Raw genomic sequence first — 112,701 nt, 5'->3', positions numbered from 1 at the left:
AAAAAGAGGAGAGTGAGTGGGGATGGAAGAGGTACTACAGCCGTTTTTGGCGTTTTTGCAACAAGATGTGCAGCAGCTGGAAGAATTAAAGGCGGATGCGAGCGCATTCCAAGATTCGTCCATTCGCGAGCTGTTTCTGCACGCCAAGGCACATCCTGAGCAGATCGACGACTTGTTGAGGTTGATCGCGAATTTTTTGGACGAGGAAGCGGATACATATAAAAAAGGACTGGCCTGCATTATCGCCGGGACTTTGGTTGAAAATGGTGGCGACCCGGCCGTGATCGTCGGGGCGGTCGTTCGCCAACTGGAGCGCCACCTGCAACTGTTGGAAGCGTATTTTCAACAGGACGCCGCGTTGCCACTGGCGGACAGGTTCGAGAAAGCGCCGGATACGGTCAAGGCACAGGTGACGTCGGACTTTGTGGTTTTGGCGACGATGACGATGATTTGCCGCGATAAGCATGCGAGAATCGAGATGAGACAAAATCAGCAACTGTGCCGACTGATCGAGGAGCTTGAGGAACAGGTTGACAATCTGCATTATGTGAACGTCGTGCTGGGCAGCGCAGATGATCTGGAGGTCGTGGCCTTGCACCCGGAAACATCAACGGGAATCAGGTTGCGACTGTCAATGGTGCAAAACAACTTTCATCTGTTTACGCTGCTGCAAGATGTGTTTATCCAGCAGTTTCAGTCGCAGGAGCCGTTTGCCTCGATGCCGCGCAACGAAGTGGCCGTCAAGGCGGCTACCGGGGTGGAATACCCGGATACAGAGAATGCTTGCGATTCGGCTCTGTTCGGGTTCTACAGTGGGGGTGCTCTCGATGAGAACGGCTTTTTAACCAAGCAAGGGGCGTTTTCGCATTGGTTGTTCGGCGAAGACACGCCGCAGCGCATCCCGCGGGTGGAAGAAAAAGCGATCGTTCTGCTCGGCCCAAGCTTATTTGCCCAGCGCTCATGGGATTTATCTTTTTGCGTCCCGGTCCACGATGCTCTAACCCCGCAAGCTGAACTGGTCGAGGTGCTATCTGGCGAGCAGGTAAAAGCATGGAGCAAAAAGATCATCGAGCAGTGGAAAAAAGCAAAATAGCAAGACGAAGGCAGGGAAGTGGCAGAGCCGTTTTCCTGCCTTTTTTGGCGGGTAAAAAGCAGGCAGGCAGCTCGTCAAATGGGGAAAAAGCGAGTATTGTAAGGGAAGGCCAGAAGTTTTAGCAATAAATAGAGATAGAGCAAACTGGACGGAGGAGAAGCAACATGAAACCATACAAAGGCTATCTGATTGATCTGGATGGAACCATTTATCGCGGCAATGAGCCGATCCCCGGCGCTGCCGAATTTGTCCGCTACCTGAAAGCGAACGGCATTCCGTACCTGTTTTTGACCAACAATTCGTCCGCATCGGCCGAGCGCGTGGCAGCGCGACTGAGCGGGATGGGAGTTGAGGCAACTGCACAGGATGTATATACAACCAGTATGGCAACGGTTGAATATTTGAAAGAGAAGGCGCCTTCCGGGGCAAGCGTGTATGCGATTGGCGAGGAAGGCTTGCTGTCACAACTGGAAGCGGCAGGCTTCAGGCTGACAACAGACAATCCTGCCTACGTCATTGTCGGTATCGACCGTGCCTTCACATACGAAAAGCTGGCGATTGCCACTCGCGCCATCCGCGCAGGTGCTACTTTTATCGCGACCAATGCAGATGCCGCGCTGCCGACAGACAACGGACTGTTTCCAGGAAACGGCTCGCTCGTTGCCGCCGTTTCAGTCGCATCGGCCACAAAGCCAATCGTCATCGGCAAGCCGGAGCCGATCATCGTACGCTATGCGCTTTCCGTTCTTGGCACGGAAGCGTCTGAGACGTTGATCGTCGGTGACAACTTGTACACTGACATTGAAGCCGGGGCAAACAGCGGCCTGGACAGCCTGCTCGTCCTGACAGGCTATTCGACGCGGGAAGAAGCTGCCCGTCACGCAGTGCAGCCGACGCATATCGCAAGCAACTTGCCAGAATGGCAGCTACGCCTCCCGCTCTAGGCACTCTTCCTGCTGCTTCTGCCGATGGGCAATCCGGCTGGAAGCAGCAGCGGCTATTGCTCCGACGGGGTCGTTGAAATTGTGTGAATGCAAAATGGAACGGTTGATACGTTGATGAGCAAAAGTAATGAGTGTACTAGGATCAGTAATTTTGCTTTTTACATCAAGCTTGTTCGTGATTTGGGTAAAATTTCCTAATTTCGAGATGGTGGAAATAGGAAAAATAGTATGTTACTAGAATTTCCTTTTATAGAGATAATTAGGGAGGTTGATATTGTATATCTCCTTTAAGCACTTGGAGATGAAAGAAAGGAACATCGATTTGCCACACATTCGACCTAACCTGAAAATCAAGAAGGCAACAGGTGAGCGGTACAGCTATGTGGTAGCCGGAGCGATTTTATCGTGTAGCTCCGGGGACAAGCCTAATCGACTAAAAATGCCGTTCAGTCACGGAGTGTACATACATAATAAAGCACAAATGAACATCAAGGATCACATCCCCAACGAGAACATTTTCCCTTTTGGGAAATGTTACAGCAGACAAAATCCGGCAGTAGCAGCAGCGACCGCAGCCAATAATGGGGTGCTTACGCCAATGCCTTGCACTCCCATGACCACAATCCCCTGGATTATGGGGAAAGCTGATAAACTCATCGATGGACAACCAGCTTTGTTGAGCAAATCTGAGCTCAGTTGCCTATATTGCGGTACGATTAAAATTGAAGATGACGGTCAACTGTTGGAAGGTGCGTATGCCAGACAAGTATTTAGGGAAATTGCGGAAGAGGTCTCGGCAAGGAAAAGTGACATTCTCACCGCGTCTGACGGTATTCCAGTAGAGTGCACGCCAAAGTATCGAGCCATCATTACCCCGCCTTCTCCTTCAACCACGCCAACAAAAGACGCTTGGCAAGAGGCGATTGAGGGGAGCGTAGCGGCGCTTACAGGCTTCATGGATGCAGTGAGTGAGAGCGGGACGTACAACATGTACCAAGGAGAAGTTCCAACTGAATATCCAAAGTCCTATTTCGCTGGTAAACTGGTTGGGGACGCAGGGGTCACGGTTCTTGGCTATCTGGAGACGGTTGGAGGGGCAGCTCTTTTCGGTGGAGGAGTAGCAGCAGATGCAACTGGGGTTGGGACAATCGTAGGTGTTCCTGCCAATGTTGCAGGGGCAGCAGCGATGGCACACGGTTCAACGGTGGCTACCCAAGGAGCGGCTAACTTTGGAAGAGATGCGAAGGATTTGTATAATCATATAGTGGGAGGCTCGTCTGAGGGGACGGGGGAAAATGTTCCGACCACTCTCCCAAATAGAGAACTTACACTTGCTGAGAAAAAAATATATAGAAGACCTTCAAAATTTCGAAAAGGGGTTCGTGACAAAGCGTGGGATAACGCAAAAGGTAAAGATGGTCTAGTAAGAGACCCGCTTACAAAAAAAGTAATGAACAAAGAAGAGCCATGGGACATGGGGCATAAACCAGGGTACGAGTTTAGGAAACATCAAATTAGTGCAGCGGAGAGAGGAATTTCAAGAAAACAATTTTTAGATGAACATAATAATCCCGACCATTACAGACCGGAATTGCCTAGTTCAAACCGTTCACATGCGGGTGAAGACCCATCGGATTTATATTTCGGACCATAAAAGGATGATGAAAAGTGGAAGTAACAAATCAAATGAAGGAAATCGCAAAACATTTAGCTGATTTAAACGGTGGTCGTCCACGAATGTCAAGATTTTATGATGATAATAAAGAAAGCATTATCGATGTTGTAATCATGGATAATAAACCCAATCAATATGAGACAACTTATGCAACTGTCGGATTATGCAATTATGATATTGGGTATTCTGTAGATAATAAGCCTTTGAGAGTAGAATTTATTGGAGCATGCATAGATGAATATACTTTGTTTGGAAACATACTCAGTACATGTGCTTTTAACATAATAAATTCAGATTATTCTTGTTCTCCTGGTACGATTTTTCCTGATGTCATTAAAATGTACTACCCTGAATTTAATATGAAACATGTAATGTTTGTGAGTCCTTTTTTATGGGATGAAAAACTCACTTCATTTGACTTTGACGATAAACATGTTTCTTGGCTACAACTCATCCCTATCTCGGACGCGGAGTATAACTATGCAAAGCAAAATGGAAGTGAAGCATTAGAGGATCTACTCGCACAGTCGGATGTAGATGTTTTAGATGTTAATAGGGACTCCGTACTGTAATGCGAATTGAGGGGCAGTGCCGAATGAAATTAGCATTGGGGCTGCTAAATAAAGAGCAGAAGTGAACTTTCTTTGCATGCAAAAAATCCAACTGGTAACGAGGGGCACGTCATTCGTTCCCTCTATTTTAGCAAGAGGTGCTGGGACACAGTACCGCAATGATCATGGCCGGGGAACCCTAGAAAACCCGTTTGGTAATGCATGTATACAATCGTGGCTTTTGTAAATGGATTTTGCAGGTGGATAGTTGCAAGGGGACTTTACGGTAATCCTACACTAATTTCTTGATCGTAATGGCGGATTTTAACTATTTACACAAGATTTTATTAAATGTACTAGCCTTCATTTTGTTACAATCTCGGATTGTTATGGAGCAAGCAAGTGTTATTGCTACTTCGAAATTTAGAGTTTTGCCAGTGGAAGAGGTTTTTCGGAGATGACATTTAACCGTTGCTTTGATTGACCGTATAGCAAAGCTAAGCCTCACGCATTCCTTTTCTAGCTTCTGCCGATGGGCAATCCGGCTGGAAGCAGCAGCGGCTATTGCTCCGACGGGGTCGTTGAAATTGTGTGAATGCCAAAGGGAACGGCTTGTTCGCGATTTGGGTAAGATTTCCTAATTGCATGGGGTAGAAATAGGAAAAATAGAATATTACTGGAATTTCCTTTTGTAGAGATAATTAGGGAGGTTGATATTGTATATCTCCTTTAAGCACTTGGAGATGAAAGAAAGGAACATCGATTTGCCACACATTCGACCTAACCTGAAAATCAAGAAGGCAACAGGTGAGCGGTACAGCTACGTGGTAGCCGGAGCCATTTTATCGTGCAGCTCCGGGGACAAGCCTAATCGACTAAAAATGCCGTTTAGCCACGGAGTATACATACATAATAAAGCACAAATGAACATCAAGGATCACATCCCCAACGAGAACATTTTCCCTTTTGGGAAATGTTACAGCAGACAAAATCCGACAGTAGCAGCAGCGACCGCAGCCAATAATGGAATACTTACGCCAATGCCTTGCACACCAATGACCACAATCCCTTGGATTATGGGAAAAGATGATAAACTCATCGATGGACAACCAGCTTTGTTGAGCAAATCTGAGCTCAGTTGCCTATATTGCGGCATAATCAAAATTGAAGATGACGGTCAACTGTTGGAAGGTGCGTATGCCAGACAAGTATTCAAGGAAATTGCGGAAGAGGTCTCGGCAAGGAAAAGTGACATTCTCACCGCGTCTGACGCTATGCCAGTAGAGTGCACGCCAAAGTATCGAGCCATCATTACTCCGCCTTCTCATTCAACCACACCAACAAAAGATGCTTGGCAAGAGGCGATTGAGGGCAGCGTAGCGGCACTTACAGGCATCATGGATGCAGTAAGTGAGGGCGGGACGTACAACATGTACCAAGGAGAAGTCCCAACCGATTATCCAAAGTCCTATCTCGCTGGTAAACTTGTTGGGAACGCAGGGGTCACGGGTCTTGGCTTTCTGGAGACTTTGGGAGGGGGAGCTCTTTTCGTTGGAGGAATAGCAGCAGATTCAACAGGGGTTGGGACAATCGTAGGTATTCCTGCCAATGTTGCAGGTGCAGCAGCGATGGCTCACGGTTCAACGGTGGCTACTCAAGGAGCGGCTAACTTTGGAAGAGATGCGAAGGATTTGTATAATCATATAGTGGGAGGCTCGTCTGAGGGGAAAGGTAAAACTCCTGTTCCTACAAAACCCGGCGGGGGAAGCGATCCAAATAATTTTGTTAATGAGCATGCGAAGAAGCACATGTACGATCCTAGCAAACCTTCTACCAAGAATAGGTCCCAGTACGGTCAGGACGTTGATGTAAAGGAATTGAGAAGGATAACCATGAACAATCCAGACAAGGCTTACTCAAACTGGCCGAATCCAAACAATCCCAATCCAAATAGGATAACGAAATATTATAAGGAATTTGACGGGAATATTAGTACACCTGACACACCTACAGGAAGTCACAGGGTATTTGAAAATTTAGATAACCCGAAAAGTAGTTCCCATTTTCCTTATGTTCCCAGAAATAAAGATTAGAAAGTAGGTACACAAATGGCTATGTTTCTTTATCATGCAATTTTGCCTGAAGACCATGATCATCATGTTTCAATTGAAGAAATTTTGAATACGGGGATAAGTTATTCAACACAATCTAATAACTGGTATGGGAATGGAGGGGGGGTTAAGTCGCAGATAACAGAAATGTTTAAACCAATTAATGCCCCTATTTGGGTGAATTTTAAGACAGCCATAGGTGTAAACTTAGAACCTCACAGGCCGAGATCATTTTATTTTCCTATCTTTACTGAAAAAATCCTAGTTTTTGATAGGGATATTACAATGAACATATATGATCAGGCATTCTATGAAGATAATAAATTCACATTTGAGGAGGCATTGGATTTTGATACTGGTGAGTCTCTTGAGCATTGGATTAAGTTGTATTGGAATAGCATGATGACACTTCAAGAATACCTGTTAAAAAGACCTTATCCAAATCCAGAGGTTTTGGTTTTTGAGTCAATCCCTAAAGAGATTATTCGAGTGTGTGAAGAAAAATCGTAAACAGTGTATATTTGATTTGGTACTATCCAGTGCCGATTGAGAGAAACTCTACTTAAGTCGATACCAATATAATCTTTGCTATACCCCCTGTAAGAACTTTTATGAATTAAGAATTGTGCATAGAATGTCTGGAAAAAAGTATCTCTATTTAGCGTAATACGAACCAGGTCAATTCGATACCACCATAATTGACCTGGTTTTTATTATCTTCGTTTTCTTGTTTTTTTAATATGCTTGCAACAGTGTACGTACATAGAACGATAGATATAACCTCAACTTTTATGGGGATAAGACGACTATAAAGTATGAATGTCAATCAAAAAGCTAACCACGTGTGGACACTCGACAAAATGTGGACAACTTTGCCCAACATAAAGTTCCCCACCTGAACGTTTGAACACACGTCATCATTTTTGTATTTAGGATGCCAATGACAGCTACGCCTCCCGCTCTAGACACTCTTCCTGCTGCTTCTGCCGATGGGCAATCCGGCTGGAAGCGGCAGCGGCGATTGCTCCGACTAGGTCGTCCAGAAATGTGTGGACGCCGAAGCGCTTGTCGTTGAGTTGGGCCAACTTGCCGTGTTTGAGCTTGTCGACGTAGCCGAAGTTGGTAAAGCCAATGCTGCCGTACAGATTGACGATGGCAAGCGCCAATACTTCGTCCACGCCATACAGCGGCTCGTCCGTTTCGATAATTTCCTGGAGCGGCGGCAGCAGTTGTTTTTGCTCCGCAAGCATGTCCAACTGGATGCCAGTCAAAAGCGCATTTTGCACCTCGCGCTTTTTCAGCACGGACATCACGCTCTCCAGGCACAACTCCATCGTCAGGTCGGGGACGTATTCCGTCTGCAAAAAAAATACAATCTCGGCGATGTCATCGAGGGTTACGCCGCGTTTTCCCAAAAGCTCGATGACCACCGCCAGGCAGCTCTCGCTGTTGAGCGGATGCTCGATCATGCAAAGGTTCCTCCTTTTTCGAAAACCATGAGTTCTTCTAGTATCTGCATCCAGATAGGCACCTATCCCGGTTTTGCGACATACAATGCGCCAAGAGAAGGTGTGCAAGGAGGGTAGACCCGTATGGAGGAAAAAGAGCTGCTGCAGGAGCAATACGGCTTCCAGTTGCAAAACTACCGCGTGACGGGCGCCAGCAAGGTGCTCGAAACCGACCAGGGCCTGTATTACATGTTTGAAGCGCCTGCCGGCTATCGGTACAAAAGCAAGTTTATCGAGCGCGTGCGCAAGCATTTGAGTCAGCAGCAGGACATCCGCATGCTGAAGCTGGTCAAAACGACGGGCGGACAGTCCCATTTTGTCGAGGACGATCAGTTGTACTATTTGTACCGGGGAGTGCGCGAGTCGGTTCCGGAAAATGCAGCCTATGCCAGTGGCCAGTCGCTCGCGAAATTTCATCAGGCTACTAAAAATTTTTCCGGAGAGAAACTGTTCATTCCATACAGCGCGCTGGGGAACTGGCCCAGTACGTGGCGCAGAAAGCTGCGTCATTACAACGAGTACCGGGATGAGCTGGACGAAGCGGATGTCGAGCTTGCGCCGATGGATGAGCTGCTTTTGACCTGCTATACGTACGTGCATCAGCTTGGGGAAATTTCCGTGCAATATTTGCAGGAGGCGGGCTACGACAAAGTTGTCAAGGAAACGGCAGGTCTTGGAAAAGTAGCCTACCAAAATTTTGACCAAGGGTATATGCTATGGAATGAGAAGGATGTACGCCTGATGGCGGGGGAATGGAACTGGATTCTCGACATGCGGGCTCGCGATCTTGGTCAATGGCTGAAAGCCGAAACGAGGCGCAACGGCTGGAATGACGAAGCCGCGATCAGCTTTATCGACGGCTACAACAGTGTTTCGCCGCTGCTTTCCGGGGAATACGCTGTGATCTACGCACTCATGCTTTATCCTGGCCGCTTCCTGAAGCTGGTGGAAGCCTACAAGGAGCTGCCGCTGGAGGAAAAACAGGAGGTAAATGCGGAAGCATGGCAATCCCAACTGGAAGACGAGCTTACGAAAATGGAAGAGGGGCTCCGGCACTATCCCCGTCTGGTCGCAGAGCATTACGGCGTGTCCATTCCACAAATTGATTGGCTGTGGAGGCAAGACAATGAGCAAGCCACAAGTATTCGTCACGAGGAAACTGAGCAATGAAGTCATAGCTATGCTGGAGACGGTAGCGCAGGTCAACGTGTGGGAGGGAGATACTCCAGTGCCGCGCGCTAAGCTTTTGGAAGAGATCGAGCATGCGGACGCGGTGCTGACCATGCTGACAGAGCGGGTCGATAAGGAACTTTTGCGCCGTGCCAAGAAGCTGCGCATCGTCGCGAATATGGCTGTAGGTTACGACAATATCGACGTGGCCGCCTGCAAAAGCCAAGGTGTCACCGTAACCAACACGCCTGATGTGCTGACCGAGGCGACGGCGGATTTGGCGTTTGCGCTGCTTTTGGCGACCGGCCGCAGGTTGACGGAAGCGAACCGTTTTTTGCTCGCGGGAGAATGGACATCGTGGAGCCCGTACCTGATGGCCGGGCAAAGCGTGTACGGAACGACCTTGGGCATTATCGGCATGGGGCGGATCGGCGAGGCGGTTGCCAGGCGAGCGGCAGGCTTCAACATGCGCATTTTGTATCACAACCGCAATCGCAAGGAAGAGGCGGAGGCAAAAACGGGAGCGCGGCTGGTCGGGCTGGATGAGCTGCTGCAGGAGTCGGACTACGTCGTGCTGCTGACGCCGCTGACTGAAGAGACGCGGCATTTGATGGGGAAAAGAGAATTTGCCCTGATGAAAAAGTCGGCTGTCTTCGTAAATGTGTCCAGAGGTGGCACCGTCGACGAAGCTGCCTTGTACGAGGCTTTGGTTTCCGGACAAATATGGGCGGCGGGGCTGGACGTATTTGCCCAGGAGCCGGTTCCGCTCGACCATCCGCTTTTGTCCCTGCCAAATGTAGTGGCACTCCCGCATATCGGCAGCGCCACGATCCAGACGCGAGATGAGATGGCACGGCTGGCGGCAGCCAATATCGTCGCTGTGCTGAGCGGGAAGGAGCCGTTGACCGCCCTATGAGTACCGTTTTCATCGTGGCAGCAGGGCTTTTGCTCGTAGCACTCATAGCGGCTGCTGCTGTAGCCTTGCACGTCACCTGGCGCTTGACTCATCCTGTGCGCAAACCGATCGACATGGACCCGCAAGACTTTGGGATCGCGGGAGCGGAGGAGGTCGTGTTCCCGAGCAGAGAAGCGGGAATTTCTTTGGCGGGCTGGTACCTTTCCGCGGCCCGAAATGGGCGAACGCCAAATGGCCGGACGCTGATTTTTGCCCACGGTTACAGTCAAAACAGACAGGAGCCGCATCTGCCTGCGCTGGCGCTCGCCGCAAAGCTGGTGCATGTCGGCTACGACGTGCTGATGTTCGACTTCCGCAACAGCGGCCAGTCCAGCCAATCGTTGACGACAATCGGGTTGCGCGAGCAGCAGGATTTGCTCGGCGCCATAGATTTTGCGGAAGCGAAAAAGCCGGGACAGACGATCGGCCTCATCGGCTTTTCCATGGGGGCAGCGACGTCGCTTCTCGTCGGCGGGGCAGACCCAAGGATTGCGGCTGTTGTGGCAGATTCGCCTTTTTATTCGCTCAGGGAGTATTTGGAAGAAAATTTGCCGCAATGGACGGGCCTGCCGCGCTTTCCTTTTAGCTGGCTGATTTTGACCTTGAGCCCGGTTTTGCTTCGGGCGAATCCGCGTCATGTTAAACCGTATGAAAGCGTAAGGAAGGCGAAAAAGCCGTTTCTGTTCATTCACGGGACGAAAGACTCTACGGTGCCTGCGGAAAACAGCCAACGGTTGCATGCGCTGGCACAGGATAAGGACTCGCAATTTTGGCTCGTTCCGCATGCCGGGCACGTGCGCAGCTTCGCGTTAATCCCGGATGAGTACGCCGAGCGAGTGATTGCCTTTTTGGAAAAAGGGATGAGCAAAGCAGGCAAGAGCACCGAAGCCTGCGCCCTGCGAAAATGAAAAAGCAGCTACACAAAAGACGGTAGCTGCTTTCATGACTGTATGCCTGGATTAAAATACTTGTTGCACTTCTTTGATACCTGGGATTTCTTCCAGCAGGGCACGCTCGATCCCTGCTTTCAGGGTGATGGTGGAGGATGGGCAGCTGCCGCATGCACCCATCAGGCGCAGCTTCACGATGCCGTCTTCTACGTCAACCAGTTGTACGTCACCGCCGTCACGTTGCAGGTAAGGGCGCAGTTTATCGAGAACTTCTTGTACTTGATCCATCATATCCATGCTACATTCACTCCTTTCCAACTCCCTTTTATTATAATCGTACGCTGGCGATAAATCCATCGCTTACGTGACCTGTTGACACTTTCACGCCAGAAGTACAATCAATGCGAACCTGCATGGACTTTTTGCAACAGCAGCATGTTATAATGAAAAAGCAAGTACTTCAACATAAGGGGTCAGATTTTCGTGAACGTATTTCGCAATGTGAAGGAACTGATTGGCAATACGCCAATCGTCGAAATTACGCAGTTTGAGCTTCCCGAGGGAGTACGCTTGTTTGCCAAGCTGGAATATTTCAATCCGGGCGGCAGTGTGAAGGACAGACTGGGAATGGAATTGATTCGCGCCGCTGAAGAAAATGGCCAACTGAAGCCAGGCGGCACCATTATCGAACCGACAGCAGGGAATACAGGAATCGGGGTGGCGCTCGCCGCTGTAGGAACCGGCTATAAAGTCATTTTTTGCGTCCCGGCCAAGTTTTCCGAGGAAAAGCAGGAACTGATGCGCGCGCTTGGGGCAGAGGTTGTAAACACCCCGACCGAGCTGGGCATCAAAGGAGCGATTGCCAAGGCACAGGAGTTGGCAGCGTCGATTCCGGGTGCATTCGTGCCGCAGCAGTTCGCGAATCCGGCGAACCCTGATGCGCACTACAAGACGACAGGCCCGGAAATCTGGAGCCAAATGGACGGCAAGGTGGATGTGTTTGTCGCAGGTGCCGGGTCCGGCGGTACGTTCATGGGCGTAGCCCGCTATTTGAAGGAGCAAAATCCGAACATCAAGACCGTGATTGTGGAGCCGGAGGGTTCGATCCTGAACGGGGGAGAGCCTGGCCCGCACAAAACGGAAGGAATCGGCATGGAGTTTTTGCCGCCGTTCATGGACACCAGCTACTTCAACGCAATTCACACCATCCTCGATGTGGAAGCATTCGAGATGGTCAAGCAGCTCGCCGCCAAAGAAGGCTTGCTCGTCGGCAGCTCTGCCGGTGCAGCGATGGCAGCGGCTCTGCGCGAAGCGAAGGAAGCAGCTCCGGGCACGAACATCGTCACCTTGTTCGCCGATGGCAGCGAACGCTATCTGAGCAAAAAAATTTACCAGGGAGGAATTTAAGATGCGCATCAAAACCCGGCTGATCCACGGCGGAATTGATGGAGATCCACATACAGGAGCGGTTTCCGTTCCGATTTACCAGGTGAGCACGTACAAGCAGGAAGCAATCGGCGTTCACAAAGGCTTTGAATATTCCCGTACAGGCAACCCGACGCGCCACGCGCTGGAGACGTACATTGCCGAAATCGAAGGCGGCGCTCGCGGATTTGCCTTTGGCTCCGGCATGGCGGCATTGTCCACGATTCTTTCCCTGTTCAACAAGGGAGATCATCTCGTAGTCGGTGACGATGTGTACGGCGGTACATATCGCGTAGTGACCCGCGTCTTTTCCCGCATGGGTCTGGAAGCAAGCTACGTCGACACCAGCAATCTGGAAGCGGTCGAGGCGGCCATTCGTCCGGAAACAAAAGCGATCCTCATGGAGACGCCGACCAACCCGCTGCTGAAAGTAAGCGACATTCGCGCGCTGGCAGACATCGCCAAAGCAAAAGGCGTGCTGCTCATCGTCGACAACACGTTCATGACGCCATACTGGCAAAATCCGCTCGATCTGGGCGCAGACATCGTGTTCCACAGCGCAACGAAGTATTTGGGCGGCCACAGTGACGTCGTCGCAGGTCTGGTCGTTGCAAAAGATGCGAAGATCGGGGAAGACCTGCATTTCGTGCAAAACGCAATCGGCGGCATCCTTGGCCCGCAGGATTCCTGGCTGCTTCTGCGCGGCATGAAAACGCTCGGCATCCGTATGGAAGAGCATGAGCAAAATGCACGCACATTGGCAAAATGGCTGTCCGAGCGCAGCGACATCAAACGGGTTATCTATCCGGGCTTGCCCGACCACCCTGGGCACGAGCTGATTCAAAAGCAAGCGCGCGGCTTCGGCGGCATGATCTCCTTTGATGTCGGCAGTGCGGAACGCGCCGATGAAGTTTTGGCAAAAGTGAAGTATTACACACTGGCTGAATCGCTGGGCGCTGTCGAAAGTCTCATCAGCGTGCCTGCCCGCATGACACACGCCTCCATCCCGGCAGAGCGCCGCGCCGAATTGGGCATCACGGACGGCTTGGTGCGCATTTCTGTAGGGATCGAAGACGTGCAAGACTTGATCGAGGATCTCGACCAGGCGCTGTCCTAATCCCGCAACACATCTCGCACAGCGACGGACCTGATAGGAGGCGGATGAGATGAGTGTGGAAATCAAGGTGTTTGGAACCGAACAGCTCTGCGCCAGCTGCGTCAATTTGCCATCGGCCAAGGAAACGGCAGAATGGCTGCAGGCTGCTCTTTCCCGCAAATACGGTAGCGACAGCATCCGTATCGTGTACAGCGACTTTCAACACCCGCAGACAGAGGATGACAAAAGCTGGGCGACACGCATCATTGAGGAAGATTTGTGGTATCCGCTTGTCGTAATTTCCGGGGAAATTGTCGGCGAGGGAAATCCCAAGCTCAAAGACATTTACGAAAAGCTGGAAAGCATGGGCCTCACTCCGCTGGCTGCCCAGGCAGACAGTGAATAGGCGGCCCTAAAAGGCTCGAACCGATTGATAAACCGATCAGATGAAGAATCTGGTCGGTTTTTTGGGTATGAAACAGGAAAAAACGCCGCTTGCCGATGTCCCGTTTTCTCTTCTTGCCAGTACCAACGAAAGAATGCCGGGGATGAAGCTTTTACCACTTTGTTTTTATTTCGTAAACCGTTTGTAACAAATTCAAAGCGCTCCCGCCCTATAGTTGTTCATGTAGACAAGAACAACCAGGGAGGAACACACAATGAATAAAAAATGGATGAAGCCAGTTGCTTTTCTCGTAATGGCTGGCGTAGTAGGGGTAGCAGGATTGAATTTTGCTGGTACGAAGGCAGCTCATGCTGATGCGGAAAAAGGCAAGCTTTTCACCGCAGCAGCCGACTTGAAGCTCAGTGAAAACACGTATGTAATTGACGTGAAGTCCGCCGATGTAAACGGCGATCAGGTAGAGGATCAGGTTTTTCTGGTAGGTCAAAAAGAAAAGGCTGACGACATCTTTGCCTCCAACATGAACATCGTGGTGCAGGACGGCAAATCGAAAGCTTACAGCGCAACCAACATCACAGAGCTGAGCGGCTACGAAGGCGAACTGACTCTCGCAGACTTCACCGGAGATCACGTAGCCGATGTGTTCGTGAAAGCAGCGACTGGCGGCAGTGGCGGTATCTACAATCACGTCGTCGCTACTTTTGCCCACAACAAGCCAACCGTCATTTTTGGCGAAAAGGAAAACGAGGGCATCCGTTATGAAGGCAAATTCGTGGATGGCTTCAAGGTAGAGGGCAAAAGCAGCCAGCTGGGCAAGCCGTTGAGCATTGACGTAAGTGCCAACCAGGACGTATACGTGGCGGCCAAGCTGTACGACAAGGACGGGAAACTGCAGGCAGATGGCGAAGACGTTACCGTATATTCGTACCCTTTCGGCTCACTGATGCCAATCGACATGGATGGAAACGGAACCTATGAACTCGCAGGCGAACAACGAATCGTGGGCATGAACAACGCAGACACCGTTTCCCGTATCAACTCCGTTTGGGGCTACCAGGGCGAAGGCAAGTGGAATCCCTGGGAAATCGAGTATTCTACCTTCCTGGTGAAACACTCGGGCGAAGCGATCAACACCATGGTCGACAAGTAAGCCTGTTTGTTTCTGCTGCAAGATCAAAAAGGCATGGAGATGCCCGGAAAGGACAGTTCCACTAGCGTTTCATAATCAGAAGCATGGTTATATCAACGTTTCTGACAGACAAAGCGGGGATCTCGAAGTGGAAAAAACACTTTTGAGACAGCCACGCTAACGTAAAAAAGCGGAAACGTTGAAATACAAACGTTGCTAAAGGGCAAAAGGGGCTGCTCAGAGTCGAAAGTTCGACTTTTGAGACAGCCTCATTTTTGATGCAGGCCAGTCTTGTTCTACTGTCCGCTGCTCGCTCATATCTTACTTTTGGAGCAGCCCCAATCAAGGAGGACGAGCAGATGGAACAGCTAATCGCCCGCTTTTATGAACTGAAAGAAATCCAGAAGCAGGTCGAGGATGAGCTTGGCGCACTGCGAAGCAAGCTGATCGACACCTACGGGGAAGCCGGAAGCGCCGAGGAAGGCGACTTCAAGCTGTCGATCAGCTACCAGGAACGCCGGGAATACAGCGACGACCGCCTCTACAACTCCTTGCCCGACCCGGCCCTCTGGCGCCTCATGTCGCGAGCCGACGCCGGGAAAATCGCCAGCTTGCTGAAGCTGAATGTCATCAACGAGGGGATATTGGAAGGGACGTATGAGCAGAAAAAGGTGCCCGTTTTGCGGGTACAGAAGCGGTGAGAGGGGAAGAGGCCATCTATAGGCAACAGCCACCAGACAGAGTGCTGGTGGTTTATTTTTGGCTTGCTTTGCTTTTGGGGCTATTGAAAGATTTATAGTCCTAAAATCCTATACATACATGACGAGTTCGTGACTTTTTGTCTATTGTTAAAGAATGGAAAATGTCCGATAACACAGTTATGGGTTTATATTCCTTTTCAGATACACATTGGATGGTGGAACAGCAAAGCGTCAAACCGAAACAGCAAGAATCCTCCAATTCTATATAGGACCGATGGCGGAGAGGAGGAAAATCATTGGCAAATATTGAAGACATTCAAGTACAAATGCCCAGCGGCGGCGAAAAGAAAAGCTATGTCGTAGCAGGCGCGATTTTGTCCTGCAGCCAGGGAAGCCAACTAAGCCGGTTGAAAATGCCGGTCAGTCACGGTGTGTTCGTCAAGGGCAAGCCGCAGATGAACATCATGGACTTCAAACCGATGGATAACATCATGCCCTTCGGCAAATGCAGCAGCCTGAGCAATCCAACCGTTGCCCAGGCGACAGCAGCCAATAACGGGGTGCTCACCCCGATGCCATGCATGCCAGTGGTAACGATGCCTTGGCTGGATGGCAAAGCGGACAAGCTGGTGGAAGGATTTCCAGCCCTCCTGAACAAATCAACGAACATGTGCATGTACTGCGGACAAATTAAAATAGAGGACGATGGCCAAGACTTGGGCGGAGTATCCATTTCAAACGGCTCAAATGCATGCCCTGCCCCGGGAGCAAATGCCGGACAAGCGTCAGAAGGTGAGCAAATGCCAGAAGGTGAGCAACCGGCAGAAGAACGAAGCATGTGGGGGGATTTTGTCAAAGGTATTTCCGCACTGGGCGAAGTGCCAGCTGCGGTGAAAAAAGCCGCCAGCGAACTGCCGGGCGCGGTGAAGAAGGCATCACGTGAGTTGCCTGGAGGCATGCGTCAAGCGGCGAAGGAACTGCCGAAGGGTGTCAAGCAGTTTGTGAAAGAAGGGTATGTGGACCCGCTGAAAGAAGATTTAGCGACCCTAGGGGATGGCAAGTTTACCAAGGAGGATGTGTTTGTAGTTGGTGGGTTAATCCTTGACGCAGTATCGTTGGGGAGAAGTAGAGTAATTAAGAACCTGCATAAATCAGTTGACAAAGCGAAAAGAAATTTGGTAAAGAATTCTGATAAGATTGAAGTTGGGAATAAGGGGACGGGTAATACTTATACACCTGTCGAATATAAAGGGACAACGAAGGTCGAGGGGCAAACTAGAGATATAAGTAGACGTGTATATCAGAGGAGCGATATCGACTGGAATCAGGTTGACCCAGAAACTGGATTAACCAACCTTGAATTAATGAAAAAAGGTAGACCACCGTATTGGAAAGATGGTACGAAAGTAGAACTTCATCATACCATCCAGTTAGAACCTGGTCCAATGGTAGAATTACCTGCTAGTTTACATGATGAATATAGTAAAATATTGCATGGACTAGTGGAAAACGGCGGTAGTTTTAGAAATAATCCTGCACTAGAAAAGCAATATAACAATTTCAGGTCAAAGTATTGGAGATGGAGAGCAAGGCAACTTGAAGGAAAAGAGTAAGATACAGGAGGGATAAAAATTGAAACGTGATGAATTGATTGCTTTTATTCAAGAACACTCTGACGATACTGATTTTACTGGTGGAGTTGCGGATGAGGTCATCGAAAAAGTAGAAGGTGAACTAAAAGTTAAGTTTCCGCAAAGCTATAAATGGTTTCTGAAAAACTATGGTTCGGGTGGTGTATTTGGAGTAGACATACTAGGTTGTGGGAAATCCTCAATTCCTTCTGTAGTATCGAATACTCAAAGACTTCGTAATCTTGGACTACCACTTGAATACATTGTCATTGAAAACTGTGAAGAGTTTTTTTATTGTCTTGATACAAGAAATTCATTGGATGGTGAATGCCCAATTATTTCATGGGATAGAGTGGCAGGATACAGTGGGAAACGAGCAGACAACTTTTTCGATTTCTTATCTGATAGATTCAGTGAAGCTAAAGAGAACTGGGATGAGGATTTTTGAGCTGTTGTGCTAGGTAGAAATATGGGGGAGCACACGCAAATAGACGAATTCGTATCACTGCGTACGGAAAAATAGGGGTCTGTCAAGATTTTTGTGTAAACTCAATCAACCAATATATGAAAAGGTTTCATCCCCCTAATTGGGACGTCTTTTTCGAAACCAATAGAGTCAAGGGCGTAAGGCGAAGCGAACTCTTGACGCGTTGGTGGAGAGAAAGATCATCCTTTCGGGGATGAAGCCTTTCATTTATTAACGGATGTACGGCTGTACCCGATCTTCAAAGAAAACGGAAAGCTGTAAGAGAATCTGGCCCCAGTTCTGGACTCGTCCAGTCCACTTTCGCAGAATATCCATGGTTACGAGATATAACATCTTCAAAAGAGCATCATCTTTGAGGAACATGGCTTTACTCCAATTTTCCCTGCCCACTCTCGCGCTTGCGAAAGCTCCTCTCCAGCCGCGCCTGAATAATACGCGGTTGTTCCCTCTTCAACAGATCTACAATATAAAACAAAGTCCCTACAATCACACACAGCCCTAGAAACAAGGCAATTTCCGGGGCAACCATGACAAGCATCCCCCCTGCCACAATCACGAGAAGAATATACCCAATCAACTTTCCCATCTTTATCTTCCTCCTATATCTGTGTAAAATCTACTTGATACCCAATATTTTACTAACCAATAATGATAACGGCTATCCTGCGTGAAAAACATCCACGTGAACGTGAGCGAGACGAACCAAAACGAACCAAACGGCCGAGCTTTTGCCAATCGAGCTTGCTGCCCCCTCATCGCTCTCCAAAGAGTACCGGGTGTTCTTCTGGATGGTGCCCCCTTGTTTCTCGTGCCCTATTGGAAGGAGGGGGACTGCGGGGAGCTGAGGCTGGATTTGTCGCCGTTTCTTGCGGTGGCGAAACGAGTGAAGAAACGAGTGAAAAGCCGTTTTTTACGCTGGATTTGGCGAAGCGAAAAGACGGCGGCTGGATCATTTTGGAGTAGGGCGATGGGCAAGTGTCCGGGCTGCCCGATCGGGCTGATGTCGTCGTGCCATTTTACGAAAAAATCAAACTGGCGATTATCGGGCGGCTCGTAACGCAGCTATCTGCTGTTTGCAACCGATACGCTATATACTTTCTTACTCACCTGGAAAAGAGTGTGAAAACATGAACCACGAGCTGTTTCAGCCGACGTTGAAGCCCAATGTCGACTACGAAACCAAATCGTACAATCTGAACCATTACCTCTTGGCTGTCGTCCTTGGGGGCTTGCTGCCAGCTATCGTGCTTGGGGTCAAAAACGCGGGCTGGCTGCGGATCAAGCCGCTGTGGAGCTACGCGATTGCGGCGGCAGGCGTTGCTGTGTTCTTTCTGACAGCCAGGTACGCGCACTTTCTGGCGGTTGGTACAGGAATCATGTACTACTTCCTGCTGAGAGGCAGGTACCGCATTCATATGGGTCTTTTCGCCAAGACGGAGCCGATCGTGCCGGAGGCTGTTTTATATGCATTGCTGGGCAAGGCCGTAGAGTGGTTTCTCGCAGCAAAAGGAGTGCAACTGTTCCATGGAAACTGAAGCGCTGCAAAATTCGCGGCATTATCAACTGGGCAAACATTACTACGACATGAATCGCTATGAGCAGGCAAAAGAACATTTGCGCGAGGCGCTGGCGGAAGCGCCGACGAATCCGACCGTGCTTTACATGCTGAGCTACTGCGAATTTGAGCTGGGCAATGTTGAGGAAGCTTATGAGCTGTGTGTGGATGTGCTGCAAAAAGGGTTGGTAACGGAATATGTGTACCAACTGCTCGCGCTGATTTTGAAGTCGCAAAAAAAGTGGTATGAAGCCGAGCAGGCCTTGTTGCAAGCTCTCGCGCTGAATCCGCAGGAACCGGGGATTATTGCGACTTACGCGTACCTGATGCTGCAGACGGGACACGTGAAAAAAGCAAGGCTGCTGATGGAGGAAGCAAAGCGACTGGACCCGCAAGACAGCACGGTGCTGCACTACCAGTTTTACATCGACTTGATCGTCAGCAACAAAAAGCAGCAGCAAAAAACGCTGCAAAGCTATGTGGAAGTCGAGGACGACGAACTGTACAAGCTGATAAAAATCGGGGAAGAGGCGTACTTTCGCGACGATTACAAAACCGCGAAGGAAAATCTCGTCCAGGCGTTTTTGCTCGATCCAACCAATGAGCGCGTAAAAGAGATGCTGGATGCAATCGACAAGGAAACACACATCGTCTTTTGGCCAAACCGACTCGTAGACAAACTGGGTGGTCCGATCGGGATGTGGGCAGTTTTTGCCGGTATCCTGTTCCTCGTCAGCTACTTTGCTCCGTTTGCGCTCGAATACTTTGCTGTCGGCTGGATTGTTTTCGGGGTCTACACGTGGATCTCGCCGCTTGTTTACAAACTTGTGTGTAAAGTGAGGAGTCAGTAGGTGGAGAAAATCGATGTCCTTTTACAAATGACAAAAAGCAACCCGGAAAACGCTTCGGCGTGGTATTTGCTCGGTCTGGAGTACGCCGCGACGGGCAAAAACAACGAGGCATTGCAAGCTTTCACGGAAGCGCTGCGCTGCAATGATCCGGCGCTGACACAGCAGATCATCGGGGAGCTGGGCAAGCTTTCCCTCGCGCAGTCGCCGGCTTCCGCGCCTGTACAAAGCGAGACATCCGTTCCAGCGGAAGCGGCAGCCGGAAAAGCGGAGGTTGTAGCGGTATATCAGACCAACGATGCAGAACGGCATGAAGCAGTGGACGAAGCGGCGGATGAAACCAAAGCCGAAAAGGTACCCGTTTTCGCAATCAACCAGCCCAAGGCTGCGAGCCATATTCAAGGACTCGGCAGCGAGCGGCCCTTCCAGGTCATCTCCGGCGGTCAAGCGGGCAAAAGAGACAGGGCAGAGACGCCGATTACGTTTGCTGATGTAGGCGGCTTGCATGCCGTGAAAAATGCGATCCATATGAAAATTATCAAACCGTTTGTATCTCCCGGACTGTTTGAACGATTCCGGAAAAAGGTAGGGGGCGGCATCCTGCTGTACGGCCCTCCCGGCTGCGGAAAAACATTTATCGCCAAAGCGACAGCAGGCGAGTGCCGCGCCCGGTTTATCCCGATTCACATCTCGGACATTCTCGATCCGTATATCGGGGTGAGCGAGCAGAACTTGCGGGAGGTGTTTTCATCGGCGCGGGCAAACAAGCCCAGTGTGCTGTTTCTCGATGAGATGGACGCGCTCGGCTACAACCGCAGCCGTTCTGCGACGTCCTCGATGCGCACGCTGATCGACACGCTTTTGACCGAAATCGAAGGCATTGATACCAATACGGACAAAATGCTCATCATCGGGGCGACGAACATGCCGTGGGACGTAGACCCTGCCTTCAAGCGCCCTGGCCGCTTCGACAAGATGATTTTTGTCTCGCCGCCAGATGAAGAAGCGCGAGCGACCATTTTCCGCATCAAGCTGCATGAGCGGCCGATTGAGCAGATTGACTATGCGCTTTTGGCAAAAGAAACCGACCTGTACTCAGGGGCAGACATCGAAAACGTGGTCGAACTCGCTACAGAGGAAGTCATCGCCGAGATTATGCGCACAGGAGTCGAGCGGCCTCTGACCATGAAGGACCTGAAAAACGCCATCCAGTCGACGCAGCCGTCTACGATTGACTGGCTCCGTACAGTGAAAAATTACGTCAAATACGCCAACCAGGGCGGTTTGTACAACGATGTAGAAGCGTTTTTATCCAGATACAAGCGAATCTAAAATGAACCCTTTGTGCTTTCCAGACGCGCACAAAGGGTTCTTCCTTATGCAAAAAGAAAACCTGTTTGACCAGTTGGCCAACAGGCTTGATGATTATCCCATATGTTTTTTGTACATCCAAAGCTGTCCGCTTTTGATGACGCGGGCCATCTGACCGACCAGAGAGACTTTCCCCATGCTGGCAAAGCCTTCTTTTTTGCCGAGAGAGCCAAGGAAGCCTTTGTGCTTGAGCGGTGGCAGAGAAGCCGGGAATTCTTCGCCTTTGATGTCTTTTTTCAGGATCAGGGCGATCTGGTCCCCTTGAATCTCGGCTGTTTGGGCACTCGGCGCAGTGATTGTGCTTGCGCAGTCGCCTACGACGTAGACGTTTGGATGGGTAGGAATCTGGTGATACTGATTCAGTTTGGCGCGTCCGATATTGTCTGTTTCGATTGGCAGGGCACGCACGATCCGGTTGGCCTGAATACCGGCTGTCCAGACGATGACATCGCTTGGAACCGGCTGGTTATGGTTGTACACCACTCCCGGCTCAACTCCTGTAACGTTTGCCATGGAGACAAGCTGGACCTCGTGCTCGATAAACCATTGGGAGGCGTACTCCTGCAGCTTTTTCGGGAACGGGCTCAAGATGCTTGGACCACGGTCAATGATTCGCACGTTCAGGTCAGGACGGCTTTCGCGCAGCTCTGCCGCCATTTCCACACCGGAGAGACCACCACCCACAACAGTAACCGTACCATATGGATTGACATTATTGATTGCCATGTAAGTGTTGCGGGTAGCTCCCATGGTTTGGATCGAGCACGTATACTGGTCGGCACCAGGGATGTCATGGTAACGATCCTCACAACCCAAACCGATGACGAGCCAATCGTACGAGAGGGCATCCCCGTTCGCAAAGTTGACGACCTGCTCGTCCAAATCGACGGCAATAACTTCGCCGTATTTGACCGTCAGGCGGGGATCGCTTGGAAAATTAACCCGCAAATGGGATTCCGGCGTAGTGCCTGCGGCCAGAGCGTAGTACTCTGTTTTCAGACCGTGAAAAGGCATACGGTCCACAAGGGTAATTAACACGTCGTCTGGTAAATCAGGGGACAGGACTCGCTCGATAATACGAAGACCCCCGTATCCTCCACCAAGGATCACAAGTCGTTTCATAGAAGGTCTAGTCCTTTCTTATGTCCGTTTTTTACAGCACCCATTCTATTTTTAGTCTCTTTCGGCAAAAATGCAAGCACAATCTTTTTCCCGTTTTCTCCGCTGGATTTTTGGAAAAGTCGCGGTACAATAAAGTACGTGACGATGTCGGTATAATCGGTAGGTGAAAATAGATGAAGCCATTGGTAGAATTTTGCGCCAGCAACGTTTCCTCCTACACGCAGTCTGTCGTAGATGCGCTGGAAAACGACCCCGAGCTGGATGTGGATGTTCTCGAATACGGCTGTCTTGGCTACTGCGGAGAATGCTACATGGAACCGTTCGCCCTGGTAAACGGCAAGCTGTTGCAAGCTCCGTCAGCAGAAGAATTGCTTGTGAAAATCAAAAACTGCTTGCGAGAGGAAGAAGACATGCTGGACGCAGATTTTCCGCTGTAAGCTGTTTTCTTAGGATGTTCATTCCTGTCCGCGACCAACCGCGCGTGCCAGGAAATAAAAAAAGCTGATGTCCGTTGTTTAGTGGACATCAGCTTTTTGCCGTTTTTAGTGCTCTTTGATGACGTTGTAGAAAGTATCGCGTTCCAGGGCGCGTTTGCCGGCGCCTTTAATCAGCCAGACCAGCTCATCGACTGTCAGTGCCTGTTGGGTGAGGGCGCCTGCCGAGTGGCTGATGCGCTCTTCGATCAGCGTACCGTGCGCATCGGAAATGCCCATCGTCAGAGACAGCTGGGTCAGCTGCGTACCAATGTTAATGAAGTAAGCCTTGATGTGCTGGAAGTTATCCAGCATGAGGCGGCTGATTGCCATCGTTTTCAGGTCGTCAATCGCGGAGTTGCGGCGCTTGATGCCGGCCGATGCCTTGATCGGCTGTACCGCGAGCGGGATGAAAACCATGAAGCCGTTTGTCTCGTCTTGCAGCTCGCGCAGGCGCAGCATGTGAATGACGCGCTCTTCAAGCGTCTCGATGGAGCCGTAGAGCATGGTCGTATGTGTTTTCAAGCCGAGCTCGTGAGCCGTGCGGTGAACTTGCAAGTACATGTCTGTGCTCGCTTTTTCCGGGCTCATTTTCATGCGGTAGCGCTCTGTCAAAATCTCTGCGCCGCCGCCTGTCAATGTTTCCAGCCCGACTTTGGTCAGCTCCTGCAAAACCTCGCGAATGGAGAGGCCGGAGATGCGGGAGAAAAACTCGATTTCTGCCCCGGTGTAAGCTTTGATTGTGACATCCGGGTAAGCCTGCTTCAAAATGCGAATGTTGTCCAGGTAGTATTCGAACGGTTTGTGCTGATTGTGGCCGCCGACGATGTGAAATTCACGGATACCAGGATGGAAACGGGTTTCCACATAATGAAGCAGCTCTTCCTTGCTCATGGTGTAAGCGCCCTCGTCGCCTTCATCGCGACGGAACCCGCAAAATCTACAGTGGGCTTCGCAAACGTTTGTTGGATTGATGTAAAGGTTTTGCACAAAGTAAACCTTATCTTCGTTCTTGCGATAATTGACGATATTTGCCAACTGTCCGATCGTTAAAAGATCGTTGGAGTTAAACAGGGTAACGCCGTCTTCCAATGTAAGACGCTCGCCGTGCAAAACTTTTTCCGCGATTCCGGCGAGTGATTTGTCTTGGATGGCAATTGTGTCAAGCGCCATTCCAAACACTTCCTTTCTGGATCGATTGGTAAGGGATATAGAGCTGTACCTCCAGGCCATCCCCAATCAAAAACGTTCCTTGGGTGGAGGAAGCTCTAATGTAAGTAGGGAAAATCTCGGACAACAAGGCATCTATATTATAAACCTCTTAGTATGTACGAACAATAACAGAAGTTCTCCAACTCTCTCTTGTAAAATTTTAGCATTTAACGCCGTATTTTTGAGGTGATTTTGGGTAATGTGGTAAATTTTGTTTGCGAAATGATAGCTGATCTTGTAAAATATAGTAAGAAAGCCTGATCTACAATTGAGAGGAGCCTCACCATGCGGGACGTTTTGCTCGAAAAAATCGAACTCCTTCGACAGCGTATGGTAAATATGGGGTTAGAGTTTGGTTTGGATCATCCAGAAGTCCTACAATACAGTATGCAAATCGATCAACTACACAACGAACTGAACCAGATAGATCATAATCTGTCCAAGGTAGGCCGAAAGAAGAAGTATCGTTTTTATTTGACCGAAAACAATGCCTTTTTTGCATAAGGAGGGGGGGAGCCCTTCCTTTTTTGTTTGGTCCTGACCCGGTATGAGCGCCCGAAGTGCAGGGGAACCTTGTGAGAAGGGATGCATCTTATGTATACTGAATGTATAGAAAGTGCAGTAGCCTGCAAAGGAGGGAGTCAAGCATGATTACATTGACAGAGAGAGCCAGCCTGAAAGTAAAGGAAATGTTGGCGGCAGAAAACAAGCCCGGGCTGTTTTTGCGGGTAGGTGTCCGACCAGGCGGGTGCAGTGGCTTCACCTATGGAATGGGCTGGGATCAGGAAATGAAGGAAGGCGACGAAACCTTCGAACAGCATGGCGTGAAAATTGTTGTCGACAAGGACAGCTATCCATACATTAAAGGAACCGAAATTGATTTCAAGGAATCCATGATGGGCGGAGGCTTTTCCATCGAGAATCCGAATGCGATTGCTTCTTGCGGCTGCGGTTCGTCATTCAGAACGGCTCTGGCAGAGGGCAAGGCGGAGAAGTGCGACGACTAAGCTGTCCACGACAGGATGAATAGCAAGAAGACAAGACCTCTTTGGTTTGTGCACGTTCGATGCACAGGTCAGGGAGGTTTTTTTCGTTTCCTGTCACAAAATGACCGCTTCGGCTGTCAGATGAGGCAATTGCAGGGGAATTAGTAACCAACCGCTGGGCCTGCTCGTACTAACCAAAAGCAGTGTGTTCATCGGAGAGCTGCGGACTCTTTTTTTATCCAGGAACCGAATTTCGTATCGTGGGGAGTGAAGGGCGTGGCGGAATGGTCACATGAGCAAAAAGCGTTGCGGCGGTTGCTGCTGGGGGCGGCCGCAATTGGCTGTTTGTGGGATTTTTTGCTTTACGGCAAGGAGTTTGGCATCTCGTATTTGCTGTTTGTTATTGCCATGTATGCGCTGTACGGTTGGCAGGCCAGGTGGCACGGGCAATTGAGCTTTTCGCGAAAGCATGTGTACGCCTGGCTGCTGACGGTGCCGATTGTCCTGTTGGCGTCGTCCTTCGCCTTATTTTCCAACGGATATTTTCAGTTGCTCAACTTTGCTCTCGTGCCGCTTTTGTTCGTGATCCAGACGATGCTGCTCACAGGACGGCACAAGGCGAAGTGGTACGAGCCTGGCTTTGTGGGTGAGCTATTGGAAATGCTGTTTTCCTTCACGCTCAAGCATACGCGCCTGCCTTTTGCCTTGACGAGAGAATGGCTCAAGGGGCGAATGAATCAGGAGAAGTACGGCGTGCTGAAAAAAGTGCTGATAGGGGTAGGAATCTCTCTGCCGATTTTATTCGTCGTGCTGACGTTGTTGTCGCAAGCAGATCAGGTGTTTGGACATTTTTTGCGCGAAATGCCTGGCAGGATGATTGACCTGGATGCGGTAGAAGGCGCTTTTCGTCTATTTTTGATCGGGCTTGTGACGATACTGGTATTCGGCTACCTGTATTCGCTTTTTGGCAAAAGGGAGGAAGCGGTAGAAATTCCCCTGCCGCCAAAAGAGCGCAAGCTGGTATGGGATGGCGTGATTTTGGTAACGGTCCTGTCGATCATTGATTTCGTGTACGCTGCTTTTACATATGTGCAGATTTCGTATTTGTTCAGCGGAGACAAGGCTACGCTTCCGGATGGTCTGACCTATGCCGAATACGCCAAAAACGGCTTTCAAGAGCTGGTGCTGGTAACGGTGATTAACTTTGTGATCCTGCTCTGCACCATGTACCTTGTTTCGCAGACGAAGCGGCTGTTGTACCGGGTCGTGCAGGTGCTGCTCACCGCGTTGACAGTATGCACGAGCTTTATCCTTTTTTCGGCTTATTATCGGCTGTCACTGTATGAGCAGGCGTACGGTTATACGCACAGCCGTCTGCTTGCGCATATTTTCATGATCTTTCTGCTGATCTTGTTCGTGATCGCCTTGTGCAAAATTTGGCGGCATACGTTATCGCTCATGAAGTATTATGCGGTGGTGTCGCTTGTGAGTTACGTGCTGCTCAACTACATCAACATGGACGTCATCATCGCCAAAAACAACATGGAGCGTTACCATGCCACGGGGAATATAGACGTTGCGTATTTGGGCAGGCTGTCGTACGATGTGGTTCCGTATTTGCTGGAACTGAAGGAGGACGAGTCGCTGCGCGAGCACGCAGTGTATTATTTGGAAAACAAGCGGGAGGAGTTGCTGGCAAATCGGAGTTGGCAGTCGTTCAACCTGTCGAAGCATCGGGCCAGACAGCTGTTGCAGTTGCCGTAGGGAACAAAAAGCGGGACGACTGCGGCTATATTCATGATTTGAGCGTTCAACAATTGGTAGCAAATTCGTCACGATTCGGTCACAGATTCCCAGATTTTGGACGACTACTTTCCATTAAGATGGAAGTATAGAATCGATCACATAGAAAGAAGGGGTCATTGTGAACAAGAAGTGGACTCTGCTGGTTTCGGCAGTTGCCTTCTCGGCAATGCTGATGACAGCATGCGGCGGCGATAAAGAGCAGGCAGCCAATACCAATACTGCTACAGAGACTTCCGCTGCAGCGACTGCTGGCACCGCGATCAACATCGAAGCTAGCAACTGGAAGTTCAACCAGGATACCTATGAAGTAAAAGCAGGCGAAGAGTTTACGATCAACTTCTCGTCGACCGAAGGCTACCACGGAATCGGGATTGAAGGTCTGGACGTAGATATTCAAAAAGACGGCAGCAAGACGTTGAAAGTCGATCAGCCTGGTGAATATAAAATTTTCTGCAATGTCATCTGCGGACCAGATCACGGCAAAATGGTCGCGACACTGGTAGTCAAATAATAAACACGGAACCAAAACACTCTGGCTTGTTTTTCGCGGGTCAGAGTGTTTCATTTTTTTCGCGGGGACATGGGGCATACTACACGAGTAGCACGACACCACAAGGGAGGGTCCCTCATGTCCAAGCACAACAACAAAGACAAGCGCCCGACAGAAGCAGCAGCAGGCTCGCGCAGTACGCCGCCCAATACTGGTGAAAATACGGGCCACAATTTGCGCAAGGAAAACAAATAGGAAAGCAGGATGCAAAGCCCTCGTTTTTTGCGGGGGCTTTTTTCGTAGATGGAAGCGCAGGAAGGTTTCGCCAAAAACGACACATGTTTTTCGCGTTTTTTGCACAAGGTAAGGAGGAAAAGTTTTTCAGGTCAGTTTTCGCGAATGGAGATGATTATCCATGGAAAAAAAGAAATATTACGTCACGCTGCAGTCCGGGACGACGGTAGCCGAGATTCGTGATGAAAAAGGTTCCTCCACATACGATTTTGAAATCGAGGCAACCGAAGTGGAGGCCGGGATGCTGCGCGATTTGTTCAACAACTGTGCGCACGGCGACTTCATGATGTGGATGCACGGCCATACGCTCTGGTCGGACATGCCGGACCGGGACAACGACGAATACGACGATAACTTGCGGGAAATTTACCGGATCATTTACCAGCATGGCACAGCAAAGACGCGGCACGATCTGGAGCAGATGGGGCTGGTGAAGCTGTTTGGCCTGAACAAAGAAGGGCTGCGCCCCATCTAGGTTGCCGCAACTGCTGGGAAACCTGACGACTGGCAAGGCAAACAACCAATTACCTATAAAGGCAACGCCAGGGACAAGGCAAAGCCGGAGAAGTGTAAAGGAGAGTGTAGCATGAACAAGTGGAAAAACAGCATGGTGATTGCAACGATCTCGCTGGGACTGACTCTGCCGAGCTTCGCGCAGGCAGCGGAAGCAGGGCTGCCCGATGTGGAGATGACGCCAATAAGCCGCACAGCGCACAGTCATGGCGAGCATGGGCAGGTGCACAAAAAAATACACCCCGGCATGCATGGCAGCGCCCATCAAAAGATGTACATGCTGCTTTTGGCGGAGAAATACACCCCGGACAGTGTGAACCAGTGGCAGGAGGTGTTCAGGGAGCGAGAGCGGCTGATGAGCGAGTATGCCGCCCTGCGTGAAGACCCGAAGTGGAAGGCAAAGCGGGAGGAACGCAGGCAGCTTGTCAGCAAGCTGAAAGAGCAGGTGAAAAAAGGCGAAATCACGAACGAGCAAATGGAGCAGCAGCTCGCCCAGTGGAAAGAGAAAAACATGGGGATACCGGGAACGAAGGAAGAGCGCGATGCCAGGAAAGCCCGCATGGAAAAAATGCGCATGACACACGAAGCATTCCACGCCGCGATTGAATCGGGAGATGCGGCGAAAATCAAAGAGGTGCTGCCGCAAATGCTGGAACAAATGAAAGCAAAAAATACGCTTCTGGCCCAAAAGCTGGAGCAGAGGAAAAAGTAGGCGGGAGAAAAGGAAAAGGCGTGCGAACCGGGGGGAGAGTTCGGGCACGCCTTTTTTGCTGCTGAGGCATTAGCCAATAACATCAGCTTTAGCAGTTACTCCAGTTTCAGCATATTCGGCTCCACAGGCTTCGCCATCCAATGCTGATCGGTTTGCACGTGATTTTTGCGCACGAACTTCGCAGCGCTGTATTTGAAATCGGCGTAGGCAAACCGCAAAATCCGATCGTCGTCCGTTTTGCTTCTGGACCAGGGCAGATGAAAGGTGCGCGGATACTTTTAGTAATATTTTCCATAGTGATCCGCCTCTTTGAAAAAGTACAGCTTCGTAAGCAGGTCCGCCCCTGCCGGGAATGCCGCCCATCATGATAAGTTTGTTCATAAAAAGACGCTCCCCTCAAAGGTGATGCCAGTGACAGGTGCAGGGGGTCGACTGTTTTTCGCATTACATGTTGATTCCGTCCTTTGACAAATATTCCTTATACTATAGCGTGAAATAGAGAAAAGGGAAGAAAAAACTGGAAGGGAGAGCGAGGCATGAAAAGCATCCCGTATCCATAAGCGGGAGGGGCGGGATGCCAGATTGTTTTTCGTTTACTCATCCAACAACTTGTCAGGTGTCCATTCCTGCACAGCTACGGTTTGTTCGGTCTGGCAAGAGTTGCACCAGCCTGTGTGCAGGCATTGGTGGTTGCGGCGATCCGGATAGCCGTTGTCCAGCTTGGCGTCGTCGATTTCCCGATAAGGGCTGTAATCGCCGTAGTAGTCGTACAGCCGTCCGGCGTCTGCGAGCAAGGTGCCGCAGCGTTGACAAGCTTGCGCGAGAGGAGCCAATCCATTGCAAACCGGGCAGAGGTAATCCATGGTTTTTCCCTCCAGAACATAGGGGCTTTGCTGTTTCTACTGTGCGTCAGAACGCCGGCAGCTATGCGTACACCATCTACTGCGCCAATGCTGTAACAAAAAATCCTTGCGCCGCAACAGCACAAGCGGCACAAGGACGGGTGATTTTGCAAAAGCAAAGCAGTGTGACCGCATGCTTTTCAGCAAGACGGCCACAACAGTTTGCGATGATTACGATTTGAAGTTGTCCATGCTGGAGGAATGCCCCGGCTGCAATTTGGCGTCCGGATTGAAGTAAGCCACGGCGTTGTTGACGGCGGTTGGAGCTTCGCCGAAGCCGACGGCAATCAGCTTGACTTTTCCCGGATAGGTGGCAATATCGCCGGCAGCGAAGATGCCAGGGATGTTCGTTTCCATGCGCGAGTTGACGACGATCGCGCCTTTTTCCAGCTCAAGCCCCCAGTTTTTGATCGGGCCGAGCGAGGAGATGAAGCCGAAGTTGACGATGACAGCATCAACTTCCAGATCGAGCTGTTCTTTCGTGGTGCAGTTCGTGAGGGTAAGCCGTTCGATTTTCTCTTCACCGTGAAGATCGGTAATTTCATAAGGCGTCTTGACGTTGACTTTGGACGACATGAGCATCTCGACACTGTGCTCATGGGCGCGGAACTTGTCCCGGCGGTGAATGAGGTGGACTTCTTTTGCGATTGGTTCTAGCATCAAAGACCAGTCGAGGGCGGAATCTCCGCCGCCAACGACGGCGACGCGCTGACCTTTGAAGGAGTTCAGATCGGTGACAAAATAGTGCAGATTGGCTTTTTCAAATTTGACGGCATCCGGATGTTCCAGTCTGCGCGGCTCAAAAGCGCCCACGCCGGCTGTGATGATAACAGACTTGGAGTAGTGTACGCCTTTGTCCGTCGTGATTTCAAATACATCGTCCGCTTTTTTCTCTACGTTTTCCACTTTTTCTTCCAGGCAAACGGTTTGCTGAAAACGTGAAAGCTGCTCCTTCAGATTATTGATTAAATCTTGGGCCAACACCTTCGGGAACCCGGCTACATCGTAAATGTATTTCTCCGGATAGAGAGCCGACAGCTGCCCGCCAAGCTGGGGCATGCTCTCAATAATTTTCACGCTTGCCTGCCGCATCCCGCCGTAAAAAGCGGTGAACAAACCGGCAGGACCTCCACCAATGATCGTAATGTCGTAGATTTGCTCGTCCTTTTGCAGAAAATTCAATCGAAAGCACCTCCGAATATTCAAAAAACGAACTCCCCACCCATTATACCCCAATAAACGAAAGAAAAAAACGTTGGGAAAAATTCGCCTTCATGGGCAAAAAACCCTTGCAAATCACGGGAGCACCCGATAAGATGAGGGTGACTGTAAAGAAATTGTCACATTTGTTGTTTTCAAGTTTGTGCTTTTTTTCACAGGTTGCGGCTTGGAGTCTGACAGGAAATCATTCCGATCCGTCATTTTTTTATTCATTGGGGCATCTTAGACGTAACAGCCTACGTGAAAATTCGCACAAACTTCCTCAAGTTATCATTAACAATGAATGGAAGGGATACCGATGAGTACACCCAAAATCCTCATTCTCGGAGCAGGGTATGGCGGCTTGCTTACCACGCTGCAACTGCAAAAGAAGCTGAACTACAACGAGGCGGAAATTACGCTGGTAAACAAGCACAACTATCATTACATCACGACCTGGCTGCACGAGCCGGCGGCAGGAACCGCTTCGGCTGACCACGCGCGGGTCAATCTGGAAGGACTCTTGAACGAGGACAAAGTGCAGTTTGTCAAGGGCACCGTTCAGTCGATCCAGCCAAACGAACAAAGTGTCACGCTGGAAAACGGCGACGTGCTGACGTACGACTACCTCGTGATCGGACTTGGCAGCGAGCCGGAGACGTTTGGCATCGAAGGGCTGAAAGAGCATGCTTTCAGCATTCGCAGCATCAACGCTGTGCGTCAAATTCGCGAGCATATCGAGTACATGTTTGCCAAATATAAAAACGAGCCGCATCGCACGGATTATCTGACCTTTGTGGTCGGGGGCGCTGGCTTTACCGGAATCGAATTTTGCGGAGAGCTGGGCGACCGCCTGCCGGAGCTGTGCCAGGAGTTCGACGTGGACCCAGAACTGGTCAAGGTGTATTGCATCGAAGCGGCGCCAACTGCGCTGCCGGGCTTTGATCCCGAACTGGTTCAGTACGCCATGGACGTGCTGGAGCGCAAAGGCATCGAGTTCAAAATCGGCACCCCGATCAAACAGTGCACGGCGGATGGAGTACTGTTGGCGACCGGAGAAGAGATCAAATCGAAAACGGTGATCTGGGCAGCGGGTGTCCGCGGCAACAGCATCGTGGAAAAAGCGGGCTTCGAGGTCATGCGCGGCCGCGTCAAAGTAGACGAATACTTGCGGGCGCCGGGCTATGAAAACGTGTTTGTCGTCGGCGACTGCGCCCTTATTTTCAATGAGGAAGGCCGTCCTTATCCGCCGACAGCGCAAATCGCCGTGCAGGAAGGCGAGACGCTCGGAGAAAACCTCGCCGCGCTCATTCGCGGAGAGCTTCCGCAAAAGTTTGTCCCTCATCTGCAAGGAACGCTGGCCTCTCTCGGCAAAGGCGAGGGAATCGGCCAGGTCGGTTCGAAAAAGCTGTTTGGCAGCACAGCAGCGATGATGAAAAAAGCAAGCGACCTGCGCTACCTGTACAAAATCGGCGGCGTCGGCCTTGCGCTGAAAAAGGTAAAGCTGTAAGCGATGCGTCACGCGAGCATTCAAGTCAGAGGGCTGATGACCCGCGACGAAATGGAGCGGTACAATGCACTGATGGAAGTGGGCGCTTTCCTGGAAGAGCAGGGGCGACACGACCTGGCCTGGCATGTACAGCGTGAGGTAGATATTCTCATCCTGCCTGCCATCGAGCGGCTCAAGGAAAAGGGCCGGGAGAGGGATCGGGAAAATCTGCGCTACATGATTAACAATGGGCTTTTAGACGAAGATGACGATTGAACGGGTCCCCCGGCGAGCGATTGCCGGGGGTTTCGTGTACAATCAGAAAGAGGTTACAGTCAGGAAGGGAAAGGAAGAAAGCAGCATGCGCGAAGGAAAAGTGTGGCTGGGAGCCTGCGGGATCGTCATCCGGGGAGATGAAGCGCTGGTCGTCAAAAAAGCGTACAGCGGGCTGAAAGGGCAATGGTCGTTTCCGGCTGGGTTTGTGCAGGAGGGCGAGACGGTCGACGAGGCAGCGGTACGCGAGGTTTTGGAGGAAACGGGAATCGAGGCTGTCGTGCGGCAGGTAGCGGGCATCCGCTCAGGCGTCATCCGCGAGTCGATCAGCGACAACATGGTTGTGTTCTGGATGGATTACGTGAGCGGCGAGCCGCGGCCACAAGAAGGGGAGATTGCGGAGGCGCGCTTTTTGCCGATTCAGGAGCTGATACATGATCCGCTTTCTTCCACATATTTGAAAATTATTTTGCCTGGTTATAAAAGGCGGGAGGAAGGCATGGAAGGGCAGTCCTATGAGATAGATCCCGTCTTTCGGTACACTTCCTATAAAATCTTCAAGCATGAGTGAGAATCGAGAAGCTACGCCGCGATGTTTCCGCTTACATCGCGGTTTTTTCTGCGATTTCTGAAAAAAACTGTGTTGTGAAGAACGGCTTTGTTCTGATATAGTTGGATACATCTAAATAATCTGAAAATACATGCAATTAAAAATGGAGCATGTATGGAGAAAGGGGAGCTCATCATGAGGCATAACCATGAACAATGCCCATACTGCCACGGTCAAGGGTATTTCCAGCTGCTCCTGGGTGGCACGGAAAATTGCCCAAACTGTGAAGGAGCAGGAAAAGACAAACATCGGGAAGCGATCTCCACAAACAAATAGCATCTGCACACGTTGCATGGAGCAAGAGTCGTCAGGGATGATTTTCGGCGGCTCTTTTCGTTTGCGCTCGCGGAAGGCATGCGTATTGACCTGTATCTGCCATGTTTGCTACACTAAAAGGCGAAAACAGCCCGTCCTCCTTTGATTTGCCAAAAGCATACAGGCAAAGCCGGAGACGATGGCAGGAGGTCTTGCGGTCGATGAGTTTATTGCAATTTATGGTTTCCATTGTTTTGTTCACCGTGCTCGGTTTTGGCATTGGGTTTATTTTAAACATGATTTTGAAAACGACATGGCTCCCTGTCGTGATCGGAGTAGGCGTAGTCGCAGGGGCGCTGATCTATCAAAAAATCGTTCCGGGCATCTGGGATGCCGTGATTCTCGGCTGTGGAATGGCAGGAACGGTGGGCAGCGGCTGGACGATTTCCACCCTGCGCAAAAAAGGATACCGGATGTTCTAGGGATGCAAGACAGGCCTTGTTTTGGGGCCTGTTTTCTTTTGCCATGAGGAAACATACTGAATCTTTCAGAAACAATCCAAAATTTGTGTATAGTTTTCTCCTCTTCGGGACATGACTAGAACCGAGAGGAGGTTTACCAAGAAATGAATAGGAAGCAGTTCGCAAGTATCCTCGCGCTGTTCATCCTGGTCCTGACGGCGTTTGCAAAAGACGGATACGGCTACAACGTGATCGGGGACCACAATCTCCAATCCACCTTCGGAATCAAGGAAATCAAAGAGGGACAACGGGTCGTCAAAAAACGGACAGTATCGGCCAGTTCATTCACTCAAGTCATTGATAAAACAGATGTATTTCTCGACCAATACCCAAAAGTTCGCGTGGTTGCGACCGGCTATTACGCCGGGTACGAGTCGACCGGAAAAACTCCTTCCGACCCTTCCTACGGCATTACGTACTCGGGCGTGAAGGTTCGCCGGGATGACTATTCGACAATTGCCGCTGACCTGCGCATTTTCCCGCTGGGCACAATCCTGTACATACCAGGTTACGGCTACGGGGTGGTGGCAGACAAAGGCGGAGCGATTCGCGGGCACAAGATCGACCTGTACTTTGAGACGAAGCAAGACGTGTTTGACCAATGGGGCAAAAAATCAGTCGATGTTTATGTCGTCCGACGTGGGGACGGAAAGCTGACAGAGGCTTTTCTCAACAATCTGAATCAAAAAGGCATCGCAGCGATGGCAGAAGTAGCGGACTAGATGCCCGCGGCGGTAAGAAAGTGAACAGAAAAAAACGTTCAAGGCAATGGCTTTGAACGTTTTTTTGCGTGGCTGGCAAGCAGGCAGATTGGCGATGCCGTGCGCCAGCAACAGTTGGCCTGTGTTTTATGGATGAATCAGCTTGACGAGTTGTTCCAGCCCGTCGAGAATGCGCGTAGACGGGCGGCAATACAGTCCTTCTTCCAGCAGGTGAACCTGCCCCTGACGGATCGCTGTCATGTCGCGCCACTCCGGGCGGTCCGTAATCGTTTCCCGCTTGATGCGTTTAAGCTCGATCCCGCACCAGACGACACATATATGGTCCGGGTCGCGCTCCTGCACCATCTCCCGCGTTGCCTTCACATTGGCGACGGGAAAGTCGGCGAACACGTTGACAGCTCCGGCGATTTCACTCACATCCGTCAGCCAGTTTTCCCGGCCTGGAGTGTAGATCGGGTTGGGCCACCATTCCCAGTACAGCTTCGGACGGGGGGAAAAGGCAGCGGTTCGCTGTCGGATGCTTTCTATTCTTTCGGCAAATTGGGACGCAAGCTGCTCCGCCTGCTTGTGCAAGCCTGTCGCTTCACCGACAAGCCTGATGTCAGCGGCAATTTCTCCGATTCGCGACGGATTCAGCACGATATGCGGGATTGCTCGCTCTCGCAGCGCCTCCACGTTTTTTTCCATGCCGGGGACGCTCAGCGAGGCGACGACCAGATCAGGCTGGAGCGCAGCTACCTTCTCCATGTCGATGGCAAGGTCCGGGCCGACGCGGGGCAAGTGCTGCCATTCTGGCGGCCAGTCGGAGTGATCGTCCAGCCCGACTACGTGCTCATGCAGACCTAAATAGTAGAGGATCTCGGTATTGCTCGGACAGATGGAAACGATGCGCATGTGATTCCCCCCTGTGGAAACGTCCTAAAAAAACGGTTGCACCAGCAAGGCGATCATGACGCCGAGCCAGCCGCCAATCAGCACCTCGATCGGCTGGTGGCCGAGCAGCTCTTTCAGCTTTTTCGCTTTTTCCTGGTTCGGACGCACTTTCAACGATTTCATGCCTTCCAAAAGGTGGTTGAATTCGTCTACGAGCTTGTTCAAGACAACGGCTTGCATACCGGCATGACGGCGAACCCCTGCGGCATCAAACATGACGATCACACCGATAATGGCGGAAATCGCAAACATATTGCTGGAAAAGCCTTCCCTGAGCCCCACAGCGGTAGACAGCGCCGTCACGGCAGAAGAATGGGAGCTGGGCATACCGCCAGTGCTGAGCAACAGCGACCACTGCCATGTTTTCGTTGCGAAAAAATGGAGGGGAATTTTGATAAATTGGGCGATTCCTATGGCAATCAGTGCAGCCCATAAGGGGAAGTTTTCGAGAATATCCGCCACGGAAAATCCATTCCTTTCTACTGTACGCTTCTCAAGATTATTGTAACAGAAGGGCGTTGTCTTAATCCGTGAAGTTTTCGTTTGGATGTTAAGCGCTGCCAATCTGTGGTACCATAAGGAAAGCGCCTGGTGGGAAGGTCAGCCGCAAACATGCGGGTGCTTCCAAGCGAGGCTGCTTTTTTGAAGTCATGCAGGTGGGAAACGGAGGCGTGCATCCATGCAGTATCCCGTGCAGTATTTGCAGTTCATTGAAAAATTCAATGAAGGGGAGTACTACGAATGCCACGATCTGCTGGAAGACATCTGGATGGAGGACAAATCCGATAAGTTTTTGCAAGGATTGCTGCAGCTATCGGTTGGACTGTACCATCTCGAATACGGCAATTTGAAAGGCGCTCGCTGGATGTTTGGCAATGCGCGGAAGTATTTGTCCCGCTACGGACCCGTGCATTGGGGGCTGGACGTAGAGGAAGTGCTTCGTTACATAGAGAAGTGCGAGGCTGTTTTGCCGGATCAGGATGCCATCCCGTACGCAGAGGCGAAAGCCATGACGTTTCCATCCATGCGTTTGTATGTCGACACATCGTGTTAAAACACAAATGTGCCCATAATTGTATCCTATCACAGCGAAAGAGGGAAGAGTATATGGAAGTAACCGCAGAAAAACGCTCGCAGCTTGTGAGCTACGCATGCGACGAACTGCTTGTGCCGCTTTGGAAAGGAGAGCAGCTTTCCCAGGTGTATCCCGAGCTGGAAGCGGCTTTTGCCGGAAGTCTCGGCGGCTTGCAGCAGGAAGGAGAGATTGCGGGAGAGGCAAAAGAGGTGACGGTGATCCATGGATTGAACCGGATTGCCGCCAAAAAATTGCTCGTGGTAGGCATGGGCGAGCCTGGCAAATTCGATTTTGTGGCAGCCCGCAATGCCTGGGGACGAGCAGCCAAAACAGTCGCTTCCAAAGGAAAAGCGAAAATCGTCGCGATTGACCTGCGCACGACAGAGCATCTGGGATCGGAGCGTCTGGCCCAGGCTGTGACAGAAGCGTTTGGCCTTGCTGAATACAATTACGAAGGATACCGTCAAAAAGCGAAGCGGGAATTTGCGCCAATTGCAGCCGTGCGGATTTTGGCTGCCGACGACGCCGCAAGTGCCGTAGAGGCAGGTGTGCTGCGGGGCAATGCACTCGTGTCCGGTACGAACCTGGCGCGCACGCTCGTGAACGAGCCTGCCAACTACTTGACGCCGCGCGCCTTGAAGGATGCGGCAGTCGCCGTAGCTGAGCGCTACGGAATGACGGTGGAGGTGCTGGAGAAAGCGAAGCTGGAAGAGCTGGGCATGGGCGGCGTTCTCAGCGTCGCAAAAGGCAGCGAGCAGGAGCCGTACGTGGTAGCGATCAAATATCAGGGCAGAGAGACGTGGGACGATGTCATCGGCCTGGTCGGCAAAGGCGTGACATTCGATACGGGCGGCATCTCCATCAAGCCGGTAGCGGGCATGGAGGACATGAAGTCGGATATGGGCGGCGCGGCTGCGATGATCGGCGCACTGGAGGCGCTCGGCCAAATGAAGCCAAAGGTCAACGTGCTCGCCGTCATCGGGACCGTGGAAAACATGCCGTCCGGCACGGCATTCCGTCCTGGCGACGTGATTACGACGATGAGCGGAAAAACAGTCGAGATCATTACGACAGATGCGGAAGGCCGCCTCGTTTTGGCTGACTGCATCACGTATGCCAAAGAGCAGGGCGTGTCGTGCATCGTCGACGCCGCCACGCTCACAGGCGGCATCGTCGTCGCTCTCGGACACTACTGCTCCGGGGCGATGACGAACAACCAGGAACTCATGAACGAACTGCTCGGCGCAGCAGACACCGCTGGCGAGCGTCTGTGGCAGTTGCCTACGTTTGAAGAGTACCGCAGCCTGAACAAGAGCCGTTTTGCTGACCTGAAAAACTCGGGCGGTCGCTATGGCCACGGCATCATCGGCGGCGTGTTTCTCCAGGAATTTGTCGGCGATACGCCATGGGTGCATCTGGACATCGCCGGTACGGCGTACACCGCTACGGCAGGCGACATGCAGCCCGCTGGCGGCACAGGTGTCATGACCCGCACGATTGCCGAGTTTGTCGCAGGCCGCAGCCAATCCTAAACGTAAAAAAGAGAAGGAGTGTTTTGACATGAGCCAAAATCCAAGCAACGAAACTCGTCGCAAACTGCTTGAGGAAGCGAAGACGATTGCCGTGGTAGGGCTGTCCAACAAGCCGGAGCGCACCAGCTACATGGTCGCACAGGCCATGCAAAATGCCGGCTACCGCATCATCCCGGTCAATCCTGTCATCGCCGGAGAAACCGTTCTGGGCGAAAAAGCAGTCGCCAGCCTGCAAGAGCTGGATCAGCAGGTAGACATCGTGAACGTGTTCCGCAAAAGCGAGGACATTATGCCTGTCGCCCAGGATGCCCTGAAAATGAAGCACAAGCCAAAGGTGTTCTGGATGCAGCAAGGAATCGCCAACGAAGAGGCGGCGAACCTTGTTCACGCGGAAGGCATCGAGGTCGTGCAAGATTTGTGCATCAAGGTAGACCACGCGCTCTTGCGTGTGGGGAAATAACTGTTCGTGGTGGAGTTGCGGAAAAGACCCTCGCTTTTGGCGGGGGTTTTTTGTGGCGACACTTGCAAAACAGCGACTGGTCACTTGGAGCCGTGTACAATGGGGGGGAAACTCCCGTCGAAAAAAGAAAGAGGCGGTATCCCGCCCCTGCAAAACGCCATCAATCCCATGCGAACCTTTGTTCCTTCCAGGGATCGCCGTACATATGGTAGCCATTTTTCTCCCAAAAACCTTGTCTGTCCTTCTCCATAAACTCGACGCCGCGCACCCACTTCGCGCTTTTCCAGAAGTAGAGATGCGGGAGGACGAAGCGCAGCGGCCAGCCGTGTTCAGGCGTCAGGTCCTCGCCGTTGTGTTTGGTGGCGAACAGATTGCCGGCTTTCGCAAAGTCGGCCAGCGGCATGTTCACCGTCCAGCCGTGCTCGGCGTGCAGCATGACGTACTTCGCTTCCGGCTTGACTTTCACCAGCTTCAGCACTTCTTCCACCGGGATGCCTTCCCATTTGTTGTCCAGCTTGCTCCAGCCCGTCACGCAGTGGATGTCGTTCGTGACTTCGCATTTGGGCAAAGCCATCATTTGCTCATAGGTGAGCGTGACCTCTTCCTCGACGAGTCCGAACAGGCGGAAGCTCCACTCGGTAGCGAGGTCCGTATATTCGGGAACCTCACCATAGTGCAGCACCGGAAAGCCTGTCGTCTCCTTTTGATTTGGGGGAATGCGGTCGCGCTTCGTATCTGTCGGTTGGTTGGTAAACATAGCTCCACTCCTCGCTGTTCAAATCCGCTTGTCCTTCTGTTCTTAATCATATCCAGCAAAAGCAATCGGGTGCAAGAAAAACAACGGCGAAAGTGCAGTTTCACCAAAGGAACTGCGAGCTTATTTGCTGTCACGCTTGCCTGTTCTTTTTTCGAGATAACCCCAAAGATAGTAGGTTGCCCAGAAAAGAAGCATGACGAGCGCGAGTGCGAGTAGCTGGTTATTTGCCAGTTGTTCACGGTTGAAATAAAAAAATTCCCCGCTGTTCTTCAGAAGCAGGGGGGAAACTGAGGATGAACCGGTCTATTTATACAAAATATCCTCCCGCAGCGCTTCTACTTTGCTTAATGCATCGGCAATATCACTTTGACTTACACCAAAGTGGGTAAGCGCGGCACGGAGGTGGTTCACGATGGCATCAAAATGAACAGGCTGCAAATTCATCCCTTCGTGAGCCTTAGCCATTGACTGGCCGGTGTACTGATTGGGGCCGCCAAGCGCATAGCTGATGAATTTGGTTTGATGTTTCCGCTGTTTCTCCATATCCGTATTCTTGAAAAAATGGTTGACGGTATCATCTGCTAAAACAAGTCCATAAAAGTAGTCGACGACCTTGGAGATGGTTTCTTCTCCACCATACTTTTCGTAAAACGATCCCATAATAAGCCTCCTTAGCAGTTCAATATCACCTTCACTATTCCACAAAAGATGGGATCTTATGTCTTGCACGGGCAACTTTTCGCGAATGTTTTGCAAAAGAGAGCTGGCAAAGTTCTGGGACTGCTGCCCTTGAACCAGGGCAGCAGTCTACTGTCAGTCTAGTTGTCTGGTGACGCGTCATCTGCACCAAAGAAGCGTTTCAGGATGGTACGGCTCTGGTCAGATACGTGTTCAAAGACAAACGCGATCTGACCTTCACGAGGCTGCAAATAGTAGTGGGTGATGCCAAGCTGTGTAAGCCCGTGACTGAGCCGCAGTGCATCGTTGAGACTTACGAGAAAGTACAGATGCTGGGTCATAGAGATCACCTCCTTCCGCACCTAACCGTAGCAGAAGGAGGGAGCAAAAGAGTTGGGGAAGAAAAGAAGAAGTATCAAAGAGAGTGTGTGTGAAAAGTATTAGTAGCATAAGTGAAGAATGCTAAAATGAAAAAAACGCCGTGGGAGACTCGTTAGCGTCTAGGCAGGCCGCAGCGCTAACGCTATAACTCATGGCGTTTTTGTAGTTCTATACGGAAAAGACGTTCAAGAGTATGAAAAGATTGAGACACGGATTTTGCTACCTTTGAGCCGTAAGATACAAATTTTTCATTAGGTTAAAGTCGCACACCGGGAAGAATCCATTTGAGTTTCAAAGTAAGATTCACAAAATGTATAAATATGTGTTTATATTAAATAATTGACATTTATATAAAAATATGATAAAGATATTTTGATGGAAAAAAATAACAAATAATATGTTGGGTGGTGAAATTTTATTCATTTCAAAAGAAAAATTAGTTTTTTGGCAAACTCACTATCTGAAGGGTTAGAAGATAAAGCTTCGATGCAATTTAAAAACTCTTCTAATTCTTGGGGATTTTCGTCAATTGTTGCATTTTGAGAGTTTTGAAAGTAATTTTCCAGCATGTATCCGTAACTGAGTATGTTTTTGCTTTCTTCAGATGTTCCGGCAGTAAATGAGGTGCTATCTACAAGAATCTGAACTTTACTTGCATAAGAAAGCGCCAATTTAAATCTGGTATCCCAGTCAGTGTTTTGCCTTAGTGATACAGCGATGGAGCTTAAGCTTCTTTGAAAATCTGCATCAATACGCTCTTGGTAAAGTTCTAAATTACTCTTGGTTTTTACCAGGCCCCATACAGTTACTAAATTAGTGACTATTAACACTGTAATTAATACAGAGACAAAATACTTTTTATTAGTTCTCAATGTAACCTCACCTTTCATTTTTTTACTAATTATACAATAGGGAGTTCAAAAAATGTTAAAGATATCAAAATTTTCCTTGTCGGTAGCGCTTATTTCCATATTGTCAATGAATCCTACAATGGTTTTAGCAAACTCTGGCGACAATTTAAGTCCAGCAGAAATTAAGAAACTGAAGGAGGTTTTTAAATTTTCTGACCAGCATATAGAGGATTTAATAGAAGATGGATTAGTTCAAGAATATTTGTCCATGGAAAAACCAGTGGTCAGCAAGAAGGAAGAATACTATGAACTAACAAGTCAGGCAAATGGGGAAGTAGAAGTTGAGCAACTTACAAAAAGCGAGTTTGATATAAGAGTAGCCGAAAACCAAGATGCTAATGAGCAGAAAGAAGGGGATGGGGAAACAGGCTTAATTTCAACTCTGGGATACGATGTTGAAGATCGTCATGATTATATAACTTTAGAGACATGGTTCATATACGATGAAGATAACTGGGATGCACAAGCTTCTGCTCGTTTTGAGTTTGCAGATAATAGTTCAACATATGGTTTTACAAAAGCAGATCTTTATGATGATATTCTTGCCATTGGTGTTAGCCAAAATGCTCGATTAATACCTGGTAGTGAAGATTTTTCTCTAAAATATCGTTTATATGGATTCAATGGTGAATATGATAAGTATGGAAACCCTATTTTTGAATGGTACTCTGATAGTAAGAGTGCCAGGAAAGCAGATTTGCGGGACGAAGGTGGCTACGCATTTAACGTGAAATACCCTAGTTTAAATAATAATAGAAGACAGTATATAAAAAATATTAGAGGATACATGAAAGTTGATGTAGAACCAGAGGGCTCTTCTTGGGGCGGAAAAAGATATGATGTATGGAGTCATTATCTGCATACACAGTATAAAATTCATTGGTCTGGCTCTGTGTCTATTCCTCTAGGTGGAAGTATTGCATTTGAATACGAGGATGATGTACAAAAAATTACAGGCCATACTTCAGAGCGTATACGTGATTGAGAGCATTACACATCAAAAATAACTGGACATTTAGTGTGAAGTTTTAAATTAATTGCCTAGCACTAAAACTAAAGAAGACTAGTCGACGATGAGCGATTATGTCTTTTTTAGTTTTAGTAGTGAAAATCACACATCTATGTGCTTCGATAATTTATCGAGCCAGTGTTTCGGCTAACAGACGGCAACTGAAAAATTTTAAGGCACTTACAAAAAGGCTACACTCGAAGAGAGAATGACTTCATCGATTCAGAAATTTTGAGTTAATTGTTGATGAGTGGAAAGGCTACGGGGAAGGAGGGGGGAATGTGGTTTGTGCGTATGGTGCTAGGCGGCGTTGTGACCCAACTGCGCTATGTTCTGATTATCCTCCGTAAAATACGTTAGAAAGCGACAAAACGAGCCCAAAGCACTTTGCTCTACAGAGTGTTTTGGGCTCGCTTTTGTCAAAAGTCCTTGGATCTCAGCCGGGCAGGCAAAACAGCACGCTCTGCTTTTTCGTACAGGGAAAGCAAGCTGTGCACGACGGAAAGCTGTGGTACAACCAGAAAAACAATTGCGGCCGAGCCAATGCTGATGAGTGCACCTGCGATGACGTCCGCCGGATAGTGTACGCCTACCCAGATCCGGGAGAGCCCGACACAGACAGCCAGCAGCATCCAGAGAATGCCCGCTTTCCTTTTAAAAAGCCAGAAGCTCATGCAAAAGGAAAAAAACAAAATCGTATGGTCGCTGGGGAAGGAATTGTCCACCGCTTTTTGCACCAACTGATTCACATTGGCAAGTTCGGCAAACGGCTGTTGGTTGTAGTGCAGAGTGCCTGCGATTTTTCCGAGTCCTTCCGCAAGCGCAAACGTGGCCATGGCGCAAACGACCATCACGCGATTTTGATAGCTGCGTGTCATCCAGTACAGAAGCACGCAGACGGCCAAGGCGTATACGGTGTATTCGGCGATGACGTAAAACGCGGGATTGAGCGCCGGGTACTCTTTGCCCAGGTCATTAATCAATCGGAAGGCATGAACATTGATTTGCATGGCGTCCAAGAACAACGGTCCCCCTTTCCGCTTCAATGGGGGAATTGTATCCAAAGACGGCAAAAGAAGAAATCGATTTTCCTTACATAAGATTACAAGGTTGTAAGATAGGGCTGCGGTACCCAGGCTGGGAATGAAAATCAGTAGTATGATCCATAAAATATTCATTTGAATAAGCGGCAAAAGCACCTTATAATTAAATTAATTATTAGATTGTAATTTTTCTACTTTTGAAACTGGAGGTGGCTTTATGCAACATGTTGATTATCACCATCTCGATCACGTGAAGGAACAGCAAAAATCAAAGAAAACGTTGTGGATTACATTGATCCTGACTTTGTTCTTTACCATCGTGGAAATCGTCGGCGGCCTGTTGTCCAACTCGCTTGCTCTTTTGTCCGACTCGGCGCATATGATTTCGGATGTCGTTGCACTCGCTCTGAGCATGGCCGCGATTTACATGGCGACGCGCAAGCCGACGAAAAAGTATACGTTTGGCTTTTTGCGCTTTGAAATCATCGCTTCGTTTTTGAACGGTCTGGCGCTTGCTGTGATTGCGCTTGGGATCGCGTTTGAAGGGGTGAACCGGATGATTCATCCGCAAGACGTCGACTTGCAGCTGATGCTGACAATCGCTTCCATCGGGTTGATCGTGAACATCGTATTGACAATCGTGCTGTCGAGAAGCACCAAGGAAGAGGACAATTTGAATGTAAAAAGCGCCCTCTGGCACTTTATCGGCGACCTGCTCAGCTCTGTTGGCGTCATCGTGTCGGCGGTGCTCATTTCCTTCACAGGCTACTCCCTCTTTGACCCGTTGATTAGCATGGTGATCGGGGGAATCATCTTTATGGGCGGCGTCAAAATCATCCGCGAATCGCTGGCCGTCCTGATGGAATCCGTACCGGAGCAGTTTGACCTCGACCAAATCCGTGCAGACCTCGCCAGTGTGGAAGGCGTCTACGACGTGCACGAGCTGCACCTGTGGGCGGTATCGACGGACCATTACTCGCTGACGGCACACGTGTTTGTGCGCGAGAATATTCAGCCGTATTGTGTGATTCTTGGCATCAATCATCTGCTGAAAACGAAGTACAGCATCGAGCATTCGACGATCCAGATCGAACACCCGATGATTCTCGATCACGGCGAGTACGGCAAACAGTTTTTGCTGCAACAGGCGTAAGCGGCTGCTTGCGCTGTACAGCCACGGCTGCACGCCTATAACCAAAAAAGGCCGAGCGGTTCCAGACACTCAAACAGTTCTGGTAGCCTGCCCGGCCTTTTCGGCTTCCTTGCCGCTTTAAAGCGTTTGCGGTTTTACGCGTGTTCTTGCTGTCAATTCTGAATTGACTGTAAAATCCAGCTAGAAGCGGCATGCCATTTATGGATGGAGTAAGGAGGAAGACGATGATGGTGCATACAATCAAATTTTGCCCGTGTAATCTTCAAGGCAGTCTGGAGTGGGTGAGAAACGAGGTCAGGAAATTTCCCGATGTGGAGCTGATCGACGGGCGGTGCCTCAACTATTGCGGTCAATGTCTGGAAAAGCCGTTTGCGCTGTACAACGGCAAAAATATCGTGGGCAACGACGGACAGGAACTGCTTGATCGGCTGGTGGAAAAGCTCTCGGCAGCCCATTAGCAGGGCAAGCGCAAGAACGCAACGCCTAGGTGTCTGGTGCCGATTGTCCGCTGTCTACAGCTTCGCCCACACTCCTTCTTGCTTGCAGACTCTAGCGGCCTGCTCGCGTGCTCGTTTTCCTTCCGGATCATCGCACGCGGGCAGGCGCTGTCGCAAAGAGGGCAATCTTTCGGTGACTCTAGCGGACGAAAGTGTTTTTGACTCGCCTGGATAGGCGGAAATACGGAATCCAGATCATGGCGCTGATACCTGCGCGGATCAGACTGCGCCCTGTATCGGCTACGGCTCCGGTTTCGCTTCCGTTCGGGAAAAGCTTGGCGATGTAAGACCAGGCGAGCATGTCCACTATGGATACGGTTAGCATAACAAGCAGCAGTCCGATGAACATGTCCGGAGCGCTTTTCTTTTTGCGGAAAAATGCCAACAGCAGGAAAATCGAATAGAACAATAGCGCGATTTCAAACAAAATGCTGCCATAATAATAAACGGTGAGTAGCATGCTTGTTTCCATATACGGCCCCAACAGCTCAATGGTGCCTGAGTAGTTGACAAAAATGTCAGCGAGAGAGAAAAGCTGCCCAATCGGAGTAAAAATGATGCTGATAGCGGGCAGGATCAGCCATCCACCCAAGCCTGTTGGCTCCGGCTTTTGCGTTTCCAGGTTTGTGTTCATGAAATTCCTCCATTTCTTTGTGAATTGCGAACTAAATTATGGTAATTGTAGGAGGATCTTCTTGTCAATGAAAAATATAGCGGTGCAAAAGCGGAAAGCTACCTTGTAAAAAGAACACACAGCCTATCAAGAAGGAATCGGCAAAAGCCAAAGCGTATTCCTATCTAATCAAGTCCGAAGGGAGCCGTTTCCATGAAGCCAATTCGCTATGAGCGCAAAATATACACGCCAGGCCCGACGCCGATCGAGCGTCTGAGCAGACTGTCGAAGGAGTTGGGCGGGCCGACGATTTCGATCAAGCGCGACGATTTGCTCGGTTTGACCGCCGGCGGCAACAAGACGCGCAAGCTGGAATATTTGGTCGCGGATGCGATCCGGCAAGGTGCGGACACGCTGATTACGTGCGGGGCCGTCCAATCGAACCATTGCCGCCTGACATTGGCCGCGGCGGTGCGCGAAGGATTGCGCTGCCAGCTTGTTTTGTCCGCGCCCGAAACAGGCGACTACAATCCGCAGGCGAGCGGGAACCACTTGCTGTTCCATTTGCTGGGCGCTGAAAAAATCGAAGTCGTTTCTGCAGACAAAGACTTGCTGGCAGAGATGGACGTGCTCGCCGAAAGCTTGCGAAAAGCGGGGAGAAAGCCGTACCTGATTCCGGTCGGCGGCTCCAACGAGGTCGGCTCGCTCGGCTACATGGCGTGCGCGGAGGAAATCGAGCAGCAGGCGTGGGAGAGCTGCACCCCTTACGATTACGTCGTGACGGCGACAGGCAGCGGCGGGACGCAGGCAGGGCTGATTGCCGGGTTCGCCGCAAGACAGTCTGGCACAAAGGTAATTGGCGTCAACGTCAGCCGCGACCGCGCCGCCCAGGAAGCGAAGGTGCTGGAGCTTTTGCAGCGCACAGCCGCTTGGGTGGGGCTGGAAGGCCAGATTCAGCCGGAGTGGGTGCAGTGCGAGGACAGGTTTGTCGGGCCGGGCTACGCGATTCCGACAGAGGAAATGGTCGAGGCTGTGCAGCTTGTAGCCCGGACAGAAGGGATATTGCTCGACCCCGTCTACACGGGCAAAGCGATGGCTGGCCTGATCGGGCTTGTCCGCGAAGGGCGCTTTGGCCGGGACGATCACGTGCTGTTCCTGCACACAGGCGGCTCTCCTGCGCTGTACACGGTACCGGAGCTGTTTTTGCCGAAGGTTTGAATTTTCCGTATCTTATCATCGTTCTGTGACCGAAACTATCATGAATTTATCAGATCGCTGCTATATTTCCCGCCTCCCTTTTGTATTATCGTGGGGACAAAGGGGAGAGAACCATCATGGAGAAAATAAACATCGCGGAGCAGTTTTCACTGTTACAGGAGTCTTGGAGTTCAATGATCGTGGGCGAGCTGAACGATTCGGCGATCAGGCTGGAGCAGCTTTCGGGGGAGTATCCCTGGCAACAGAACGACCAGCAGGACGAGATGATTCTGGTCGTCAACGGAAGATTGCTCTTGATGTCCCATGAGCGGAATATTTGGATCGAGGCGGGAGAGCTTCTGGTCGTGCCAAAAGGGATGGCGTACAAGCTGTTCGTCCCGAACGGAGTTTGCCACCTGCTGACAATTGAGCCGAAAAAGCTGGCGGCACTCAAGCGCTGTTCATGAGGGCGCTTTCGGCGGCTGAGATAGGGGAAAAAAGAGTTGACTTTTCGGTCGTTTCGTATGTAATTAAATACGGATAGCTGCAACTCTTTTTTGAGGTGATGAACGTTGGAAGACGGCGTCTATGTCCTTATCAAAAAAGGCGATCCGGAGCTTGTGCAAAAACGCCGGTTCCTGCGCAGGGACGAGTACACGATTGGGCGGCGAGGGAGCCAGCTCGCGCCTGACATCGCTTTTTCCAGCCCATATGTATCAAGAAGACATGCCGTGATCCGCAAAATCGGCAATCAATATACGATCTCCGACCTGGAGAGCAAGCACGGAACAGAGGTGAACGGGGCGCCGATTCGCCAAACGCCGCAGCCGCTGTTTCACGGCGATCTAATCAGTCTTGCCAAAGGAGTCGTCGAGCTGGTCTTTTTTGCGGAAGGCAGCGAACTGGATGTCACCAGAGAATTTTCTTTTCCGCTGCTGCACGCAACCGTTCCCGCTGCCGCATCATCCGGCCTGGTCATCAATCTGGAGCGCCGGGAAATCCGGCTCGATGGGGCGCGAATTCCTTTGACGGGAAAAGATATGGATTTGCTCACGCTTTTGTATCAACGGGCCAATCAGGCGGTCAGCTACGAGGAAATCATGGTGGCGATCTGGCCTGAGCGAATGATTCACGCCGAAATCAGCGTCCCGGATGTCGGGCGCGCCGAAATCAATGCGCTTGTCTACCGTTTGCGCAAGCGGCTGGGCAAGTACGGACAAAAAGTAACGACGATTCCCCGATTCGGCTATATGTGGGAAGAGTAAAAAGGGAGACGAGCCAGCGGTCTTCCTTTTTTGCTGGCTGAAAATGAGAGCGGCTGTTTTGGCTAATCAGGCTGTAAAATTGTCTGACAGTTATCATCTGTTTATGAGCAAAATGTTATCGTTTCATCAGCTTTTTTCCATATATTCCTGGTTTCTGCTGGTTTATCGTGTGAACAGGAAGGGGAGGAACTGGTGAAAAAGGCATGGTTTTGTTTCTGGAGTGTCTTTCTCGTCATTTTGTCGGGATTTTTCTTCCTCATCTGGGACTATTGGCAGCAGAGGCCGAAGCAAGAGGGAGAAATGGCAAAGGCGGCTTTTACGGCCTACACGACAAAATGGAAGCAGCAGCAGTTTAGCGACATGTACGAGCAGCTCTCGCTGGATGCGAAAGCAAGGGTGAGCAAGGAAGAGTTTGTCTCGCGCTATGAAAACATCTACAGAGGGATCGAGGCTACGCATATCTCCGTAGAACCACTGTACACCGAAGACGTTGTCCCGGACGAAGACGGGAAAATCTGCTTTCACTACCGGCTCAGCATGCAGACGTTTGTCGAGCCGATTTCCTTTACAGGCAAAGCAATTTTGCTCAAAGAAATGCAAAACGACAAGCTGGATTGGTACATCAACTGGAATCCGTCCTTCCTGCTGCCTGAGCTGGAGCATGGGGACAAGCTGCGAGCGAACACGTTTCGTCCGCAGCGGGGAGAGGTATTGGACCGGGCAGGGCGGAGAGTGGTGGTCACATCGCGGCAATCCGCAAATACTCAAGGCTTGTAAGCTAAAAACGATACTTCCTGTAGTGGGAGTATCGTTTTTTCGTGGTAGGAGAGCACCTTTTTGCCAATAGACGTCTGCCAAAAAACGGAAAATCATCGCTTGTCCACTTTCCGCAAAAATTCGCGGACGGTCTGCACGTACTCGGCCGTTTCCTCCAGATAGCCCATGTGAGAGCTGTTTTCCAAAACGTGAAATTCCGCGCCCGGCACAAGCGACTGGTAGTAGCGCGTCGACTCGGGCGTCGCCTCGTCGTGGCGGCCGCAGATGAACAGGGCCGGGATGTCAAGCTGATGCAGCTTCGGCGTGTAGTCGAACGTTTTCAGGTTGCCTGTCGGACAAAACTCGGACGGGCCCCACATTGTCATGTACACGTCCTTGTTCGCTTTCCGGCGGCTTTCGGCGAGCACTTCCGGCAATGGCTCCAGGCGGCACACGTACCGGGCGTAATACTCCTTCATTGCCTCCTGATACTCCTCCGAATCGGTCGTTCCTCGTTCTTCGTGCCGGGCAATCGTCTGCTGCACCTCTTTTGGCAGTCGGGCGATCAGGCGGTCTGCGTCTTCCTTCCAGCGCTGGGCGCTGAGGCACGGACTGGAAAAAATCACGCTCGACACGCCAGCAGGCCGGGTGTCAAGCAAGTACGCCGCCGCCAGCATCGTTCCCCACGAATGGCCAAGGATGTGCGTTTGCGAAAGTCCGAGCGCTTGCCGGATGCAGGCCAGTTCTTCCACGAACCGCTCCGTTTTCCACAAGGACGCATCGGTCGGCCGGTCGGAGTTCCCCGAGCCGAGCTGGTCGTAAAAAATGACCGGACGCTCGTCGCCCAATACGTGCAGGGTTGACTTGAGCGGAGCGTGCGTATTGCCGGGGCCGCCGTGCAGCACGATCAGCGGCGTCTGTTCGCCTGTGCCGACGCGGGTGTACCACACTCGGCCGCCGGGAACCTCTATGTAGCCTTCCTGCTTGTTCATCGTTTTCAACCTCGCTTTTCGTCCATTCTGATAAAGTTATTTTTACCAATATACCATGTCTGACAGATTTGTGCGCAGCGAATGCGCTGTAGGTGCGGGCATGTTTTTATACTTTTTTTAGAATTCGTTTAGAGCGCGTTTAGACCTCGCCCTTATCATCGCTTGTAGAGAAAGTAAGCAGCTTTCAACCAAACAGGAGGGATGAGGAATGCGAAAAAAATGGCTGGCGGTCGGACTGGCAGTTGGGCTGACCGGAGTGTTGGCATGGGGAATCGGAGGGTCTGCGAATGCGGACAGTACGGGCTTTGTCCTGTACAAATCGGCCTTGAGCCAGACGAAAGAAGCCGGAAGCATGACCGCGCATGCACAGCTTGAGTTGACGGACAACGGGAGCAAGCTGTTTGCAGTCGACGGTGTGGCGAAAGTCAATCATGAGCAGCAGCTGGCCAGTGTAGACGGGACGTTTTCCAATGCGAACGGCGAGGGCAGCTTTCAGGTGTTTCGCCAGCAGGACCAGGTCGTTTTCAAAAAAGGGGACAGCGACGTTTATCGCGTCATGGAGACGATGGGCTGGGGACGCAAGGCTCAGCGAGATGCAGATGAGGAACCAAGTGCTGTGATGAGCCATATGCACAACATGCTGTTTGGCGAGATTGGAAAAGGGATGACTGTCGAAAATCTTCCGAATGGAGGCAAACAGGTCAGCTTGCAGCTTTCCGAGGAACAACTGCCGATGTTCGCCAAATTCATCGGGCCGATGGTTTATTCCAAAATCGCCGAGCACAGCCAGGAAGCAGCGGCGGCTCACGAGCATGGGCCGGCCGTGAAGCTGCCGCTTCTGCAAGAAGACGTGCAGCTTGCGCAAGTCGTGCTGAACGCGACGATCAACGAAAAGAACCAGATTGAACAGCAAACCGCCAAGGTCGAGCTGGTGGGCACCGACGCGGCGGGCATCGAGCACACCCTGCGCCTGTCTGTGGACATCCGCCTGTCCGATCTGGCTGCGACTGCGCCAGAGCAGATTGACTTGACGGGAAAACAAGTGGAGAAAATCACCCGTGAGGAGCTTAGAAACGAATGGAGAAAAGGCGGCTGGTGGCATCACGAGGCAGAGTAAGCCTTTTGAAAACAGCTGTAGTATAATGGCAGCAATCATACACGCGGGAGGGGGACGGCCATGTCGATCAAAACGAGACTTTTGCTATCCTATATCGCCATGATTGTCGTTCCCATCGTCTGCTTCGGACTGGTTGCCTCGTTTTTGGGTTCTGTGATACTGGGGGAGTCGTTTCCGCATGGCGCAGGAAAAGAGGCGGGAAAGCCAGCTTTTCGGCAGACGCAAGAACGGCGGGACGAGCTGTTCGCCGGGCTCGCTTTTCTGGCGCGCTACGCCCCGGAGCGGCTTTTGCACCAGGACGTGCTGGCCGAGACGGACGAGGAACTGCACCGACTTGGCGGCGCGATCATTGTCGCCAAAGACGGGGAGGTACAGTTCGCCTCCGCTTCGCTTGATCGGGCGGACTTGCCAAAGTATATGCAACCATCTGCGCCGGATGAACGTTCACGCCGTTGGCCGCCGTGGAGCAGCAGGGACGTCGTCGAGATGCAGTCGTTTGTCTTTGCGGACAACAGCCAGGGCACGCTCTATTTTGTTGCGGAAGACAGAACTTTTTTAACGTCAGGCCTTTATTTTTTTCTGGCGATGCTCATCAGCTTCCTCGTCATTGTCGGGCTGACGAACGGCGTGTTGACCTACTTCGTTTCGCGCAGTATCATCCGCCCGCTGTACGCGCTCAAGCAGGCAGCGCACGAAATCAAGGAAGGCAATCTGGAGCGTCCTGTCCAGCTCGGGCGAAAAGACGAGCTGGGCGAGCTGGGAGAAGCTTTCGAGGAGATGCGCGTCCGCTTGCACGATTCGATCCGATTGCAGTTGCAGTACGAGGAAAACCGCAAAGAGCTGATCTCCAGCATTTCGCACGATTTGAAAACGCCGATTACGGGAATCAAGGCGTGCGTGGAAGCGGTGTTGGACGGAATTGCCGACACAGAGGCCAAGCGCGAAAAATACATGCAGATGATTGCGGGCAAATCCGAGCAGATGGATCGTCTGATCGACGAGCTGCTGCTGTTTTCCCGGCTGGACTTGAACAAGCTGCCGTTTCATCTGGAGCCGGTCGACATCCGCGCCTATGTTGCAGACTGCGTGCAGGAGCTGCGCCTGGAGCCGCGGCTGTCCGGGGTACACATCAGCGTGGCCGGGACAGAGGGAGCGCCGCTTATGGTCATGGCGGATCGGGAAAAGCTGCACCGGGTGCTGATGAACATCGTCGACAACAGTCTGAAATACATGGAAAAGGAAGACAGGCGGCTCGCGGTACAACTGCAAGCGACTGCCGACGAAGCGATTGTGACTATTGCCGACAACGGAACGGGGATCAGCCGGGAAGCGATGCCATACATCTTCGACCGCTTTTACCGGGCGGATCGGGCCAGAAATACCGCTACGGGCGGCAGCGGGCTAGGGCTTGCCATCGTCCGGCAACTGGTGGAAGGGCACGGCGGACGGGTCTGGGCGGACAGCGAGGTCGGCCGCGGGACGAGCATTCATGTTGCCTTGCCGCTGCAAAAAGGGGACAGGGGGTGAAGCGGATGAAGCACATCCTGATTATTGAAGACGATACGGTAATCGCCGAGGTGGAAAAAGATTATCTGGAAGCAAACGGCTTTGCGGTAGAAGTCGCGCACTCCGGAGAGGTTGGCTTGCAAAAGGCGCTGGCAGAGGAGTACGACCTCATCATCCTCGACCTGATGCTGCCTGTCGTGGACGGCTTTGACATCTTGCGCGAGGTGCGCGCGGCGAAAAACATTCCGATCCTGCTCGTTTCTGCCAAAAAGGAAGACGTAGACAAAATTCGCGGGCTGGGTCTGGGCGCGGACGACCATATCAGCAAGCCGTTCAGCTTGGGAGAGCTGGTGGCAAGGGTGAAAGCACACCTGGCCCGCTACGACCGCCTCGTGTCCGAATCGGCGCAGCGGGTACCGAAGGACGAGCTGCGCATTCGCGGATTACGGATCGACAAGCTGGCGCGCAAAGTGTACGTCAATGGCGAGGAAGTTCCGCTAACCTCGAAAGAGTATGACCTGCTGCTTTTTTTGGCGACGCATCCGAACTGGGTGTTCAGCAAAAACGAGCTGTTTGAAAAAATATGGGGACTGGATTCCCTTGGCGATATTGCAACCGTGACCGTGCATATCAGCAAGCTGCGCGAAAAAATCGAAAGTGACCCATCCAAGCCGCAGTACATCGAAACGGTATGGGGAGTCGGGTACCGTTTTCAGTTGTAGCGTTGGGGATTTTTCCGCTACTACTGGATCATCGCCAAGGAAGTGCTCACGCTGGTTGCGGTGCTGCTCGGGCCAATCGGCATGTACGTGTGGACGTTGCAGGCGATGACGATTGCCAGGGCAGAAGGGCTTGCGGCGGTGGAAAACCCGGCTTTTCTCGTCAACAGTGGACAACTGTGGACGGGGATTGTCTTGCAGGTGCTCTCGCTTTTCCTGTTGTTTCTTTTGTCTGTTTTCAAGCCGTGGGGGAAGCGAAAGAATTGAGAAACCAAAATGTGAGATGGAACAGTAACTGGCTTTAGGAACGGTTGCTGTTTTTTTATTATATGGAAAACCGTTGCACACGATTGGAATTCGTCAGGGACTACTTTTAGCGGTGTTTGCCAGCCGCTCATGGTATGATGGGAGAGTTAAATCGTATTGGAATGGAGGCTGTCTGATGAAATTCATAGATAACCAAGGAATTACAGATCCTCGCATCAATCTGGCTATTGAGGAATACGCGCTGAAACATTTGCCCGCAAGCGAAGATTATCTGCTGTTTTACATAAACGAGCCTTCAATCATCATCGGCAAAAACCAGAACACAATCGAAGAAATCAATTCCGCCTATGTCGAGGAAAACAATATCCACGTCGTGCGCAGACTGTCTGGCGGCGGTGCGGTCTACCACGATCTCGGCAATCTCAACTTCAGCTTCATCACCAACGATGACGGCGAATCTTTTCACAACTTCCGCAAATTCACCGAGCCGGTCGTTCAGGCGTTGAAAAAGCTTGGCGTCGAGGCGGAGCTGACCGGACGCAACGACATTCAGGTCGGAGAGCGGAAAATATCCGGCAATGCGCAGTATTCGACCAAAGGCCGGATGTTCAGTCACGGCACGCTGCTGTTTGACTCCGAAATCGAAAACGTGGTGTCTGCCTTGAAAGTGAACGCAGACAAAATCCAGTCGAAGGGCATCAAGTCCATTCGCAGCCGGGTCGCCAACATATCGGAATTTTTGCCGCAGCCGATGACGATTGAGCAGTTCCGTCTGGCGATTCTTCATTCCATTTTCGGGGAGGGACAGGTCGAGGAATACAATCTGACCGACGAAGACTGGGTGAAAATTCACGAGCTGTCCAAGGCCCGTTACCAAAGCTGGGACTGGAACTACGGCAAATCGCCAAAGAGCAATTACCGTCAGTCGAAGCGGTTTGACAACATCGGCAGCATTGAGGTACAGCTTGATATTGAGAAGGGAAAAATCAAGGCGGCGAAAATATACGGAGACTTTTTCGGCGTGAAAGACGTAGCCGAACTGGAGGAACGACTTATCGACACGCCTTATGATCGCGCCTCGGTCAGTGCGCGGCTCGCCGAGGTCAACCTGCAGGAGTTTTTCGGCAACCTTGATCGGGAAGCGTTCGTCTCCTTGCTGATCGTTTAAAACAAGCATCGTTCGAAACAGATTCGCGGACCGCCGTTAGTGTGTTGTTTTTTGCACGAACAAGACCAGGTACGGCAAAAAAACAAAGGACATTGAGGTGGCGGCTGCTCTGGGCTTCGTGTACCCGCAGGGCGATGACGAGCGCGTCACGCACTATTTGCAGCGTGTTTCCCAGCTTCCGCCCGATGCCACGGAAATTTTTTTGACGACACAGACAGGGAAGGGGCTGTCCCAATCGTCGCAGTCAACGGGACGGCCTCTTCAGGTGAAGCTTGGCATTATATCAATCGAACAGAAATCACAAGCTAAGGAACAGGGGAGGATGGGCTAGCGATTTGGAGAACAGATGAAGGGATTGGACAACCCGCAATTGGACGATCGAAAGGAGAAACCAAGTGGAAAATCATCAAGAAACGAAACAGAGTGGAGGGACGTTCGGGAGCAGGAGCAATTTTCTCGTCGTCATGGTCATGATCCTGGGCGTGTTTGTGGCCATTCTCAACGAAACGCTCCTGAACGTGGCCTTGTCGAAAATCATGGATGACATCGGCATTTCTCCCAGCAAGGCGCAATGGCTGGCAACGGGCTATTTGCTGGTCATTGGCGTGTTGATTCCGGTTACTGCCTTTCTCATTCAGCGCTTTACGACACGGACGTTGTTTTTGTCAGCGATGGGGCTGTTCACGCTGGGGACGTTCGCAGCGGCGATTGCACCGGGCTTTGGCCTGCTTCTGGTTGGCAGGGTGCTGCAAGCGTCGGGAACGGGACTCTTGTTCCCTTTGCTGACGAATGTGGTGCTGTCCGTCGTGGCGATTGAAAAACGCGGTTCGGCCATGGGAACAATCGGGATCGTGATTACGTTTGCACCGGCGATTGGCCCGACACTGTCCGGCATCATCGTTGAGCATTTCAGCTGGCGCGCGCTCTTTTACGGGGTGTTGCCGATTGCTTTGTTCGTTGTCACCTTTGCCTATTTCCGGCTGAAAAACGTCACGGAAACTTCTCGCCCACGCGTAGATGTACTTTCCCTGCTGTTGTCTACCTGCGGCTTCGGGGGCATCGTGTTTGGTTTCAGCAGCGCAGGAGAAGGTTCTGGCGGCTGGGGAAGCAACGAGGTGCTTTGGCCGATCACGATTGGGGTTGTCGCCCTCATCCTGTTTACCTGGCGGCAGTTGCGGCTGTCCGAGCCGCTGCTTGATCTGCGCACTTTTACGTATACCGTATTTCGGATGTCGACTGTCATCATGATGATCGTCATGATGGCGATGTTTTCCGCGATGATGCTGTTGCCGATCTTCCTCCAGAACGCACTTGGCTACAGCCCGTTTGAGGCAGGACTCGTCATGCTGCCGGGCGGGATCGTCATGGGGATCATGTCGCCGATTACGGGACGCCTGTTCGACAGATTCGGGGCCAGATGGCTGGCTGTTATCGGTCTGGCGCTCGTCGGCAACACGTTGTTGCAATTCGCCTTCATTACCCTGTCTACTTCGTATGCGACCATCATGATCTTCAACACGCTGTTGATGCTGGGCATTTCCATGCTGATGATGCCAGTCATGACCAACGCCTTGAACGAACTGCCGCCGCAGCTTTATCCACACGGCACGGCCATTATCAGCACGTTGCAGCAAGTGTCGGGAGCAGTCGGGACGGCCTTGCTCGTCACCGTCATGACGAACGGCACCAGCCGTTATCTGGAGCAGCTTGGTGGACAGGAGGCGGATGCCAACGCACAGGTGCTCGCCATGATGGCGGGAATGAAAAGCGCGTTCCTGCTGGCCTTCGCTCTGGTTGTGCTTGCCTGGATTATTTCGCTGTTTATCAAGCGGGCGGTTCCGCCGAAAAAAGAAGGATGGGAAGGTCAAGGTGCGTCTGCGCATTGATCGCTTTTGGCAGGTCAGGACAAGTTACGTTGTTCTGACCTGTTTTTTTTAAGAAAAGGGTTGATCGCAGCTGCAGCGAGGGAGACAAGTGGCTACAGCGATCCTTGCTGCCACTAATGATCGCGATAAATGTCTTTTCGTAACCACCTGCACTGATTCAAAATATCTAATAAACCCTGACTAAACTTCTTTCCCCACACTAAAAAACTAATGCCTTCCCACCTAAAGGGAAAAACTAACGGCAAATCGTCGGACTTTTATTTGCGGGCAGGAAAATCGAACGGTACGCGAAATGTTTACAAGGCGTGCATGCGCGCGCAAACGAGAAGAAAGCAGGGAATGATATGTCAGCATCGTACAAAAAAGTGTTTTGGGCAGCGGGCTTTGGCTGGATGTTCGACGCGATGGATGTTGCCCTTTTATCCTTTATTATGGTTGCACTCAGGCAAGAATGGGGCTTGTCTCCCGAAGAAGCCGGTCTTTTGGGGACTGGCAACCTTGTAGGTATGGCCATTGGCGCGATTGCAGGCGGCTACCTGGCAGACCGGATCGGGCGTAAGCCAGTTTTTCTCCTTACGCTTCTGCTGTTTGGTGCGGCCAGCTTCGCGAGTGCTTTTGCCACTGGCTTTTTCACCATGCTGCTCTTCCGCTTTTTGATGGGCCTGGGCCTTGGCGCAGAGCTGCCTGTGGCCTCCACGCTCGTCAACGAGTTCGCGCCCCCGGAAAAACGCGGGAGTACGGTCGTGCTTCTGGAAAGCTTTTGGGCTGTTGGCTGGATCGCGGCGGCGGTGATTTCGTACTTCATCATTCCTGAATACGGATGGCGAGTGGCTGTTATTATCGGGGCCTTGCCGATTGGGTATGCGTGGTACGCACGCCGGGCTATTCCCGAGTCGCCCCAGTTTCATAAGCGCACCGAGCAGGTGCCATTGCAAAAGCTGCTGACCTCGCACAAGCGGGAAACGATTGCCTTGTGGGCGGTCTGGTTCGCCATTGCTTTTTCCTACTACGGCATGTTTTTGTGGATGCCGTCCGTGCTGGTGGACAAAGGTTTCACGATGATTAAAAGCTTCCAGTACGTCCTGGTGATGACGCTGGCGCAGTTGCCCGGCTATTTCGCTGCAGCCTACCTTGTGGAAAACTGGGGCCGCAAAAAGACGCTGGCAAGCTTTTTGTTCATGACTGCTGTGATGGCATTCGCCTTCGGACAGAGCAGCCAAACGACCGAGCTTCTGGTAACAGGCGCACTGCTATCCTTTTTCAATCTCGGCGCTTGGGGTGCGCTGTACGCCTACACGCCGGAAAACTACCCGACGCCTCTGCGGGCGACAGGCTCCGGTTTTGCTTCCGGCATCGGGCGGATTGGCAGCATCATTGCGCCATATCTCGTGGGCTACTATTCGTCCTTGCACTACAGCTACACGTTCATTTTCAGCGTATTTACGCTGGTGCTGTTCGCTGGCACGACGGCCCTGCTCCTGTGCGGAAAAGAAACGAGGACGTCTGACGCCGCAAGCGTCAGCTAAGCGGCGATTGGCCGAGTGGTCAGTCGTGCGGTCAGCCAACAGGCTGTTTATCCGGAATCGGCAGCGGTATTGCCGCCGTACAGCCGCAGGATGCCAGCCGCGCTTGCTACAACTTCTGTCCGCAGCTCATCCGGTTGCAGCACTTCAATGGCGGGACCGTACCCAAGCACCAGCGTGCAAGCGGAATCCAGCGTATGAAATTCCACATCGGCTTCCATCCAGCCGTTTTCCGAAGCGGTTTGGACGGAGGCTATTTTTATGTAGCGCTCCTGTTTCAGCCGGGGCAGTATTTCTTCGCGAATGCGAATGACAGCCGGATAGCGCGGGAGGCTTGCCTTGAACTGCTTCGTCGATTCTTCCCAGTAGCTGGCGAGATCAAAGTCTGCGGGCCGGACGAACGACTCTTCCAGCACCTTCGCCTCCGCAAACCGCGAAATCCGGTACGTGCGCATGTCCTCATCGACCTGCGCTACCAAATACCAGACGCTTCGCTTGGCTACCAACCCGAGCGGCTGCACAATCCGCTCGACAACCGCGTCCTCCCGCTGGTAGCGGACCCAAAGCTTGCGGGTGAGCCAGACGGCGTCCTGGATGGTCTGGAGCAGCGGAAACGACTCGTCTGATTCGTGCCAGCCTGCTCCGTCGATATGCAGCCGCTGCCGCACGTGCCAGGCGTCCTGCTGAACGCTCTGCGGCAAGGCGGACAGCAGCTTGAGGAAAGCGTGCTCGTACTGTTCCCGAAGCCCCAGATCGTTCAAGAGAGCGGAAGGAGAGGACAGCAAGAGCGATTGCAGTTCATCCGTTTTCAACCCGGTCAAATTGCTGCGGTAGCCCTCTGCCAGAGCCCATCCGCCAGCGGAACCCCGTTCGGCGTAGACAGGCACGCCTGATGCGCTCAAGGCCTCCATGTCCCGGTGGATCGTCCGCTCGGACACCTCCAGCTTTTCCGCCAGTTGCCTGGTTGTCATTCGGCCGTGGTTTTGCAGGTGCAGCAAAATCGAGAGCAGTCGGTCTGCCCGCATGAAAATTCCTCCTCACGATCGGTCACTTGTTATGTCTTTCATTTTACTTTACCCAATATGACAGATGGTGTCATATATACAGCGCTACACTGATCCATGAGGTCGACAGAGCGCCTTCATGCAGCTCAACACCAGACGGAGAGCTGTACGCGGTGCGAAACGAAAAAGGAGGAATGTCAGGATGAAAGCCTTGCAAGGAAAAGTCGCAGTGGTTGCGGGAGGAACAAGAGGGGCCGGACGCGGGATTGCCATCGGTTTGGGGGAGGCAGGCGCAACCGTCTATGTAACGGGACGCAGCGTGAGAGGGCAGCAATCTGACCTGGCCCGGCCTGAGACGATTGAAGAGACAGCGGAACTGGTGACGGCGAGCGGCGGAGTCGGCATTGCGGTCCGGGTCGATCATTCGCAGGAAGACGAAGTGAAAGCGCTGTTCGAACGGGTAAAAGCGGAGCAAAACGGCCAGCTCGACATTTTGGTGAACGACATATGGGGCGGCGAGAAGTTGACCGCCTGGGGAAAAACGTTTTGGGAGCATTCCTTGGCAGACGGTTTGCTGATGCAACAGCGCGCAGTCCACACGCACATGATTACGAGCTACTATGCCGCACCGCTCATGGTGGAGCAAAAGAAAGGACTCATCATCGAGATCACGGACGGGATCGACTATCGGTATCGCGAGAATCTGTACTACAGTCTGGCAAAAATTTCCGTGATCCATCTGGCCCAGGCGATGGCAGAGGACCTGCGTCCGCATGGCGTTACCGCTCTGGCACTGACACCCGGATTCCTGCGTTCGGAGGAGATGCTCGACTATTTTGGGGTGACGGAAGAGACGTGGAGAGAGGCTGTCAGGAAAGAGCCTCATTTCATCATGTCGGAAACGCCAACGTACATCGGGCGGGCAGTCGCAGCGCTCGCCGCTGATCCCGCTGTCGCCGAAAAGGCTGGACAGGCGCTGAGCACCTGGGGGCTTTCGGACGAGTATCCGTTTGTCGATCGGGACGGCAGCCGCCCGCATTGGGGAAACTACGCCAAAGAGCAAGGGCTGTATCGGTAAAGGCAAACCAGACTTTCATCAAGCGGACTCACGCCGGAAACGGACGGACAACGCAAAAAGGGGCGATCTCGCAAGTCGATTTTTCGACTTTGAGACGCCCCTTTTGTCTGTCAGAAACGTTAATGGAACAGCCCTTTCCGCCGCCAGTACAGCTAGGCGAGCGGCCGTACATCCTTTTTGCGCATGAGCCAGCTCCGTACATTTCCGTTTAAGATCAGATTCGTGATGACCCCGGCAATCAGTCCCCAGAAGGCGGCGCCAATCCCGCCGATGGAGATGCCGGAAATCGTGACGAGGAAGGTGACGAGGGCACATTCCCGTTCCTTAATATCGCTCATCGCCTGGGCAAGACTGGAACTAAGCGACGCAAACAAAGCCAGACCGGCGATGACGCCAACCAGTTCCTTCGGCAGCCCGAAAAAGACAGAAGTGATTGTCGCGCCGAACATGCCGAACACGAGGTAAAAGGCACCGCAGGCAATTCCCGCGATGTACCGCTTGGAGAGGTCCTGGTGCGCTTCCTTGCCCGTGCAGATGGCAGCGGTAATCGCAGCGAGATTGATCCCGTGCGAGCCAAAAGGAGCGAGCAGGAGCGAAGCGATCCCGGTCGTCGCCACAAGCGGGCTTGCCGGCGTGTCGTAGCCGTCTGCCTTCAGGACGCCGATTCCCGGCGCGTTCTGCGAAGCCATTGTGACGATGCACAGCGGAATCCCCAGGCCGACAATCGCATCAAGCGAGAAGGTCGGCAGCGTGAACACGGGATTGACCAACGCCATCTGGACGGAGTCGAGCTTCAGGCGTCCCATCCCGAAGGCGACGGCCAGCCCGACCAGGAGTGTGAGCACGACCGCGTAGCGCGGGGACCAGCGCTTGGCGAACAGGTAGCAAAAAATCATCGGCAACGCCAGGGCAGGCAGATGCTGCATCGAAACGAACACATCGACGCCAAAGGACAAAAGAATCCCTGCGAGCATGGCCGTTGTGATCGACTGCGGCACGTATTTCATCAGGATGGAAAACAAGCCGGAGACGCCGAGCAGGGTGATGACGGCGGCGGAAAACAGGTACGCCCCGATCGCATCGCTGTACGGATAGACGGTCAGGCTCGATACGAGCAGGACGGCACCGGGCGTCGACCACGCTGTAATGACGGGTGTTTTGTACCAGATACTTAGAATGATTGCGGTCAGACCGCTGCCAATCGAGATCGCCCAGATCCAGGAGGACAGCTCGGCTTCACTGAGACCCGCGCCTTGCGCTGCCTGAAACACGATCAACAGCGGCCCTGCATACGAAACCATGGTAGCGATCAGGCCGACAATGACGGCAGAGAGGGAAAAGTCTGCCGGGATGCTTTTCAGGTTGGAGATCAACCCATATTGCTGTTTTTGGGGTACCACAACGTATTGCCTCCTAACAGGGGATCAGCGCTGGCCGGCGAGGCATTACCCCTTTTCATTGAGAATGTAGCGGATCGTCCGCTTGGTGATATTCAGTTTCTTACTCAACAACTGCCTGTCTCCTTTTGTCTCGCTCAGTCCCTTTTCGATGATCGCCCGCCCGATTTCCCCTTCCAGGAGCTTGATTCGTTTTTGCAAATATTCGAAGTCAATGCCGTCGATGGACGGGATGTTGCGGGTGAGCGATTCCACGAAGCGCGCGCATTCCCGCTCAATTGCCTGTTCGATGCTGCCGGGCTGCGGCTGGTCTTCGGCGGGCTGCTCTCGCCCTTGCAGCTTCGGCTGCGTCGCTTTCTGCCGAAGCTGGGCTGGCAGGTGCTCTGCGCGCAGCCGCTCGCATTCGTGCAAGGCGATGGTCTGGTTGATGACGTTAAGCAGCTGTCTGACGTTGCCCGGCCAGTCGTAGCGCTGCAAAAGCTCCAGGGCGTCCGGCTCGATCTCGCACGCGGTGCCGCTGCGCTTTTGCAAATAGTAGTGGGCGATTGCCGGAATATCGCACGTCCGCTCGCGCAGGGGAGGAATCGCGAGCTTGATTCCTTCCAGCCGATACAGCAAGTCGCTGCGGAAACGGTTCATCTCGACTTCGTGCTCCAGGTTGCGGTTCGTGGCCGAGATGAAGCGGATGTTGCTCTGGCCGACCTGCTCGCCTCCGACCCGCATGAATTCTCCCGTTTCCAGCGTGCGCAGCAGTTTGACCTGAATCGAGAGGGGGGCTTCGCCGATCTCATCGAGAAACAGCGTGCCGTTGTGCGCAAGCTCAAACAAGCCTTTTCGCGATTTGATCGCCCCGGTAAAAGCGCCTTTTTCAAAACCGAACAGCTCGCTTTCCAGAAGCGATTCCGGGACGGCGCCGCAGTTGAAGGCGACAAACGGCTGTTGGGCGCGGTTGCTCGCTCCGTGGAGAAAGCGGGCCATCAGCTCCTTGCCTGTGCCTGTTTCTCCTTCGATCAGGACGTGGATTGCTTTTTTTGCCAATTTTTTGGCAATGGCTGTTACTTGAGCCATCGGGCTTTCTGATGAATACACGATACCATATTGTGCGGCTTCTTGGGATAGGTCATCTTTTTGTTTTGCCGAAGCAGACAGGACAGAGTCGATCACTTGTTCCAGACTGTCCAGATCGTCAAACGGCTTTTCCAGATAATCCTTGGCACCCCACTGCATCGCTGTGACTGCCGATTTGATCGTGCTGTAGCCCGTCATAATCAGCACCTCGCACGCAGGATGGGTAGCCTTGATCTCGCGCAAAAGCTCCAGGCCGTCTGCGTCTGGCAGCTTCAAATCGACGAGGGCGGCTTGAAAGGACAAGGAGGTGTCATGCAAAAGCCGCTTGACCTCTTTGCCTGTATTCGCCACGACGACCTCGCAGTTTTTGCGCTGGAGAAAATAGGTGAAAAAGGTGGTCACTTCTGTCTCATCATCGACAATCAAAATCCGTTTCGGTTCCATGGTTGTCCTCCTCTCTCTCAAGCAACGGCAGCAGCAGCGTGAACTTGCTGTAGTCATTCTCCTCGCTTTCCGCAAACAGCCTGCCGCCGTGCGCTTCCGCGATGCCGAGACTGACGGATAGGCCCAATCCGGTTCCTTTTGACCGTTCTTTTGTAGAGAAAAACGGCTGGAAAATTTGCGGCAACAAATCCTTGGGGATGCCTGTCCCGTTGTCGTAAACGGACAACCCTGCGTAGCGGACGCCATCTTCTTCCGTGAGAAACGAACGGATGACGATCCGCGGGTCCGTGCTGTCTGCAAGCGCATCTCTGGCGTTCAGCAGCAGGTTGATGACGATTTGCTCGATTTGATGGCGGCTTCCGTAGAATTGCAGGCTTGGCACGTTCATTTCCCGGGTTATGGTCAGGCCGGAGACGGTCAGCTGGTAGCCGATCAGCCCGAGCACATCTTCCACGACCTCGTCGATGGTAACGGCCTCAAACAAATATTCCTCCTGTCGGGAAAACGTCAGTAAGTTCTGAATAATCTTTTTGCAGCGCACCCCGCATTGGTAAATGTCCCGCATGAGTGGGGCCGTGGGGCTATCCGCCATATCGCGCATGAGCAACTGGGAATTGCCGAGAATCGCAGTCAGCGGGCTGTTCAGCTCGTGGGCGATTCCGGCCGCCATTTCGCCGATCGCCGCCATTTTCGCAGACTGGATCAGTTGGGCTTCGATCTTGATTTTTTCGTTCACATCCTGGAACAGCAGGCTGTTTTCCACGACGACGCCAACGTGTCTGGCGACGAGCTGGATCAGCTCTGCTTCCTCCTTGTCTGCCTGGCGCTGCTCCTTTTGCAGCAGGGTCAAAAAGCCGAACGTCTGGTTCAACTGGCTGCGCAGCGGCACAGACGTGGCAAAATGCTGCGGCAGCACCTCCGCGAGCTTCTGGTGAATCTGCTCGATAAACAGCGCCGGATCGCTAGCTGCAGGCTGAGGCAAGGTGCGGCATTGCCAGTCGGAGTCGGTCCAGATGCACAAGTAGGAAGCGGGCATGCCGCCTTTGACAATCGTGAGTGCAAAGTGCTCGAAGGCGAGAATTTGCGACAGTTGCGCGGCGAGATAGCTGCTCGTTTGCGGCCAGGTGGCGTTGATCTGGATTTGCGTCAGCTCGTTGATGACGGCGAGCTGGCGGTTTTTCTTTTTCATTTCTTCCACGAGATAGACCAGTTCGCTGTAGTAGCTTTTGCGCGAGGACGATATTCCGGTGAGCTTTTCCAATATCTCCTGTTTGGTCTGCATGTCGGCCTCCTATAATGCCTGGCGAAAAAGGGCAGCGACGTCCTGGACGCTCATGTCACGCGGGTTGGTGGTCATGCAGACGTCCAGCAGGGCGAGCGAGCTGAGCAGCTCAATTTGCTCCGGGTGCAGCCCGATGGCAGAAAGCGATTGGGGGACATCGAGGTCGTTTGCCAGGTCCTTCACCGCTTTCAGCGCGAGGCGGGAAGCATCATGGGTGCTCAGCCCCGAGGTGTTCTCGCCCAGGCATTCGGCGATTTGCCTGTATTTTTCCGGAGCGGCAATGTAGTTGTATTCGAGTACGTGAGGCAGCAGGATCGCATTCACTTCTCCGTGCGGCGCGTCGAGAAAGCCGCCCAGTTGATGGGACATGGCGTGTACGGCTCCAAGGATGGCGTTGGAAAAGGCGATGCCCGCCTGCAAGCTCGCCATGGCCATGGCCTGTTTGGCTGCGGCGTTGTACTGGCTGGCGACAGATGGCCGCAGATGCTCAGCGATCAGCCGCATCGCCTGTAACGAGTGTACCTCGGTAAGCGGTGTCGCGGCGAGGGAAATATACGATTCGATGGCATGCGTCAGAACGTCCATGCCTGTATTGGCGGTGAGCTGTCTGTCTTTTGTCATCAAAGTTTGCGGGTCGATGATGGCAATATCGGGAATGAGCGATTTGGAGACGATTGTCATTTTTACTTTTCGCTCGCTGTCGACAATAATGGAAAACTGCGATACCTCCGAGCCGGAGCCAGCAGTGGTCGGCACCATGACCATGGGCGGAAGCGGATGCATGATCCGATCCACGCCTTCGTACTGCACAATGCTGCCTTCGTTGGTGGCCAACAGGGCGATGGCTTTGGCCGCATCAATGGCGCTGCCGCCGCCAACGCCGAGAATTGCGTTGCATTCGCCCGCGCGGTAAGCGGCGATTCCGGCGTGAATCTCGTAATCTTTCGGATTGGCGGTTACATTTGTCCAGAGATGATAATCGAGGTGTTGCTGCCGCAAGTAGTGAATGATCCGTTCGACCCAGCCCGCCTGCACAACGCCGGGATCACTGACGAGAAAAACACGGGAGGCCCCCAATCGGCGAAGGCTTTCCCCGACCTGGCCGATGGACTGGTTTCCGAAGATGATCTCCGGTGTCATGAACTTGGATATTTGCATGCGTTTACCCCCTTTTTCCGCTATGTAATAATACCGCAAAAAGGGAGGAATCCCCTTTTTTGGCCAAAAGCTTGGCAGATGGGCCGATTTTTTGGCTGGATGGGCCGAAAAATCGGCCGGTTTGCGTGTGGACTTTTGTGGATGATCGTGAAAAAGCGCGGAATATAAAGCGCTTACATTTTGGCATGCTGCTTGCAATTCATTTAGAGGCAGAAGCGGCTCACCGCTCAACAGGCATACATATGCCCAGAGGGAAAAAAGGGGGAAGATCAAAATGAAAGCAGCAGTGGTCAACGAGTTCCATCAAAAGCTGGAAGTGAAGGAAGTACCAGTTCCAGAGGTCGGCTACGGCGAGGTTTTGGTGAAAATCAAGACGTGCGGCGTCTGCCATACTGACTTGCATGCCGCACACGGGGACTGGCCAGTCAAGCCAAAGCTGCCGCTGATTCCGGGACACGAAGGCGTAGGCGTGGTTGAAAAGCTCGGCGAAGGCGTCACGTCGCTCAAGCTGGGTGATCGCGTAGGCATTCCGTGGCTGTTCTCGGCGTGCGGCGAATGCGAATACTGCCTGACAGGCTGGGAAACGCTGTGCCAAAAGCAGCTCAATGGCGGCTACTCCGCAGATGGGGCTTACGCAGAATATTGCGTGGCGCCGGCAGCGTATGTTGCCCGTATCCCGGATGAGCTTGGCGATGTGGAAGCAGCGCCGATTTTGTGTGCGGGCGTCACTACTTACAAGGCATTGAAAGTCGCAAACGTGAAGCCGGGCGAATGGGTAGCGATTTACGGCATCGGCGGCCTGGGCCACATCGCGCTGCAATATGCGAAGGCGATGGGCTACAACGTTGTCGCGGTGGATATTCATAAGGAAAAACTGGACTTGGCAAAAGAACTGGGAGCAGACCTGACGGTTAACGGCAGCGAGACGGATCCGGTGCAGGCGATTCAGGAGCAAGTCGGCGGCGTGCATGGCGCAATCAGTGTAGCGGTGACGAAAAAGGCGTTTGAGCAAGCGTACAAGTCTGTTCGCCGCGGCGGTTCGCTCGTCGTAGTCGGCTTGCCGAATGCAGAGCTGCCAATCCCGATTTTCGATACCGTGCTCAATGGCGTAACCGTCAAAGGCTCGATTGTCGGAACGCGCAAAGACATGCAGGAAGCACTCGATTTCGCGGCGCGCGGCAAAGTCCGCGCCATCATTGAAACCCAGCCGCTGGACAACATCAATGAGGTGATGGAGCGCCTGGAAAAAGGCCAAGTCAATGGCCGCGTCGTTTTGACGATGGAATAATCGTATAAGGGAGAAGAGGGAGCTGCCGCTCGCCAGTCGGTTTTATTGACTGGCGGGTGGCAGTTTTTTTACTGGCGTACGCTTGTAATGCGGCATTGTTTTCCAGTCATCATCCATACGAGTGACCAAATCAATTGGTAAACCGACGCCATTGTTGATTTGGAAGAAACTGGTAACGAAATTTTTACCTGCACCCAATAGGCGAATGTGCCATAGGCTGATGATAGCTTTCCAGAAGCTGAGGTGGTGCTTGTGAAACGCCCGCACAACCGGGCTGATTGGATTGGCGCGCTTATTTGCATGGTGATTGGCGTCATGATTTCGCTGGAGGCGTATCGGTTACAAGCTTATGCGCAGTACATGTTTGCAGGAGACCACACGCTGCCGGCGATACTGGGGTTTTTCTTTGTCATGCTCGGAGGTGTGCTTTTGGTACAGTCTTATCCCGGCAAGGCGCAAGCTGCGCCGCCGCGTCAGACATTTGCGCCGGGATACGAAGGAACGCGCGTCTTGTATGCATGGTTGAGTCTTTTACTCTATGCGTGGCTGATTGGCGTGCTGGGCTACTTGCTTGCTACGGCGCTTGCTTCCGTTGTCTTTTTTATGTTGATCGGCTCTTATCGGTGGTACGTCGCCGTTTTTTATTCGCTTTTGTTGACGGGCGCGATGTACACGGTGTTTGTTTTGTGGCTGCAATTGCCTTTTCCTGGCGGAGATTTGTGGTAGGAGGTGCTGACCATCGAAACGCTGCAGCTTTTGCTGGCCGGATTTGCGACTGCTTTTAGCCTGGAAAATTTGCTCATGGCATTCCTCGGAGCTTTGATCGGCACCTTTGTAGGGGTGCTGCCAGGGCTGGGGCCTACTTCGGCGATTGCGATCCTTTTGCCAGTGACGACCGTGCTGGAGCCAACGCAGGGGATGATTATGCTGGCTGGCATTTACTACGGGGCGATGTATGGCGGCTCTACCACGGCGATTTTGCTCAACATACCGGGCGAGCTGTCGTCCGTACCTACCTGTCTGGATGGTTATCCGCTGGCCCGACTGGGAAAGGGCGGGCCTGCGCTCGGCATCTCGGCCATCGCGTCGTTTGTCGCTGGAGTAGTTGGCGTGATCGGATTGGTGTTTTTTGCGCCGCTGCTCGCCGATCAGGCATTGAAGTTCGGGCCGCCTGAATATTTCGCGCTGATGCTGCTCGCGCTCACCTTGATGGTCAGCCTGTCGGGCGGTTCGCTGTTGAAATCGTTTTTGATGGGCGCGTTCGGCTATGCGCTCTCGTTGGTCGGCCTGGGGCCATCGTCCGGCATGCCGCGCTTTGACTACGGTTTCTCGTCGCTCGTGGGCGGCTTGGACATGATTAGCATTATCATCGGGCTGTTCGCGATTACCGAGGTGCTCAAGGGCATCGCGGAAAAACGCAGGGCGACCGTGGTTGGCAAACCCGGCAGCGTCTATCCGCAAAAGGCAGACATGAAAAAAAGCGCCGCGCCGATGCTTAGAGGCGGGCTTGTCGGATTTTTTCTCGGGCTGCTTCCTGGCTGCTCGGCGGCGATTACCGCTTTTTTGGCGTACGATCTGGAGAAAAAAGTTTCCCGTCAGCCGGAGAAATTCGGACACGGAGCGATAGAAGGGGTGGCAGCGCCGGAAGCGGCCAACAACGCGACCAGCAGCGCGGGCTTCATCCCGCTGTTTTCGCTCGGCATCCCGTCTTCTCCGCCGCTCGCTGTTCTGCTCGCGGGCCTGATGATCTACGGGCTGACGCCTGGCCCGGTGTTGTTTGCGCAGCATGCGGACTTCGTCTGGACGGTAATCGCCTCCATGTTCATCGGCAACATGATGCTTTTGGTGCTGAATTTGCCGATGGTCTGGCTCTGGGTGAAACTGACCAGGGTGTCGTTTGGCATCATGGCTCCTGTTATTTTGCTGCTGTGTACGATTGGGGCGTACAGCGTGCGCAACAGCATGTTTGACGTCTGGATTGCCTTTTTGTTCGGCGGGCTTGGCTACTTGTTTGTGAAGTATAAATGGCCTGTCGTGCCGCTGATTTTGTGCTTTATTCTCGGGCCGTTGCTGGAGGAATCGTTCATCCAGACGATGGCGATGGGAAGCGGCTCGCTCGGTTTCGTGCTGTCCCGCCCTTTGTCGCTGGCGATTTTGCTTGCAGCTGTGGTGCTGTTGATCGTATCCCTTTTGTTGAACAGGCGAACCCGCCAGCGCTTGCATGAGGAGCAGAAAAAAGGCGTGGACGTAGCCTAGTGGAAAGACGGGAGGAAAAGTAGTGAAAAGATACAAACAATGGGTGTCGGTCACAATGTCTTTTTTGCTGGCGGCAACCGTGAGCGCCTGCGCGACCGGGGAGTCCGGCCAGGGCGAAACGGCAGCGGCCTATCCGACCCGGCAAATCGAGTACATCGTGCCGTATTCGGCCGGAGGCGGCGTCGACCTCGTCGCCAGAGCCACCGCTGACTATTTGAGCAAAGAATGGGGCCAGCCGATTGTCGTTGTCAACAAGCCGGGCGGCGGCGGTGCCGTGGGAGCGGAATTTGCCTTGAAGCAGGCGAAAAACGACGGCTACACGGCACTGGCGGTCAACGTGTCGAACACGACGATGCTGGCTGCCGGGATGAAAAATTCCCCGATTCAAAATGAAGACCAGATTTTTACAGCGCGCATCGGCAAAGGGACGCTCGCCTTCGCCGTCAAAGCCGACGCGCCGTGGCAAGACTTCGCCGCCTTTTCCCAGTGGGTCAAGGAAAACCCGGAACAGCTGACGTGGACATCGGTGGGGCCTGCGGGCTTTTCCGCATTTGGCGTGGCCCAGTGGCTGGATGCGATTGGTGCGGATTTTTCCAGGACGAGGATGATCGTGACCAAAGGCGCTTCCGATTCCGTCCCCAAAGTAGCGGGCGGCCACGCGGTATTGGCGGTGCATACAGTCGGCGAAATCATGCCGATGCTTGCGGCGGGCAAGGTGAAAATTCTCGCAGTTGCCGGAGCGGAGCGAAGCCCGTTTTTGCCTGATGTCCCTACTGCACAGGAGCAGGGCATCGACGGGCTGACGGTGTTCTGGTGGACCGGAGTGTCGTTTGCCAAAGGGACGCCTGATTCGGTCATCCAAAAGTGGGAGGAAGGCATCGCCAAAATGACGAGCGACCCGGCCTTTTTGCAAAAGCTCAGCGACATACAGGTCGAGCCTGCCTATGCCAATCGCCAGCAGTTTACGCAGGACACGGAGAAGGAGACGAGTGTGTACACTGAGCTGGCGATGAAAAAAGGCATTCGCAAGTAGACAGGGATGAGGGCCGGAAAAAGCAGTTCGCATGAGCAGTCGAACATGTAAAACCCCGGAAAAGGGCACGCCGCTCTTTTTCCGGGGTTTTTGGTGTAGCGGCTTAATTGCTTGGCTGTTGGCAGACGTCGCTGATCGCGTGGAAGAGAGACAAGTGGCAGACATAACGCTGCTTGGGAATAGGCAGTAGATGGCGAACGTTCAGAGGCAATCCGCAATCAAGCTCGCGATATCTCCATACGCTTATGATAATGAAGTAATGCTCATCTTTCGTTCCTCTGCAATTGTTTTATATGATTTTTTTCCTTAAAACAAGTTCGCATTAGTTCTCCAATTATTCAATACTTTAGTAAATTTCGATACACGAGTTTCGTCATATGTGACTCTTTTAACATTATCCGAATTGTTTTGCAGAATTTTATACAGTAAATTGTCATCAAGGATAACTGCAATATCGGGTTACGGGAGAATAAGATTACAGTGAAAGGATTGACATTTGTTGAAACTACTATCATCTATTCCAGAGTACGAACATACTGTTTTATATTTCTTAAAGTTTTCTGATTCTAAGGAGAATCTTGAGAAGCTTCAAAAAGGGATGCTGTACATGAATAATCTTAAATATTATATAGACTTAGAAAAAGCTACTAGGTATAAAGGGAGGGGGGATATTTTAGAGGCTACTGCGGTTATGAACGATTTAACGGATGTTAAACTTATTAGCCAGAAAACAGGAGAGATCATTCCAATTGGAAATGTGTTGAGAATGACGTTACGTAGAGATGATTGTATATATCAACCCGTATTTTGTACTGCGGCGATAAGTTCAGGTATTTTAGAAATAATTAAAGAAAATGACAAGCAAATTGAAGTAAAAGCGTTGTTTACTGATGAGCAGAAGGAGCGGTTCCCGAAAGATTTCGGTAAATATGTACTAGTTATTAGAGCAGTTGATTTCGTTAAGCGGATTCAAGAACGTTTTCGAGAGAAGAAGATTTCGTATATCGCTTCATTTATCAAGTATGTTGATTTTTCAAAAAATCATATTGAACAATTAAATGCGTTTAAAGACGGGGCTCTGGATATTTTCTTTTGGAAAGACATTTCTTTAGCCTATCAAATTGAGCATCGCATGGTAATTTTAAATCCAGACCTGAAAACACCGTTTATTTTTGATTTAGGGGATCTTTCAGGATTTTGCAAACTAATCTCTGCTGAAGAGTTCTTCAATGAGGAAATGTTAATTACAATAAATAAGGACTAAATTAATTTGTACTTTTAGGAGAAGAACCTGCGGTAGCATAGCTTAGCCGGATTGTCAAGAAATCTGATGCAAGCGGACACAGGTGCCGTAACTGTCCGCTACGAGTATGTTCACGGATCACGACATGGACAGCAGTTTTTTCGCCAAAGCGAGAGCGGACAACGTTTTGGTGAGTTGGTACAAAACTTGCATAGGTTGCCAATGCCGATTTGAAGGAAGGGAGAGAATGGCGTGGAAATTCGGGATGTGGTTGCCATTGTTACGGGTGGAGCTTCCGGATTGGGGGAAGCCACAGTAAGGAATGTGGTGGAGCACGGAGGAAAAGCAGCCATTCTTGATCTGGATCTCGAACGGGGGTACGCACTCGCCAGCGAGCTGGGGCGTGAGCAAGCCCTGTTTGTACAGACGGATGTGACGAGCGAGGCGAGCGTACGCGAGGCGATTGACCGCGCAGCAGGAGCCTTTGGCACCATTCATGCGGCGATCAATTGCGCGGGCGTGGTCCTGGGGCAAAAGACGCTGTCCAGAAATGGTCCGCATTCGTTGGAGTCATTTGCCAAAGTCATCCAAGTCAATCTGATCGGCACGTTCAATGTAGTGCGCCTGGCGGTCGAGCAGATGGCAGGAAATGAACCTGCCAGCACGGGCGAGCGCGGTATCATCATCAATACCGCTTCTGTCGCCGCTTTTGACGGGCAGGTGGGGCAGGTAGCCTACAGCGCCTCCAAAGGCGGAATCGTCGGCATGACATTGCCATTGGCACGCGATCTGGCACCGTACGGGATTCGGGTGATGACGATTGCTCCCGGCTTGTTTGATACGCCGATGTTTGACAAGTTGCCGCGTTCTGTAAAAGACGCGCTGGGAGCAACTGCTCCTTTTCCATCGCGGCTGGGTCAGCCCGGCGAATACGCCAGATTGGTGCACAGCATTATTACCAACCCGATGTTAAACGGAGAGACGATTCGGCTGGACGGGGCGATTCGGATGCCGCCGAAGTGAGTGGAAGGGTGAAGATAGCGGGCAGGCTTGTTGGTTCAAGCTTTGTGTTTTGATGTGGTGAGAGGTTCTGTTTTTTATGGATGGTGAAAGTATGGGCTGTCTCCAAAGTCGATCTTTCGACTTCGAGACGCCTTTTTTGTTTGGCAGAGAACATTAGCGGGATTGTTCTTTTTGGACGCTTTTCATTCTTTTCCAAAATATAGGTGAAATTGATGAGGGAAAGTTTCGATACATACAAAGAAGTGATATAGATTAATCTTCCAAAATTCCCTTTAATAAGGATTTTGGAGAGGTTGCAGTCGTTATAGGCCATGGAGCACACGGGTAAAAAGACTGGCATTATGGAATGACTCGGAAAAAGCGAGCGTTTTCCTTCGCTGCGGGAACTGTGGGATGGACGGACGCCGGATGGAGGCAAGGCGTTGGAGTCGTTTGCGGTTGGAGCAGCACTGGGCGGAGTTTTTTCCGTAGGGACGTCCTGGTTGGCGAAAGGTGCCGAGAGGGTTAGCGGGGCGTTGAAGCGGGGGGCTAGTTCGAAGGTTGAGGGGACGGGTCAAGGTGTTGGAATTGGTTCGCGTACTGTTGAAGAATCATTAGAGAAAATAAATGAGATTCGAAAAGCTAATAAAATCGGTGGAAAAAGAAACATAGCTTTTGCTGAATATGAAATTAATGGATCAACAGGTGAGATTATTGGGGTTAGTGGTAAGGCAGAGCGAGCAGGAACAGCAGGAGTGCCCAATCAACGTAAGTTCGAGACGATAACAACCCCAGATGGTAATCCAAGAACCTTAGATGCAGAAGTGAAGATTCTAGAGGAATTAGCCTCCCAGTTGTCAAGTAACGCATCAGGGAAAGTTCATCTGTTCTCTGAACTACCATTTTGCCAATCGTGTTTAGGTGTGATAAAACAGTTTAAAGAGCAGTTTCCTAATGTTGAGGTTATAATAAGCCATGGACCAAGTAAAAGTAGGTGATATCAATGGATAAGAAAGAAATAGTCAGTCTATTGATTGAAAATAAAATTGCAAATGATAACGAAATTCAAGGTTTTACCACATCGGAAGTAGAACAATGTGAACAAGTATTAGGGTCAAAATTACCAAACCAATACCGAGAGTTTCTTTTGGCTATTGGTCATGATGCAGGGTTACTTTTTCAAGGAACTGATATATTATTTCGAAATGTAGATGATCTTTTAGAACTAAGAAAGGAAGCTGAAGATTTATTGGCGGAAAACGAAGAAACCTATATCTTACCAACGGATGCTTTTGTATTTTCTATGCATCAAGGGTATGAATTCAGTTTCTTTGTTATATCAGAAGGCAATGACCCTCCAGTTTATCAGTATGTCGAGGGGGACGGTCCTCCTGTTTTAGTTTGGGACAGTTTTAGTGCATTTCTAAGAAAATCAATAAATTCATGCGCTCAAGCTATTAAGGATGGGATCATTCCGTTGTAATGGTGGGGGATGCCGACTACTGCGCATCACGCACCGCCCAATTAGTGGGTGGGAGATAACAAAGCCAAGCAAATTTGATTTATTTTTCATATCCTGCCACCCAGATAGTGTGACGGGATGCGGTAATCTAATCGAATGCATTAGGAATTTTGTGTAAGCCCATTTACACCCCCGACAACAAAATCGCACATTAAAACCAACAAACCAATCTCTTGATCCCCTCCAACAGGAGCTGTCCAGACAGTCAGTCAGTGTGAACTAACTGCTGGACGCCCCCATTTTCCATAAACTTGTGCCCGCCTCTCAAGCACGCCCACCCCAAACCAAGCAACCCTTCCCCCACTCACACAGCCCCTGCCTGCCTCCGCATCATCTCCCTGCGCACAAAGCCATACTGCTCGTACAGTCCATGCGCATCCCGCGTAGCCAATGTCATATTCGTATGACGAATCGCCGGATGTTGGATGACGATCTCCATCAGCCACTTGCCAAGCCCTTTTCCCCGATGCGCCGGATCGACGAAGACATCGCACACCCAGGAAAAAGTCGCGTAGTCCGTCACGACCCGGGCGAATCCAACCTGTCCGCTCTCGTGGTGCAATCCGAAGCAGAGCGACTGCTGGATGCTTTTGCGCACGATCTCGCACGGACGCTCGCTGGCCCAATAGGTGGTAGCCAGCCACGCGCAAATTTTGTCCTCGTCGAGCAAAGCCTTGTCATCGCTTATCGTATATGGCCATTCGCCGTGCTTCCATTCCATCTGTACCCCTCCCACTTTTCTGTTTACTGCCTGACTTACGATTCACTATACTGTAAGGAACAAAAAGAGAGCTACGCCAAAAAAGCGCATCTGTACCCACACAGAGCGGAGAAAGGGGGACAGGATGGTGACAAAATACGAAGCAGTAAAGCGCGAGATCAAGGAGCAACTGGCGACGGGCAAAATACGGCCGGGAGAGAAGCTGCCTTCGATCCGCACAGCTTCGGTGCTGTGGAATTGCAGTATCAACACGGCGATCCGGGCCTATCAGGAGCTGGAAAAAGAGCACCTGATCTACTCCGTGCCAAAAAGCGGCTATTACGCGGTGCTTCGCTCGCAAAAAAGCGCGCGCCCCTCAGAGGAGCACATTGATTTTTCAGCGGCGAGTCCCGATCCGGAGGTCATGCCGTACAAAGACTTCCAGCATTGTCTCAACCGCGCCATCGAGCTGTACAGGGAGCAGCTTTTCACCTATTGCGATCCACAAGGCTTTGCCTCTTTGCGCCGCGAATTGGAGAAGCATCTCGCCAGTTCGCAAGTATTCGCGCATCCGTCGCAAATCTGCGTCGTTTCAGGCGCGCAGCAAGCTTTGCACCTGCTTGCCTCGATGCCTTTTCCCAACGGAAAAAGCGCGGTGCTGGTTGAACAGCCCACGTTTCACGGCATGCTGCGTTCGCTGCGGCTTCTGGGCGTAACGGCGCTCGGGATCGCGCGGACTGCGGCAGGCATCGACCTGGACGAGCTGGAGCGACATTTTCGCAACAATCCGATCAAGTTTTTTTATACGATGCCGCGCTATCACAATCCGCTCGGGACAAGTTATGCGGCCGAGGAGAAAAAACAAATCGCCAGGCTCGCAAAGCGCTACGGGGTATTTGTCGTCGAGGACGACTACCTGGCTGACATGGAAACGAAGGCGAAGGCCGATCCGATCTACAGCTACGATTCAGCGGGACACGTCATCTACGTCAAAAGCTTTTCCAAGATCATGCTGCCGGGACTGCGACTGGCTGCGGTTGTGTTGCCGCCGTCGCTTGTGGAGACGTTTCGCCTGTTCAAAGCCTCGATTGATTCCAGCACGTCGGTCCTGTCCCAAGCTGCTCTTGAACTGTACCTGAACTGCGGCATGTACGAACGTCATGCGGCGATGGTCAGGGAGCGCTACCGGGAGCGGATGGAAGCACTGGATGCAGCATGCCGCCGCCATCTGGACAAAAGTTTGGGCTTCCGATATGTCGCGGCGCACGGAGGAATTTTTACGACCATCGTCCTGCCGGAAGGGATCGCGGCCTCCGACATGACCGCGGCCTTGCAGCAGCACCATGTACGGGTGTGCTCCACGGAGCAAAACTACTTGCCGAGCTTTGCTGGCGACAACGGGCTGCGCCTCAGCATCATTCAGACGGATGCCGCCAGGATCGACAGAGGAATGGCGCTCATGGCCGAGGCCGCCGCCGCGCTTGCGCAAAAACGGGAAAGGGACAGGCGGCGAGTCATCGACTGGCGGTGAGTTTTCACCGTTTCATTCGCAGCGGGGATGCGCTGGGCGAGGCACTCCTGGACCACGGGCTTGCTGCGCCCCGCCAATCCACCCGCAGACTGCAAGTTCCACACGCGCCGCTCGCAGGCGATGGAGATGAGCACCGGGCAGGCCCCGGCTTTTCGCAAGGGAAGCCCAAAGTAAGCCGGGACAGATTCGTCGCCTGTCATCTGGTCTGGCTTCTGCGAAAAAGGGAAGCAAAGGCATTGACCAAAAGAGACAGCGTATGATAAACTCGATATAAATCATAGTAAGCATATCGGTTTTTATTGAATAGCTGATCGGACTACCGAAGGCTCCTGTGCAAGCAACCAGCATGTCTTGTTGGGCGGGAGTCTTTTCTGCTATCAACCGTAAAAAGAGGTGAAGTACCCACACAACCACACAGCGTGCAAAGGCAATGGACATACATGGATACCCGCGATACCGGATTTGCGCAGCCTCTCGAAGCCCCGGCTCTCATTGACAGAAAAGGGGAGCGAGAGGTATCATTAGGGAACAAAACAAAGTAAATGGGTAGGAATAATACACAATGATTTTTTCGCAAAAAACAGGGAGGGAGTGACCACCATATGACAAAGAAAGAAACTGCCCTGGATGAACGGTTGTGGGAAAAAATCGCGCGTGCATTGGACAGCTTGGAATACGGTTCCATTCATATCGTGGTTCACGATTCGCAGGTGGTTCAGATCGAGCGGACCGAAAAATACAGGCTCCCTGCTGAAAAGGCGAAAGACGAAGTCAAACAGGCACGAACAGGAAGATAGCAGCGACAGACAGGCAAATGGCACATGACAGACTGATACTGACGGGAGAATAGAGAGGAGGAGCTTTGTTATGGCAGGCGTTCTTGTAGTAGGTGGAGATCGGGTAGGGGAAATCGAGAGCTTGTTGCAGGATAAAGGGTTTCGCAATGTATATCACGTATCCGGCCGGAAAAAATCGGACGTAAAGGCGACGATTCCTGCCGACACGGAGCTGGTTCTCGTCTTTATCAACTTCGTCAGCCACAGTCTCAGCAAAAACATCAAGAAGCTGGCGAAGCAAAAACGCGTCCCCATCGTGTTTTGCAGACGGTCGTGTGACGCGGTTTCCATGTACCAGCCGGCGGTCAGCCAAATCAGTTGAATATTCTTGAGTGCACAGAAGTATTCCATGCTGGGTTGGATACTTCTTTTTTGCGTTTTGCCGCGCGATTGTGCATAAGGAGTGCAGGCATATCAATTTTTATTAATGTGCGAGAAGGAACCTGTCCCGGTTTAGCGAATTGTCCTTTGGTTGGGAAAATATGGTGAAGGGCAAGAGGGAAACATGAGTGACGAAGAGTGGGTTTCGGTCAGGGACAGATGGCTGTCGCCATTGCTGATTGCTGCGGAGGAAATCGTGGAGCTGCATATGAACGAGATGTTTGCATACGGAGAGCCGGTTTCCCGCTACTATCGCAAGTTTCAGCAGCAGCAGCGGATGGGGATTCACGGTTTGCTGACGGAAGCGGTGCAGCAACTGTTCGCGGAGGAGGGTGAGTACACGAAGTATTTGCAGGAGCTGCCGAGAAAGTCGTACGTGTTGGGGGAGAAGTGGGCGGAGCAAGAAATCCCGCAGCAAGTGCTGCTCCAAGCGATGTACAACCTCCGCCACCATGCGTATGAGGGCGTACGGCGAGCCTGCACGGAGGCACAGGCCAGAGAAACGCTGTTGTCGCGCCTGCACGAAGTGTTAAGCGTGCGCTACCACCACATGATGCGCGGATACATGGCCAGCAAAGATCAGAAGATCAGCCATTTGCACAAGCAAAAACTGGGGATCATCGGGCAGATGGCTGCCGGCATGGCGCATGAGGTGCGCAATCCGTTGACGACCATCTGCGGCTTTCTGCAGCTGATGCGAAAAAGTCTGGAACAGGAGAATCCTTCTGCAGCAGACAGGGAGCGCTTTGTCGAGTACATTCAAATTTGCCAGCACGAGGTGCAAACGTTGGACAAGCTGGTCACGAGCTTTTTGATTTTGGCCCGCAAAAATGAAGCGGTGAACAACCGCAATGAAATCGTCGAGCTGCATCCGCTGCTGGATCGGGTGCATGAGCTGGCCAAGCATTACCTGGTTGAAAAAGATGTGAACTTGTATTTTCATTATTGGCCTGAGCCTGTCCGGGTTTGGGCAATTCCGGACCATGTCGAGCAAATTTGCCACAACCTGATTCAAAACGCAATGGACGCAGTAGCGACAAACGGAATTGTCCGGGTCCACACCAGCTTGTTGGCATCCGAATCTACGGTCTGCGTGACGATTGAGGACAACGGCTGCGGTATTTCCGAGCAGCGCAAGAAACATTTGTTTGAACCGTTTTATACGACAAAGGAAAAGGGTACGGGTATCGGCCTTTCTGTCTGCAAAAAGCTGATCGAGGAAATGGGCGGACAGATCGAGGTGTACTCGACAGAAGGGAAAGGGACAAGGGTTGAGCTGCGTTTGGCCGCCGTCGTTTCGGCGGAATCTGCTTTCCTTGCCAGATGAAACGAAGGATACACACGAAAAAACAGGCATAGCTGCATGGCATGCCTGTTTTTTCGTGTAAGAAAAGTCAGCTCACAAAAAGACACCGATAATCGTTGCGGATAAAACAGAGGCGAGGGTCGAGCCAAGCAGCAGCTTCAAGCCGAATTTCGCCACGACATCGCCCTGTTTTTCGTTCAATGCCCGCACAGAGCCTGTAATGATGCCGATGGAGCCGAAGTTGGCAAAGCTGACGAGAAATACCGAGACAATACCGACCGTTTTCGCAGACAGGCTGCTGGCGATTTCCTTGAAGTCCAGCATGGCGACGAATTCGTTCGTGACGATTTTCGTTGCCATGATACTGCCAGCGGTCACGATCTCCGCCTGGGGAATCCCCATCAAAAAGGCGACAGGAGCGAAAATGTACCCGAGCACGTCCTGGAAGGAAATGCCGAAGATCAGCAAAAACAGCTCGTTGACCAGATTCATCAGGGCGATAAACCCGATCAGCATTGCCCCGACGATAACGGCGATTTTCAACCCGTCCACGATGCTCTCGCTAATCATCTGGAAAAAGGCAGGTCTTTCTGCTTCTTCCTCAGGCTCGATCAAGTCCTCTTCCGCTGTCAGCTCATACGGGTTGATGATGTTCGCCACGATCAGCGCCGACAGGATGTTCACGACGATGGCAACGACCACGTATTTTGGCTCCAGCATGGTCATGTACGCCCCGACGATGGCAATACTCACCGCGCTCATGGCAGAGGTGCACAGCGTATAGAGACGCTTGGTGGAGACGAGCCCGAGCTGCTTTTTCGTCGTCAGAAACACTTCCGATTGGCCGAGAAAAGCAGAGGAGACAGCGATGTAGTTTTCCAGTCGGCCCATTCCGTTCAGCTTGCTCAGCACGAAGCCGGTGAAGCGGATGAGCAGCGGCAAAATTTTGAAATGGTTCAAAATCCCGATCAGTACGGAGATAAAAATAATCGGCAGCAGCACATCGAGGAAGAAGCTGGACGCGCCGTTGTTTTCCAGTCCGCCAAACACGAAGTCCACCCCGCTGATCCCCAGCTTCATCAACGCATCGAAGCCTTTGGAAATAAGCAGAATCAGATCAATCCCAAGCCCGGTATTCAGCAAAAGAAAAGCCAGCACGAGCTGGGTGGCGATCATGATGAGAATCGGCTTTAGCCGGATAGCTCTGCGATTATGGCTGAGCGCAAAACCCAGACCGAACACAAACAGGAAACCCGTCAACAAAAAAACGACATTCATTGCTACTTTTCTGCCTCCCAATCATTTACAAATATCTCATGCTGCGTAAAGTACACGTCCCTTTCTGGCCTGTGGAGCCGCTTTCAAAGCGTTTTGAAAGAGAAGTGCAACGATTTTGAATTTTAGTTACTACTTATGGAGTAACCCTTTTTCGGACTTTTACCAGCATACATGGAAGGCAGACGCCTGTCAATTCGGCAAGGCTCAGTGGCTTTGCGGCTAACTATGCTTTATCATAGAAAATAAATAACCAGTTGATACGGGCAGGAGGAAGCATGCTACAAAAATTTGGTTTTTCGCAGTATGAAAGCAAAGTTTTTGAGGCGCTGGTGTCGAGCGAGGAACCGTTGGACGCGACGAAAATCGTGAAGTATTCCGGCGTGCCAAAAGCAAAAATATACGAAGTGCTGTCGCGCATGATCGAAAAAGGCATGGTGCTGGATTCGGTATCGGAAAAGAAAAAGCTCTACAGCGCCTTGCCCCTGCCGCTTGCCATCGAAAAGCTGACAGCCGAGTTTCAGGACAACATCAAGCAGTTGAAAATCCAGTCCCGCAAAAAATCCTACTCCGAGGATTTGGTTTGGAGTCTGAAGGTTGAAACGTCGATTCGCGTGCAGAGCAAGCAGATGATCCAGGAAGCGAAAAGCTCCATCCGCATCTCGGCGTGGAAAGACGATCTGGTCGAGTATTTGCCGCTTCTGGAACAGAAAGAAGCGGACGGAGTAGACGTGGAAGTGCTCGTCGTCGGATCGCTGAAGCCGAATATCGCCAAAGTGCATACGCTGATTCCGGCAGCAGAGCACCACACCCTGGAGCGCTTTCGCCTGCTGATTATCGACGAGCGCGAAGTGATTTTTGCCTGTGAGGAAAACCAGTCGTGGCAAGCGATCAAGACAATGTCCAAGCCGTTTGTCAAAGTATTTACGGAATTTTTCTACCACGACCTCGCCCTGGCGAAAATCAGCCGGAAGCATTACGATTTAATGATGAATGACGACGAGATCCGAAGCATTTTGATGCAGCTTCGTTATTGAATATTGAAACTGACAGCGTTGAAGGCGGGCATGCTCACTAACCTCGCCGCCCTGCCGCGAAATCTGTTTGCCATCCCAAACGTAAAAATCCCGACTTCTCGTTATCCACGCGAGAAATTGGGATTTTTTCAGTCTGACGCATTCCCGGTCAGGAATGATGCCGCTCTTCTGCTGTGGCTTGCGCCTTTGTTTTGTGCACCGTTCCGCGAGGATGATGGGGCGGCGCATAGATTGAGTACAGCTTTAAAGGCTCATTTCCAATATTGATGATGTTGTGCCACGTTCCTGCCGGGACCATTACGGCAAAGTCGTCATTCAGTCTGACCTGATAGTCCAGCCTGTCTCTTCTTGGCCCCATTTGCACAAGCCCGTGGCCCTCTTCGATGCGCAGGAACTGATCGGTGTCCGGGTGGATTTCCAGGCCAATGTCCCCACCTACAGGAATACTCATCAGTGTGACCTGCAAATGGTTCCCTGTCCACAGGGCGGTGCGGTAGTTGGGGTTTTGTTTTGCAGCTTCATCGATGTTAATCGCCAGGGGATGAGGCCCGTAGTCTTTCAGTTCAATGTGATTCCTGCCGCCTTCCCATCTTGTATGCAAGTGGGAGTAAGGCAAAAACCAGTACGGCTCCCAATACGGATGATTCCAACTGACAGGCAGGACACCGGATTGCCAGGGATGGTGATAATACACAGGATACATGGTGCTGCTCCTTTCAAGAGTATTGCCCTTGCTGATTACCATATGCGAATGCCTACCTAATGTGTGCGGGAGCCAGATAATTGCTGTAACGAGAGCACTCACCATCCCAAAGAAGCTTGCCGGCCAAGTATTGCCCAAAAGCTGGGCCTTGCCGCTGAGCGGTACCTTGCCAGTAAGCCCTCCTGCTTTTATTGGAGTGCCGCAGAAGGGCCGTCCAGCAGAACGAAGTTGTTAATATATGCATCCGGCTTGGAAAAGAGCAGGGTGATGGAGCGAGAGGCAAAGTCGTAATAATACAGGCCATTCAACGCCCCCTCTACCGGAGCAAGGTGTTTGGGCGGGTTTTGCAAGGTACCCGCGAAGTAAAAGCCTTGTTTGTCAAAAGACAGACAGATTTCCTCAATTTTTCCCAGTTCGGGAAGGTCCAGCTTCTCTTTTTTTCCGGACTGCAAGTCTTGCAAGAAGTTTTCCCGATGCTTATGCACCATGGGCGCACTGCGGATCAAAGCAAGTGCAGTGTCCTTTGAGACGGAAAAGGAAGGAACCACTTCTTGAGCCTTGTACACTTCGCGAAGAGATGTTCCATTGAGATCGTACTCTATAACCCGGTGGGTAGCAGCTACAACGTCATCCGCCTGTGTTTCATTTGCCTTCTCCATGTTTTTGCTGACTTCTGCAAACGAATACTGGGTGGCATACAGCTTGCGGGTAAACGGGTTATAGGATAGTGATCTTACGGACGTATCGTTATCCTCTGGCTTCATCCAGAAGGTGAGCTTTTTGGTGCCGAGATCATAGGAGGCGAGCTGGACAACGTCTTTTTCCTGTTCCGCGGTTGCCAAAATGACCTTGTCGCCAGTCGGGATGATGGAATTGATGGCAAACAGCTCGCTGGTCAATGCTTCCTTTTGCTTCGTCTTGAGGTCGAGCTTCACCAGTTGATCTGATCCATTGGCATCGCGTTCCGCATAAAACAATACCTCATTTTTCAGGTCGATGGCCCCGAGCGGGTATTGGGCGCTATCGGGTGTCTCTGCCACCTGCTGCAACGTCTTCGTATCGAGCTGGTAGGTAAAATAAAGGTTTGTTCCATGCGGCGTAGTGGTGGTGATCGACAGGTAAGGGGAGCTGTGTTGTTCAGGCTGGGAAGGAGAGGAAGTCTCCGAAAGGGGGGACGGCGTTTGCGAACACGCTGTCAGTCCCAAACAAATCACTAACACAAGTATGCTGCGTAACAAATTGGTCATCCGGGTGTGCTCCTTTTTCGTTCATTGAAAGAAGAAAAGCGTCTGAACGAGCAGACGCTTATGATAGAGAGTCTTCTCCTTCTCCCATCACGTTTTTATCAGTGATCGTAATTTTGATCTCATCGTTATTGCCATAGATGTAATCTCCGTTTTTTCTGTGAATTCATAGGGGTGTACGTGCATCTGGTTGTTTTCATCAAAGGTAATAATGGTGCCTGGTTCCATCGTTTCCGGGATTTTATCCGTCGGCATCTCGCTATGTTTTATGGCGGCCGTCACGATAGAAGGCGTGGCCACAAATGGGACAGCAATAGCAGGGACTGCGAGTAGAACAGGAAGATTTTTTCATAATTCATCTCTCTTATCTGTAAATCAATTCCATTTTATAGCGGAACAAACAGGACTTGTTGCAAAAAGTGATATATTAACAAAAATGTAACATTTATTGCTTTTCTCTAATCTACCTTTTTAATAGCGATGGTTGCAGTTACGTCAAATACGCCCAGCAAAAAAGGACCTGCGTTTGCAGATCCTTTCTATGTGTCTATTTTGCTGCTTACTCGGCGACAACAGCCTCCAGCGCCATGACAATCATGTCGTTGAACGTCGTCTGCCGCTCTTCTGCCGTTGTTTCCTCGCCCGTAAAAATATGGTCGCTGACTGTCAGGATCGACAACGCGTTGACGCCGTACTTCGCGGCAAGCGTATAAAGCGCCGTCGTTTCCATCTCCACAGCCAGCACCCCGTAGTCGCCGAGCTTTTTCACCGGCTCCATGCTCTCCCGATAAAACACATCAGCCGTCAGCACGTTGCCGACCCGCACGGGCAAGCCTTTGTCCACACCTGCGTTGTACGCTTTTTGCAGCAACTCAAAATTGGCGCACGGCGCATAGTCGAAGCCGGGGAACGTCAGTCGGTTCATGTTCGAGTCCGTGCATGCCGTCATGGCGATAATCACGTCACGCACATGCACGTCTTTTTGAATGCCGCCGCACGTTCCGACGCGAACCAAATTTTTCACGCCGTAATCGCGGATCAGCTCGTTCACGTAAATCGAGATCGACGGAACGCCCATGCCTGTTCCTTGGACTGATACCCGTTTTCCTTGATAGGTACCCGTAAAGCCGAGCATGCCGCGCACCTGGTTGTAGCAGGTCACGTCTGAGAGAAACGTCTCGGCGATGTATTTGGCCCGCAGCGGATCACCCGGCAGCAGGATGCTTTCTGCAATTTCACCTGGTTTGGCTTGAATGTGTGTACTCATGAAAAGGCCGTCGCGCGAGCGAGTCGCAAGCAAAGGATCACTCCGAAAGCGCAACGGCGTTCACCTCCTTAAATGGGAATAGACTGACCAAGCTTGGCGGAAGCCGGTCTTGTAATGGAAAAAACAGCGCAGCCAAAGGCAATCAGCACGAAAATGCCGCCTACCCAGGCCGTATCTGTGACCGAATGATGCTCAACGACAAAGCCGCCGACCGCCGAGCCGAGCGCAATGCCGATGTGCAGGGCGGACGTGTTCAAGCCTTGCTGAATCTCGTACGATTCGGGAGCCGTCTCGATCAGGTAGTTTTGCTGTGCAGGCGTGATCGCCCAACTGAGCATGCTCCAGACAATCATCGTGACGAGGAACAGGTAGAGCGAAAACGTCACTGCCGGAATGAGGAACATCACGACAGCAAACGAGGCGATAATGACCAAAATGCTTTTCGTCGAGCCAAGCTTGTCTGCCGCCCAGCCGCCAACACCGCCGCCGAGCACAGCGGAGATGCCGAAAATAAAGTAGACGATGCTGACCCAGCCGGAAGACAGGTGCAAAGCCGTTTTCAAAAACGGAGTGAAATAGGCGTACAACGTCAAATGCCCGGTCAGCATGAACACGGACGTCAACTGCGCACTGATGATCTTCGGCTTTTTCAGCGTCAAAAGCTGCTCCCTGAGCGGAATCGTCGGCCGTGCCGGGATTTTTGGCAAAAAGGCGGAAATGCCGATCATGGAGACGAGCGTCAAAAGCGAGATGAGCAAAAACGGCGCGCGCCAGCCAAATGAATGGCCGATGACAAGGCCAAGCGGCACCCCCAGCACGAGCGAACCGCTCACGCCCATGAAAATGACCCCGATCGCTCGCGCCCGGTACGCTTCCTGGACGATGGAGGAAGCGATGGTGATGGACAGCACGATAATCAAGGAACCGCTTGCTGCGGAAAGGATTCGCCCAAACATCAGGATCGAATAATGAGGACTGAGCCAGGAAATGACGTTTCCGGCAAGAAAAACAGCCAGGGCCCACAAGTACAATGCTTTTCGCTCTGTCTTTGCCGTTATGGTCAGCAAAATCGGAGCAGATAGCGCAAAGACAACGGAAAACATCGTAATCAGCCAGCCTGCCGTGCTGATGGAGACTTGCAAATCCTCCGCTATAATGTCCAAAATGCCGCCGATAATCAGCTCTACCGTTCCTACCACAAAGGCGGCGATGGCCAGGATGTAAATTTTCATGTTCACGGTGGCGAGCAAACCTCCCTTTTCAAAATGGTTACTACGATTATAGTAACCCATGCTGAGAGCAATAACAACCACTATCGTAGTAACCTTTCATATGATTAACAATATTTGACAATAAGGTTGGCAGGCTCATATAGTAGTAAAGGAAAAAAGAGAGGAACGAGGGGAATTTTCTTTGGGGAAACTGTTTTTGTTTTCTGCCTTGTGGTGGCTGATCGGAAATCCATTTATCGCCATGTTCGTTGTTTTGCTGGTACTCTACTTTCTGGACCGGTACTTTGTCCGGCTTTTGCCTGACATCACCAAGCCGTATCGACGCTGGCGAAGACTGGGGGCTTTGCGCTCGCAGCTCAGGCTGAATCCGCACGACACGCCTGCCAAGCTGGAAGCGGCCCGTCTGCACATGGAAAAGCGGCAGTACGCCGAAGCGCTCTCCTACCTGGAGGGGATCACGGCGGCCATGCAGGACTCGCCCGAATATTTGTGCGACAAAGGAATCTGCTTGCTGAAAACAGGGCGGATGGAGGAAGGGCTGGAGCTGATCGGACAGGCACTGGAGCTCAATCCGCGCGTCAGATACGGGGAGCCGCATCTGATTGTCGGGGAAGAGTACGCAAAGCGCCAGCAGCGGGAAAAGGCGCTCGAATATTTGGAAGAGCTGGCGAAGATGAACATGTCGTCGTGCGAGGTGTACTTCAAGCTCGGCGTGGTGTACGATGAGCTGCAGCAAAAAGAGAAGGCGAAGGCGTCTTTTCGCGAGGCGACAGAAGTATACCGGGGATTGCCCGCCTACAAGCGCCGGACGGAAAGACGCTGGGCGCTGCTTTCCTGGCTGCGAAAAACGTTTTGATATTCAAAAATGCTGTTTGTGGCTGCCAAGTACGGCAGCCATTTTTTGCTTTGTTTTTCGCCCGCGCTCCTATACAATTATCCCTTAAACAAGGAAAGCGCGTGTCCGCTGCTTTGCTTTTGCAATCCATAACCGAACCGTTCATAATAGAACCAATACATTCAGGATGTGATACTGCTTGCAAATCATTGTCTATGACCTGGAAACAACACTCACCTATCAACGAGACAAGATTCCGGAAATTATCGAGATCGGAGCGGCAAAAATTGTGCCCGGAAAAAACGGTGTGGAGGTAGACACCTTCCAGCGCTACACGTTTCCGGCCATCGAGCGCAGAATCACGGAGCGCACCCGCAAATTCATCGGCCTGGACAAAGAGAACATGCCGACGTTCATTCCGTTTCGCAAAGCTTTCAACGACTTTCTGGACTGGATCGGTACGGATACGGACTACTACCTGTGCTCGTGGGGCCAAGACGACAAGCGGCTGATGATCGAGCATTGCGCCCGCTTCGGACTGGCCTTCAACTGGCTGCGCAACTACAACGACATCCAGCCAGCAATCAGCATGCTGCTCGCCGACCGCAAGCAGATGAGTCTCAAAGACGCGATTGATGCAGCGGGCATCGTTCAGGAAGGAAGACTGCACTCAGCCCTGGTCGATGCCATCCATACAGCGCATCTGTTAATCAAATACAACAAGACGGTCCAGCTCACACAAAACACGCCCGAGCAAAACTACAACCTGTCCAGCTCGCTGTACGTGACGTGCCGTTCCTGCAAAAAGCTCAAATACTACACCGCTTTTGGCCGAAAAAGCAAAAGGTGCCATGCGTGCCTGCAATATAAAAAGCAGATGGAGGAAGCGGCAGAAGCGACAGCCGCGAAGCAGAGCTAGCACGCAGGCGACGAGTAGCTACCGATGCCTGTCTTCGGCGGTGCCATAATCCGGCCCCCCTGCCAAAGCTGCAAAAAAAAAATGCCGCAGGTCCGCATCAAGGACCAAAGCGGCATTTTTTTCGTTTTATACACCAAGCAAAAGCAAAATAATCGACGTCAGCGAAAAGCACATGCTGATTAAGCAGAGAAACGCCACGACCTGCTTTGGATTCAGCCCCGTGCGCAGCAGGCGGTAATGCACCTGGCTGGCGTCAGCCTGGTAGATCGGCTTGCCTTGCACGAACCGTTTTGCCACGACAAACAGGTTGTCGAAGATCGGCACACCCAGCGCCAAAATCGGGATGAACAGCGACAGGACTGTTGCCTGCTTGAAGGCTCCGTCCAGCGCGATTACGGCGAGGATAAAGCCGAGAAAAGTCGCCCCTGCGTCTCCCATGAAAATTTTCGCGGGCGGCTTGTTGTAGCGCAAGTAAGCGAGAGCGACGCCGATCAGGCTGATCGCCATGATGGCGGAAGTTGTCTGTCCTTTGACGAGGGCGACGACGAACAGCGTACCGGCAGAAATGGCAGTCAGCCCTCCGGCAAGCCCGTCCATGCCGTCCGAGAAGTTGATAACCGTCGTCACACCGAAAATCCACAAGATCGTGAGGATGAACTGAAGCCATTCCGGGAGCAGGATGTATTCTCCGCTCAGCGGATTGTAAAAGCCGGAGAAGCTGATTCCGGACAAGTACACGATTACGGCGGCGGAAATCTGCACGATCATTTTGGGCAGAGCAGAGAAGTCCTTGCCCTGCGTTTTGTACCAGTCGTCAATCGTACCGATGGTAATAAGAAGCAGCGAGCCGATCAGCACGGCAATCGTCTGTCCCGGTGATTCCTTGGAAAACAGCAGAAACGATGCGGCGAAGCCGATGAAGATCGCATAGCTGGCCGTTAGCGGAATCGGCTCCCGGTGAATCTTGCGCTCGACGTCTTTTCGAGGCTTGTCTACAAAATCGAGACGAAACGCCAATTTGGCCAGCGGCGGAATCAACACCATGACGATTGCAAACGACAGCAAAAACGAAATCGCGTATGTAATCATGACCATCTCCTACGAAAAGACAGCTTTTTTTGAGACAAGTCTATTATAGGAAGGATACCAGATTTTGTCGACTCTTGCCGGGAAAGCGGGGGAGGTACCAAAAAAAGTTGGTACTTATTTCATGCACCGTGAAAAAATATAATCCCTTTTTAGGAGGGATCAGGATGAAATACATGGCCATATGGTTCATCTTGAGCATTATTTTTTTGCTGTTATGGACGACAAAAGGGATAACGGTCTGGGTCAAGGCCGCAGTAACCGTCTATTATATCGTGCTGTCGTACGTGTTCATCGCACGCAAGGAGGCGATTTACGCGGAGTATCATACGTTGCCGGTGCCGGAGCAATTTTGGGACAACAATTCGGCGTGGGTCGAGTCCACGCAAGGTTTTTTCTTTATTCCGTTTCTGCTCCTGCTGCTGTTCAACTACTACGGTTGGTTCCAGGCTGCCCAAGGAACGGCAAAAAAATGGGGGATCGCGCTCACGCTTGTTCCGGCAGCGGGTGTGTATGCCTGTCTTTTTTTCACCTTCAGCATGTACGGGTATCGTCCATAACGGTCGGTGCTTACGTTTCTCCGCAACAGTGCTGCAGAATGATCTCGCAGCGAAAAGAGCGGACAAAGCGGCGTACATGTTTTTTCTTTTCATTTGACAAACCGACCGCCGGTTTGTATAGTGAATCGTAAGGAAATCACTTCCATGTCCATTTTCTACAGGAGGAGACCATGTCATCGATTCATCAAAACCCCAGCTTTCAATTGCTGTTGACGGCGACAGAGGAATTGATTCTGGAAAAAGGATGCCAGCAGACGACGTTGCAGGACATCATGAAGCGCTCCGGCTTGTCCAAGGGCGCGATCTACCATTACGTAAAAAGCAAGGATGAACTGTTCGGCCTGCTGTTGCAAAGACGTTTGGCCGCCATCAGCCAGCAGTTTTACCAAACTGTAAAAGAAGGGGGAGGCGAATTGACGGGACCGCTTGGGATTATCTCGCAGGGCTTGGGGCACATTCACGACCCGCGGGATGTGACGAACCTGATCCTGATTTACTTGCTGAGCAAAAGAGAAGACCCGGTCATTGGCGACATGCTTGCCAAGATGCACGAGGAGAGCATCCAGACGTCGAAGGAATGGATCGAGGTGGGGCAGCGGGCGGGCGTCATTCCTGACACGCTCGATGCGGAGAAGGTGGCGATTTTTTTCACGATCATTACGTACGGCATCCGGATGAAGACGCAAATCGCGCCGAATGCGAGCGGGCTGACTGTCGATGAAGTGCATCAGATCATGTATCAGACACTGACCAAGGGTTAACCGAGGGGGGATCATCACTATGCTATTTTTCTCGATTTTCAAAGTGATTCACGTGATCGCCGGATTTACCGCGTTGCTTGTATTTTGGCTGCCAATCGCCACCAAAAAGGGAGGAAAGGCGCACGCGCGCTCCGGCTGGGTCTACGTGTACGCAATGGGAGCAGTCGCGATCTCGGCCCTTTACATGGGTATCTGGCGGATCGGTTTCGACCCGGACAAAACGGTTGAGTCCGTCGCCTTCGCCTGGTTCCTCATTTTCATCTCGATTTTAAGCTCGGCGACAGCCTGGTACGGGATTCGCGTGCTGCGGTACAAAAACCGCCAAGCGGCGCATCGCCAGCTGGTCGACCTGCTGTTTCCGGCTTTGCTGGTCGCCTCGGGTGCAGCCATGAGCCTGTACGGAGCGATCATCGACTTTACTCTGCTGACCTGGTTTCCGTTTATCGGGATTTTCCTTGGCACGACGCAGCTGGTGTACTGGCTGCGGCCGCCGGGACGAAAGCTCCACTGGTGGTTTGAACATCTGGGAGGTATGCTCGGCTGCTGTATCGCAACGATTACGGCCTTTACCGTGTTCGGTGCGCCGCGCCTGCTCGGCCTAAGTTCTGTTCACCCGCTCGTCTGGTTTATGCCGACAATTGTCCTCGTCCCCTGTATCATTGGCTTTTCCCGCTATTACCGCAAAAAATTCAACTCGTCCAAAAGCGCATGACTTTCGTCCGCAAAGCTTCCTCCATACAGGGGCTTTTGCACACGAATTCGGCGGCGTCTGGCTCAAGAAGCAGACATACACGCATAAGAAAAACACCTTCAAGATTGTCCCCGGATCTTGCGAAATGATCGGGCTGTCTTGAAGGTGTTTTCCACAGGCAGAGATTACGCCGTGCGCTTGTGCAAACAGCAAGTCGATTTCCTGGAAATGAACTTGCGATCAATCAAAAATGCCGTCAGGAAAGCAAGAGCGACAGTAAGCAGCAGGTGCGCATAGGTCATGAGAGGAAGCGCGCTGCCTTCCAGCTTGATATTGTCGGAGCGGTATTCCAAACGCTTTACGCCATGCCCGGCTGTCAGCAGGTCTTCCTGCTTGGCAAGGTCTTCCAATGGCGCTTCAAACACGTAACGGTCGGGAGAATCGGCGTGAATGAGCAGAGTCACATCCGCCTTGCCTTTTTCATTCCAGAACTTAATGTCTTCGCGAGCGAGCGAAGGTGCGTCGCCGCCAGGGATAATCATTTTATCCAATTGTGGCGCATCCTCGATGGTGTGTCGTGCCACGATGTTGAGGTGATGCTTGGTCAAAATCGGTGTCATCGTCCGCGAAATGGTCCTGACGCGTGTCGTTCCTGTGTCTGCATACGAGTCAAAGATCGAAGACAGGGCCAGTTCTTCCATGCCGTCATAGAGCAGCACGCCCATTTGCTTTTTCTGCCAGCGGAATGTGCTATTCAAAATGTAGGTGGAAAATTTGTAGTCGAGAACAAACGGTTCCACTTTTGGATTCGCGACAAATTCGTAATTCGGATAGCTGATTTGTTTGGCGATGCTTGCTGCTGTCGGTTCGTCCACTTGCTGCGAGATGAGGTGAAGCACCGCATCGATCCCAGCCGTTTGACCGGATGAAGTCAGCGTATTTCCTTCGTGGACATATCTCACATCTTCTACCCAAGTCGTATCCGGGTAGAGTGCGCGCAAGGACGGAATGGCTTGCCAGTGAGACGCAGCCGATTTTCCTTTCAGCAGACCGGCATCAGCCAGGTTGCCTGAACCCCCGCAAATGCTCAGGAAAGTGGTATCGCTGTTAGCGTGTTTTTGAATCCACTCGCGAGTAGGGGCATATATCGCTTCATCAATAATCGGCATGAACGGGACTACGATTACCTCAGGGTTTTTCCCCAACAGCGCATCCAGCTCTGCATACGTGTAGTGCGGGGCGACATCGAGCCCGCCTGACAGCGGTTTGAGGTTTTTGTCGGGCGAGACCGCATAGACATTGTACGCTTCTGTCATCGCGAACAGCGTGTACGGAATGAGAAAGTCGAAATCCTCTGTTGTAATCGAAGAATCTGCCATGACGACTGCAACGGTAGGTTTCGCCGGATCATGAGGGGGAATGGTGACGCCTTCCAGGGAAGGAACGGGCTCTTCGCGAAGCGCCTTGTAAAATTCCTTCTGCGTATGGGAATATCCAAGGAAGCCAAGACCGCCTACAAAAACAACCAGACTAAGCAGATACACCGCCAAACGCAACAAAACTTTTTTCACTTTCGATTCCTCCTGTTTACGATACCCTTGTAGGGTAATCAGCTTCTAAGAGGAATATAAAACAGCTGTGTGAACTGAATATGAACGGAAACAAAAAAAGAAAAAACCGCACGCTGGCGGTTTTTACTGCGGCAAGGTCACTTCAAACGTCGCTCCTTTTCCTGCTTCCCCTAACACCCGAATGCTTCCCCGATGCCCGTCAATGATTTGCTTCACGATGGACAACCCAAGGCCGTTTCCTTTTACAGCAGAATTGCGAGCTTTGTCGACTTTGTAAAAAGGCTTGAATATGTGATCTCTTTCTTCTTCCGGAATGCCGATTCCGTTATCGGTAATGGAAACGATGCACTGATTGCCTTTCTCGACGGCCGTAATTCCAATCGTGCCGTTGACCGGTGTGAATTTGATGCTATTGCTCAGCAGGTTGATCCACACCTGGCTAAGCTGGTCCTCGTCCGCTTCGATCATGAGCGGATCCAGATGAAGGTCGAAGTCGATCTGTTTGGTTTCCCAGTGTGGAGCCAGCGCAATCACGACCTTGCGGATCTGCTCGTCGAGGCGGTACGTTTTGAGGCGTAGCGGCATGTTCTCTTGTTGCAGTTGGGATAATTGCAGCAAATTTTGGCTCAACCGGGACAGTCTCTCGCTTTCTTCCTCGATAATGGTCAAATAGCGAAGGCGGTTTTCCTCACTTACTTCCTTGTGCTTCAACGCCTTGGTGAAACCGGAAATCGAAGTGAGAGGGGAACCGATCTCATGCGAGACGTTGGAGACGAAATCCCGCCGCATTTGGTCCAGCATGCCAAGCTTTTTGGCCATCTGGTTGAAGCTGGCGCTCAGGATTCCGATCTCGTCTTTGCGCTTGGTAGGTACTTCAACGGTGAACTCTCCTTCGGCCATTCGCCGGGTGGCTTCGGTCAATTGCACAATCGGCTTGACCAGGTAACGGGCGGCGATGAGAATCAAAAAGCTTCCGATAAACAGGATTAAACCGTACAGCAAATGAATCGAATTCATCAATTCTACGTCAGCGCTGTTTCGTTTCAGCGTCACGAACAAGGCATAAGGCTGTCCGTCCTCCTGAAGAGGCAGGCCAATGACAGGAAGGGCAACTTCATGGGAAGCAGAGATGTCGATTCGCTGCAGATCGGTTACTTTTTCGCCAGCGAGGACACGGGCGACATCGCGAGGCTCCACCTGCAACGAGGTTCCTTGCTCGGCGAGAAGCGGGTCGCCTTTTGCGTTGTAGAGCTGCGCATGGGTTAGGGAAAGCCCCGACAAGTGCTGCATAAGCGGAACCAGCTCTGCGGTGGGAGTGGATTGGTAGGTGGCGATCATTTGGTTTCCGTTTTCGATGAGCATGTCCCGGACGATGCCTTTGGCGCGTTCTTCATACAGCCAGCTCGTAATGAGAAAAGCCGTCATCAGGCTGAGCATGACGATTCCGACGAATACGAGCACGACCCGGGTATAGAGCGATTTCATTGCGCTGTTACCTCCAGTCGATAGCCCAGACCGCGAATCGTCACGATGCGAAATCCGGATTCGGCTTCGGGAAACCGCTCGCGAAGCCGCTTGATATGCACATCTACCGTTCGTTCGTCCCCTTCATAATCGAGCCCCCAAATTTGTTCGATCAATGTTTCGCGGGTAAACAATTGCCCGGCATAGTTGCCCAGTTTGTACAGCAGTTCAAATTCTTTCATGGGAATCGTTTTGGTCTGTCCGTCTTCGTATACCACCAGATAGCGGGAACGGTCCAACGAAAGATGGCCAAGCGTTATGATGTTGGATACCGAGATGCGATACCGCTTGAGCAGTGCCTTTACACGGAGCACCAGCTCTACGGGATCAAACGGCTTTACCAGATAATCATCGGTCCCCAGCTTGAAACCATGAATGCGGTCCTGCGTCTCGCCTTTGGCGGTAATCATGATGATCGGCATATCGCCAAACTCCCGTAGCTTGGAGCATAGCTCCCAGCCGTCCATTTGCGGCATCATGATGTCGATAACCGCCAAATCCACGGCATGATTTTCCGCGTATGCCAATGCGTCAGCTCCATTTGTTTTTTCTACAATGTCGAACCCCTCGTCTTTTAAGTACAATGCGACTAGCTCTCGAATGTGCGGGTCGTCATCGACCACCAATGCTCTTGGCACGCTTATCCGCTCCTTTCCGTTCTGCCTGTCAGGCTCGTCATGACAGCATGTGTACTTTTACTATAGGGCCATCTGTTTCTGGGAACAAGTAGCAAGCCTTGGCCTCTGGCTGTTTGGCGCCTGGCAGAAAACGCTGCTAGAAGACCTTCCGCTGATATTCCTCTGACAAATCTCCTGTACGCTAAAAAGAAAAACAGACAAGGAGCGTGTCACGATGAGAGACAATAGACTCGGACGGATCGCAGACAACCTGATTTCGTACAGTCTGGATGTACAGGCAGGGGAGCATATCTTGATTCGGGTGGTAGACGAGGGCGAACTGCTGGCAGCGGAGCTGGTCAAGCGTCTGTATGCAAAAGGAGCTTACCCGCACCTGCGTTTTATCCGGCCGCGCGTCGAGCGGGAGTGGATGCTCGGGCTGACAGCAGATCAGCTTGCACAAGTCGCCGAGTGGGAAAAAGACATGTGGAACGGCATCGACGGCTACATTGGCATTCACGGTGAGATGAATGACAGCGAGTATAAAGACGTGCCGGAGGAAAAGCAGCGTTTGCTTGCCGAAGCCTTTAAAACCATGGCGCACCGCGTCGACAATGAAATCAAAGGCATCCGCATTCATTACCCGACGGCGGCAGCCGCGCAAAAGGCTAACATGAGCACCGACGCTTTCGAGGACTTTTTCTTCGATGTCTGCTCGTTTGATTACCGGAAAATGGCCAGGGAGAGCAAGCCGCTGTACGAGCTGATGGACAAAACGGATCGGGTGCGGATCGTGGGGCCGGGAACCGACCTGACTTTTTCCATCAAAGGAATCGGCACACAGGTGGCGGTCGGCAAGCGGAACATGCCGGATGGGGAAGTGTACACAGCGCCAGTGCGCAACTCGCTCCACGGAACGATCCAGTACAACACGCCAAGCCGCTACAAGGGAACGGCTTTTGACAACGTGCGCTTCACGTTTCGCGAGGGCAAGATCGTCGAGGCGACGGCGAATCATACCGAGAAGCTGAACGAAATACTGGATACGGATGAGGGCGCGCGCTACATCGGAGAGTTTGCAATTGCGTTTCACCCGCACATTTTGCATCCGATTGGCGATATTTTGTTCGATGAAAAAATTGCCGGGAGCTTTCACCTGACGCCGGGGCAGGCGTACGATTGTGCGAATAACGGCAATCGCAGCACGATTCACTGGGACTTGATCTCGATTCAAAGGCCGGAGTACGGCGGCGGGGAAATCTGGTTTGACGACGTGTTGATCCGCAAAGACGGCAAATTTGTACACGACGCTCTGCTCGGGCTGAATCCGGAGCAGTTGATGTTGTAGCACGCCGGCAGTCATGCGAGTGTTCCTGGAAAAGAGCCTGGTCGGAAAAGACGAGCAGGAATATGTTGCTCCATGCCAGAAATATACGCATAGGTATCAAAGAGAGAACAAGGGAGCTGGTAGCGTGGCTGTACGTGCAGAGGAAACGGTCGTCGGGTTTGTAGGAACGGGCGTCATGGGCAAAAGCATGGCTGGACATTTGTTGCGGGCAGGTTATCGGGTGCTCGTGTACACGCGCACGAAGGCAAAAGCAGATGAGCTGCTTGCGGCAGGAGCCGTCTGGAAGGAGCGGGTAAGCGAACTGGCTGCGGAAGCCGATGTCATCATTACAATGGTCGGATACCCGTCTGATGTGGAAGAAGTGTACTTTGGCCCTGAGGGCATCATTTCGCATGCCAAGCCGGGGACTTTTTTGGTAGATATGACAACTTCGAAGCCTTCGCTTGCCAAAAAAATATACGAGGAAGCGAAAAAGCATTCGCTCCATGCGCTGGATGCTCCCGTGTCCGGCGGCGATGTAGGAGCGCGGGAAGCAAGGCTTGCGATCATGGTCGGCGGCGATCAGGATGCGTTTGATGCGGTGGCGCCGCTGCTTGCGGTCATGGGCAAGAACGTCGTCCTCCAGGGCGGTCCTGGTGCCGGGCAGCATACAAAAATGTGCAACCAGATCTGCATCGCGACCAATATGATCGGCGTGTGCGAAGCGATTGCCTATGCGAAAAAAGCGGGATTGGACCCGGCGCGCGTATTGACGAGCATCGAAGCGGGAGCGGCGGGCAGCTGGTCTTTGTCCAATCTGGCACCGCGGATGATTGCGGGTAATTTCGCACCGGGCTTTTACATCAAGCATTTTATCAAGGACATGAGCATCGCCCTGGAAGCGGCAGAGGAAATGGGACTGCTGACGCCCGGACTTTCGCTGTCCAAGTCGCTCTATGAGGAACTTGCGGAAAAAGGCGAGGCGGACAGCGGCACACAGGCGCTGATTAAATGGTTTGAACGCGAGTAGCAGCAGTTGCTTGCACTGACAAATAGGAGGAACAAAAAAGGAGCCCGCACGAGAAGGGCTCCTTTTGCATGAGTGTTACGCGAACAGCCGGGGATAAAGCTTGCAGTCCGTTTTCCTATTCGACATTGACCCGCGCGTCCAGCACTTCTTTGGCAACAGGTTTGTCTTTGGACAGCGGCGCTCCCGCTTTTTTTACTTCCAAAATATCGAGCAAAAACACAAACGAAGGAATTCCCACGATCAGTCCCCAGACGCCGAAGAAGTGCTCGGAGAAGATCAGGACGACAAACGTGTAAAAAATCGGCAGATGAGTCTTCGACGCCATCAGGCGAGGGTTGAGGACGTAAGCTTCCATGGCGTGAATCAGCATGATAAACACCAGCAGGTAGATCACCGTAGTCAAGCCGCCGATGCTGAAGGCGATGGCGCTGAGCGGAATCAGGGAAATAATCACTCCGGCCACGGGGATCAGCCCGAGCACGAACACCATCAGCGCCAGGCCAAACAGGTTCGGGAAGCCGAGAATCCACAGACCGATCACAGTGAACACGGTGTTGAACAGGGCGATCAGCAGTTGGGTTTCAATGACTTTGCCAAAGGTCATGATAAACTTTTGGCTAAAATATTCAATCTCGTTGTACAGCCACGACACTTTGCTGGTGCGGAACTGCGCCGTAAACGCGATCACATTGTCCTTGCTCAGCAGGAAGAAGAGGCTGAGCAAAAGGGCCAGAAACAGATTGAAGCCCATGTTCTTGACGACCGTCAAAAAGTTAAGACTGCCTTGGACGAGTCCTTTCATGTCGAGCTTGTCCAGGGCGGACATGAGATATGGGGCAATCTCGTTATGCTGGTTCTCCCGCACTACATGCTCGATGAGGTGGATCAATTGCCCGGTCTGGTGAATCAGGGCCGGGAAAGCTTTCATCCCCCCGCCAACGAGGAAGGCCGTCAACAGCGCGTAAAGGGCGATGAGAATCAATTTGGGATGGACGGGCACGAGCTTGTGAATCGCCTTGGTGAGAAACAGGTGCAGCCGATCCATCAAAAATGTGACGAGAAAAGTGAGCAAGACTACATTCAGCATGCTTCCGAGCGAGTAGAGCAGCAAGCAAAACAACGCCAAAATACCGAAACGCCTGAAATCCTTATTTTGCAAGACGGTGAGCAGATTCATGGGAACATCCTTTCCGATTTCGAAACGCGCTATAGTTTCTATGCTAAGCTTACCGCAACGATGGGCATTTCGTGTATCTTTTTTTGTCGAATGCTGTACATCACACACAACTATCCGTCGATCCCCGCATCAAGAAGCTTCTTGGCAGACCTCCCTTTTTCGCTGCCGATCCAGGGAAAACGAAACCAATGAGCGGTTTGAGCGTCTGATTCATTGTAGAAAAAACGCTCTGGGAGGCTAAACACGCCCATGAAACGAAAAGCAATCAGTTTGATGACGGCTGCGCTGGTTTGTGCGAGCGCATGGACAGCGCCAGTGCAAGCTGCTTCGTTTGCAGCCGTTCAGCCTTACTTAACGGATTACAAGATCGGTTTTACCGATGGCAACAAGCTGGTAACGAAAGCCGAGTACGATGCCTTTGACTACTCTGCTCAAGCTGTGATCGTCACCAAGGCCGGTAAAAAAGGTCTGCTCGACGTGCGTACCGGACAGGAAATCACATCGGCAGTCTGGGACGAGATCGAAATTCCCGGCTCCAAACAAATTGCCATCGTGCGAAAAGGCGGGTGGTTTCAATACATCGATCTGACGACGAAAAAGCTGTCTGCCACGAAGTTTGCCGGGGCGCACAGCTACTATTTGTCTCCAGATTATGACCCGGTCATTGTGATGAGCGGGCAGACTTCCATGCTGCTGGACAGCACGGGCAAGGTGCTGATTCCTCCCTTTGCAGGCAAGCTGTCCATTGTTCCGCTGATTCCATCGGAGGCAAAGGGAGACCAGGAAGCAAAAGAGACACGCTACGTTGTGGCAACGACCGCAAAAGCGATGACCGTATACGATCCAGCGACGTTTACGCCAAGGTTTTCCTTGCCAGGTGCCACGCTGATTCCCAACGAAGGCGGTCCAAAGACAGCCTATTTCAAGGTGCGCCTGGGCGGCAAGGAAGGTCTGGTTGATGTGAATGGACAGTACGTGCTGCCTGCGCAATTCAAGGCGATCTACACCTGGAATCAGGGATACTTTCAACTGGCAGGAGCAAACGGTGTCGGGTTGTGGAAGGACGGACAGCTTTTGGCGGAGCCGCTCTACGCGGAGGTGGGATTCGAGCACAACAACCCGGATTTGTACTGGACGCTGTCCAAGGATGTGATGATTTATCATTCGATTGCCAAGGGGACGTCCCATGCCTTGAAAAAGGGCGCAGACTATTTGCACGACAGCTACGTGCTGGGCCAGGACCCGCATACGGGCTTGTACGGCGTTGTGCAGGTCGGCAAGGGAGTGGTGATACCGTTCGAGTACCCGCGTGTGGAAGGGACGCCTTTTTCCCGACTGCTCGTGCGCAGCGACGGGAAAAAGACGATCCTGCCTGCCTGGGGCAAAGCCATAATAGAACCGGACTTCTGGTTCGATTCGCTGACGCCATTGGGCAGCGACAGCATGCAAAGCGTCAAGGATGGCAGCAAAATCGGGCTGTATTCTGAGCGCGAGGGTCTGCTGCTTGCCCCTGTAGAGAATCGGGTTATTCGCTATGAGGAAGCCTCGGGACAAGTGGTGGTAACGGAGCCGGGTGGGAGCGTGCTCCGATTTGGGGGCATCAGTGGCAAAAAGGAGAGCGATCACAACGTCCGGCCTTTGTCCGAGAAGTTGAATGCGGTGAACGAAGTGGGCAAAGGGAGTGTGCTCGTCGACCGTTCTACCGATAAGCCGATCAGCAAGCGCTATGCGTACGTTTACGTGGAGGATGCCTCCAAGCTGATCGTCGCAGTGGATGGACAGACCGCTGACTTGTACACCCCGGAGGGTATGTTGCTGACGACGGATGTCAAACTGGCAAGATGGCAGGAACGCAGCGATGCTCCGCCCGTCACCATTATGCAGGTGGGAGAGGCGTTCTACACATTGGGTGCGAAGGAAGGGACAAACAAGCGGGCATTCATCCGGATTGCAGACGGGCAGTTGCAGGCAGCAAGCGAGTTTGCGTATCGGGAGGCTGTGGAAATAGCGGTGGGCGAGCAAAAAGCAGTCGTTGCGATGCGAGCGGACGGGACGTTCGACGTTTGGGCACGTGAAGGCAGCCGACTCGTGCAAAAACTGGCGAACGTAACCGGATACGAGACAGCCTCTGATTTCGACAAGCTGCTGGTGCAAACGAAAGATGGTTGGGATGTGTACTCCTCTTCGCTGGAGCGCATCACCACAGGGAACTACCCGTCGTTGAAGCCGCTGCCGCAACGCGACGAAAGACCCGATGTTGTCGTCTACCAGGATAAGCAGACGGGTTTGTACGGACTTTTGGCAGCAGACGGAAGGCAGTTGACTGCGCCCAAGTACGAAGTGATAAAGCCGTCCCGCGAAGTATTCCCCGGACTTTGGCAGCACGACGACACACAGCCGCCATTTGCGTTTGCGATAAAGGACCAGTTCGGCTATCTCGATCCGGAAGGCAAAGAACTGTTTACGACCAAATTCCTGACGAAAAAGCCTGTGATTACGCATCGCCCGCTCCAGTTGCAAAGCTTCGAGGCATATACGACGCTGATGAAACAAAACCCGCTGGAGCTTGTCGACTTCGGCAAGCCGTATAGCTGGTCCGGGATGGGGAGCAGCGAGAGCAAGTTTTACGCGAATCTGGCTCTCTATCTGGGACTGCCGCAGGGCGCAGGAAAAGCAGAGGTGTTCGCGGCACTGGCAGCAAAAGGGGCGATCAAGCCCGATGAAAAACGCGCTGACATGAGCGACGAAGACATGTACCGTCTCGCCTACTTCATGGCGACAGGCAAAACCAGTCAGGCGATGACCGCGGGGGAACTGACAGAATGGGCACGAAAGCGGGGCATTGTGCCGGAGCGCGGAGGCATCAGCTACTATATGACCATGGATTTGTACGCAGAGTATCACCAGATGTTTTTTGCGGAGTTGCTGCGTTCACAAGCAGGGAAAAAGATTGCGAAGCCGAAGGTGCTGAAAGCTGGAGAGCTGTCGCCCGCGCAGAAGGAGATGGTCGAAACGATGCTGCTGGTCAACGGAAAGCAGGCGAACCAGTTGCCGCTGCCTTTGCCGCAGGCGGAGTGGAACCGCGGTGTCCAGCAGTTTTTGACAGCGTACCAGAAGCAGGCAGCGGGACTTCTTGCTGCCTACGTACAGCAAGCCGGAAAATAAACGTGGCAAAAGTCAAGCGCGGGAGAAGTCAGCCCGCGCTTGTTTGCGCAGGTGCGTAATATGCTGCAGCGTCAGGCAGTCACACTTGTTAAAAGATCGGCCAATATTTCAGCATGAGCACGTAAAAGACCGCATGCACCAACGCCGTTGCTACCAATGAAACAATGAAAGCGACAAACGAAATCTGATCCAGCTTGTAGGCGACCAGGAAAAAAATCGAGAAAGCGAGAAAGGCAATGAACGTGCCTTCTTCCAGATAAGCCATGTGCGCATTCACCTCGTTTTTGTACCTCTCTTCTATTCTAGCTGATTTTGGCCGTACAGGAGTTAGGAAAAAGACGCGGTAGTGGTATTTGTATCCTTTTTGATTTTCTGGTATTATGTGTAAAGTTTGAATGCCACAAAAAAGGAGAATTGTAATGAAGTTACGCAGCAAAAGCGTTCTGAACGTGTTGGTGGCCGCCGGAGTGATTGCCTCCTCCGCCGGATACGCGGCAGCAAATGAAGCAAAGCCGAAGACAGCCAGTCCGGCGGCTACGGAAAAAGTATTGCGGTTCAATTTGGACTCGGAGCCGCCAACGGTCGATCCGGGATTGGCTGAGGATGAATTATCGCTCATGCTGACAAGAGCGTTGTACGACGGCCTGGTTCGCCTTGGCCCCGATGGGAAGCTGCAGCCTTCCATGGCGCACAAGATCGACGTGTCCGACGATTTGAAGACGTACACCTTCCATTTGCGCGATGCCAAGTGGAGCAACGGAGATCCGGTGACAGCCCACGATTTTGAATACGCGTGGAAGCGGGTTCTCGATCCGAAAACAGCGAGCAATTACGCCTATCAGCTCTATCCGATCAAAAATGCGGAAAAAGCCAACATCGGTGAGGAAAAGCTGGACGCCGTAGGGGTGAAGGCGGTTGACGCGAAAACTTTGCGCGTCGAGCTGGAGAAGCCGACTCCTTATTTTGTGCAACTGACAGCCTTCCCGACCTTTTATCCCGTCAACAAGAAAGTAGATGCAGCCAATGCGAAATGGGCTTATGAAGCTTCGACGCATGTAGGAAATGGTCCTTACAAGCTCGCTTCCTGGGAACACAAGGAGCAGATGACGCTGGTGAAAAATGCGTCTTATTGGGATCAGGCTGCCGTGAAGCTGGACAAGATCGACTTTTCGATGATCGAGGATGAAGTGACGGAGCTTGCCATGTTCGATACAGGCGAACTGGACTGGGCGGGCGCTCCCGGGCCGCTTCCGCTGGACGCATTGCCGGGGCTGAAGGCAAAGGGAATTTTGCATACAAAGCCGATTGCTGCCGTCTACTGGTACAAGTTCAATACGGAACAGGCTCCTTTTAGCAATGCGAAAATCCGCAAGGCGTTTGCCTACGCGCTGAACCGCCAGGCGATTGTAGATACGGTGACCAGGGGGAACCAGGTGCCTGCTACGGCAGTTGTGCCTGTCACCAATGGCGAGAGGCAGTCGAGCTATTTCAAGGACAACGATCGCGAGACAGCGAAAAAGCTTTTGGCAGAAGGAATGAAGGAGCTTGGAATCAGCAAACTCCCGCCGATCTCCCTGCTCATGAACCGCTCGGAAGCCCATCGGAATATCGCGCTGGAAATTCAGAAGCAGTGGAAAGAGACGCTGGGAGCCGAAGTGAAGCTGGTGGAAGAGGAATGGAAAGTCTTCTTGGAGGATATGTACAACGGCAACTACCAGATCGGGCGAATGGGCTGGTTCGCTGACTACGCCGACCCCTCCAATTTTTTGCAGCTTTTCTACGAGAAAAAGGGCGGCAACAACAATACGAACTGGGAAAACAAAACGTATCAGTCGCTGCTCGATCAGGCGGCGCAACAGGCCGACCCGGTCAAGCGCAAACAATTGCTGGCAGAGGCGGAAGCCATCCTGATGGAAGAAATGCCCGTCATTCCGCTTTACTACTATGCGAACAATTGGGTTCAGGACGAGAAACTGAAGGGCATTGTCATTGATGAGTTGGGCTACATTGATTTCAAGTGGGCCACGAAGGAATAGAAGCTGATGCAACGAGCAAGCTCCCCTTTTCGCGAGTTGGAAAAGGGGAGTTTTTGTCTGGCAAAAGGAGTGTGGGCGCGGCTTCTGCCGACACCGAAGCAACCGCAGAGTTGCTGTAAGCGTTTGACAATTTACGGCTCGGATGGACGTATCACCGTTACAACTGGCCCGGCTGCCCTCTCTTTTTCAGCGCCCTTATGACAGGAAAAGATGTCGGAAGATGCAGGAAAATGCTGGCGAGTCGCGAATTTTTAACGAATAGGCTGGATTTTCCAAGCTTGCTTGCGATCTTATACAAAGGGGAACGAGAATCTTGCTTGCACGCGTAAAAAACAGCGCTATCGCTGCCTGCTGCCTGATTTTTCTGCTGCCGGCTTCCTTCGCAGAAGCAGCCACACATGTCGAGGTAACAGTCGATCAGTTGAATATTCGCAGTACGCCAGGAACAACGTCCCAGATCATCGGCACGATTACGAAAGCGACCCGGCTGCCGATTGTGCAAGGGCAAAAAGAGTGGACACAAGTCAAGCTCAGCAACGGCAAGACAGGATGGGTCAACAACAAGTACGTCAAAATGCTTGAGATTCCTCAACCGAAATACGTCAAAAGCAACGTGGACATGCTGAACGTGCGGGCAGAGCCAAATGCCACTTCCCAAATCTTGCAAGTGATCGACAAAAACAGTGTTTTCCTGCAAGTGAAAAAACAAGGCGAATGGGCGCAGATCAAGCTGTCCGACAAAGCAAGCGGCTGGGTGAATGCTCGCTATTTGGTGGAAACGACGGCGCCACAGCCAGTTCCAACACCGACACCGCCTCCCGCGCCTGCGCCAGTCCCGGCACCAGCGCCGACTCCTGCCCCTGTACCAGTTCCGCAGCCGACTCCCGTACCGACCGTGCCGGAATTGCCGAGCGGACTGGGCGCAGGCTCGCTTACCCTGAACGAGAGCTATGAGGTTTATGACGCACCCGACTTTTTGGGCACCGTCATCGGCCAGGTCAACGGCGGCTCGACGATCACGCATTACGGCTATGCGGACGGCTGGTACACGATTGACTACTACGGCAGGTACGCCTACATATTCAAGCCGATCGTCACAGAGGAGACAGGCCAGGTGACGCCAACGCCCGCCGGAGAAATTCCGGTGCAGCCTGCACCTGCTCCGGTTCCCGCAGAAGCGTCGATTCGCGTGAGAAACGCCGATACCAATCTGCGCAGCGGTCCCGGCACGAACTATCCTGTGATCGGAAACGTGCAGCCTGGACAAACTTTTCCAATCGTACAAACGGTAGGTGACTGGTACGTCATCCGCATGCCTGACAACTCGCTCGCCTACATCGCAGGCTGGATCGTCGACCGCATCCCTGCGGCTGGCAGTTCGTCGCCAGGCGGCACAGGAACAGCAGGGGTAGGCTACAATCAAGGAATGATCGGCAACGAAACCGTCTATATTTACCACACGCACAACCGCGAGTCGTGGCGCAATGTCGCCCGCAACACCCAGGGCAGCTCTGTCGACGACCCTGAAATCAACATTACACTGGTCGGCAAGCGGCTGGGGGAAATTTTGCAAGCAAAAGGCATTCCGACGATGGTCAATCAGGATGACTTTGCCCAGAAGCTGGCCGAGCAGAAGAAAAGCTATGCGATGTCGTACACCGAGTCGTACAAGGCGGTGGCGGCAGCGGCAACGACCAGCCCGTACCTGAAATACATTTTCGACATTCACCGCGACAGCGACGAGCCGCGCAGCAAGGTGGCCATCACGATCAATGGCAAGACGTACTCGCGCATTTTGTTCGTGATCGGCACAGCCAACCCGAACTATCTGGAAAACAAAAAGCTGGCCGACGCCCTGCATGCCCGCCTGGAAGCGTATTATCCCGGCTTGTCGCGCGGCGTTATTTTGAAAGGGAAAAACGAAGGAAATGGCGTGTACAATCAGTCTATTTCTTCGGGCAGCCTGCTTCTCGAATTCGGCGGAACAAACAATACGCTGGAGGAATGCTACAATACGGCTGAGGCCTTTGCCGAGGTGTTCGTGCAGCACATGCTCGAATCGCAAATTGCCTTCAAGCAATGACAGACAGCCCGTTCCGTGTCGCTTGCAGCGCACAGCGGATCGGGCTTCTTTATGCCAACAGGAAAATAGAGAAATAGTCAGGAGGACATACATGACTGCTCATCAGGAACAAGGCGAGTCGAGCCTGGAGAGGTTGCGCCATGACTTGCGCGGGGATTGCGAAAAATGCTTCGGGCTGTGCTGTGTAGCGCTGCCTTTTGCCGCTTCCTCCGACTTTGCTGAAAACAAGGACAAAGGTATCCCCTGTCGAAACTTGCAGGACGATTTCCGCTGCGCTGTTCACCAGAACTTGCGCCAGCTCGGCTTTCGCGGCTGTACCGTGTACGATTGCTTTGGCGCCGGGCAAAAGGTTTCACAGGAAACGTACGGCGGACGCGACTGGCGGCAGGCGCCGGAGTTGGCCAAGCAAATGTACGAGGTCTTTCCGCTCATGTGGCAACTGCACGAGCTGCTATGGTATTTGACCGAAGCGTCGACTTTGCAGCCAGCCCGTCCGCTGCACGAACAGATCAAGCGCGTCCTGCACGAGACGGAGAGCTTTACGAAGCTGGCTCCGGAAGCGCTGTTGCAGGTGGATGTTGCCGCTCATCGGGCAAAAGTGGGCGAACTGCTCTGGCAGGTGAGCGAGCTTGTTCGAACGGAAGCCTGTCCTAAGCAAAAAGGGGCGCGGGGCAAAACGAAACAGGTTGGCCGAGGTGCCGATCTCATGGGAGCGAAGCTCAGAGACGCCGACCTCAGGGGAGCCAATTTGCGCGGAGCGTATCTCATTGCGGCTGATCTGCGCGGAGCGAACCTCAGGTGGGCCGACCTGATCGGCGCAGACTTCCGCGACACCGATCTGCGCGGGGCCGATTTGACCAACAGCCTGTTTCTCACGCAGGCTCAGCTCAACGCGGCAAAGGGGGACGCCTCCACGAAAATACCACCGTGGTTTACGCGCCCGCCGCATTGGGCAGACTCTTCGGCCTAGCAGCGGCCAGACTTCGTCCGACTTCTCCAGCACGCAAAACATCGCGACATCGGAAAAAGGGCCGTCTGTCCCGCGGACAACCGAGCTGGCGACACCGATCGACAATATTTTGGCACCGTACACCTCATGCAGTCTGTTCGCGATTTCCTTGCACGTTTGCAGCCGCTCGCTGCGCGTTATGGTTACAGGTCCGTTCCTGTTCATTTGTACACATTTCCCTTTGCAGTGGTTGGTGGGTGAGAGGGCAAATGAACAGAAACGGCGGGCCACAGGATTAAAGGGGGACGTGTTTTGGATGATGCATGAGCAAAGCTCCTCCTTGTAACACGATATGATTTGCTTTCGGTTCTTTCAGTTTTTGCCGGGTTACCCGTCATTCACCAGTTCACTTTCCCTGACTCAATAAAAAAGAAGACGCTGTCACACGTCTTCTTTTCCAGCTTCTTTTTCAACTTCTGGCGGATTGAACCCGATTCGCTTGGGAGGATTGGCCGGATCTGCTTTTTTGACGGCCATCAACAAAAAGCTGATTTGCGAAACGTGCTGGATCAGCTCCACCGGCGCGCCGGCTTCCGTCGTTCCGAAGAAGCGGATCAGGCTCGGATTGTAGTAGCCGATCCCGTCAACGCGCAGCGTAACGTTTTGACCAAACGAGACCAGCCGCATCCCGACCTCGTGCTGTTCATCCAGCGCAAGCTCAAATTCCGCAATCATCTGGATCAATCGCTTGTGAAAATCGCTCGCGAGGTTCTGGTCCGGCTGCACCTCGAATACGGGAAGCTCGTTGTCTTGCAGTTCTACTACCTGTGGGGAGGTTGGTAAGTTGGATTTGTTGACTGCCATGGCCATACCCCCTTTTCAGATAATTATAAACTATGAAAAAGATTTCAAAAAGGGGGGAGTAGATACTGGCAGACACATAAGTGCCAATCTCTTCCTGCGGATAAATCCACGGAGGGGATTGGCACAACGCTTGTGCTCCTGGATCTGATAATGTCAGATTCGAGTTCGGCTGTTTTCTTTTCATTCGCTTAGCAATCAGGAAAACATCCATGAGCGACCGGAAGCCGATCCTCCATGCTTTTGTGCCATCCCGACTGTCTACGCAACGTTTATCGATTATCCACCTTCTCCGGATACATATCATGATTCATCAACCGATAGCTCGCCATTTCCTCATACTTCGTCCCCGGCCGGCCGTAGTTGCAGTACGGGTCAATCGAGATGCCGCCGCGCGGGGTGAATTTGCCCCATACCTCGATGTATTTCGGGTCCATCAGCTTAATCAGGTCGTTCATGATGACGTTCACGCAGTCCTCGTGGAAATCGCCGTGGTTGCGGAAGCTGAACAGGTACAGCTTCAACGATTTGCTCTCGACCATTTTGACATCTGGAATGTAGCTGATGTAGATCGTGGCAAAATCCGGTTGCCCGGTAATCGGGCACAGGCTGGTAAATTCCGGACAGTTGAACTTGACGAAGTAGTCGCGGTACGGGTGTTTGTTGTCAAAAGTCTCCAGCACACTCGGATCGTATGAATAGTTATAGGTCGTCTTCTGGTTGCCCAGCAGGGTGAGGGAAGACAGATCGCGTTGTTGTTCGTTCATGTTTATCATCCTCGTTTCTTTTCATCTACTCTTGTTTTTCGTCTACACGCCGCGCTTGTTTCCCCAGACCAGTGCGTGGAGCTGCGGCAGCACCTTGGCGTCGTTCAAATCGGGGGCAGCCATCGACTGATCGATCAGCCATTCAAAGCTTTCCAGCAGCTTTTCTCGCAGTTCGCGTGTGTCTGTGCTGACGAGATCGCTATTTCCCGGCTGGAGAAAAAAAGGAATGGTCGGGTATCGTCGGTGAATGTCGCGTGCATAGGCAAAATCGGCATCGTCAAACACAACGACCTTCAGACTAAGCCCCGCATGCTTTTGCTCAAGCAAAGTGTGGACGATGCGGTCGAGCATGGCATAGTCAGTGCTCATGCCGGAGCTTGGCGGCTTTGGCGAAATGGTAATGTCGTCGATCAGCGGCAGCCATTCCTGCCAGCGGCTTCCTTGCGTTTCCAGCGCCGTGCGAATGCCGCGCTCCTTTAAAAACGAGACAAGCTCGCCCATGCCTGGAAGAAGCGCCGGGTTGCCGCCGGAGATCGTGACGTGGGAAAAACGACCCTTCGCCAGACGTTCCAGCTCTGACCAGATTTGCTCAGGCGTCATCTGCCGGATTTCATCCCGTGCCGATCCGTCCCAGGTAAAGGCGGAGTCGCACCAGCTGCAACGGTAGTCGCAGCCAGCGGTGCGGACGAACATCGTCTTTTGGCCGATGACCATGCCTTCCCCCTGAATGGTCGGCCCAAAAATTTCCAGAACAGGAATGCTCACTCCATCATCCACTCCCGTCTCGCCTCGGCATAGCTCGTCGGCGTTTCATACAAACGGACAAATTCGACGCGAGCGCCGCGGTAACGGTCGCGATAGGCGTCGGACTGGAGCTGCTGCTCCATCTGTTCAAACAGCCAGACGACCATGTTTTCAGCGGTCGTATTCATCGGGGGCAGCATTTCGTTCAGGTAGCGATGGTCGAGGTAGATCTCGATATGCTCCTTCCAGATTTGCTTGATGTCGCCAAAGTCGATGACAAGCCCGATTTCATCCGGATAGCCGCTGATCCCGAACACGACCTGGTACGTGTGCCCGTGCAAGTTTTTGCACTTGCCTTCGTAGGCGTGCAAATGGTGCGCGGCGTCAAAGGTAAACTCCTTGCTCACCAGCACGCGCTTGTTATGGTAACGCAGTTGCGATTTTTGAATATGGGTGCCCAGTGCCTGCATGCGCTCGACAATGCGAAAGTCAAAGTTGGCGCTCATCAGGCGTGTGCTCCTTGTTCCTTTTTTTCGGAAAGATACGCGTCCAGTCCGGCTTTGCGCAGGTGGCAGGCAGGGCATTCGCCGCAGCCGTCGCCTTTGATGCCGTTGTAGCAGGTGAGGGTTTTCTCGCGGATATACGTGAAGGCACCCAGTTCATCCGCCAGTTTCCACGTTTGTGCCTTGTTGAGCCACATGAGCGGCGTATGGATCACAAACGGATAGTCCATCGACAGGTTAAGCGTCACATTGAGCGATTTGATAAACGCGTCGCGGCAGTCTGGATAGCCGCTAAAATCCGTTTCGCAAACGCCTGTGACCAGATGCCGCGCTCCTTTTTGCTTGGCAAACACGCCGGCAAAAGACAGGAACAGCAAATTGCGCCCGTCGACAAACGTAGAAGGCAACTGGCCTTCCTCCTGGGTGATGTCAATGTCTGTGCGGGTTAATGCGTTGGGGGCGAGCTGGTTCAACAAGCTCATGTCCAATACGGTGTTGGCTACGCCCAACTCCCGGGCGATTTGCTGGGCGCACTCGATCTCCAGCTTGTGCCGTTGCCCGTAGTCAAACGTGATTGTTTCTACTTCGCCGAATTGCTGCTTGGCCCAGAACAGGCAAGTGGTGCTGTCCTGACCTCCGCTGAACACAACGACGGCTTTTTCCTTTTTCATGCTCTCCATCTCCTTCATTGTTCGTAATGGAAGAAAGAGAGTTCTTGAACCTGCACCTGTAAAAAAACAAAACAATACCAAGGGATTGGTACTGTTGTCCACCTTAGTTTTTTATAGAGGGAGTTCGCGAACCTCTCCCGCGCAAGTTGCGCGGATTTCGTATGCAGTTGGGCGGCGAGCGGTCGCCCTGAGCCATTATACTACAGATTCGCTCGTCAAGGGAAACGGTGAGCGGGAAAACGATTGGTGGAATCGAGTGGCACTATCATCGTCAAAACAAATTGCCAGCGAAGACCGGCCGTCGTGCTTGCGGCCGGGCGAAAATTGTCCGTACAATGTCCATAAAAGCTGGCGGGCGAGGGGAGAGTACGACATGCTGGTAGAAGTAATTGCGACTTCGGTAGAAGATGCCAAACGGGCAGAACAGGGCGGCGCAGATCGGCTGGAGTTGATTTCCGGCATTTTGGAGGGAGGCCTCACGCCGAGCTGGGGATTGGTAAATGCCGTGGTCAAGGCTGTCTCCATTCCGGTTCACGTCATGGTGCGGCCGCACAGTCAGTCTTTTTGCTATACCGCTGATGAACTGCGCGTGATGAAGGAAGACGTGCGCATGATCCGCGAGCTTGGAGCGGCAGGCGTTGTCTTTGGCATGCTGACGCCGGAAAGGCAGATTGACCGCTACGGGTTGGAACTGTTGCTCACAGAAGCGGACGGCTTGAACGTGACTTTCCACCGGGCTTTTGATGAAGCAGCAGATTTGTTGGAGGCTGCCCGCGTTCTTTTGCAATACCCGCAGGTGCGCACCATTCTCACCTCGGGAGGAAAACGGACAGCAATCGAAGGCGCAGACTGCATCGCAAAGCTGGTTCGGATGACAAAGCAGACGTCCCTTGGCGTATTGGCGGGAAGCGGGCTGACGGAGGCGAATGCTCCTGAATTCATCAGGCGAACTGGCGTGCAACAGGTACACTTCGGCACGGCAGCCAGAGAAGAAAAACAGGCTCTGCGCTATGTGGATGCCGGGCGGGTCGCTGCCATCAAGCGAGCTTGCATGCAGACCGCAACGCTTAAATCGCCGATGGACCGCACGTAGACGGAGTCGTTAATCAGCAGGTTGAACAGAAACAAGACGGACAGGCGATTGAGGAAAGTACAGCAAATCGGGGTTTTCTTTTCAACCAAAACGTGGTAGTGTATGTGCAAATTTTGCTTACGTGAAAAAGTCAGGAGTGAAACCATGTGGCGCGAAAAAGACGAACAGCCATCCAGTTGAACAGTCCGCAGAGAAAAGTGATGGAATACGGTATGCTGCTCTTTGGTTCACTAGTGCTTGCGACCAGCTTTAACCTTTTTCTCAATCCGAACCAGATTGCCTCTGGCGGGGTTTCCGGGGTGTCGACGATCTTGCACAATCTGTTTGGCTTTTCCCCGGCTGTTGTTCAATGGGCGTTCAATATTCCGTTGTTCCTGCTGGGATTGAAGCTGCTTGATCGGCAGTACAGCTTGAAGGCGGCGATCGGATCGATCGTTTTGCCGCTTTGCGTGATGCTCACGAGTCATTTGCAGCCTCTGACGACCAATCCGCTGCTCGCCAGTATTTATGGAGGAATCGGAGTGGGGCTTGGTATTGGCATCGTTTTTCGGGGCAGAGGATCGACCGGCGGGTTTGCAATTGCTTCGCAAATTTTGCACAAGTTCACGGGGATCAGTTTAGGTGTCTGCGTCGCGGTGTTTGACGGCTTGGTGATTTTGCTTGCCGGTATTGTGTTTGATCCGGAGAAAGCCTTGTATGCACTCATTGCTTTGTTTGTCACCAGCAAAACCATTGATATTGTTCAAATGGGGTGGAATACCTCGAAAGTTGCCTATATCATCTCAAACGAAACCGATTTGCTGCGAGAAACGATTTTGTATGACCTGGACAGAGGCGTTACTTTGCTGGATGGCTCGGGAGGATACACGGGAGATGCGCGCAAGGTGCTTATGGCCGTCGTGAGTCAGAGCGAGGTTAGCAAGCTGAAAATTATGGTGCGCTCAGTCGATCCCGATGCGTTTATCATTTTATGTCCGGCAAATGAGGTGCTCGGCGAAGGATTCCGCGTAGGGTGATCGCACGGAATTTTTTGAAGTAGGATGGAAGCAGAAAGAGTGGTGGAGCCAGTTTCGCCACTCTTTTTGCTAGATTTGATGCTGGTTTTTAAATTCGGCTGAAAAACTTTTAGATTTTCTATTGCATTTGAAAACAAGACATGCTATATTTAATTTCGTGAGCGGGACACACACGAAACGAAATGCTCGCGACAAAGCAAAATATATGCCGGTGTAGCTCAATTGGTAGAGCACCTGACTTGTAATCAGGGGGTTGTGGGTTCGATTCCTATCGCCGGCACCACTACATATCGCTGATTTGGGTGACAGGTTGGGAAACCGAAAAACACAAAGAAGTGAATGTGGTTGAATGTTTTTGCGTTTCGACGCATTTATGCTCTTTGAAAACTGAACAGCGAAAGCGTTGATGAGTCTATCATTTTTAAATGATTTACCAGCTTTGAACCAGTACCAAACTTTATTGGAGAGTTTGATCCTGGCTCAGGACGAACGCTGGCGGCGTGCCTAATACATGCAAGTCGAGCGAGGGTTTTCGAACCCTAGCGGCGGACGGGTGAGTAACACGTAGGCAACCTGCCTCTCAGACCGGGATAACATAGGGAAACTTATGCTAATACCGGATAGGTTTTTGGATCGCATGATCTGAAAAGGAAAGATGGCGTTTGCTATCACTGGGAGATGGGCCTGCGGCGCATTAGCTAGTTGGTGGGGTAACGGCCTACCAAGGCGACGATGCGTAGCCGACCTGAGAGGGTGACCGGCCACACTGGGACTGAGACACGGCCCAGACTCCTACGGGAGGCAGCAGTAGGGAATTTTCCACAATGGACGAAAGTCTGATGGAGCAACGCCGCGTGAACGATGAAG

The 112,701-nt window shown here is 52.1% G+C and carries 117 protein-coding genes, 1 tRNA gene, 1 rRNA gene, 5 pseudogenes and 1 riboswitch; of the genes and pseudogenes, 82 read left to right on the top strand and 42 right to left on the bottom strand.

Going from position 1 to position 112,701, the window contains the following annotated elements:
* Positions 1-22 precede the first annotated feature (22 nt).
* Positions 23-1,093: a hypothetical protein gene (locus EDM57_RS02260; RefSeq protein ID WP_122903148.1), complete on the top strand. Its 1,071-nt coding sequence runs from the start codon at positions 23-25 to the stop codon at positions 1,091-1,093.
* Between the two features lie 164 nt (positions 1,094-1,257).
* Positions 1,258-2,037 (top strand): TIGR01457 family HAD-type hydrolase, encoded by a 780-nt coding sequence (locus EDM57_RS02255; RefSeq protein ID WP_122903147.1) that lies wholly within the window; start codon positions 1,258-1,260, stop codon positions 2,035-2,037.
* Here EDM57_RS02255 and EDM57_RS23640 read toward each other — a convergent pair.
* A pseudogene (locus EDM57_RS23640) lies at positions 2,020-2,121 on the bottom strand (phosphatidylglycerophosphatase A); the annotation flags it as partial. The gene EDM57_RS02255 and the pseudogene EDM57_RS23640 sit on opposite strands and share 18 nt — an antisense overlap.
* A gap of 190 nt (positions 2,122-2,311) precedes the next feature.
* On the opposite strand from EDM57_RS23640, the gene EDM57_RS23950 reads away from it, so the two are divergent.
* The 4 genes and pseudogenes from EDM57_RS23950 (at position 2,312) to EDM57_RS02215 (ending at position 6,884) form a co-directional block, all read left to right on the top strand.
* A complete protein-coding gene (locus EDM57_RS23950) occupies positions 2,312-3,691 on the top strand; it encodes a PAAR-like protein (protein ID WP_425455761.1) in 1,380 nt (459 codons plus the stop codon).
* A gap of 14 nt (positions 3,692-3,705) precedes the next feature.
* Entirely contained in the window at positions 3,706-4,284 is a 579-nt protein-coding gene (locus EDM57_RS02235) for a suppressor of fused domain protein (protein WP_122903146.1), read from the top strand.
* A gap of 722 nt (positions 4,285-5,006) precedes the next feature.
* A pseudogene (locus EDM57_RS02225) lies at positions 5,007-5,453 on the top strand (DUF4280 domain-containing protein); the annotation flags it as partial.
* A gap of 918 nt (positions 5,454-6,371) precedes the next feature.
* Entirely contained in the window at positions 6,372-6,884 is a 513-nt protein-coding gene (locus EDM57_RS02215) for a DNA polymerase III (RefSeq protein ID WP_122903145.1), read from the top strand.
* 437 nt (positions 6,885-7,321) lie between these two features.
* Here EDM57_RS02215 and EDM57_RS02210 read toward each other — a convergent pair whose 3' ends face one another.
* Positions 7,322-7,843: a phosphatidylglycerophosphatase A family protein gene (locus EDM57_RS02210; protein WP_122903144.1), complete on the bottom strand. Its 522-nt coding sequence runs from the start codon at positions 7,841-7,843 to the stop codon at positions 7,322-7,324.
* 123 nt (positions 7,844-7,966) lie between these two features.
* Here EDM57_RS02210 and EDM57_RS02205 point away from each other — a divergent pair, with 123 nt between their 5' ends.
* Genes EDM57_RS02205 through EDM57_RS02195 form a run of 3 tightly spaced genes read left to right on the top strand, consistent with a single transcriptional unit; the run spans position 7,967 to position 10,915 of the window.
* The gene (locus tag EDM57_RS02205) at positions 7,967-9,052 is read left to right on the top strand and encodes a protein kinase family protein (protein ID WP_122903143.1); all 1,086 of its coding nucleotides are present in this window, start codon (positions 7,967-7,969) and stop codon (positions 9,050-9,052) included.
* Complete coding sequence (locus tag EDM57_RS02200) at positions 9,009-9,968, top strand: 2-hydroxyacid dehydrogenase (RefSeq protein WP_122903142.1); 960 nt, start codon at positions 9,009-9,011, stop codon at positions 9,966-9,968. Before EDM57_RS02205 ends, EDM57_RS02200 begins: the two co-directional genes overlap by 44 nt.
* Positions 9,965-10,915, top strand: coding sequence for an alpha/beta hydrolase (locus EDM57_RS02195; RefSeq protein ID WP_122903141.1), 951 nt, complete (start codon positions 9,965-9,967; stop codon positions 10,913-10,915). The genes EDM57_RS02200 and EDM57_RS02195 overlap by 4 nt, the downstream gene beginning before the upstream one ends.
* Before the next feature lie 51 nt (positions 10,916-10,966).
* Here the strand turns inward: EDM57_RS02195 and EDM57_RS02190 are convergent, their stop codons facing one another.
* Positions 10,967-11,188: a NifU family protein gene (locus tag EDM57_RS02190; protein WP_122903184.1), complete on the bottom strand. Its 222-nt coding sequence runs from the start codon at positions 11,186-11,188 to the stop codon at positions 10,967-10,969.
* Positions 11,189-11,380: 192 nt separating this feature from the next.
* Between EDM57_RS02190 and cysK the strand changes: the two genes are divergently transcribed.
* The 8 genes and pseudogenes from cysK (at position 11,381) to EDM57_RS02150 (ending at position 17,730) form a co-directional block, all read left to right on the top strand.
* Entirely contained in the window at positions 11,381-12,304 is a 924-nt protein-coding gene (gene cysK / locus EDM57_RS02185; RefSeq protein WP_122903140.1) for a cysteine synthase A, read from the top strand.
* Position 12,305: 1 nt separating this feature from the next.
* Positions 12,306-13,439: a bifunctional cystathionine gamma-lyase/homocysteine desulfhydrase gene (locus EDM57_RS02180; RefSeq protein WP_122903139.1), complete on the top strand. Its 1,134-nt coding sequence runs from the start codon at positions 12,306-12,308 to the stop codon at positions 13,437-13,439.
* Between the two features lie 49 nt (positions 13,440-13,488).
* On the top strand, positions 13,489-13,824 hold the full coding sequence (locus EDM57_RS02175) for a YuzD family protein (RefSeq protein WP_122903138.1): 336 nt from the start codon (positions 13,489-13,491) through the stop codon (positions 13,822-13,824).
* A 253-nt stretch (positions 13,825-14,077) separates the two neighbouring features.
* Positions 14,078-14,971 carry a hypothetical protein gene (locus EDM57_RS02170; protein ID WP_122903137.1) on the top strand — a complete coding sequence of 298 codons (894 nt, stop codon included), beginning with the start codon at positions 14,078-14,080 and terminating at the stop codon, positions 14,969-14,971.
* 338 nt (positions 14,972-15,309) lie between these two features.
* Positions 15,310-15,651, top strand: coding sequence for a hypothetical protein (locus EDM57_RS02165; protein WP_122903136.1), 342 nt, complete (start codon positions 15,310-15,312; stop codon positions 15,649-15,651).
* 326 nt (positions 15,652-15,977) lie between these two features.
* Positions 15,978-16,367 (top strand): annotated as a pseudogene (locus EDM57_RS23635) (DUF4280 domain-containing protein); the annotation flags it as partial.
* An 84-nt stretch (positions 16,368-16,451) separates the two neighbouring features.
* Complete coding sequence (locus EDM57_RS23850) at positions 16,452-17,264, top strand: HNH/ENDO VII family nuclease (RefSeq protein ID WP_342771454.1); 813 nt, start codon at positions 16,452-16,454, stop codon at positions 17,262-17,264.
* 19 nt (positions 17,265-17,283) lie between these two features.
* Positions 17,284-17,730, top strand: a complete 447-nt coding sequence (locus EDM57_RS02150) for an SMI1/KNR4 family protein (RefSeq protein ID WP_122903135.1) — start codon at positions 17,284-17,286, stop codon at positions 17,728-17,730.
* Positions 17,731-17,979: 249 nt separating this feature from the next.
* Here EDM57_RS02150 and EDM57_RS23625 read toward each other — a convergent pair.
* Both EDM57_RS23625 and EDM57_RS02140 read right to left on the bottom strand, forming a co-directional pair.
* Positions 17,980-18,138: pseudogene (locus tag EDM57_RS23625) on the bottom strand (IS256 family transposase); the annotation flags it as partial.
* Positions 18,137-18,355 (bottom strand): hypothetical protein, encoded by a 219-nt coding sequence (locus EDM57_RS02140; protein WP_122903134.1) that lies wholly within the window; start codon positions 18,353-18,355, stop codon positions 18,137-18,139. The gene EDM57_RS02140 and the pseudogene EDM57_RS23625, both read right to left, overlap by 2 nt.
* 541 nt (positions 18,356-18,896) lie before the next feature.
* On the opposite strand from EDM57_RS02140, the gene EDM57_RS02135 reads away from it, so the two are divergent.
* Genes EDM57_RS02135 through EDM57_RS02125 form a run of 3 tightly spaced genes read left to right on the top strand, consistent with a single transcriptional unit; the run spans position 18,897 to position 21,504 of the window.
* Complete coding sequence (locus tag EDM57_RS02135; protein ID WP_122903133.1) at positions 18,897-19,304, top strand: hypothetical protein; 408 nt, start codon at positions 18,897-18,899, stop codon at positions 19,302-19,304.
* A complete protein-coding gene (locus tag EDM57_RS02130) occupies positions 19,294-20,175 on the top strand; it encodes a tetratricopeptide repeat protein (protein WP_122903132.1) in 882 nt (293 codons plus the stop codon). Before EDM57_RS02135 ends, EDM57_RS02130 begins: the two co-directional genes overlap by 11 nt.
* Entirely contained in the window at positions 20,176-21,504 is a 1,329-nt protein-coding gene (locus EDM57_RS02125; RefSeq protein ID WP_122903131.1) for an AAA family ATPase, read from the top strand.
* Between the two features lie 93 nt (positions 21,505-21,597).
* Here the strand turns inward: EDM57_RS02125 and EDM57_RS02120 are convergent, their stop codons facing one another.
* Complete coding sequence (locus EDM57_RS02120; RefSeq protein WP_122903130.1) at positions 21,598-22,665, bottom strand: NAD(P)/FAD-dependent oxidoreductase; 1,068 nt, start codon at positions 22,663-22,665, stop codon at positions 21,598-21,600.
* A 173-nt stretch (positions 22,666-22,838) separates the two neighbouring features.
* On the opposite strand from EDM57_RS02120, the gene EDM57_RS02115 reads away from it, so the two are divergent.
* Positions 22,839-23,102, top strand: coding sequence for a DUF1450 domain-containing protein (locus tag EDM57_RS02115; protein ID WP_122903129.1), 264 nt, complete (start codon positions 22,839-22,841; stop codon positions 23,100-23,102).
* A gap of 105 nt (positions 23,103-23,207) precedes the next feature.
* Here EDM57_RS02115 and mqnE read toward each other — a convergent pair whose 3' ends face one another.
* The gene (gene mqnE / locus EDM57_RS02110; RefSeq protein WP_122903128.1) at positions 23,208-24,311 is read right to left on the bottom strand and encodes an aminofutalosine synthase MqnE; all 1,104 of its coding nucleotides are present in this window, start codon (positions 24,309-24,311) and stop codon (positions 23,208-23,210) included.
* Positions 24,312-24,635: 324 nt separating this feature from the next.
* On the opposite strand from mqnE, the gene EDM57_RS02105 reads away from it, so the two are divergent.
* From EDM57_RS02105 to EDM57_RS02080, 6 genes are all read left to right on the top strand, one after another.
* The gene (locus EDM57_RS02105) at positions 24,636-24,854 is read left to right on the top strand and encodes an aspartyl-phosphate phosphatase Spo0E family protein (RefSeq protein ID WP_122903127.1); all 219 of its coding nucleotides are present in this window, start codon (positions 24,636-24,638) and stop codon (positions 24,852-24,854) included.
* Between the two features lie 143 nt (positions 24,855-24,997).
* Entirely contained in the window at positions 24,998-25,357 is a 360-nt protein-coding gene (gene erpA, locus EDM57_RS02100) for an iron-sulfur cluster insertion protein ErpA (RefSeq protein WP_122903126.1), read from the top strand.
* Between the two features lie 255 nt (positions 25,358-25,612).
* Complete coding sequence (locus EDM57_RS02095; protein ID WP_122903125.1) at positions 25,613-27,100, top strand: DUF4153 domain-containing protein; 1,488 nt, start codon at positions 25,613-25,615, stop codon at positions 27,098-27,100.
* A 160-nt stretch (positions 27,101-27,260) separates the two neighbouring features.
* A complete protein-coding gene (locus tag EDM57_RS02090) occupies positions 27,261-27,653 on the top strand; it encodes a cupredoxin domain-containing protein (protein ID WP_122903124.1) in 393 nt (130 codons plus the stop codon).
* Between the two features lie 394 nt (positions 27,654-28,047).
* Positions 28,048-28,401, top strand: coding sequence for a hypothetical protein (locus EDM57_RS02085; protein WP_122903123.1), 354 nt, complete (start codon positions 28,048-28,050; stop codon positions 28,399-28,401).
* A gap of 111 nt (positions 28,402-28,512) precedes the next feature.
* Entirely contained in the window at positions 28,513-29,151 is a 639-nt protein-coding gene (locus tag EDM57_RS02080; protein WP_122903122.1) for a hypothetical protein, read from the top strand.
* Positions 29,152-29,220: 69 nt separating this feature from the next.
* Here the strand turns inward: EDM57_RS02080 and EDM57_RS23990 are convergent, their stop codons facing one another.
* From EDM57_RS23990 to EDM57_RS02065, 3 genes are all read right to left on the bottom strand, one after another.
* The gene (locus EDM57_RS23990) at positions 29,221-29,532 is read right to left on the bottom strand and encodes a hypothetical protein (protein WP_211338202.1); all 312 of its coding nucleotides are present in this window, start codon (positions 29,530-29,532) and stop codon (positions 29,221-29,223) included.
* A gap of 212 nt (positions 29,533-29,744) precedes the next feature.
* Positions 29,745-30,014 (bottom strand): hypothetical protein, encoded by a 270-nt coding sequence (locus tag EDM57_RS02070; RefSeq protein ID WP_122903121.1) that lies wholly within the window; start codon positions 30,012-30,014, stop codon positions 29,745-29,747.
* A gap of 210 nt (positions 30,015-30,224) precedes the next feature.
* Positions 30,225-31,235: an NAD(P)/FAD-dependent oxidoreductase gene (locus EDM57_RS02065; RefSeq protein ID WP_122903120.1), complete on the bottom strand. Its 1,011-nt coding sequence runs from the start codon at positions 31,233-31,235 to the stop codon at positions 30,225-30,227.
* A gap of 337 nt (positions 31,236-31,572) precedes the next feature.
* Here EDM57_RS02065 and EDM57_RS02060 point away from each other — a divergent pair, with 337 nt between their 5' ends.
* The 6 genes from EDM57_RS02060 to EDM57_RS02040 all read left to right on the top strand — a co-directional run bounded on the left by EDM57_RS02060 (position 31,573) and on the right by EDM57_RS02040 (position 35,123).
* Positions 31,573-32,763 carry an NAD(P)/FAD-dependent oxidoreductase gene (locus EDM57_RS02060; RefSeq protein WP_122903119.1) on the top strand — a complete coding sequence of 397 codons (1,191 nt, stop codon included), beginning with the start codon at positions 31,573-31,575 and terminating at the stop codon, positions 32,761-32,763.
* 3 nt (positions 32,764-32,766) lie between these two features.
* Positions 32,767-33,018, top strand: coding sequence for a hypothetical protein (locus EDM57_RS02055; protein ID WP_122903118.1), 252 nt, complete (start codon positions 32,767-32,769; stop codon positions 33,016-33,018).
* Between the two features lie 85 nt (positions 33,019-33,103).
* A complete protein-coding gene (locus EDM57_RS02050; protein WP_122903117.1) occupies positions 33,104-33,586 on the top strand; it encodes an NUDIX domain-containing protein in 483 nt (160 codons plus the stop codon).
* 153 nt (positions 33,587-33,739) lie between these two features.
* Positions 33,740-33,901, top strand: coding sequence for a YuiA family protein (locus tag EDM57_RS23060; RefSeq protein WP_170163350.1), 162 nt, complete (start codon positions 33,740-33,742; stop codon positions 33,899-33,901).
* A gap of 200 nt (positions 33,902-34,101) precedes the next feature.
* Entirely contained in the window at positions 34,102-34,362 is a 261-nt protein-coding gene (locus EDM57_RS02045; RefSeq protein WP_122903116.1) for a YuiB family protein, read from the top strand.
* A gap of 143 nt (positions 34,363-34,505) precedes the next feature.
* Positions 34,506-35,123: a 3D domain-containing protein gene (locus tag EDM57_RS02040; protein ID WP_122903115.1), complete on the top strand. Its 618-nt coding sequence runs from the start codon at positions 34,506-34,508 to the stop codon at positions 35,121-35,123.
* 126 nt (positions 35,124-35,249) lie between these two features.
* Here the strand turns inward: EDM57_RS02040 and EDM57_RS02035 are convergent, their stop codons facing one another.
* Together EDM57_RS02035 and EDM57_RS02030 are read right to left on the bottom strand one after the other, a co-directional pair.
* Positions 35,250-36,017 (bottom strand): cobalamin-binding protein, encoded by a 768-nt coding sequence (locus EDM57_RS02035; protein WP_122903114.1) that lies wholly within the window; start codon positions 36,015-36,017, stop codon positions 35,250-35,252.
* Between the two features lie 24 nt (positions 36,018-36,041).
* The gene (locus EDM57_RS02030) at positions 36,042-36,518 is read right to left on the bottom strand and encodes a divergent PAP2 family protein (RefSeq protein ID WP_122903113.1); all 477 of its coding nucleotides are present in this window, start codon (positions 36,516-36,518) and stop codon (positions 36,042-36,044) included.
* Between the two features lie 217 nt (positions 36,519-36,735).
* Here EDM57_RS02030 and EDM57_RS02025 point away from each other — a divergent pair, with 217 nt between their 5' ends.
* The 3 genes from EDM57_RS02025 to EDM57_RS02015 are packed head-to-tail and all read left to right on the top strand — an operon-like array spanning position 36,736 to position 39,123.
* Positions 36,736-37,110: a DUF309 domain-containing protein gene (locus EDM57_RS02025; RefSeq protein WP_122903112.1), complete on the top strand. Its 375-nt coding sequence runs from the start codon at positions 36,736-36,738 to the stop codon at positions 37,108-37,110.
* 53 nt (positions 37,111-37,163) lie between these two features.
* On the top strand, positions 37,164-38,663 hold the full coding sequence (locus EDM57_RS02020; RefSeq protein WP_122903111.1) for a leucyl aminopeptidase: 1,500 nt from the start codon (positions 37,164-37,166) through the stop codon (positions 38,661-38,663).
* A gap of 28 nt (positions 38,664-38,691) precedes the next feature.
* The gene (locus EDM57_RS02015) at positions 38,692-39,123 is read left to right on the top strand and encodes a CoA-binding protein (RefSeq protein ID WP_122903110.1); all 432 of its coding nucleotides are present in this window, start codon (positions 38,692-38,694) and stop codon (positions 39,121-39,123) included.
* A 160-nt stretch (positions 39,124-39,283) separates the two neighbouring features.
* Here the strand turns inward: EDM57_RS02015 and EDM57_RS02010 are convergent, their stop codons facing one another.
* The 4 genes from EDM57_RS02010 to EDM57_RS01995 form a co-directional block, all read right to left on the bottom strand.
* Entirely contained in the window at positions 39,284-39,880 is a 597-nt protein-coding gene (locus EDM57_RS02010) for a sulfite oxidase-like oxidoreductase (RefSeq protein ID WP_122903109.1), read from the bottom strand.
* 303 nt (positions 39,881-40,183) lie between these two features.
* Positions 40,184-40,540 (bottom strand): group I truncated hemoglobin, encoded by a 357-nt coding sequence (locus EDM57_RS02005; RefSeq protein ID WP_122903108.1) that lies wholly within the window; start codon positions 40,538-40,540, stop codon positions 40,184-40,186.
* 158 nt (positions 40,541-40,698) lie between these two features.
* Positions 40,699-40,899, bottom strand: a complete 201-nt coding sequence (locus tag EDM57_RS02000) for a hypothetical protein (RefSeq protein ID WP_122903107.1) — start codon at positions 40,897-40,899, stop codon at positions 40,699-40,701.
* Positions 40,900-41,358: 459 nt separating this feature from the next.
* Complete coding sequence (locus EDM57_RS01995) at positions 41,359-41,811, bottom strand: hypothetical protein (RefSeq protein WP_122903106.1); 453 nt, start codon at positions 41,809-41,811, stop codon at positions 41,359-41,361.
* A gap of 52 nt (positions 41,812-41,863) precedes the next feature.
* Here EDM57_RS01995 and EDM57_RS01990 point away from each other — a divergent pair, with 52 nt between their 5' ends.
* Positions 41,864-42,835 carry a hypothetical protein gene (locus tag EDM57_RS01990; protein WP_122903105.1) on the top strand — a complete coding sequence of 324 codons (972 nt, stop codon included), beginning with the start codon at positions 41,864-41,866 and terminating at the stop codon, positions 42,833-42,835.
* Positions 42,836-43,278: 443 nt separating this feature from the next.
* Here EDM57_RS01990 and EDM57_RS01985 read toward each other — a convergent pair whose 3' ends face one another.
* Positions 43,279-43,878 (bottom strand): undecaprenyl-diphosphatase, encoded by a 600-nt coding sequence (locus EDM57_RS01985; RefSeq protein WP_122903104.1) that lies wholly within the window; start codon positions 43,876-43,878, stop codon positions 43,279-43,281.
* Between the two features lie 241 nt (positions 43,879-44,119).
* Here EDM57_RS01985 and EDM57_RS01980 point away from each other — a divergent pair, with 241 nt between their 5' ends.
* On the top strand, positions 44,120-45,055 hold the full coding sequence (locus EDM57_RS01980) for a cation diffusion facilitator family transporter (RefSeq protein WP_122903103.1): 936 nt from the start codon (positions 44,120-44,122) through the stop codon (positions 45,053-45,055).
* Between the two features lie 224 nt (positions 45,056-45,279).
* Complete coding sequence (locus tag EDM57_RS01975) at positions 45,280-45,513, top strand: DUF1450 domain-containing protein (RefSeq protein ID WP_246005716.1); 234 nt, start codon at positions 45,280-45,282, stop codon at positions 45,511-45,513.
* A 178-nt stretch (positions 45,514-45,691) separates the two neighbouring features.
* On the opposite strand, the gene EDM57_RS01970 is transcribed toward EDM57_RS01975, so the two are convergent.
* Positions 45,692-46,186, bottom strand: a complete 495-nt coding sequence (locus EDM57_RS01970; protein ID WP_122903102.1) for a DUF2569 domain-containing protein — start codon at positions 46,184-46,186, stop codon at positions 45,692-45,694.
* 192 nt (positions 46,187-46,378) lie between these two features.
* Between EDM57_RS01970 and cuyA the strand changes: the two genes are divergently transcribed.
* The 4 genes from cuyA to EDM57_RS01950 all read left to right on the top strand — a co-directional run bounded on the left by cuyA (position 46,379) and on the right by EDM57_RS01950 (position 49,404).
* Positions 46,379-47,383, top strand: coding sequence for a D-cysteate sulfo-lyase (cuyA, locus tag EDM57_RS01965; RefSeq protein WP_122903101.1), 1,005 nt, complete (start codon positions 46,379-46,381; stop codon positions 47,381-47,383).
* 116 nt (positions 47,384-47,499) lie between these two features.
* Entirely contained in the window at positions 47,500-47,829 is a 330-nt protein-coding gene (locus tag EDM57_RS01960; RefSeq protein WP_122903100.1) for a cupin domain-containing protein, read from the top strand.
* Positions 47,830-47,934: 105 nt separating this feature from the next.
* Positions 47,935-48,627 (top strand): FHA domain-containing protein, encoded by a 693-nt coding sequence (locus EDM57_RS01955; RefSeq protein WP_122903099.1) that lies wholly within the window; start codon positions 47,935-47,937, stop codon positions 48,625-48,627.
* Positions 48,628-48,819: 192 nt separating this feature from the next.
* Positions 48,820-49,404, top strand: coding sequence for an NTF2-like N-terminal transpeptidase domain-containing protein (locus EDM57_RS01950; RefSeq protein ID WP_122903098.1), 585 nt, complete (start codon positions 48,820-48,822; stop codon positions 49,402-49,404).
* A gap of 92 nt (positions 49,405-49,496) precedes the next feature.
* On the opposite strand, the gene EDM57_RS01945 is transcribed toward EDM57_RS01950, so the two are convergent.
* A complete protein-coding gene (locus EDM57_RS01945) occupies positions 49,497-50,375 on the bottom strand; it encodes a proline iminopeptidase-family hydrolase (RefSeq protein WP_122903097.1) in 879 nt (292 codons plus the stop codon).
* 208 nt (positions 50,376-50,583) lie between these two features.
* On the opposite strand from EDM57_RS01945, the gene EDM57_RS01940 reads away from it, so the two are divergent.
* The 8 genes from EDM57_RS01940 (at position 50,584) to EDM57_RS01905 (ending at position 58,564) form a co-directional block, all read left to right on the top strand.
* Positions 50,584-51,492 (top strand): hypothetical protein, encoded by a 909-nt coding sequence (locus EDM57_RS01940; protein WP_122903096.1) that lies wholly within the window; start codon positions 50,584-50,586, stop codon positions 51,490-51,492.
* A 60-nt stretch (positions 51,493-51,552) separates the two neighbouring features.
* Positions 51,553-53,019, top strand: coding sequence for a sensor histidine kinase (locus EDM57_RS01935; protein WP_170163349.1), 1,467 nt, complete (start codon positions 51,553-51,555; stop codon positions 53,017-53,019).
* Positions 53,020-53,024: 5 nt separating this feature from the next.
* Positions 53,025-53,720 (top strand): response regulator transcription factor, encoded by a 696-nt coding sequence (locus EDM57_RS01930; RefSeq protein WP_122903095.1) that lies wholly within the window; start codon positions 53,025-53,027, stop codon positions 53,718-53,720.
* A 42-nt stretch (positions 53,721-53,762) separates the two neighbouring features.
* Positions 53,763-53,984, top strand: coding sequence for a hypothetical protein (locus EDM57_RS01925; RefSeq protein WP_246005715.1), 222 nt, complete (start codon positions 53,763-53,765; stop codon positions 53,982-53,984).
* Between the two features lie 175 nt (positions 53,985-54,159).
* Positions 54,160-55,152, top strand: a complete 993-nt coding sequence (lplA, locus tag EDM57_RS01920) for a lipoate--protein ligase (protein WP_122903094.1) — start codon at positions 54,160-54,162, stop codon at positions 55,150-55,152.
* A 97-nt stretch (positions 55,153-55,249) separates the two neighbouring features.
* Positions 55,250-55,483, top strand: coding sequence for a hypothetical protein (locus tag EDM57_RS01915; protein WP_122903093.1), 234 nt, complete (start codon positions 55,250-55,252; stop codon positions 55,481-55,483).
* Between the two features lie 64 nt (positions 55,484-55,547).
* A complete protein-coding gene (locus tag EDM57_RS01910) occupies positions 55,548-57,038 on the top strand; it encodes an MDR family MFS transporter (RefSeq protein WP_246005714.1) in 1,491 nt (496 codons plus the stop codon).
* 344 nt (positions 57,039-57,382) lie between these two features.
* The gene (locus EDM57_RS01905; protein ID WP_122903092.1) at positions 57,383-58,564 is read left to right on the top strand and encodes an MFS transporter; all 1,182 of its coding nucleotides are present in this window, start codon (positions 57,383-57,385) and stop codon (positions 58,562-58,564) included.
* A 47-nt stretch (positions 58,565-58,611) separates the two neighbouring features.
* Here the strand turns inward: EDM57_RS01905 and EDM57_RS01900 are convergent, their stop codons facing one another.
* The gene (locus EDM57_RS01900) at positions 58,612-59,586 is read right to left on the bottom strand and encodes a helix-turn-helix transcriptional regulator (protein WP_122903091.1); all 975 of its coding nucleotides are present in this window, start codon (positions 59,584-59,586) and stop codon (positions 58,612-58,614) included.
* A gap of 181 nt (positions 59,587-59,767) precedes the next feature.
* On the opposite strand from EDM57_RS01900, the gene EDM57_RS01895 reads away from it, so the two are divergent.
* Positions 59,768-60,643: an SDR family oxidoreductase gene (locus EDM57_RS01895; protein WP_122903090.1), complete on the top strand. Its 876-nt coding sequence runs from the start codon at positions 59,768-59,770 to the stop codon at positions 60,641-60,643.
* Between the two features lie 152 nt (positions 60,644-60,795).
* On the opposite strand, the gene EDM57_RS01890 is transcribed toward EDM57_RS01895, so the two are convergent.
* Genes EDM57_RS01890 through EDM57_RS01875 form a run of 4 tightly spaced genes read right to left on the bottom strand, consistent with a single transcriptional unit; the run spans position 60,796 to position 65,992 of the window.
* Positions 60,796-62,043 carry a benzoate/H(+) symporter BenE family transporter gene (locus EDM57_RS01890; RefSeq protein ID WP_122903089.1) on the bottom strand — a complete coding sequence of 416 codons (1,248 nt, stop codon included), beginning with the start codon at positions 62,041-62,043 and terminating at the stop codon, positions 60,796-60,798.
* 45 nt (positions 62,044-62,088) lie between these two features.
* Positions 62,089-63,552, bottom strand: coding sequence for a sigma-54-dependent transcriptional regulator (locus EDM57_RS01885; protein ID WP_122903088.1), 1,464 nt, complete (start codon positions 63,550-63,552; stop codon positions 62,089-62,091).
* Positions 63,521-64,834 (bottom strand): sensor histidine kinase, encoded by a 1,314-nt coding sequence (locus EDM57_RS01880; protein WP_122903087.1) that lies wholly within the window; start codon positions 64,832-64,834, stop codon positions 63,521-63,523. The genes EDM57_RS01885 and EDM57_RS01880 overlap by 32 nt, the downstream gene beginning before the upstream one ends.
* 9 nt (positions 64,835-64,843) lie before the next feature.
* A complete protein-coding gene (locus EDM57_RS01875; RefSeq protein WP_122903086.1) occupies positions 64,844-65,992 on the bottom strand; it encodes an iron-containing alcohol dehydrogenase in 1,149 nt (382 codons plus the stop codon).
* 59 nt (positions 65,993-66,051) lie between these two features.
* Between EDM57_RS01875 and EDM57_RS01870 the strand changes: the two genes are divergently transcribed.
* The 9 genes from EDM57_RS01870 (at position 66,052) to EDM57_RS01830 (ending at position 74,297) form a co-directional block, all read left to right on the top strand.
* Positions 66,052-66,270: a hypothetical protein gene (locus EDM57_RS01870; protein WP_122903085.1), complete on the top strand. Its 219-nt coding sequence runs from the start codon at positions 66,052-66,054 to the stop codon at positions 66,268-66,270.
* Complete coding sequence (gene adhP / locus EDM57_RS01865) at positions 66,267-67,280, top strand: alcohol dehydrogenase AdhP (RefSeq protein ID WP_122903084.1); 1,014 nt, start codon at positions 66,267-66,269, stop codon at positions 67,278-67,280. The genes EDM57_RS01870 and adhP overlap by 4 nt, the downstream gene beginning before the upstream one ends.
* A gap of 252 nt (positions 67,281-67,532) precedes the next feature.
* Positions 67,533-68,006, top strand: coding sequence for a tripartite tricarboxylate transporter TctB family protein (locus EDM57_RS01860; protein ID WP_122903083.1), 474 nt, complete (start codon positions 67,533-67,535; stop codon positions 68,004-68,006).
* A 3-nt stretch (positions 68,007-68,009) separates the two neighbouring features.
* Entirely contained in the window at positions 68,010-69,536 is a 1,527-nt protein-coding gene (locus EDM57_RS01855) for a tripartite tricarboxylate transporter permease (protein ID WP_122903082.1), read from the top strand.
* A 22-nt stretch (positions 69,537-69,558) separates the two neighbouring features.
* The gene (locus EDM57_RS01850; RefSeq protein WP_425455759.1) at positions 69,559-70,569 is read left to right on the top strand and encodes a tripartite tricarboxylate transporter substrate binding protein; all 1,011 of its coding nucleotides are present in this window, start codon (positions 69,559-69,561) and stop codon (positions 70,567-70,569) included.
* A gap of 607 nt (positions 70,570-71,176) precedes the next feature.
* Positions 71,177-71,833 (top strand): hypothetical protein, encoded by a 657-nt coding sequence (locus EDM57_RS01845; protein ID WP_148039088.1) that lies wholly within the window; start codon positions 71,177-71,179, stop codon positions 71,831-71,833.
* Between the two features lie 231 nt (positions 71,834-72,064).
* The gene (locus tag EDM57_RS01840; RefSeq protein ID WP_122903080.1) at positions 72,065-72,835 is read left to right on the top strand and encodes a 3-hydroxyacyl-CoA dehydrogenase; all 771 of its coding nucleotides are present in this window, start codon (positions 72,065-72,067) and stop codon (positions 72,833-72,835) included.
* A gap of 422 nt (positions 72,836-73,257) precedes the next feature.
* On the top strand, positions 73,258-73,812 hold the full coding sequence (locus EDM57_RS01835; protein ID WP_170163348.1) for a deaminase domain-containing protein: 555 nt from the start codon (positions 73,258-73,260) through the stop codon (positions 73,810-73,812).
* Between the two features lie 5 nt (positions 73,813-73,817).
* Positions 73,818-74,297: an SMI1/KNR4 family protein gene (locus EDM57_RS01830; protein ID WP_122903078.1), complete on the top strand. Its 480-nt coding sequence runs from the start codon at positions 73,818-73,820 to the stop codon at positions 74,295-74,297.
* Between the two features lie 343 nt (positions 74,298-74,640).
* Here the strand turns inward: EDM57_RS01830 and EDM57_RS01825 are convergent, their stop codons facing one another.
* Positions 74,641-75,057, bottom strand: coding sequence for a GNAT family N-acetyltransferase (locus EDM57_RS01825; protein ID WP_122903077.1), 417 nt, complete (start codon positions 75,055-75,057; stop codon positions 74,641-74,643).
* 124 nt (positions 75,058-75,181) lie between these two features.
* Here EDM57_RS01825 and EDM57_RS01820 point away from each other — a divergent pair, with 124 nt between their 5' ends.
* The 5 genes from EDM57_RS01820 to EDM57_RS01800 all read left to right on the top strand — a co-directional run bounded on the left by EDM57_RS01820 (position 75,182) and on the right by EDM57_RS01800 (position 79,111).
* Positions 75,182-76,567, top strand: coding sequence for an aminotransferase-like domain-containing protein (locus EDM57_RS01820; protein ID WP_122903076.1), 1,386 nt, complete (start codon positions 75,182-75,184; stop codon positions 76,565-76,567).
* On the top strand, positions 76,564-76,827 hold the full coding sequence (locus EDM57_RS01815; protein ID WP_246005713.1) for a hypothetical protein: 264 nt from the start codon (positions 76,564-76,566) through the stop codon (positions 76,825-76,827). The genes EDM57_RS01820 and EDM57_RS01815 overlap by 4 nt, the downstream gene beginning before the upstream one ends.
* 342 nt (positions 76,828-77,169) lie before the next feature.
* Positions 77,170-77,364: a YezD family protein gene (locus EDM57_RS01810; protein ID WP_122903075.1), complete on the top strand. Its 195-nt coding sequence runs from the start codon at positions 77,170-77,172 to the stop codon at positions 77,362-77,364.
* 70 nt (positions 77,365-77,434) lie between these two features.
* Positions 77,435-77,725 (top strand): DUF2325 domain-containing protein, encoded by a 291-nt coding sequence (locus EDM57_RS01805; protein WP_122903074.1) that lies wholly within the window; start codon positions 77,435-77,437, stop codon positions 77,723-77,725.
* Positions 77,726-77,908: 183 nt separating this feature from the next.
* Positions 77,909-79,111: a sensor histidine kinase gene (locus EDM57_RS01800; protein ID WP_122903073.1), complete on the top strand. Its 1,203-nt coding sequence runs from the start codon at positions 77,909-77,911 to the stop codon at positions 79,109-79,111.
* A 72-nt stretch (positions 79,112-79,183) separates the two neighbouring features.
* Here EDM57_RS01800 and EDM57_RS01795 read toward each other — a convergent pair whose 3' ends face one another.
* Positions 79,184-80,368 (bottom strand): NupC/NupG family nucleoside CNT transporter, encoded by a 1,185-nt coding sequence (locus tag EDM57_RS01795; RefSeq protein WP_122903072.1) that lies wholly within the window; start codon positions 80,366-80,368, stop codon positions 79,184-79,186.
* 275 nt (positions 80,369-80,643) lie between these two features.
* Between EDM57_RS01795 and EDM57_RS01790 the strand changes: the two genes are divergently transcribed.
* The gene (locus EDM57_RS01790) at positions 80,644-81,402 is read left to right on the top strand and encodes a TrmB family transcriptional regulator (RefSeq protein WP_122903071.1); all 759 of its coding nucleotides are present in this window, start codon (positions 80,644-80,646) and stop codon (positions 81,400-81,402) included.
* Positions 81,403-81,550: 148 nt separating this feature from the next.
* Here the strand turns inward: EDM57_RS01790 and EDM57_RS01785 are convergent, their stop codons facing one another.
* The 4 genes from EDM57_RS01785 to EDM57_RS01770 form a co-directional block, all read right to left on the bottom strand.
* Positions 81,551-82,105 carry a cupin domain-containing protein gene (locus tag EDM57_RS01785; RefSeq protein WP_122903070.1) on the bottom strand — a complete coding sequence of 185 codons (555 nt, stop codon included), beginning with the start codon at positions 82,103-82,105 and terminating at the stop codon, positions 81,551-81,553.
* A 188-nt stretch (positions 82,106-82,293) separates the two neighbouring features.
* Positions 82,294-83,352: a hypothetical protein gene (locus tag EDM57_RS23615; protein WP_246005712.1), complete on the bottom strand. Its 1,059-nt coding sequence runs from the start codon at positions 83,350-83,352 to the stop codon at positions 82,294-82,296.
* Between the two features lie 556 nt (positions 83,353-83,908).
* Entirely contained in the window at positions 83,909-84,616 is a 708-nt protein-coding gene (deoD, locus tag EDM57_RS01775; RefSeq protein WP_122903178.1) for a purine-nucleoside phosphorylase, read from the bottom strand.
* 68 nt (positions 84,617-84,684) lie between these two features.
* Complete coding sequence (locus EDM57_RS01770; protein WP_425455762.1) at positions 84,685-85,848, bottom strand: MFS transporter; 1,164 nt, start codon at positions 85,846-85,848, stop codon at positions 84,685-84,687.
* Positions 85,849-86,029: 181 nt separating this feature from the next.
* On the opposite strand from EDM57_RS01770, the gene EDM57_RS01765 reads away from it, so the two are divergent.
* Both EDM57_RS01765 and EDM57_RS01760 read left to right on the top strand, forming a co-directional pair.
* The gene (locus EDM57_RS01765; protein ID WP_122903068.1) at positions 86,030-86,704 is read left to right on the top strand and encodes a tetratricopeptide repeat protein; all 675 of its coding nucleotides are present in this window, start codon (positions 86,030-86,032) and stop codon (positions 86,702-86,704) included.
* Between the two features lie 178 nt (positions 86,705-86,882).
* Positions 86,883-87,602, top strand: a complete 720-nt coding sequence (locus EDM57_RS01760; RefSeq protein WP_122903067.1) for a 3'-5' exonuclease — start codon at positions 86,883-86,885, stop codon at positions 87,600-87,602.
* Positions 87,603-87,728: 126 nt separating this feature from the next.
* Here EDM57_RS01760 and EDM57_RS01755 read toward each other — a convergent pair whose 3' ends face one another.
* Positions 87,729-88,697, bottom strand: a complete 969-nt coding sequence (locus EDM57_RS01755; RefSeq protein ID WP_122903066.1) for an MraY family glycosyltransferase — start codon at positions 88,695-88,697, stop codon at positions 87,729-87,731.
* 158 nt (positions 88,698-88,855) lie between these two features.
* On the opposite strand from EDM57_RS01755, the gene EDM57_RS01750 reads away from it, so the two are divergent.
* The 3 genes from EDM57_RS01750 to EDM57_RS01740 all read left to right on the top strand — a co-directional run bounded on the left by EDM57_RS01750 (position 88,856) and on the right by EDM57_RS01740 (position 90,721).
* The gene (locus EDM57_RS01750) at positions 88,856-89,248 is read left to right on the top strand and encodes a hypothetical protein (RefSeq protein ID WP_122903065.1); all 393 of its coding nucleotides are present in this window, start codon (positions 88,856-88,858) and stop codon (positions 89,246-89,248) included.
* A 170-nt stretch (positions 89,249-89,418) separates the two neighbouring features.
* The gene (locus EDM57_RS01745; protein ID WP_122903064.1) at positions 89,419-90,009 is read left to right on the top strand and encodes a TetR/AcrR family transcriptional regulator; all 591 of its coding nucleotides are present in this window, start codon (positions 89,419-89,421) and stop codon (positions 90,007-90,009) included.
* A gap of 19 nt (positions 90,010-90,028) precedes the next feature.
* Complete coding sequence (locus EDM57_RS01740; protein ID WP_122903063.1) at positions 90,029-90,721, top strand: DUF2306 domain-containing protein; 693 nt, start codon at positions 90,029-90,031, stop codon at positions 90,719-90,721.
* Between the two features lie 164 nt (positions 90,722-90,885).
* Here EDM57_RS01740 and EDM57_RS01735 read toward each other — a convergent pair whose 3' ends face one another.
* From EDM57_RS01735 to EDM57_RS01725, 3 genes are all read right to left on the bottom strand, one after another.
* Positions 90,886-92,271, bottom strand: coding sequence for a DJ-1/PfpI family protein (locus tag EDM57_RS01735; RefSeq protein ID WP_122903062.1), 1,386 nt, complete (start codon positions 92,269-92,271; stop codon positions 90,886-90,888).
* Between the two features lie 123 nt (positions 92,272-92,394).
* Entirely contained in the window at positions 92,395-93,756 is a 1,362-nt protein-coding gene (locus EDM57_RS01730) for a sensor histidine kinase (protein WP_122903061.1), read from the bottom strand.
* The gene (locus tag EDM57_RS01725; protein ID WP_122903060.1) at positions 93,753-94,433 is read right to left on the bottom strand and encodes a response regulator transcription factor; all 681 of its coding nucleotides are present in this window, start codon (positions 94,431-94,433) and stop codon (positions 93,753-93,755) included. The genes EDM57_RS01730 and EDM57_RS01725 overlap by 4 nt, the downstream gene beginning before the upstream one ends.
* Positions 94,434-94,647: 214 nt before the next feature.
* On the opposite strand from EDM57_RS01725, the gene EDM57_RS01720 reads away from it, so the two are divergent.
* Complete coding sequence (locus EDM57_RS01720) at positions 94,648-95,760, top strand: aminopeptidase (protein ID WP_122903059.1); 1,113 nt, start codon at positions 94,648-94,650, stop codon at positions 95,758-95,760.
* A gap of 13 nt (positions 95,761-95,773) precedes the next feature.
* Positions 95,774-96,769: an NAD(P)-dependent oxidoreductase gene (locus EDM57_RS01715; RefSeq protein WP_281274186.1), complete on the top strand. Its 996-nt coding sequence runs from the start codon at positions 95,774-95,776 to the stop codon at positions 96,767-96,769.
* Positions 96,770-96,884: 115 nt separating this feature from the next.
* Here EDM57_RS01715 and EDM57_RS01710 read toward each other — a convergent pair whose 3' ends face one another.
* Entirely contained in the window at positions 96,885-97,946 is a 1,062-nt protein-coding gene (locus EDM57_RS01710; RefSeq protein WP_122903057.1) for an AI-2E family transporter, read from the bottom strand.
* 249 nt (positions 97,947-98,195) lie between these two features.
* On the opposite strand from EDM57_RS01710, the gene EDM57_RS01705 reads away from it, so the two are divergent.
* Positions 98,196-101,111 (top strand): WG repeat-containing protein, encoded by a 2,916-nt coding sequence (locus EDM57_RS01705; protein WP_122903056.1) that lies wholly within the window; start codon positions 98,196-98,198, stop codon positions 101,109-101,111.
* A gap of 88 nt (positions 101,112-101,199) precedes the next feature.
* On the opposite strand, the gene EDM57_RS23055 is transcribed toward EDM57_RS01705, so the two are convergent.
* Entirely contained in the window at positions 101,200-101,376 is a 177-nt protein-coding gene (locus EDM57_RS23055; RefSeq protein ID WP_170163346.1) for a hypothetical protein, read from the bottom strand.
* Positions 101,377-101,530: 154 nt separating this feature from the next.
* Here EDM57_RS23055 and EDM57_RS01700 point away from each other — a divergent pair, with 154 nt between their 5' ends.
* The 3 genes from EDM57_RS01700 (at position 101,531) to EDM57_RS01690 (ending at position 106,200) form a co-directional block, all read left to right on the top strand.
* Complete coding sequence (locus EDM57_RS01700; protein ID WP_122903055.1) at positions 101,531-103,147, top strand: peptide ABC transporter substrate-binding protein; 1,617 nt, start codon at positions 101,531-101,533, stop codon at positions 103,145-103,147.
* A 313-nt stretch (positions 103,148-103,460) separates the two neighbouring features.
* Entirely contained in the window at positions 103,461-105,230 is a 1,770-nt protein-coding gene (spoIIP, locus tag EDM57_RS01695; RefSeq protein ID WP_122903054.1) for a stage II sporulation protein P, read from the top strand.
* 91 nt (positions 105,231-105,321) lie between these two features.
* Positions 105,322-106,200, top strand: a complete 879-nt coding sequence (locus EDM57_RS01690) for a pentapeptide repeat-containing protein (RefSeq protein ID WP_122903053.1) — start codon at positions 105,322-105,324, stop codon at positions 106,198-106,200.
* Between the two features lie 12 nt (positions 106,201-106,212).
* On the opposite strand, the pseudogene EDM57_RS23610 reads toward EDM57_RS01690, so the two are convergent.
* The 6 genes and pseudogenes from EDM57_RS23610 to queC all read right to left on the bottom strand — a co-directional run.
* A pseudogene (locus EDM57_RS23610) lies at positions 106,213-106,404 on the bottom strand (ANT(4')-I family aminoglycoside nucleotidyltransferase); the annotation flags it as partial.
* Between the two features lie 216 nt (positions 106,405-106,620).
* The gene (locus EDM57_RS01680) at positions 106,621-107,043 is read right to left on the bottom strand and encodes a DUF6173 family protein (protein WP_122903052.1); all 423 of its coding nucleotides are present in this window, start codon (positions 107,041-107,043) and stop codon (positions 106,621-106,623) included.
* A 269-nt stretch (positions 107,044-107,312) separates the two neighbouring features.
* Positions 107,313-107,807, bottom strand: a complete 495-nt coding sequence (gene queF / locus EDM57_RS01675) for a preQ(1) synthase (protein WP_122903051.1) — start codon at positions 107,805-107,807, stop codon at positions 107,313-107,315.
* A 42-nt stretch (positions 107,808-107,849) separates the two neighbouring features.
* A complete protein-coding gene (queE, locus tag EDM57_RS01670) occupies positions 107,850-108,572 on the bottom strand; it encodes a 7-carboxy-7-deazaguanine synthase QueE (protein WP_122903050.1) in 723 nt (240 codons plus the stop codon).
* Positions 108,569-109,057, bottom strand: coding sequence for a 6-carboxytetrahydropterin synthase QueD (gene queD / locus EDM57_RS01665; RefSeq protein WP_122903049.1), 489 nt, complete (start codon positions 109,055-109,057; stop codon positions 108,569-108,571). Before queD ends, queE begins: the two co-directional genes overlap by 4 nt.
* Complete coding sequence (gene queC, locus EDM57_RS01660; RefSeq protein ID WP_122903048.1) at positions 109,057-109,725, bottom strand: 7-cyano-7-deazaguanine synthase QueC; 669 nt, start codon at positions 109,723-109,725, stop codon at positions 109,057-109,059. The genes queD and queC overlap by 1 nt, the downstream gene beginning before the upstream one ends.
* A 97-nt stretch (positions 109,726-109,822) precedes the next feature.
* Positions 109,823-109,866, bottom strand: a riboswitch (PreQ1 riboswitch).
* A 232-nt stretch (positions 109,867-110,098) separates the two neighbouring features.
* On the opposite strand from queC, the gene EDM57_RS01655 reads away from it, so the two are divergent.
* From EDM57_RS01655 to EDM57_RS01640, 4 genes are all read left to right on the top strand, one after another.
* Positions 110,099-110,818, top strand: a complete 720-nt coding sequence (locus tag EDM57_RS01655) for a copper homeostasis protein CutC (protein ID WP_122903047.1) — start codon at positions 110,099-110,101, stop codon at positions 110,816-110,818.
* A gap of 146 nt (positions 110,819-110,964) precedes the next feature.
* Entirely contained in the window at positions 110,965-111,834 is an 870-nt protein-coding gene (locus tag EDM57_RS01650; protein ID WP_122903046.1) for a YitT family protein, read from the top strand.
* Between the two features lie 207 nt (positions 111,835-112,041).
* Positions 112,042-112,117: transfer RNA gene (locus EDM57_RS01645), tRNA-Thr, on the top strand.
* Between the two features lie 174 nt (positions 112,118-112,291).
* Positions 112,292-112,701 (top strand): 16S ribosomal RNA (locus EDM57_RS01640); the annotation flags it as partial.

Origin of the sequence: Brevibacillus gelatini (genome assembly GCF_003710935.1) — a bacterium.
Classification (GTDB): domain Bacteria; phylum Bacillota; class Bacilli; order Brevibacillales; family Brevibacillaceae; genus Brevibacillus; species Brevibacillus gelatini.
The sequence above is the reverse complement of the archived record's forward strand: the minus strand, read 5'-3'. Positions and strand labels throughout refer to the sequence as shown.

Bases quoted from the DNA above. Each gene is read 5' to 3' on its own strand.
- EDM57_RS02260 (WP_122903148.1), top strand. From the start codon at position 23: ATGGAAGAGGTACTACAGCCGTTTTTGGCGTTTTTGCAACAAGATGTG.
- EDM57_RS02255 (WP_122903147.1), top strand. From the start codon at position 1,258: ATGAAACCATACAAAGGCTATCTGATTGATCTGGATGGAACCATTTAT.
- EDM57_RS02215 (WP_122903145.1), top strand. From the start codon at position 6,372: ATGGCTATGTTTCTTTATCATGCAATTTTGCCTGAAGACCATGATCAT.
- EDM57_RS02210 (WP_122903144.1), bottom strand. From the start codon at position 7,843: ATGATCGAGCATCCGCTCAACAGCGAGAGCTGCCTGGCGGTGGTCATC.
- EDM57_RS02205 (WP_122903143.1), top strand. From the start codon at position 7,967: ATGGAGGAAAAAGAGCTGCTGCAGGAGCAATACGGCTTCCAGTTGCAA.
- EDM57_RS02200 (WP_122903142.1), top strand. From the start codon at position 9,009: ATGAGCAAGCCACAAGTATTCGTCACGAGGAAACTGAGCAATGAAGTC.
- EDM57_RS02195 (WP_122903141.1), top strand. From the start codon at position 9,965: ATGAGTACCGTTTTCATCGTGGCAGCAGGGCTTTTGCTCGTAGCACTC.
- EDM57_RS02190 (WP_122903184.1), bottom strand. From the start codon at position 11,188: ATGATGGATCAAGTACAAGAAGTTCTCGATAAACTGCGCCCTTACCTG.
- EDM57_RS02180 (WP_122903139.1), top strand. From the start codon at position 12,306: ATGCGCATCAAAACCCGGCTGATCCACGGCGGAATTGATGGAGATCCA.
- EDM57_RS02175 (WP_122903138.1), top strand. From the start codon at position 13,489: ATGAGTGTGGAAATCAAGGTGTTTGGAACCGAACAGCTCTGCGCCAGC.
- EDM57_RS02170 (WP_122903137.1), top strand. From the start codon at position 14,078: ATGAATAAAAAATGGATGAAGCCAGTTGCTTTTCTCGTAATGGCTGGC.
- EDM57_RS02165 (WP_122903136.1), top strand. From the start codon at position 15,310: ATGGAACAGCTAATCGCCCGCTTTTATGAACTGAAAGAAATCCAGAAG.
- EDM57_RS23850 (WP_342771454.1), top strand. From the start codon at position 16,452: ATGCCAGAAGGTGAGCAACCGGCAGAAGAACGAAGCATGTGGGGGGAT.
- EDM57_RS02140 (WP_122903134.1), bottom strand. From the start codon at position 18,355: ATGGGAAAGTTGATTGGGTATATTCTTCTCGTGATTGTGGCAGGGGGG.
- EDM57_RS02135 (WP_122903133.1), top strand. From the start codon at position 18,897: ATGAACCACGAGCTGTTTCAGCCGACGTTGAAGCCCAATGTCGACTAC.
- EDM57_RS02130 (WP_122903132.1), top strand. From the start codon at position 19,294: ATGGAAACTGAAGCGCTGCAAAATTCGCGGCATTATCAACTGGGCAAA.
- EDM57_RS02120 (WP_122903130.1), bottom strand. From the start codon at position 22,665: ATGAAACGACTTGTGATCCTTGGTGGAGGATACGGGGGTCTTCGTATT.
- EDM57_RS02115 (WP_122903129.1), top strand. From the start codon at position 22,839: ATGAAGCCATTGGTAGAATTTTGCGCCAGCAACGTTTCCTCCTACACG.
- mqnE (WP_122903128.1), bottom strand. From the start codon at position 24,311: ATGGCGCTTGACACAATTGCCATCCAAGACAAATCACTCGCCGGAATC.
- EDM57_RS02105 (WP_122903127.1), top strand. From the start codon at position 24,636: ATGCGGGACGTTTTGCTCGAAAAAATCGAACTCCTTCGACAGCGTATG.
- erpA (WP_122903126.1), top strand. From the start codon at position 24,998: ATGATTACATTGACAGAGAGAGCCAGCCTGAAAGTAAAGGAAATGTTG.
- EDM57_RS02085 (WP_122903123.1), top strand. From the start codon at position 28,048: ATGGAAAAAAAGAAATATTACGTCACGCTGCAGTCCGGGACGACGGTA.
- EDM57_RS02080 (WP_122903122.1), top strand. From the start codon at position 28,513: ATGAACAAGTGGAAAAACAGCATGGTGATTGCAACGATCTCGCTGGGA.
- EDM57_RS23990 (WP_211338202.1), bottom strand. From the start codon at position 29,532: ATGAACAAACTTATCATGATGGGCGGCATTCCCGGCAGGGGCGGACCT.
- EDM57_RS02070 (WP_122903121.1), bottom strand. From the start codon at position 30,014: ATGGATTACCTCTGCCCGGTTTGCAATGGATTGGCTCCTCTCGCGCAA.
- EDM57_RS02060 (WP_122903119.1), top strand. From the start codon at position 31,573: ATGAGTACACCCAAAATCCTCATTCTCGGAGCAGGGTATGGCGGCTTG.
- EDM57_RS02055 (WP_122903118.1), top strand. From the start codon at position 32,767: ATGCGTCACGCGAGCATTCAAGTCAGAGGGCTGATGACCCGCGACGAA.
- EDM57_RS02050 (WP_122903117.1), top strand. From the start codon at position 33,104: ATGCGCGAAGGAAAAGTGTGGCTGGGAGCCTGCGGGATCGTCATCCGG.
- EDM57_RS23060 (WP_170163350.1), top strand. From the start codon at position 33,740: ATGGAGAAAGGGGAGCTCATCATGAGGCATAACCATGAACAATGCCCA.
- EDM57_RS02045 (WP_122903116.1), top strand. From the start codon at position 34,102: ATGAGTTTATTGCAATTTATGGTTTCCATTGTTTTGTTCACCGTGCTC.
- EDM57_RS02040 (WP_122903115.1), top strand. From the start codon at position 34,506: ATGAATAGGAAGCAGTTCGCAAGTATCCTCGCGCTGTTCATCCTGGTC.
- EDM57_RS02035 (WP_122903114.1), bottom strand. From the start codon at position 36,017: ATGCGCATCGTTTCCATCTGTCCGAGCAATACCGAGATCCTCTACTAT.
- EDM57_RS02025 (WP_122903112.1), top strand. From the start codon at position 36,736: ATGCAGTATCCCGTGCAGTATTTGCAGTTCATTGAAAAATTCAATGAA.
- EDM57_RS02020 (WP_122903111.1), top strand. From the start codon at position 37,164: ATGGAAGTAACCGCAGAAAAACGCTCGCAGCTTGTGAGCTACGCATGC.
- EDM57_RS02015 (WP_122903110.1), top strand. From the start codon at position 38,692: ATGAGCCAAAATCCAAGCAACGAAACTCGTCGCAAACTGCTTGAGGAA.
- EDM57_RS02010 (WP_122903109.1), bottom strand. From the start codon at position 39,880: ATGTTTACCAACCAACCGACAGATACGAAGCGCGACCGCATTCCCCCA.
- EDM57_RS02005 (WP_122903108.1), bottom strand. From the start codon at position 40,540: ATGGGATCGTTTTACGAAAAGTATGGTGGAGAAGAAACCATCTCCAAG.
- EDM57_RS02000 (WP_122903107.1), bottom strand. From the start codon at position 40,899: ATGACCCAGCATCTGTACTTTCTCGTAAGTCTCAACGATGCACTGCGG.
- EDM57_RS01990 (WP_122903105.1), top strand. From the start codon at position 41,864: ATGTTAAAGATATCAAAATTTTCCTTGTCGGTAGCGCTTATTTCCATA.
- EDM57_RS01980 (WP_122903103.1), top strand. From the start codon at position 44,120: ATGCAACATGTTGATTATCACCATCTCGATCACGTGAAGGAACAGCAA.
- EDM57_RS01975 (WP_246005716.1), top strand. From the start codon at position 45,280: ATGATGGTGCATACAATCAAATTTTGCCCGTGTAATCTTCAAGGCAGT.
- EDM57_RS01970 (WP_122903102.1), bottom strand. From the start codon at position 46,186: ATGAACACAAACCTGGAAACGCAAAAGCCGGAGCCAACAGGCTTGGGT.
- cuyA (WP_122903101.1), top strand. From the start codon at position 46,379: ATGAAGCCAATTCGCTATGAGCGCAAAATATACACGCCAGGCCCGACG.
- EDM57_RS01960 (WP_122903100.1), top strand. From the start codon at position 47,500: ATGGAGAAAATAAACATCGCGGAGCAGTTTTCACTGTTACAGGAGTCT.
- EDM57_RS01945 (WP_122903097.1), bottom strand. From the start codon at position 50,375: ATGAACAAGCAGGAAGGCTACATAGAGGTTCCCGGCGGCCGAGTGTGG.
- EDM57_RS01940 (WP_122903096.1), top strand. From the start codon at position 50,584: ATGCGAAAAAAATGGCTGGCGGTCGGACTGGCAGTTGGGCTGACCGGA.
- EDM57_RS01935 (WP_170163349.1), top strand. From the start codon at position 51,553: ATGTCGATCAAAACGAGACTTTTGCTATCCTATATCGCCATGATTGTC.
- EDM57_RS01930 (WP_122903095.1), top strand. From the start codon at position 53,025: ATGAAGCACATCCTGATTATTGAAGACGATACGGTAATCGCCGAGGTG.
- lplA (WP_122903094.1), top strand. From the start codon at position 54,160: ATGAAATTCATAGATAACCAAGGAATTACAGATCCTCGCATCAATCTG.
- EDM57_RS01905 (WP_122903092.1), top strand. From the start codon at position 57,383: ATGTCAGCATCGTACAAAAAAGTGTTTTGGGCAGCGGGCTTTGGCTGG.
- EDM57_RS01900 (WP_122903091.1), bottom strand. From the start codon at position 59,586: ATGCGGGCAGACCGACTGCTCTCGATTTTGCTGCACCTGCAAAACCAC.
- EDM57_RS01895 (WP_122903090.1), top strand. From the start codon at position 59,768: ATGAAAGCCTTGCAAGGAAAAGTCGCAGTGGTTGCGGGAGGAACAAGA.
- EDM57_RS01885 (WP_122903088.1), bottom strand. From the start codon at position 63,552: ATGGAACCGAAACGGATTTTGATTGTCGATGATGAGACAGAAGTGACC.
- EDM57_RS01880 (WP_122903087.1), bottom strand. From the start codon at position 64,834: ATGCAGACCAAACAGGAGATATTGGAAAAGCTCACCGGAATATCGTCC.
- EDM57_RS01875 (WP_122903086.1), bottom strand. From the start codon at position 65,992: ATGCAAATATCCAAGTTCATGACACCGGAGATCATCTTCGGAAACCAG.
- adhP (WP_122903084.1), top strand. From the start codon at position 66,267: ATGAAAGCAGCAGTGGTCAACGAGTTCCATCAAAAGCTGGAAGTGAAG.
- EDM57_RS01845 (WP_148039088.1), top strand. From the start codon at position 71,177: ATGAATAATCTTAAATATTATATAGACTTAGAAAAAGCTACTAGGTAT.
- EDM57_RS01830 (WP_122903078.1), top strand. From the start codon at position 73,818: ATGGATAAGAAAGAAATAGTCAGTCTATTGATTGAAAATAAAATTGCA.
- EDM57_RS01825 (WP_122903077.1), bottom strand. From the start codon at position 75,057: ATGGAATGGAAGCACGGCGAATGGCCATATACGATAAGCGATGACAAG.
- EDM57_RS01820 (WP_122903076.1), top strand. From the start codon at position 75,182: ATGGTGACAAAATACGAAGCAGTAAAGCGCGAGATCAAGGAGCAACTG.
- EDM57_RS01810 (WP_122903075.1), top strand. From the start codon at position 77,170: ATGACAAAGAAAGAAACTGCCCTGGATGAACGGTTGTGGGAAAAAATC.
- EDM57_RS01805 (WP_122903074.1), top strand. From the start codon at position 77,435: ATGGCAGGCGTTCTTGTAGTAGGTGGAGATCGGGTAGGGGAAATCGAG.
- EDM57_RS01800 (WP_122903073.1), top strand. From the start codon at position 77,909: ATGAGTGACGAAGAGTGGGTTTCGGTCAGGGACAGATGGCTGTCGCCA.
- EDM57_RS01795 (WP_122903072.1), bottom strand. From the start codon at position 80,368: ATGAATGTCGTTTTTTTGTTGACGGGTTTCCTGTTTGTGTTCGGTCTG.
- EDM57_RS01790 (WP_122903071.1), top strand. From the start codon at position 80,644: ATGCTACAAAAATTTGGTTTTTCGCAGTATGAAAGCAAAGTTTTTGAG.
- EDM57_RS01785 (WP_122903070.1), bottom strand. From the start codon at position 82,105: ATGTATCCTGTGTATTATCACCATCCCTGGCAATCCGGTGTCCTGCCT.
- EDM57_RS23615 (WP_246005712.1), bottom strand. From the start codon at position 83,352: ATGACCAATTTGTTACGCAGCATACTTGTGTTAGTGATTTGTTTGGGA.
- deoD (WP_122903178.1), bottom strand. From the start codon at position 84,616: ATGAGTACACACATTCAAGCCAAACCAGGTGAAATTGCAGAAAGCATC.
- EDM57_RS01770 (WP_425455762.1), bottom strand. From the start codon at position 85,848: ATGAAAATTTACATCCTGGCCATCGCCGCCTTTGTGGTAGGAACGGTA.
- EDM57_RS01755 (WP_122903066.1), bottom strand. From the start codon at position 88,697: ATGGTCATGATTACATACGCGATTTCGTTTTTGCTGTCGTTTGCAATC.
- EDM57_RS01750 (WP_122903065.1), top strand. From the start codon at position 88,856: ATGAAATACATGGCCATATGGTTCATCTTGAGCATTATTTTTTTGCTG.
- EDM57_RS01745 (WP_122903064.1), top strand. From the start codon at position 89,419: ATGTCATCGATTCATCAAAACCCCAGCTTTCAATTGCTGTTGACGGCG.
- EDM57_RS01740 (WP_122903063.1), top strand. From the start codon at position 90,029: ATGCTATTTTTCTCGATTTTCAAAGTGATTCACGTGATCGCCGGATTT.
- EDM57_RS01730 (WP_122903061.1), bottom strand. From the start codon at position 93,756: ATGAAATCGCTCTATACCCGGGTCGTGCTCGTATTCGTCGGAATCGTC.
- EDM57_RS01720 (WP_122903059.1), top strand. From the start codon at position 94,648: ATGAGAGACAATAGACTCGGACGGATCGCAGACAACCTGATTTCGTAC.
- EDM57_RS01715 (WP_281274186.1), top strand. From the start codon at position 95,774: ATGCGAGTGTTCCTGGAAAAGAGCCTGGTCGGAAAAGACGAGCAGGAA.
- EDM57_RS01710 (WP_122903057.1), bottom strand. From the start codon at position 97,946: ATGAATCTGCTCACCGTCTTGCAAAATAAGGATTTCAGGCGTTTCGGT.
- EDM57_RS01705 (WP_122903056.1), top strand. From the start codon at position 98,196: ATGAAACGAAAAGCAATCAGTTTGATGACGGCTGCGCTGGTTTGTGCG.
- EDM57_RS23055 (WP_170163346.1), bottom strand. From the start codon at position 101,376: ATGGCTTATCTGGAAGAAGGCACGTTCATTGCCTTTCTCGCTTTCTCG.
- EDM57_RS01700 (WP_122903055.1), top strand. From the start codon at position 101,531: ATGAAGTTACGCAGCAAAAGCGTTCTGAACGTGTTGGTGGCCGCCGGA.
- EDM57_RS01690 (WP_122903053.1), top strand. From the start codon at position 105,322: ATGACTGCTCATCAGGAACAAGGCGAGTCGAGCCTGGAGAGGTTGCGC.
- EDM57_RS01680 (WP_122903052.1), bottom strand. From the start codon at position 107,043: ATGGCAGTCAACAAATCCAACTTACCAACCTCCCCACAGGTAGTAGAA.
- queF (WP_122903051.1), bottom strand. From the start codon at position 107,807: ATGAACGAACAACAACGCGATCTGTCTTCCCTCACCCTGCTGGGCAAC.
- queD (WP_122903049.1), bottom strand. From the start codon at position 109,057: ATGAGCGCCAACTTTGACTTTCGCATTGTCGAGCGCATGCAGGCACTG.
- queC (WP_122903048.1), bottom strand. From the start codon at position 109,725: ATGAAAAAGGAAAAAGCCGTCGTTGTGTTCAGCGGAGGTCAGGACAGC.
- EDM57_RS01655 (WP_122903047.1), top strand. From the start codon at position 110,099: ATGCTGGTAGAAGTAATTGCGACTTCGGTAGAAGATGCCAAACGGGCA.